113 protein-coding genes, 8 pseudogenes and 1 riboswitch (1 of these 122 running past the window's edge) are annotated in these 115,343 nt (G+C 44.7%); of the genes and pseudogenes, 78 read left to right on the top strand and 43 right to left on the bottom strand.

The window, feature by feature from the left end; genetic code table 11:
• From KHO06_RS19965 to KHO06_RS19955, 3 genes are all read right to left on the bottom strand, one after another.
• On the bottom strand, positions 1–265 hold the 5' portion of the coding sequence (locus KHO06_RS19965) for a GIY-YIG nuclease family protein (RefSeq protein ID WP_005433435.1). It extends 50 nt beyond the left edge of the window; only the first 265 of its 315 coding nucleotides appear in the window; its start codon is at positions 263–265; its stop codon lies off the left edge, out of view.
• Positions 262–915, bottom strand: coding sequence for a YceH family protein (locus tag KHO06_RS19960; protein ID WP_038889043.1), 654 nt, complete (start codon positions 913–915; stop codon positions 262–264). The genes KHO06_RS19965 and KHO06_RS19960 overlap by 4 nt, the downstream gene beginning before the upstream one ends.
• A gap of 93 nt (positions 916–1,008) precedes the next feature.
• Entirely contained in the window at positions 1,009–1,212 is a 204-nt protein-coding gene (locus KHO06_RS19955; RefSeq protein ID WP_005433391.1) for a hypothetical protein, read from the bottom strand.
• 238 nt (positions 1,213–1,450) lie between these two features.
• On the opposite strand from KHO06_RS19955, the gene KHO06_RS19950 reads away from it, so the two are divergent.
• Positions 1,451–1,765, top strand: coding sequence for a DUF496 family protein (locus tag KHO06_RS19950; protein ID WP_005373603.1), 315 nt, complete (start codon positions 1,451–1,453; stop codon positions 1,763–1,765).
• 124 nt (positions 1,766–1,889) lie between these two features.
• The gene (locus KHO06_RS19945) at positions 1,890–3,227 is read left to right on the top strand and encodes an MATE family efflux transporter (protein ID WP_212583226.1); all 1,338 of its coding nucleotides are present in this window, start codon (positions 1,890–1,892) and stop codon (positions 3,225–3,227) included.
• A 93-nt stretch (positions 3,228–3,320) separates the two neighbouring features.
• Here KHO06_RS19945 and KHO06_RS19940 read toward each other — a convergent pair whose 3' ends face one another.
• Together KHO06_RS19940 and KHO06_RS19935 are read right to left on the bottom strand one after the other, a co-directional pair.
• Positions 3,321–4,310 carry a Gfo/Idh/MocA family oxidoreductase gene (locus KHO06_RS19940; RefSeq protein ID WP_212583225.1) on the bottom strand — a complete coding sequence of 330 codons (990 nt, stop codon included), beginning with the start codon at positions 4,308–4,310 and terminating at the stop codon, positions 3,321–3,323.
• 59 nt (positions 4,311–4,369) lie between these two features.
• A complete protein-coding gene (locus tag KHO06_RS19935) occupies positions 4,370–7,006 on the bottom strand; it encodes an ATP-binding protein (protein ID WP_212583224.1) in 2,637 nt (878 codons plus the stop codon).
• Positions 7,007–7,637: 631 nt separating this feature from the next.
• Here KHO06_RS19935 and KHO06_RS19930 point away from each other — a divergent pair.
• Together KHO06_RS19930 and KHO06_RS19925 are read left to right on the top strand one after the other, a co-directional pair.
• Complete coding sequence (locus KHO06_RS19930; RefSeq protein WP_061066280.1) at positions 7,638–9,071, top strand: glyceraldehyde-3-phosphate dehydrogenase; 1,434 nt, start codon at positions 7,638–7,640, stop codon at positions 9,069–9,071.
• A gap of 255 nt (positions 9,072–9,326) precedes the next feature.
• Positions 9,327–9,548, top strand: coding sequence for a hypothetical protein (locus tag KHO06_RS19925; RefSeq protein WP_005442428.1), 222 nt, complete (start codon positions 9,327–9,329; stop codon positions 9,546–9,548).
• A gap of 122 nt (positions 9,549–9,670) precedes the next feature.
• Here the strand turns inward: KHO06_RS19925 and KHO06_RS26605 are convergent, their stop codons facing one another.
• The 5 genes from KHO06_RS26605 to KHO06_RS19900 all read right to left on the bottom strand — a co-directional run bounded on the left by KHO06_RS26605 (position 9,671) and on the right by KHO06_RS19900 (position 12,803).
• Positions 9,671–10,009, bottom strand: a complete 339-nt coding sequence (locus KHO06_RS26605; protein ID WP_230624557.1) for a hypothetical protein — start codon at positions 10,007–10,009, stop codon at positions 9,671–9,673.
• A 337-nt stretch (positions 10,010–10,346) separates the two neighbouring features.
• Positions 10,347–10,961 carry a LysE family translocator gene (locus tag KHO06_RS19915; RefSeq protein ID WP_005433441.1) on the bottom strand — a complete coding sequence of 205 codons (615 nt, stop codon included), beginning with the start codon at positions 10,959–10,961 and terminating at the stop codon, positions 10,347–10,349.
• A gap of 108 nt (positions 10,962–11,069) precedes the next feature.
• On the bottom strand, positions 11,070–11,984 hold the full coding sequence (locus KHO06_RS19910; RefSeq protein ID WP_005433503.1) for a LysR family transcriptional regulator: 915 nt from the start codon (positions 11,982–11,984) through the stop codon (positions 11,070–11,072).
• Positions 11,974–12,351: a nuclear transport factor 2 family protein gene (locus KHO06_RS19905; RefSeq protein WP_077201891.1), complete on the bottom strand. Its 378-nt coding sequence runs from the start codon at positions 12,349–12,351 to the stop codon at positions 11,974–11,976. The genes KHO06_RS19910 and KHO06_RS19905 overlap by 11 nt, the downstream gene beginning before the upstream one ends.
• Entirely contained in the window at positions 12,348–12,803 is a 456-nt protein-coding gene (locus KHO06_RS19900) for an Lrp/AsnC family transcriptional regulator (protein ID WP_005433287.1), read from the bottom strand. The genes KHO06_RS19905 and KHO06_RS19900 overlap by 4 nt, the downstream gene beginning before the upstream one ends.
• Positions 12,804–12,979: 176 nt before the next feature.
• Between KHO06_RS19900 and yjeH the strand changes: the two genes are divergently transcribed.
• Complete coding sequence (yjeH, locus tag KHO06_RS19895; RefSeq protein ID WP_212583223.1) at positions 12,980–14,242, top strand: L-methionine/branched-chain amino acid transporter; 1,263 nt, start codon at positions 12,980–12,982, stop codon at positions 14,240–14,242.
• Positions 14,243–14,254: 12 nt separating this feature from the next.
• Here the strand turns inward: yjeH and KHO06_RS19890 are convergent, their stop codons facing one another.
• Positions 14,255–15,673: a PLP-dependent aminotransferase family protein gene (locus KHO06_RS19890; protein ID WP_212583222.1), complete on the bottom strand. Its 1,419-nt coding sequence runs from the start codon at positions 15,671–15,673 to the stop codon at positions 14,255–14,257.
• Positions 15,674–15,787: 114 nt separating this feature from the next.
• On the opposite strand from KHO06_RS19890, the gene KHO06_RS19885 reads away from it, so the two are divergent.
• Positions 15,788–16,444, top strand: a complete 657-nt coding sequence (locus KHO06_RS19885; RefSeq protein WP_212583221.1) for a pyridoxamine 5'-phosphate oxidase family protein — start codon at positions 15,788–15,790, stop codon at positions 16,442–16,444.
• On the opposite strand, the gene KHO06_RS19880 is transcribed toward KHO06_RS19885, so the two are convergent.
• On the bottom strand, positions 16,425–17,747 hold the full coding sequence (locus tag KHO06_RS19880) for an ATP-binding protein (protein ID WP_212583220.1): 1,323 nt from the start codon (positions 17,745–17,747) through the stop codon (positions 16,425–16,427). The two genes, KHO06_RS19885 and KHO06_RS19880, sit on opposite strands and share 20 nt — an antisense overlap.
• Before the next feature lie 3 nt (positions 17,748–17,750).
• Complete coding sequence (locus tag KHO06_RS19875; RefSeq protein ID WP_212583219.1) at positions 17,751–18,443, bottom strand: response regulator transcription factor; 693 nt, start codon at positions 18,441–18,443, stop codon at positions 17,751–17,753.
• A 369-nt stretch (positions 18,444–18,812) separates the two neighbouring features.
• On the opposite strand from KHO06_RS19875, the gene KHO06_RS19870 reads away from it, so the two are divergent.
• Positions 18,813–20,354 carry a hypothetical protein gene (locus KHO06_RS19870; protein ID WP_212583218.1) on the top strand — a complete coding sequence of 514 codons (1,542 nt, stop codon included), beginning with the start codon at positions 18,813–18,815 and terminating at the stop codon, positions 20,352–20,354.
• Between the two features lie 12 nt (positions 20,355–20,366).
• Positions 20,367–21,056, top strand: a complete 690-nt coding sequence (locus KHO06_RS19865; RefSeq protein WP_212583217.1) for a hypothetical protein — start codon at positions 20,367–20,369, stop codon at positions 21,054–21,056.
• Positions 21,057–21,132: 76 nt separating this feature from the next.
• Here the strand turns inward: KHO06_RS19865 and KHO06_RS19860 are convergent, their stop codons facing one another.
• Positions 21,133–22,134 (bottom strand): AraC family transcriptional regulator, encoded by a 1,002-nt coding sequence (locus KHO06_RS19860; RefSeq protein WP_212583216.1) that lies wholly within the window; start codon positions 22,132–22,134, stop codon positions 21,133–21,135.
• A 107-nt stretch (positions 22,135–22,241) separates the two neighbouring features.
• Between KHO06_RS19860 and KHO06_RS19855 the strand changes: the two genes are divergently transcribed.
• The 6 genes and pseudogenes from KHO06_RS19855 to KHO06_RS19830 all read left to right on the top strand — a co-directional run bounded on the left by KHO06_RS19855 (position 22,242) and on the right by KHO06_RS19830 (position 29,978).
• Complete coding sequence (locus KHO06_RS19855) at positions 22,242–22,568, top strand: MFS transporter (protein ID WP_005433326.1); 327 nt, start codon at positions 22,242–22,244, stop codon at positions 22,566–22,568.
• Positions 22,568–23,791, top strand: coding sequence for a biotin/lipoyl-binding protein (locus KHO06_RS19850; protein WP_212583215.1), 1,224 nt, complete (start codon positions 22,568–22,570; stop codon positions 23,789–23,791). Before KHO06_RS19855 ends, KHO06_RS19850 begins: the two co-directional genes overlap by 1 nt.
• A gap of 101 nt (positions 23,792–23,892) precedes the next feature.
• Positions 23,893–25,215 (top strand): AarF/ABC1/UbiB kinase family protein, encoded by a 1,323-nt coding sequence (locus tag KHO06_RS19845; protein WP_212583214.1) that lies wholly within the window; start codon positions 23,893–23,895, stop codon positions 25,213–25,215.
• 74 nt (positions 25,216–25,289) lie between these two features.
• Positions 25,290–26,637, top strand: a pseudogene (locus tag KHO06_RS19840) (magnesium transporter).
• Between the two features lie 815 nt (positions 26,638–27,452).
• On the top strand, positions 27,453–28,691 hold the full coding sequence (gene codB, locus KHO06_RS19835) for a cytosine permease (protein WP_005433460.1): 1,239 nt from the start codon (positions 27,453–27,455) through the stop codon (positions 28,689–28,691).
• 9 nt (positions 28,692–28,700) lie between these two features.
• Positions 28,701–29,978 (top strand): cytosine deaminase, encoded by a 1,278-nt coding sequence (locus KHO06_RS19830; protein ID WP_045370598.1) that lies wholly within the window; start codon positions 28,701–28,703, stop codon positions 29,976–29,978.
• 53 nt (positions 29,979–30,031) lie between these two features.
• On the opposite strand, the gene KHO06_RS19825 is transcribed toward KHO06_RS19830, so the two are convergent.
• On the bottom strand, positions 30,032–30,214 hold the full coding sequence (locus KHO06_RS19825; protein WP_005433443.1) for a hypothetical protein: 183 nt from the start codon (positions 30,212–30,214) through the stop codon (positions 30,032–30,034).
• Positions 30,215–30,758: 544 nt separating this feature from the next.
• Here KHO06_RS19825 and KHO06_RS19820 point away from each other — a divergent pair.
• The 10 genes from KHO06_RS19820 to KHO06_RS19775 all read left to right on the top strand — a co-directional run bounded on the left by KHO06_RS19820 (position 30,759) and on the right by KHO06_RS19775 (position 38,715).
• On the top strand, positions 30,759–31,529 hold the full coding sequence (locus KHO06_RS19820) for a hypothetical protein (RefSeq protein WP_212583213.1): 771 nt from the start codon (positions 30,759–30,761) through the stop codon (positions 31,527–31,529).
• A 104-nt stretch (positions 31,530–31,633) separates the two neighbouring features.
• Positions 31,634–32,287: an HD domain-containing protein gene (locus KHO06_RS19815; protein WP_212583212.1), complete on the top strand. Its 654-nt coding sequence runs from the start codon at positions 31,634–31,636 to the stop codon at positions 32,285–32,287.
• Between the two features lies 1 nt (position 32,288).
• A complete protein-coding gene (locus KHO06_RS19810; protein WP_045370603.1) occupies positions 32,289–33,026 on the top strand; it encodes a helix-turn-helix transcriptional regulator in 738 nt (245 codons plus the stop codon).
• A 9-nt stretch (positions 33,027–33,035) separates the two neighbouring features.
• On the top strand, positions 33,036–33,395 hold the full coding sequence (locus tag KHO06_RS19805; RefSeq protein WP_038889064.1) for a hypothetical protein: 360 nt from the start codon (positions 33,036–33,038) through the stop codon (positions 33,393–33,395).
• A gap of 181 nt (positions 33,396–33,576) precedes the next feature.
• On the top strand, positions 33,577–35,433 hold the full coding sequence (locus KHO06_RS19800) for an MFS transporter (protein WP_212583211.1): 1,857 nt from the start codon (positions 33,577–33,579) through the stop codon (positions 35,431–35,433).
• 59 nt (positions 35,434–35,492) lie between these two features.
• Positions 35,493–36,110, top strand: coding sequence for a cob(I)alamin adenolsyltransferase/cobinamide ATP-dependent adenolsyltransferase (locus KHO06_RS19795; RefSeq protein ID WP_005433397.1), 618 nt, complete (start codon positions 35,493–35,495; stop codon positions 36,108–36,110).
• A gap of 122 nt (positions 36,111–36,232) precedes the next feature.
• Positions 36,233–36,373, top strand: a riboswitch (FMN riboswitch).
• A gap of 173 nt (positions 36,374–36,546) precedes the next feature.
• The gene (gene ribB, locus KHO06_RS19790; RefSeq protein ID WP_005433496.1) at positions 36,547–37,203 is read left to right on the top strand and encodes a 3,4-dihydroxy-2-butanone-4-phosphate synthase; all 657 of its coding nucleotides are present in this window, start codon (positions 36,547–36,549) and stop codon (positions 37,201–37,203) included.
• Between the two features lie 108 nt (positions 37,204–37,311).
• Positions 37,312–37,857 carry a glutathione peroxidase gene (locus KHO06_RS19785; RefSeq protein WP_212583210.1) on the top strand — a complete coding sequence of 182 codons (546 nt, stop codon included), beginning with the start codon at positions 37,312–37,314 and terminating at the stop codon, positions 37,855–37,857.
• Positions 37,858–37,868: 11 nt separating this feature from the next.
• Positions 37,869–38,315 (top strand): DUF3429 domain-containing protein, encoded by a 447-nt coding sequence (locus tag KHO06_RS19780; RefSeq protein ID WP_045370607.1) that lies wholly within the window; start codon positions 37,869–37,871, stop codon positions 38,313–38,315.
• Positions 38,316–38,469: 154 nt separating this feature from the next.
• Positions 38,470–38,715 carry a hypothetical protein gene (locus KHO06_RS19775; protein ID WP_005433479.1) on the top strand — a complete coding sequence of 82 codons (246 nt, stop codon included), beginning with the start codon at positions 38,470–38,472 and terminating at the stop codon, positions 38,713–38,715.
• Positions 38,716–38,773: 58 nt separating this feature from the next.
• Here the strand turns inward: KHO06_RS19775 and KHO06_RS19770 are convergent, their stop codons facing one another.
• Positions 38,774–39,373 carry a thiol:disulfide interchange protein DsbA/DsbL gene (locus KHO06_RS19770; RefSeq protein WP_050919097.1) on the bottom strand — a complete coding sequence of 200 codons (600 nt, stop codon included), beginning with the start codon at positions 39,371–39,373 and terminating at the stop codon, positions 38,774–38,776.
• Between the two features lie 87 nt (positions 39,374–39,460).
• Positions 39,461–39,838 carry a hypothetical protein gene (locus KHO06_RS19765; protein WP_005433438.1) on the bottom strand — a complete coding sequence of 126 codons (378 nt, stop codon included), beginning with the start codon at positions 39,836–39,838 and terminating at the stop codon, positions 39,461–39,463.
• Positions 39,839–40,031: 193 nt separating this feature from the next.
• Between KHO06_RS19765 and KHO06_RS19760 the strand changes: the two are divergent.
• The 9 genes and pseudogenes from KHO06_RS19760 (at position 40,032) to KHO06_RS19720 (ending at position 48,192) form a co-directional block, all read left to right on the top strand.
• A pseudogene (locus KHO06_RS19760) lies at positions 40,032–40,338 on the top strand (isoamylase early set domain-containing protein).
• A 242-nt stretch (positions 40,339–40,580) separates the two neighbouring features.
• Positions 40,581–41,300, top strand: coding sequence for an SDR family oxidoreductase (locus tag KHO06_RS19755; protein WP_212583209.1), 720 nt, complete (start codon positions 40,581–40,583; stop codon positions 41,298–41,300).
• A gap of 256 nt (positions 41,301–41,556) precedes the next feature.
• Positions 41,557–42,270 carry a response regulator transcription factor gene (locus KHO06_RS19750; RefSeq protein WP_005433512.1) on the top strand — a complete coding sequence of 238 codons (714 nt, stop codon included), beginning with the start codon at positions 41,557–41,559 and terminating at the stop codon, positions 42,268–42,270.
• Positions 42,270–43,556, top strand: a complete 1,287-nt coding sequence (locus tag KHO06_RS19745; protein ID WP_005433576.1) for an ATP-binding protein — start codon at positions 42,270–42,272, stop codon at positions 43,554–43,556. The genes KHO06_RS19750 and KHO06_RS19745 overlap by 1 nt, the downstream gene beginning before the upstream one ends.
• 133 nt (positions 43,557–43,689) lie before the next feature.
• Positions 43,690–44,082 carry a glycine zipper family protein gene (locus tag KHO06_RS19740; protein ID WP_051117472.1) on the top strand — a complete coding sequence of 131 codons (393 nt, stop codon included), beginning with the start codon at positions 43,690–43,692 and terminating at the stop codon, positions 44,080–44,082.
• 178 nt (positions 44,083–44,260) lie between these two features.
• Positions 44,261–44,617, top strand: coding sequence for a diacylglycerol kinase (locus tag KHO06_RS19735; protein ID WP_212583208.1), 357 nt, complete (start codon positions 44,261–44,263; stop codon positions 44,615–44,617).
• A 21-nt stretch (positions 44,618–44,638) separates the two neighbouring features.
• Complete coding sequence (locus KHO06_RS19730; protein ID WP_212583207.1) at positions 44,639–46,291, top strand: phosphoethanolamine--lipid A transferase; 1,653 nt, start codon at positions 44,639–44,641, stop codon at positions 46,289–46,291.
• 117 nt (positions 46,292–46,408) lie between these two features.
• Positions 46,409–47,125, top strand: coding sequence for a hypothetical protein (locus KHO06_RS19725; RefSeq protein WP_212583206.1), 717 nt, complete (start codon positions 46,409–46,411; stop codon positions 47,123–47,125).
• Positions 47,126–47,259: 134 nt separating this feature from the next.
• Positions 47,260–48,192 carry a Gfo/Idh/MocA family oxidoreductase gene (locus KHO06_RS19720; RefSeq protein ID WP_212583205.1) on the top strand — a complete coding sequence of 311 codons (933 nt, stop codon included), beginning with the start codon at positions 47,260–47,262 and terminating at the stop codon, positions 48,190–48,192.
• On the opposite strand, the gene KHO06_RS19715 is transcribed toward KHO06_RS19720, so the two are convergent.
• Positions 48,193–49,113, bottom strand: coding sequence for a helix-turn-helix domain-containing protein (locus tag KHO06_RS19715; protein ID WP_212583407.1), 921 nt, complete (start codon positions 49,111–49,113; stop codon positions 48,193–48,195).
• A 343-nt stretch (positions 49,114–49,456) separates the two neighbouring features.
• Between KHO06_RS19715 and KHO06_RS19710 the strand changes: the two genes are divergently transcribed.
• The 4 genes from KHO06_RS19710 to KHO06_RS19695 all read left to right on the top strand — a co-directional run bounded on the left by KHO06_RS19710 (position 49,457) and on the right by KHO06_RS19695 (position 52,274).
• Complete coding sequence (locus KHO06_RS19710; RefSeq protein ID WP_043883597.1) at positions 49,457–49,990, top strand: DUF3332 family protein; 534 nt, start codon at positions 49,457–49,459, stop codon at positions 49,988–49,990.
• A 270-nt stretch (positions 49,991–50,260) separates the two neighbouring features.
• Complete coding sequence (locus KHO06_RS19705; RefSeq protein ID WP_005433538.1) at positions 50,261–50,410, top strand: hypothetical protein; 150 nt, start codon at positions 50,261–50,263, stop codon at positions 50,408–50,410.
• A 12-nt stretch (positions 50,411–50,422) separates the two neighbouring features.
• Complete coding sequence (locus KHO06_RS19700; RefSeq protein WP_212583204.1) at positions 50,423–51,637, top strand: MFS transporter; 1,215 nt, start codon at positions 50,423–50,425, stop codon at positions 51,635–51,637.
• Between the two features lie 205 nt (positions 51,638–51,842).
• Positions 51,843–52,274 carry a YccF domain-containing protein gene (locus KHO06_RS19695; protein ID WP_005433505.1) on the top strand — a complete coding sequence of 144 codons (432 nt, stop codon included), beginning with the start codon at positions 51,843–51,845 and terminating at the stop codon, positions 52,272–52,274.
• Positions 52,275–52,383: 109 nt separating this feature from the next.
• Here the strand turns inward: KHO06_RS19695 and KHO06_RS19690 are convergent, their stop codons facing one another.
• From KHO06_RS19690 to KHO06_RS19680, 3 genes are all read right to left on the bottom strand, one after another.
• Complete coding sequence (locus KHO06_RS19690) at positions 52,384–53,034, bottom strand: hypothetical protein (protein ID WP_212583203.1); 651 nt, start codon at positions 53,032–53,034, stop codon at positions 52,384–52,386.
• 86 nt (positions 53,035–53,120) lie between these two features.
• The gene (locus KHO06_RS19685) at positions 53,121–53,921 is read right to left on the bottom strand and encodes a zona pellucida protein alpha (protein WP_212583202.1); all 801 of its coding nucleotides are present in this window, start codon (positions 53,919–53,921) and stop codon (positions 53,121–53,123) included.
• A gap of 179 nt (positions 53,922–54,100) precedes the next feature.
• Positions 54,101–55,042 (bottom strand): LysR family transcriptional regulator, encoded by a 942-nt coding sequence (locus KHO06_RS19680; protein WP_005433519.1) that lies wholly within the window; start codon positions 55,040–55,042, stop codon positions 54,101–54,103.
• A gap of 674 nt (positions 55,043–55,716) precedes the next feature.
• On the opposite strand from KHO06_RS19680, the gene KHO06_RS19675 reads away from it, so the two are divergent.
• Both KHO06_RS19675 and KHO06_RS19670 read left to right on the top strand, forming a co-directional pair.
• Complete coding sequence (locus KHO06_RS19675) at positions 55,717–56,334, top strand: NAD(P)H-dependent oxidoreductase (RefSeq protein WP_038889085.1); 618 nt, start codon at positions 55,717–55,719, stop codon at positions 56,332–56,334.
• Complete coding sequence (locus tag KHO06_RS19670; RefSeq protein ID WP_212583201.1) at positions 56,331–58,289, top strand: monovalent cation:proton antiporter-2 (CPA2) family protein; 1,959 nt, start codon at positions 56,331–56,333, stop codon at positions 58,287–58,289. The genes KHO06_RS19675 and KHO06_RS19670 overlap by 4 nt, the downstream gene beginning before the upstream one ends.
• A 58-nt stretch (positions 58,290–58,347) precedes the next feature.
• Here KHO06_RS19670 and KHO06_RS19665 read toward each other — a convergent pair.
• A pseudogene (locus KHO06_RS19665) lies at positions 58,348–58,640 on the bottom strand (hypothetical protein).
• A gap of 152 nt (positions 58,641–58,792) precedes the next feature.
• The gene (locus KHO06_RS19660) at positions 58,793–59,659 is read right to left on the bottom strand and encodes a LysR family transcriptional regulator (protein WP_212583200.1); all 867 of its coding nucleotides are present in this window, start codon (positions 59,657–59,659) and stop codon (positions 58,793–58,795) included.
• Positions 59,660–59,775: 116 nt separating this feature from the next.
• On the opposite strand from KHO06_RS19660, the gene KHO06_RS19655 reads away from it, so the two are divergent.
• A complete protein-coding gene (locus KHO06_RS19655; protein WP_005433527.1) occupies positions 59,776–60,147 on the top strand; it encodes a nuclear transport factor 2 family protein in 372 nt (123 codons plus the stop codon).
• 83 nt (positions 60,148–60,230) lie between these two features.
• On the opposite strand, the gene KHO06_RS19650 is transcribed toward KHO06_RS19655, so the two are convergent.
• Positions 60,231–61,325 carry a permease gene (locus KHO06_RS19650; protein WP_077201919.1) on the bottom strand — a complete coding sequence of 365 codons (1,095 nt, stop codon included), beginning with the start codon at positions 61,323–61,325 and terminating at the stop codon, positions 60,231–60,233.
• 251 nt (positions 61,326–61,576) lie between these two features.
• Here KHO06_RS19650 and KHO06_RS19645 point away from each other — a divergent pair, with 251 nt between their 5' ends.
• The 3 genes from KHO06_RS19645 (at position 61,577) to KHO06_RS19635 (ending at position 63,036) form a co-directional block, all read left to right on the top strand.
• Positions 61,577–61,870, top strand: a complete 294-nt coding sequence (locus KHO06_RS19645; RefSeq protein WP_005433559.1) for a metalloregulator ArsR/SmtB family transcription factor — start codon at positions 61,577–61,579, stop codon at positions 61,868–61,870.
• The gene (sigZ, locus tag KHO06_RS19640; RefSeq protein WP_005433506.1) at positions 61,857–62,417 is read left to right on the top strand and encodes an RNA polymerase sigma factor SigZ; all 561 of its coding nucleotides are present in this window, start codon (positions 61,857–61,859) and stop codon (positions 62,415–62,417) included. The genes KHO06_RS19645 and sigZ overlap by 14 nt, the downstream gene beginning before the upstream one ends.
• A gap of 175 nt (positions 62,418–62,592) precedes the next feature.
• Entirely contained in the window at positions 62,593–63,036 is a 444-nt protein-coding gene (locus KHO06_RS19635) for a GNAT family N-acetyltransferase (protein ID WP_212583199.1), read from the top strand.
• A gap of 34 nt (positions 63,037–63,070) precedes the next feature.
• Here KHO06_RS19635 and KHO06_RS19630 read toward each other — a convergent pair whose 3' ends face one another.
• Positions 63,071–63,928, bottom strand: coding sequence for a LysR family transcriptional regulator (locus KHO06_RS19630; RefSeq protein WP_212583198.1), 858 nt, complete (start codon positions 63,926–63,928; stop codon positions 63,071–63,073).
• A gap of 85 nt (positions 63,929–64,013) precedes the next feature.
• Between KHO06_RS19630 and KHO06_RS19625 the strand changes: the two genes are divergently transcribed.
• On the top strand, positions 64,014–65,129 hold the full coding sequence (locus KHO06_RS19625) for a linear amide C-N hydrolase (RefSeq protein WP_212583197.1): 1,116 nt from the start codon (positions 64,014–64,016) through the stop codon (positions 65,127–65,129).
• Positions 65,130–65,233: 104 nt separating this feature from the next.
• On the opposite strand, the gene KHO06_RS19620 is transcribed toward KHO06_RS19625, so the two are convergent.
• Positions 65,234–66,583: an alpha-amylase family protein gene (locus tag KHO06_RS19620; protein WP_045370624.1), complete on the bottom strand. Its 1,350-nt coding sequence runs from the start codon at positions 66,581–66,583 to the stop codon at positions 65,234–65,236.
• Positions 66,584–67,061: 478 nt separating this feature from the next.
• Positions 67,062–67,355 carry a peptidylprolyl isomerase PpiC gene (gene ppiC / locus KHO06_RS19615; RefSeq protein ID WP_223976268.1) on the bottom strand — a complete coding sequence of 98 codons (294 nt, stop codon included), beginning with the start codon at positions 67,353–67,355 and terminating at the stop codon, positions 67,062–67,064.
• Between the two features lie 253 nt (positions 67,356–67,608).
• On the opposite strand from ppiC, the gene KHO06_RS19610 reads away from it, so the two are divergent.
• Positions 67,609–68,523 (top strand): chemotaxis protein, encoded by a 915-nt coding sequence (locus tag KHO06_RS19610; RefSeq protein WP_212583196.1) that lies wholly within the window; start codon positions 67,609–67,611, stop codon positions 68,521–68,523.
• A 6-nt stretch (positions 68,524–68,529) separates the two neighbouring features.
• Here the strand turns inward: KHO06_RS19610 and KHO06_RS19605 are convergent, their stop codons facing one another.
• The 5 genes from KHO06_RS19605 to hutW all read right to left on the bottom strand — a co-directional run bounded on the left by KHO06_RS19605 (position 68,530) and on the right by hutW (position 72,262).
• Positions 68,530–68,940, bottom strand: coding sequence for a hypothetical protein (locus KHO06_RS19605; RefSeq protein ID WP_212583195.1), 411 nt, complete (start codon positions 68,938–68,940; stop codon positions 68,530–68,532).
• A 142-nt stretch (positions 68,941–69,082) separates the two neighbouring features.
• On the bottom strand, positions 69,083–69,619 hold the full coding sequence (locus KHO06_RS19600) for an ATP:cob(I)alamin adenosyltransferase (RefSeq protein WP_212583194.1): 537 nt from the start codon (positions 69,617–69,619) through the stop codon (positions 69,083–69,085).
• Between the two features lie 104 nt (positions 69,620–69,723).
• Complete coding sequence (gene hutZ, locus KHO06_RS19595; RefSeq protein WP_045396131.1) at positions 69,724–70,254, bottom strand: heme utilization protein HutZ; 531 nt, start codon at positions 70,252–70,254, stop codon at positions 69,724–69,726.
• Positions 70,255–70,368: 114 nt separating this feature from the next.
• A complete protein-coding gene (hutX, locus tag KHO06_RS19590; RefSeq protein WP_045382201.1) occupies positions 70,369–70,872 on the bottom strand; it encodes a heme utilization cystosolic carrier protein HutX in 504 nt (167 codons plus the stop codon).
• A gap of 22 nt (positions 70,873–70,894) precedes the next feature.
• Complete coding sequence (hutW, locus tag KHO06_RS19585; protein WP_212583193.1) at positions 70,895–72,262, bottom strand: heme anaerobic degradation radical SAM methyltransferase ChuW/HutW; 1,368 nt, start codon at positions 72,260–72,262, stop codon at positions 70,895–70,897.
• A gap of 166 nt (positions 72,263–72,428) precedes the next feature.
• Here hutW and KHO06_RS19580 point away from each other — a divergent pair.
• The 6 genes and pseudogenes from KHO06_RS19580 (at position 72,429) to KHO06_RS19555 (ending at position 77,009) form a co-directional block, all read left to right on the top strand.
• Positions 72,429–73,176: pseudogene (locus KHO06_RS19580) on the top strand (energy transducer TonB).
• Complete coding sequence (locus KHO06_RS19575) at positions 73,176–73,874, top strand: MotA/TolQ/ExbB proton channel family protein (RefSeq protein WP_122020774.1); 699 nt, start codon at positions 73,176–73,178, stop codon at positions 73,872–73,874. The pseudogene KHO06_RS19580 and the gene KHO06_RS19575 overlap by 1 nt, the downstream one beginning before the upstream one ends.
• The gene (locus KHO06_RS19570) at positions 73,871–74,284 is read left to right on the top strand and encodes a biopolymer transporter ExbD (protein WP_005433575.1); all 414 of its coding nucleotides are present in this window, start codon (positions 73,871–73,873) and stop codon (positions 74,282–74,284) included. Before KHO06_RS19575 ends, KHO06_RS19570 begins: the two co-directional genes overlap by 4 nt.
• 26 nt (positions 74,285–74,310) lie before the next feature.
• Positions 74,311–75,180 (top strand): ABC transporter substrate-binding protein, encoded by an 870-nt coding sequence (locus KHO06_RS19565; protein ID WP_005433515.1) that lies wholly within the window; start codon positions 74,311–74,313, stop codon positions 75,178–75,180.
• A 9-nt stretch (positions 75,181–75,189) separates the two neighbouring features.
• On the top strand, positions 75,190–76,227 hold the full coding sequence (locus tag KHO06_RS19560; protein ID WP_212583192.1) for an iron ABC transporter permease: 1,038 nt from the start codon (positions 75,190–75,192) through the stop codon (positions 76,225–76,227).
• On the top strand, positions 76,227–77,009 hold the full coding sequence (locus tag KHO06_RS19555; protein ID WP_212583191.1) for a heme ABC transporter ATP-binding protein: 783 nt from the start codon (positions 76,227–76,229) through the stop codon (positions 77,007–77,009). Before KHO06_RS19560 ends, KHO06_RS19555 begins: the two co-directional genes overlap by 1 nt.
• A 99-nt stretch (positions 77,010–77,108) precedes the next feature.
• Here KHO06_RS19555 and KHO06_RS19550 read toward each other — a convergent pair whose 3' ends face one another.
• A complete protein-coding gene (locus KHO06_RS19550; RefSeq protein WP_005441131.1) occupies positions 77,109–77,570 on the bottom strand; it encodes a TetR/AcrR family transcriptional regulator in 462 nt (153 codons plus the stop codon).
• 526 nt (positions 77,571–78,096) lie between these two features.
• Between KHO06_RS19550 and KHO06_RS19545 the strand changes: the two genes are divergently transcribed.
• Positions 78,097–78,396 carry a YfcZ/YiiS family protein gene (locus KHO06_RS19545; protein WP_010645003.1) on the top strand — a complete coding sequence of 100 codons (300 nt, stop codon included), beginning with the start codon at positions 78,097–78,099 and terminating at the stop codon, positions 78,394–78,396.
• 89 nt (positions 78,397–78,485) lie between these two features.
• Here KHO06_RS19545 and KHO06_RS19540 read toward each other — a convergent pair whose 3' ends face one another.
• The gene (locus KHO06_RS19540; protein ID WP_212583190.1) at positions 78,486–78,758 is read right to left on the bottom strand and encodes a YnjH family protein; all 273 of its coding nucleotides are present in this window, start codon (positions 78,756–78,758) and stop codon (positions 78,486–78,488) included.
• A 149-nt stretch (positions 78,759–78,907) separates the two neighbouring features.
• Here KHO06_RS19540 and KHO06_RS19535 point away from each other — a divergent pair, with 149 nt between their 5' ends.
• Positions 78,908–79,507, top strand: a complete 600-nt coding sequence (locus KHO06_RS19535) for a hypothetical protein (protein ID WP_212583189.1) — start codon at positions 78,908–78,910, stop codon at positions 79,505–79,507.
• Positions 79,508–79,669: 162 nt separating this feature from the next.
• Here KHO06_RS19535 and KHO06_RS19530 read toward each other — a convergent pair.
• Positions 79,670–80,775, bottom strand: a pseudogene (locus KHO06_RS19530) (1-acyl-sn-glycerol-3-phosphate acyltransferase).
• A gap of 192 nt (positions 80,776–80,967) precedes the next feature.
• Here KHO06_RS19530 and KHO06_RS19525 point away from each other — a divergent pair.
• Positions 80,968–81,576, top strand: coding sequence for an AraC family transcriptional regulator (locus KHO06_RS19525; RefSeq protein WP_212583188.1), 609 nt, complete (start codon positions 80,968–80,970; stop codon positions 81,574–81,576).
• Between the two features lie 63 nt (positions 81,577–81,639).
• Here KHO06_RS19525 and KHO06_RS19520 read toward each other — a convergent pair whose 3' ends face one another.
• Both KHO06_RS19520 and KHO06_RS19515 read right to left on the bottom strand, forming a co-directional pair.
• Positions 81,640–82,122 (bottom strand): hypothetical protein, encoded by a 483-nt coding sequence (locus KHO06_RS19520; RefSeq protein WP_038891603.1) that lies wholly within the window; start codon positions 82,120–82,122, stop codon positions 81,640–81,642.
• 26 nt (positions 82,123–82,148) lie between these two features.
• On the bottom strand, positions 82,149–82,670 hold the full coding sequence (locus KHO06_RS19515; protein WP_045457282.1) for a nicotinate-nicotinamide nucleotide adenylyltransferase: 522 nt from the start codon (positions 82,668–82,670) through the stop codon (positions 82,149–82,151).
• A gap of 210 nt (positions 82,671–82,880) precedes the next feature.
• Here KHO06_RS19515 and nadE point away from each other — a divergent pair.
• Positions 82,881–83,639, top strand: a pseudogene (nadE, locus tag KHO06_RS19510) (NAD(+) synthase).
• Between the two features lie 190 nt (positions 83,640–83,829).
• Here the strand turns inward: nadE and KHO06_RS19505 are convergent.
• Positions 83,830–85,647, bottom strand: coding sequence for a hybrid-cluster NAD(P)-dependent oxidoreductase (locus KHO06_RS19505; protein ID WP_047477990.1), 1,818 nt, complete (start codon positions 85,645–85,647; stop codon positions 83,830–83,832).
• Between the two features lie 288 nt (positions 85,648–85,935).
• Between KHO06_RS19505 and KHO06_RS19500 the strand changes: the two genes are divergently transcribed.
• Positions 85,936–86,100 carry a YqaE/Pmp3 family membrane protein gene (locus KHO06_RS19500; protein WP_005453437.1) on the top strand — a complete coding sequence of 55 codons (165 nt, stop codon included), beginning with the start codon at positions 85,936–85,938 and terminating at the stop codon, positions 86,098–86,100.
• 154 nt (positions 86,101–86,254) lie between these two features.
• A complete protein-coding gene (pyrC, locus tag KHO06_RS19495) occupies positions 86,255–87,283 on the top strand; it encodes a dihydroorotase (protein ID WP_212583187.1) in 1,029 nt (342 codons plus the stop codon).
• Between the two features lie 102 nt (positions 87,284–87,385).
• Here pyrC and KHO06_RS19490 read toward each other — a convergent pair whose 3' ends face one another.
• On the bottom strand, positions 87,386–88,291 hold the full coding sequence (locus tag KHO06_RS19490) for a DUF808 domain-containing protein (RefSeq protein WP_212583186.1): 906 nt from the start codon (positions 88,289–88,291) through the stop codon (positions 87,386–87,388).
• Between the two features lie 174 nt (positions 88,292–88,465).
• On the opposite strand from KHO06_RS19490, the gene KHO06_RS19485 reads away from it, so the two are divergent.
• The gene (locus KHO06_RS19485) at positions 88,466–89,383 is read left to right on the top strand and encodes a M14 family metallocarboxypeptidase (RefSeq protein ID WP_212583185.1); all 918 of its coding nucleotides are present in this window, start codon (positions 88,466–88,468) and stop codon (positions 89,381–89,383) included.
• Here KHO06_RS19485 and KHO06_RS19480 read toward each other — a convergent pair.
• On the bottom strand, positions 89,378–90,166 hold the full coding sequence (locus tag KHO06_RS19480; RefSeq protein WP_005453431.1) for a helix-turn-helix transcriptional regulator: 789 nt from the start codon (positions 90,164–90,166) through the stop codon (positions 89,378–89,380). The two genes, KHO06_RS19485 and KHO06_RS19480, sit on opposite strands and share 6 nt — an antisense overlap.
• Before the next feature lie 98 nt (positions 90,167–90,264).
• On the opposite strand from KHO06_RS19480, the gene KHO06_RS19475 reads away from it, so the two are divergent.
• From KHO06_RS19475 to KHO06_RS19465, 3 genes are all read left to right on the top strand, one after another.
• Positions 90,265–91,170: a DMT family transporter gene (locus KHO06_RS19475; protein WP_212583184.1), complete on the top strand. Its 906-nt coding sequence runs from the start codon at positions 90,265–90,267 to the stop codon at positions 91,168–91,170.
• Between the two features lie 166 nt (positions 91,171–91,336).
• Positions 91,337–91,822, top strand: coding sequence for an acyl-CoA thioesterase (locus KHO06_RS19470; RefSeq protein WP_212583183.1), 486 nt, complete (start codon positions 91,337–91,339; stop codon positions 91,820–91,822).
• A 184-nt stretch (positions 91,823–92,006) separates the two neighbouring features.
• Positions 92,007–92,252: a hypothetical protein gene (locus KHO06_RS19465; RefSeq protein WP_005529750.1), complete on the top strand. Its 246-nt coding sequence runs from the start codon at positions 92,007–92,009 to the stop codon at positions 92,250–92,252.
• 373 nt (positions 92,253–92,625) lie between these two features.
• Here KHO06_RS19465 and malG read toward each other — a convergent pair whose 3' ends face one another.
• From malG to malE, 3 genes are all read right to left on the bottom strand, one after another.
• The gene (malG, locus tag KHO06_RS19460; protein WP_005432001.1) at positions 92,626–93,516 is read right to left on the bottom strand and encodes a maltose ABC transporter permease MalG; all 891 of its coding nucleotides are present in this window, start codon (positions 93,514–93,516) and stop codon (positions 92,626–92,628) included.
• Positions 93,517–93,528: 12 nt separating this feature from the next.
• The gene (gene malF / locus KHO06_RS19455) at positions 93,529–95,103 is read right to left on the bottom strand and encodes a maltose ABC transporter permease MalF (protein WP_212583182.1); all 1,575 of its coding nucleotides are present in this window, start codon (positions 95,101–95,103) and stop codon (positions 93,529–93,531) included.
• Between the two features lie 80 nt (positions 95,104–95,183).
• On the bottom strand, positions 95,184–96,362 hold the full coding sequence (gene malE, locus KHO06_RS19450) for a maltose/maltodextrin ABC transporter substrate-binding protein MalE (protein ID WP_005432005.1): 1,179 nt from the start codon (positions 96,360–96,362) through the stop codon (positions 95,184–95,186).
• Between the two features lie 667 nt (positions 96,363–97,029).
• Between malE and malK the strand changes: the two genes are divergently transcribed.
• From malK to KHO06_RS19365, 17 genes and pseudogenes are all read left to right on the top strand, one after another.
• Complete coding sequence (malK, locus tag KHO06_RS19445) at positions 97,030–98,148, top strand: maltose/maltodextrin ABC transporter ATP-binding protein MalK (RefSeq protein ID WP_005432007.1); 1,119 nt, start codon at positions 97,030–97,032, stop codon at positions 98,146–98,148.
• Positions 98,149–98,702: 554 nt separating this feature from the next.
• On the top strand, positions 98,703–100,058 hold the full coding sequence (locus KHO06_RS19440) for an EAL domain-containing protein (protein ID WP_244858449.1): 1,356 nt from the start codon (positions 98,703–98,705) through the stop codon (positions 100,056–100,058).
• Positions 100,059–100,453: 395 nt separating this feature from the next.
• Complete coding sequence (locus KHO06_RS19435; RefSeq protein ID WP_212583181.1) at positions 100,454–101,854, top strand: undecaprenyl-phosphate glucose phosphotransferase; 1,401 nt, start codon at positions 100,454–100,456, stop codon at positions 101,852–101,854.
• Entirely contained in the window at positions 101,844–103,070 is a 1,227-nt protein-coding gene (locus KHO06_RS19430) for an outer membrane beta-barrel protein (protein WP_212583180.1), read from the top strand. The genes KHO06_RS19435 and KHO06_RS19430 overlap by 11 nt, the downstream gene beginning before the upstream one ends.
• Before the next feature lie 12 nt (positions 103,071–103,082).
• Positions 103,083–103,616: a polysaccharide biosynthesis/export family protein gene (locus KHO06_RS19425; RefSeq protein WP_005432020.1), complete on the top strand. Its 534-nt coding sequence runs from the start codon at positions 103,083–103,085 to the stop codon at positions 103,614–103,616.
• Between the two features lie 14 nt (positions 103,617–103,630).
• Positions 103,631–105,811, top strand: a complete 2,181-nt coding sequence (locus KHO06_RS19420; RefSeq protein ID WP_244858448.1) for a polysaccharide biosynthesis tyrosine autokinase — start codon at positions 103,631–103,633, stop codon at positions 105,809–105,811.
• Complete coding sequence (locus tag KHO06_RS19415; RefSeq protein WP_212583179.1) at positions 105,789–106,604, top strand: putative capsular polysaccharide synthesis family protein; 816 nt, start codon at positions 105,789–105,791, stop codon at positions 106,602–106,604. The genes KHO06_RS19420 and KHO06_RS19415 overlap by 23 nt, the downstream gene beginning before the upstream one ends.
• Entirely contained in the window at positions 106,601–107,653 is a 1,053-nt protein-coding gene (locus KHO06_RS19410) for a glycosyltransferase (RefSeq protein ID WP_212583178.1), read from the top strand. The genes KHO06_RS19415 and KHO06_RS19410 overlap by 4 nt, the downstream gene beginning before the upstream one ends.
• A pseudogene (locus KHO06_RS19405) lies at positions 107,619–108,879 on the top strand (O-antigen ligase family protein). The gene KHO06_RS19410 and the pseudogene KHO06_RS19405 overlap by 35 nt, the downstream one beginning before the upstream one ends.
• A 45-nt stretch (positions 108,880–108,924) precedes the next feature.
• Complete coding sequence (locus KHO06_RS19400) at positions 108,925–109,755, top strand: putative capsular polysaccharide synthesis family protein (RefSeq protein ID WP_212583177.1); 831 nt, start codon at positions 108,925–108,927, stop codon at positions 109,753–109,755.
• Complete coding sequence (locus KHO06_RS19395) at positions 109,755–110,786, top strand: glycosyltransferase (RefSeq protein WP_212583176.1); 1,032 nt, start codon at positions 109,755–109,757, stop codon at positions 110,784–110,786. The genes KHO06_RS19400 and KHO06_RS19395 overlap by 1 nt, the downstream gene beginning before the upstream one ends.
• Before the next feature lie 8 nt (positions 110,787–110,794).
• Entirely contained in the window at positions 110,795–112,102 is a 1,308-nt protein-coding gene (locus tag KHO06_RS19390; protein WP_212583175.1) for an oligosaccharide flippase family protein, read from the top strand.
• A gap of 2 nt (positions 112,103–112,104) precedes the next feature.
• A complete protein-coding gene (locus KHO06_RS19385; protein WP_005432044.1) occupies positions 112,105–112,494 on the top strand; it encodes a VanZ family protein in 390 nt (129 codons plus the stop codon).
• A 98-nt stretch (positions 112,495–112,592) separates the two neighbouring features.
• Positions 112,593–112,913, top strand: coding sequence for a N(4)-acetylcytidine aminohydrolase (gene yqfB, locus KHO06_RS19380; protein WP_212583174.1), 321 nt, complete (start codon positions 112,593–112,595; stop codon positions 112,911–112,913).
• Between the two features lie 50 nt (positions 112,914–112,963).
• Positions 112,964–113,551, top strand: a complete 588-nt coding sequence (locus KHO06_RS19375; protein WP_045417243.1) for a TetR/AcrR family transcriptional regulator — start codon at positions 112,964–112,966, stop codon at positions 113,549–113,551.
• A gap of 102 nt (positions 113,552–113,653) precedes the next feature.
• Positions 113,654–114,685, top strand: a complete 1,032-nt coding sequence (locus tag KHO06_RS19370; RefSeq protein ID WP_212583173.1) for an NADP-dependent oxidoreductase — start codon at positions 113,654–113,656, stop codon at positions 114,683–114,685.
• Between the two features lie 14 nt (positions 114,686–114,699).
• A pseudogene (locus KHO06_RS19365) lies at positions 114,700–115,316 on the top strand (glutathione S-transferase family protein).
• The last annotated feature ends 27 nt before the right edge of the window (positions 115,317–115,343 follow it).

Below are 115,343 nucleotides of genomic sequence, written 5' to 3'. Positions count from 1 at the left end.
CCGCACTTTCTTGCACCAGTAACTCTTTTTTAGTTTTAGTTAACTGTTTGATGAAGTATTCCGCTTTCATAGCCATGCTTTTGTTTTCAAAAGCACAGGACCACTCAAGTACAAGCGGCCCTTTTCCTTTTAGTGCTTTCGCGCCTTTACCACTTTGGTGTTGATTAAAACGCCTTTCCACGTCATTTGTTACCCCGCAATACAAAGCATTGCGGTTGTTACGAATCAGATAAACACTCCAACGTTGCTCGGCAGTATCACTCATGAAAGCAAAGATTCAACCTGCTCTTTCAAAGCGGCAAGCTCTTCACGTAACTCTGCGACTTCTTGCTCAAGCTGTGTAATACGTTCAGAGCCCGCAGAAGAAGGGGCCGTCGTTGCTACCGCAAGCTCACTGACATCCACTTCACCGCAGAACAAATGCATGTATCGAGATTCACGCTTACCGGCTTCGCGAGGTAGCTTCACGACTAATGGGCCCTTTTCATCATTAGCAAGGTGCTCAAGTACATTTTCAACTTCTTTAACATCGTTGAAAGTCGCAAGACGGTTTGTGCGAGTGCGAATCTCACCTGGCGTTTGTGCACCACGAAGCAACATGCAGCACACGATGCCTTTCTCTTGTTCCGTTAGTTTTAGATCGCCAAACTCGGTATTGCAGAATCGATGTTGGTACTTGCTCACGCGACTGTTGAAGCCACTTTCGTCGCTCACTAAACGGCGTTCGATCAACGCATCAACCGCGTCCAGTACGTCAGCTTCGGATAGCGACATTACTGGCTCACGATTGCTCTTTTGGTTGCATGCGTTAGTCAATGCGTTAAGGCTGAGAGGATATTGGTCGGGGGTGGTCACTTCTTTTTCGATTAAGCAGCCAATTACTCGTGCTTCAATTGCCGTTAGCTCAACTTTCATAATGCATTTCCTTATTATTGTTGCATTTGAATTTGGGTATCAGGCTAAAGCATAGCGCATGGACCTGACACCCTTTGCGAATCGGGTTAGGTCTTAATGCTCTGAGAGAATCGACACTTTGGTCATCTTCCCATTCTCATCAATCATCATTATCTTTGAACGGTTCAGTTCAACTTCGGTGATTTCGAGTTGCGTCCTCGCCGCCACATATGCGGCTTTGAGCTTCGTTGCCATAGAGTCGTCATGGGATTCGACATCTTGGTTTTCGACTTGCTCCGCAATAGTTCCAGAGTTCATTTCGAGCTTCATATCTTTATCTTGAATGCTATCGATAATATAGCGAAGGCCCCAGCATGACAACGAGTCCCTGCGTTCAAGTGAGCAACATTCACGCTTTTAACGCGCGATTGTTAATACCACATCAAAATTGGTGGATAAATGTTCAACCCTGCCGCGCGTTTGATCTAAAGACTGTTATGCCACGAGATGTTGTGCTTTAATCGAGTCAGATATTCACAAATTAGGAAAGGGAACCATGAGTAGCGTATTTGAAATCGTGAACCAAGCTCGTCGTAAAAACAAACTAAAACGTGAGCTGCTTGATAACGAGAAAAAAGTTCGTGACAACCGTAAACGTGTAGACCTACTAGAAAACCTACTAGACTACATCAAGCCAGAAATGACTCACGACGAGATCGTTGCAATCATCAAAAACATGAAAGCTGACTACGAAGACCGCGTTGACGATCACATCATCAAGAGTGCAGAAATCTCTAAAGCACGCCGTGACATCAGTCGTCGTATCCGTGAGCTAACAGAAGAAGACAAGCAAACTAGCGGTAAAAAATAAAGCCGACTTAGTTGCCGTATTCAACCCCGAGCAAGCACGCCTTGCTCGGGGTTTCTTTTTGTCTCTTTGTTGTACAGTGTGTACAATAAAAACAATTTCCGTTCCAAAAACACCCATATTTTGTATGTCTTCTACTTCTTCTAATGCCCAACCGACGTTAGCGAAACAACTCTTTACGATGACTTGGCCAATGCTGTTTGGCGTTCTGTCATTAATGAGCTTCCAATTGGTTGATAGTGCGTTCATTGGCCAACTTGGTGTCCTTCCCCTTGCAGCACAGGGTTTCACTCTTCCCCTTCAAATGGTGGTGATTGGTATTCAAGTTGGCTTAGGCATCGCGACCACAGCGGTCATCTCAAAAGCACTCGGCGCCAACAATGCTCGCTATGCTAAGCAGCTGGGAGGCCTAGTGCTCATGATTGGCTCAGTTGGTGTTGCGGTCTTTGGCCTGCTTATTTGGCTGCTGCGCTACCCTATCCTCTCTCTATTGAGCGCACCAGATTCAGTTATGCCCATCATCGATAGCTATTGGCCTTGGTGGCTATTGAGTTCATGGGTAGGTGCGGTACTGTATTTCTACTACAGTATCTGCCGAGCCAATGGCAACACCATGCTGCCAGGCACCATGATGATGGTCACCAGTGGTGTGAACTTAGTGCTCGACCCACTGTTTATCTTCACTTTCGACCTCGGTATCAACGGTGCCGCTATTGCGACAGTGATTGCTTTTGGCTTCGGTATTCTAGTAGTGGCTCCTCGCGTTCAGAGGAACCATTGGGCTAGCTTCGAATGGCACGATTTGAATGTGGTTAAGAGCGTTACATCCATCGGCAATATCATGGGGCCAGCGATGATCAGCCAACTGTTGCCACCACTTTCTTCGATGTTGGCAACTAAGCTACTTGCGGGATTTGGTACCGCAGCCGTCGCTTCTTGGGCTTTAGGGTCTCGCTACGAATTCTTTGCCATCGTTTCGGTATTGGCATTAACCATGTCTATGCCGCCAATGGTGGGCCGATTACTGGGTGCGAAAAACTACGCTGACATTCAATCGCTGATTTCTATCGCGGTGAAATTTGTTCTTGGCTTCCAGCTTCTAATCGCCATCATCACCTTTGTCGCTGCAGATCCACTTGCTCTGCTTATGACCAGTGATGCTGAAGTGACCAGCGTGCTTGAAATGCATTTGATGATTGTGCCTATCAGCTTAGGCTCGCTGGGCGTGTGTATGTTGATGGTGTCGATCTGCAATGCTTTAGGTAAGTCGTACACAGCGCTAACCATCTCCGCACTACGACTGTTTTTGTTCTTCCTTCCGAGCCTTTGGGTTGGCGCGCAAATGGGAGGCATTAAAGGGCTGCTTATTGGCGCTTGCCTAGGTAACCTCATGGCAGGTATCGCTGCTTATTTAACATACCGTAAAACCATTCATAAGCTCGTTTCTACTGAAGCTGCGGCTTAAGAGAGCCAAATAAAACAAAGCCCTCACGATGAGGGCTTTGTTCTTTAGACCATTTAGCATGATGCTGTTTTAAAGCTTCAGAAAAGCAAGCACCTAGTTTAGTGCAACTTTATCTGCAGGAAATACAACGCCTGTTTGTCTTCTTACCTCAGTCAGCACTTTAGCGACCGTCAATGAGCGTTGCTTCATTTGAGGCGCAATCGACCCCAGCTTCAGTTGCTTAGCAAATGCCTGCGCTTCATAGTACATGTGGTTCTCTTCTTGAGGTAACGTGAGTACTTCTTTGTCCTCACCACGCAAAATGCGCTCAACACCACGCCCTGTAGCAATCATATCCACCAGCAGACTACCCTGTTCACCTTGGAATTCACTTGGGATGAGTGAATCACTCACCTTCGAGTGCAATAGGTTCACATTAAAGCCGTCATAAGCCAAGGTCACGCTGCCACAACCATCAACGCCAGAAGACAAAATATGCGCACTCGCTTGTACACTATTCGGCTCACCAAACAACTCAACGGCAGAACCAACGCAGTAGTAACCAATGTCCATGATGGAGCCGTTGGAAAACTCAGGATTGAAAGTGTTTGGATTCTCACCATTTAGATATTTCTGATAGCGAGAAGAGTACTGACAGTAACTGATCGTAGCATGACGAAGAGGCGCGATCGTCGGTAGACTGTCTTTTAATACTTTGAAATTCGGAGTGTATGGTGACATGAAGGCTTCAAACAACACGACATTATTTTCTTCAGCCGTTTTAAACATTGCTTGAGCAAGAGAATAATTTGATGCCATCGGCTTTTCACAGATCACGTGCTTGCCCGCTTTGAGCATCTGCACTGCCTGAGGCGCATGAAATGAGTTTGGGCTCGCGATGTATACTGCATCAACGCTTTCATCCGCCCCTAAAGCATCGAGGTTATCGTAATAAGCTTCTGCGTTGTAAGGTGAGCCAAATTCGCGTGCTTTCTCTACATCACGAGAGTAGACGGCGTGAAGACAAAACTCTTTGGTCTGAATCGCCGCTTCAACAAATTGTTGAGAGATCCAGTTCGTCCCGATCACAGCAAGTTTGAACATATTACTTCCTTTTCTTTATCGTTCTGGAAGCCGTAAGGAGTCCGGCTCGCAGACACGATTTAAGCAAGCTTTAGTTCATTAAACAACTCAAACAGTTGATTCGATTTGTAAGGTTTCGGTAAGTAAGCATCCATTCCCGCGGCAAAGCAGTTCTGAATGTCTTCTTCAAGCACACTCGCTGTCAAAGCAATAATGGTGGTCTTCCCACTCCCAACTTCTTTCTCCCAACGGCGAATTTCTTTTGTTGCGGTCAAACCATCCATTACTGGCATCATGCAATCCATAAGAATGGCATCGAACTGTTCCCCTTTCGTGATGGCTTCTAAGGCTTCTTGCCCGTTACTGGCAATCAAGTAATCGTAGCCAGCTTTATCCAAGAAGAAGCTGGCGATCTTTTGATTCATCAAATTATCTTCCGCAATCAAAATTCGACGATGTGTACGAGACTGGTTGATATTGTGGACCATTGCTGACTTCGTGACATTGTAACTTTTAGTATTCTGCTCAACCTGCGCAAGCTCATCAATGGCGTGCCTAAAGCGATTACCGAGAAAAGGCAATGTCAGTACCGCGTGAATGCGTTCTGAGTTGGTATACGTGGTTGCCAAGTGATGCTGACAAATTATCACTCGGCTTACATCAACATGGTTTTCCAGTTCATCCACTATCGGAGTTAACTCAGCTTTACCATCATGACAATAAAAGATGACATCAGCGTCCCATGAGGATTCAGCGAGTGCGTCAATAGTTTCTACCTCGGAGAGCTGTATACTGGCAAGGCGGCATTCTTTAACAATTTGTGCGGAATATGCGCATTTGTCACCAATAAGAAGACCACTGCGAATGGTTTCGGAATGCCAACCGACGCTTGGTAGCGCTTCCACTTCAATTGAGAACTCGAAACTGGTCCCTATTCCTTTGGAAGACGAAGCAGTTAGCTGTCCACCCATCATGGCGACCAATTGTCGACAAATCGCCAGCCCTAATCCCGTCCCGCCAAATTGACGCGAAATGCCTTCGTCTTCTTGGGTGAAAGGCTCAAAGATGGTGTCCAGTTTGTCCTGCTCTATCCCCACACCAGTATCGGACACTCGGAAGGTCAAAAATACGCTCTTTTGTGTGGTAGATTCTTGGTAATTAACGTCGATATTAATGCTGCCCTGCTCAGTAAACTTCACTGCATTAGAAACCAAGTTCATGATGATCTGTTTGATGCGATGGTCGTCAACTTTAATCCGAGTAGGAATACGTTCGTCTAAATTGATGTTGAGTTCCAGCCGCTTGGACGTCGCTTTGGATTGGAATAAAATCACAGATTGATAAACGACTTCACGAATATCAGTGTCGATTAAAGACAATTGCAAGTGGCCCGATTCAATTTTAGATAAATCCAAAATGTCGTTGAGCAAAGTAAGTAGTGTGTGCGACGACGTATCAATGTCACTCAAGACTTCTTTCTGATGATCCGATAGATCACTTTGCGACAAGATCTCAGTCATTCCAATGATGCCGTTTAGAGGCGTGCGAATTTCGTGAGACATACTGGCAAGAAAAACGGATTTTGCTCGGTTTGCAGAAATGGCCGATTCTTTGGTTTGCAAAATCTCTTCTGTTTGGCGGTTTTGCTCTTCCATCATTCGATTGACTTGTTCCGCAAAGATCGTGAACTCATCGTTGCCATCAACCACCACCTTCTCCCCTTTCACATGCTCATGAATCAAGGTGTTGAGAGAGTGAATAATGGAGTCCAATTTGCTGTGCACTCGATACCAAGTACCAAACCCCAGCCAACACAGTAGTACAATGATAACCATCACCGCCGATGTCATCAGCATGATACTTTGTTTTTGAGAACTGACTTGAACGAGGAGCGCGTGCTCGACTTCCTGAGTGAATCCCGCAGTCATTACATGCAAACGCTGAACACGGTGATCAAGGTCTCTCAAGTAGCCTACATAATCCGATTGAGACATCTCTCCTGCTAGCAAACGCCCCCGGGCTTCGATGCTCGATAAATAACGGGGAGAAGTGTATAAACTGAGCAGCTTTTCGACCTGTTCGTCTGACGCACCTAGCTTTATAAAGCCTTCTAAGCTTTGCTGTTGACGCTCTATCGCCTGAAAGAACATATTCTGATTCGGCACACTATTAGGTTGTAACACTAACCGATACGTTAACCAGGCTTCTTTTTGTGTCCAATACGATAGCTGCGCGAGGTAGGCGATGAAATCTTGCATCCAGTGCGCTTCATCACTGTCAAATAAGTGATAGTGCTGCACTAACGCTTCAGACATTTCCTGCAACAAACGAAATGACCAATCCCCCGATCCTACCGTGTCACGGAGATCGCCAGAAATTACGTCAAGCATCGCGCGCTTTAAATCATCCGAATACTCCATCGTATGACTGTTTTGAGTGAACTGATCATAAATAGAAAGCGCTTTGTCGCGTTGCACTTTCACTTCAATCGGTAAAGGCTGCTCTTCTCCATATTGGTGACGCTCTTTCTCCATCTCATAGACAAAATGCGATGCTTCAGAAATGAGCTTTAAACCTTGAATGTTACTAACCGTTTGATTGAGTTGTACGACTCTTTGAGAATTAATAAAGAACTGATTAACAGCAAATACTGCAATCACCACCGCAGGTAGCAGTGCAAGTAGAGCTAAACGTAGTTTTATAGAAAGTTTGATCATCCGTTCGCCCGTATTAAGAAAAGGCTCTCGAATTAATACTAGACTACTTTCATAGATTAAATATGAACTTGTATGAAGTGTTTTATTTGCTGTTTAACTCGCCTAAAGTGGTCAAAACGCCAAAATCACTATTCATTGACCTGATGTAACCCAAAGTTATGTGAAACAAAAATGTGATAGCTTGCAAAATTTTGCAGCATCAATTTTAAACAGATTTCGTTAAATTAACTCATTGTAAGGAGAGACTTGGGCATATCTCCTAAAATGGCAAAAGTTGTTTACCATTTAAGTGGTAAAGACAACAAAGATCACATCATTCAAGGCATAGTTCACCTTGTTACATATCATCACTTTGAAATGATCCATTATTGTCGCGAAATAAGCCATGCAGATAGAAAAAGTCAATACCTATAAAAGACCGCTAAAATCACATTAATCAGCCAAGAATTAGACCTTAAACCACACTTTCCACTGGATTTATTTTTCCTAGCAGAATAAGACCTCCACCCGTACAATCCGCACACATAACTATTACAACTTAATTACAAACACCCTCACTTCACGCTCTACCGTTGAGGTACTAGCCGAAAGTAAGGTCAGCCCCCCAAAACGTGAAAGGTCCAAAACAACAATGAGTCCAGAGAAATATCTCCAAGACTGGCAAACTAGCCAAACGATTGCTGAATCTATTTCCCCTCTTATTGGTAAGTTATATCGTCAAAAAGGAATCGAAGTGGTTCTGTTTGGTAAAACACTTATCAACGCAACAACCATCGACATTCTCAAAACTCACCGTATTGCAAGACGTTACACCGGAAGCCCTCTCTCTCTAGAACAAACCATGCCAATCATCCAAGCGCTTTGCGAAATGAGCATCTCGTCTTGCCGCGTTGATGTTGGTCAGCTTGCTGGTATGTACTGGAAAGATCGCGAAGACACAGCCGCACTTAGCGACTTTTTACACACTGCACTTCAAGGTGCTCGTGACGCAGACTCTTCTCTAGCAGCTCGTGATGTGGTTCTTTACGGTTTCGGTCGAATTGGTCGTCTACTTACTCGTCTGCTGATTGAAAAGAGTGGTCCTGGTTACCCGCTTCGTCTGCGTGCTATCGTGGTACGTGGCGGTAAGAAGGGTGATCTTGAGAAGCGTGCAAGCTTGCTACGTCGTGACTCCGTTCATGGACAGTTCAACGGTAGTATCGTGATTGATGAAGAGCGCAAAGCGCTGATCGTGAACGGTAACTACATTCAAATTATCTACGCAAACAGCCCGAGCGACGTGGACTACTCAGTTTACGGTATCAACAATGCGCTAGTTGTTGATAACACGGGCGTTTGGCGCGATGCCGAAGGTCTGAGCCAACACGTAGCGTGTAACGGTGCAGAGAAAGTACTGCTTACTGCACCAGGCAAAGGTGACATCAAGAACGTCGTATTTGGTGTAAATGAATCTGTGATTCAAGAAGATGACACCATCATCTCCGCAGCAAGCTGTACGACTAACGCCATCACACCGGTTCTTAAAGCACTTAACGACAAGTACGGCGTGCTTTCTGGACACATTGAGACCGTTCACTCTTACACGAATGATCAAAACTTGATCGATAACTTCCACTCAGGCGATCGCCGTGGTCGTAGTGCTTCATTGAACATGGTTCTGACGTCAACAGGCGCAGCAAAAGCGGTAGCAAAAGCACTACCAGAACTTGCAGGTAAGCTTACAGGCAACGCAATTCGCGTACCAACTCCGAACGTATCAATGGCAGTTGCAAACCTAAACTTAGGTGAAGATGTCGACCGTGATTCGCTAAACGAATACCTACGTGAAATGGCATTAAACTCTGAGCTTTCTGCGCAGATCGATTACACAGATTCGACAGAAATCGTATCGAGCGACCTAGTTGGCTCTCGCCACGCAGGTGTGGTCGACGGTCAAGCAACCATCGCTCAAGACAAACGCTGTGTATTGTACATCTGGTACGACAACGAATTTGGTTACAGCTGTCAAGTTGTACACTGTATGGAACAAATGATGGGTGTTCGTTACCAAACATTCCCTCGATAAGGTGAACCTTGCTCCACAACGTTAACCACACTGTGTAACGAGCAAAATCCCAGCATTTGTTTTAAATAATAAGCGCCTTGCGCATTACTAATATACTTCCCCGCTTATACGCCTGATGACCCTCAGGCGTTTTTTCGTTTTAAGACACTTTGACATTCCTCAGACAAATCGATGTGAAATTGAACGGTATATTCATGTTTCGTTCATGTTCAGCGCAATAATATGAACCCATAGATTGAAAGAGAGGTCATGATTATGAATCGAATTATCGTTACTGCATTGGCACTGATTACTGGCTTTTTTACTTTGGTATTTAGCCTAATCATGGCGATTCCATTGACCATCGCAGCCCTAATCACTGGTAAACGTATTGAAAAACGCGTAAAGCAAATGCAACAAGAAATGCATGAAGAGTATGAATTCAATACGGGTAAGTCCGACGCGATTGAAGGCGAGTTTGAAGAAGTTCGTCGCTAACGTTTCTGAAGGTTCCACACTCCCCCTATGTTCCTGAGCAACCTTCTTTGCTGACATCCTATCTCGTTAAGAGTTAGGATGTTTTTTTGTTCGCTGTGTATAAGAAAGACAGCGTGATAGGGTTATCCCTTCTTAGCCGGCTCTTTTTGTTTAATAGCAGAATCATAGCCATCATCCCACAGCTCTCCATCGATACCAGTGTACGGGTTGGCCTCCTTTGCCTCTCCGGCAAGAAAGGCGCATCTTCCTTCATTTCGAATGTCTTCAACCTTACTTCGTATGAACACAGACGAGTCAGGGTCTACTTTATTCATGTACGCTCGAAACAAAACTGCGCAGCCGATGATAAAGAGAAGCACACCAAAGAACCCGATAAAACTGTTACCAGTTAAGAATATCCAGGCGACTAAGAGTAAGCCAATCAATAGTATGGCAGGAGTCAAGCCAAGTGTTTTTTTCACTTTTCTCTCACTTAAATCAAGATCTTGTTTCAACCCATTTGTGCGGGGGATAAGGAAAATCCATTTGTTCGAACAAGTTATCTAGGTGTTATATGCGACCAAATTAGTCGCCATGTTAAATACACTAGTTGAATGATGATTCTAGCTAGAGACTTCACTGTCAGAGTAGGGAATCTCACCAATAATACCTGATTTATGAACCAAGGTAACATTTATTGATAATAATCTTTTTAACTATGTAGCATGTCAAATGAATGCGAATAATTCATAAAAAAATCAAACTAATTAAACAAAAAAAGCAGCCAACTTAGGCTGCTTTTGAGAAACTGAATGATGATCAAATCGTCACAACCACTCGCACTGCCAGTAGCATTAAAACGATACCGGATAATCGGTCAATCAGTACCGCTTTTGAGCGAATACGGTCCACAACACGCGAGTTAGACAATACCAATGTGATGAAGGTGTACCACAAGCCATCAACAACAAACGGTGTCGCGACGATGATCATTTGGTTACTTAGATCGTTACCTAGCGCTACAAATTGACTGAACAGTGCGATGAAGAACAGCGCAATTTTCGGGCTTAGAATTGAAATAAGGAAGCCTTCTCGCGCCGATTGTAAAACCGTCGTTTCTTCACCGGATTCTAACTTCGCCGCAACCCCACCTTTTGAGCGCAGTGCATTGAAGCCAAGATACGCCAAGTAAGCTGCACCAGCCAAGCTAATAGTCTTAAATAGCAATGGGCTTTGTTGCAGCACTACCGCCAAACCTATCAAGGTAATAAACGCATAAATACCGATACCAAACGCGTGCGCCCATGCGGTAGCCAAACCATTCACTCGACCACCAGCCAACGAGTGCTTAGCGACAATCGCTAAACTCGGACCTGGGGACATCGCCCCTAATAAACACACGGTAAAAAGTGATAACCAAACTGTTAGTGTCATAAGAATCTCCCCTCTTTGACGCTAATCTATCAACGGAGCAGGTATAATTAGAAATCAAAGTTTTTCATACTAGCTATGATTTCAGATCATAAGCAGTAGATACGCACATTAACGAATGGAATACTCTGAGATTTGCATGACCGAGCGAATCTCCTCTCGCACCCATTTATGCGCCGGATCCGTATCGTACTTTGGATGCCACATTAACCAATACTGATGAGTAGGGGTTTCGAGTGGCAACGCTTTGTGGGCTAAATCCCAATGCTTCGCGAGATTCACAGCAATATGCTCGGGTACCACCATCAGATGCTCACTTGAGACTAAGCGATTGATAGCAGCAGAAAAGAAAGGCACCTTGAAGGTAACGTGGCGTGTATAACCCAGCTCTCTCAATGCCAAGTCAGTATAGGAATCTTTGTCCCCTCCACCGTTCACTTTGATGTGAGAATACGAAATTAAATCTTCGACACTAATATGGTCTTGCTTGGCTAACGGGTGGGAGGCCTTCATCAAACACACGGACGAGTCCTCACCAATCTTCACACTGGATACACCTTTAGGCTGTTCTGGATAAATTGAAGACGCAATATGAATACCTGTCTCATGAAGTTTATCAAGAAAGTCTGGTTGCCAAAGTCGATACGCCATATCCAGCTGAGGAGCAAAACTACTCAAGTGCGAAGCAATGTCAGGGAGTACATATTGCGCGACATAGTCACTCGATGCTAATACTAACTCTCCTTTCCAATCCCCGGGTTCAAAAGGCTTGTCATCGAGAAGGTGATCGAATTCCGCCAATAAGTCGTCCAACTTCTCTTTTAGAAGTAGCGCTCTTGGCGTGGGAATCAATTGGTTACCCTGCCGAACCAATAAAGGGTCGCCGCATAATTCGCGTAACTGCGCTAGTTGACGACTGACCGCGGATTGAGTGATGTGCAAACGCTCCGCGGTTCTGCTCACATGGCACTCTTCAAGCAATACATGCAAAGAGCGCAGCAGATTCAGGTTAATGTTATTCAGCACATTCAACCCATTGTGTGCGCCAATCTGCGGCGGCGTAATCTTCCGGCCAATATTCCACTTGTTTGCAAATCAGCCCATCACGGATGCTGTGAAAAGTAATCACTCTATCTGAGCGAACGCCATCACTCACAATCACATCGGTGACTACTTGATCATCTTCTCCCACAATACGTTCAATCGTAAAGGTCCACTTACCTTCTGCTGGATAGGCTGAGTTCAGTTCGGCAAAGTTCTTTCTGCCGCGAATGACTTCTTTGGTCAATGGCCAAATCACTTCACAATCAGGCGAAAGACACTCTGCTGCCGCATAGAAATCATTGCTTGCCATTACGTTCCAGAAATTGAGGACGATGTCTTTCTCGGTCATTTTACAAACTTGCTCCCTGTGGTATTGAAAAACTCCGTTAACACGGTATGTGTCATCACATTACGAAGCTCTGGATAACTTTGGATATAGTCTCGAATCTCATTCAAACGGGCGATATTCGGTACTTCAACAAACAGCATCATATCGGTTTCACCACTAATGGCATGACACCATTTCACACCGTCGATTTTGTAAAGATCTTTGGCGTAATTATCGCAGTGATGGCTCGATGCCGACGTATCAAACTTTAGTGCCATATAAGCACAAATCGTCGACTCTTCAGATGTTGCAATATCGGCATGATAGCCGAGGATCACTCGATCATTTTCGAGCTTTTTGATTCGCGCTGTCACTGCTGAACGTGACAAGCTGACTTGCTCTGAAATCTCCGTAATAGAGAGGCGGGCATTCTGCCGCAATAGGTCTATGATCTGACGATCAAATTTGTCCATAACATCACCACGCTTTCCTTAATCTTGTCATTCTACCCAAATACAACTTATTGAAAACCGACAATTTGCGCTTTCTAAACAAAACAACCGTCATTTTGACGGTCGACAACATCATTTTGATAGGGAGAACTTAGATATGCTTGTCGCATCACCTACATAGACGTTTAGAGGTCGTCATGGAACAACTCAAAAAAGACATCACGCTGATCTCAGGCATTGGGCAACTCTCCACCACGTTAATGGGAACGGGTTTATTTATGATTCCAGCCATTGCCGCTGGTATCGCTGGGCACTTTTCCCTTTGGGCTTGGATAATCTTATTCGTCGCGATTTGTCCTATTGCGCTTACTTTTGCTCAATTGGGTAAGCGCTATCCCAGTGCGGGCGGCACAGCGTTTTTTGTTCGCAAAGCGTTTAACAGTAAACTGGAAAGCAGCGTAGCGTGGCTGTTTGTCAGCGTCATTCCTGTTGGTGTACCTGCTGCTGTCGCACTTGCAGCCGGCTTTCTACAACAGTTAATACCAGAGCCACTGAGTAACCATCTTTTCGCACAAATTCTTACGGTGGCTCTGTTAATCATCGTCAACCTACTTGGCACAAAATCATCGGGTCGCTTACAAACCGTCATTGCACTGAGCATTTTTGCTTTGGTTGGTGCATTTTTATGGAAAGGTGATGTTGGCCCCGCCGATCTCACCATGCCTACCATCACAATGGATTCAACTTGGTCAATTGCGACAGCATTAGGCGTCATGTTTTGGTGCTTTGTTGGAATAGAAGCCTTTGCGCATATGGGGGAGGAATTTAAGAAGCCACAACGTGATTTCCCAATTGCGATTATCGTTGGCTGCTTTGTCGCAGGCCTCACCTATTGGGCCTGCTCTGTCGTGATACTCAAATTTGGCGCTTACGGCAGTGCTGAGTTCGACAATGCCTCGATTCCTTGGTTGAGTGCGTATCTATTTGGTGATCATGCGAAATGGCTTATTAGTGTTATCGGTTTCTCAGCGTGTTTCGCGAGTGTGAATCTCTACACTCAAAGTTTGGCTCGAATGGTGTGGGCCCAAGCAAGGGAGCACAAACCAACTAGCGCTATCGCAAGAGTTTCAGTTCGAGGCGTACCAGCGAATGCCACGTTAATCGTCGGCGCTATATTGCTTGCTTCTTGTGTTATTGGGTCGCTATCAGGGCTAGATTTGGAGTTCTTCCTAAAGCTCGCCAACGGCATCTTTGTGCTGGTCTATCTATTGGCAATGCTTGCGGCCTACAAACTGCTCAAAGGTTGGGGAAAGATCCTCGCAGGATTTTCTCTCGTGTTGTGCACCGCAGTATTCATTTGTTTGGGTTGGTCTATGCTGTACGCCGTTACTATTTTTGCAGTGCTCTCCCTACCATGGAAACAGTGGCGAAAAAAGAACACTCGCCGAGTGACTGATTAAGGCTTAGCGTAGTTATTCAAACAACTCAGAAAGCTGTTCAACCAGAGCATCAATCTCACTTAATGCGACATTGCCATAACCCAATACCGCTCCTTGCCAATTTCGCGCTTTAAAATCTGAATGTTCATAAAAACTCAATGGACGCAGCACTATCCCTTTGGATTTAGCTCGTTGCGTCCATTCATGCTCATCAACCCCTTGCAACCACTTTAAAGTGATATGGAGACCAGCAGCCTGACTGATCACCTTAACTCTATCGCCAAAGTGCTTTTCAACAGCCAAACACATCTGCTCATGCTTAGTTTTGTACAATCGGCGCATTTTGCGGATATGACGAATTAACCCACCTTCAGTAATAAAATCAGCCAACGCCTCTTGGGTGTGCGTTGGCGAATCACCGGTTAACGCATCCTTAACCACCAAGCATTGCTCAACTATACGTTCAGGTACCACAAGATAGCCAAGGCGTATTCCATTAAACATCACTTTACTGAACGAGCCCACATACAGTACGCGATCATCTCGCCCCATTTGAGCCGCTAGCCCTTGTAAGCTCGTATATGGACGATGGGCAAACTGAAATTCACTGTCGTAATCGTCTTCGATAACCCAACGTGATTGCTCGACCGCCCAGTTGATAATCTTCCCTCGCTGCTCGGTATTAAGCGTAGTTCCCATCGGATACTGATTGCTTGGTGTGATATATAGAGCATCGGCATCGCTGCTGGTTACCGCTTCCACATCAAAGCCGAGTTTTTCTCGTACCAATAGAGGCTCAAATTGATATTGCTGAAACTGAATTAGCTTCCGCATTTGCGCGTAACCCGGTTGCTCCATCAAAACCTTATCACCTTGTTTTAGAGCTACCATCGTCGCGATTGACAACGCTTGCTGTGCCCCAGAAGTAATAATGATGCGCTCTGGGGAGCAATTTACTGAACGGCTTGATGCAAGGTAGTCAGCTAAAGCACAACGTAATGCCCAGCTGCCCTGAATATCTTGGTTCCCTAGCAAACTGGTACGGGAAAGATGACGAGCAAGTAACTTTTGCCACTGCGCCATAGGAAAAGCTTCTAAATCAGGCACACCCGGAGCAAATGCGCGGTTGATGTCAAAGTTGGTTTTCGGTGATGAGTCCGTTTTGATTGAACTGGGTTCAGGTAGATACTGTTCCGGCAGTTCTACAGCAACATAAAAGCCAGAGCCTTTTTGACTGTTCAAGTACCCTTCCGCCACTAACTGCTCGTAGGCTGCAATCACGGTATTCCTACTGAGTTCAAGCTCTTGTGATAGCTTTCGTGTAGACGGCAATTTCCCATTCTTCGCCCACAGCCCTTGAACAATCTTCTCGCGGATAGCAAAAAACAACGCTTGCTGACGCGTTCCATCACTTTCTTTTAAATGCAGGTCGCCGATATCAATCAAAGACAAACTGGATCCATCCGTTAGTTAAAACTGGCTCTCTTTAAGCTACCAGTTAAACGCTACATTGCAATCAAAGATTGAGAAGTAAGTGCTCGTCCCTGTGAGCAAAAAGGAGAGAAAATGTTATCCAATACCAATAGAACGGAAATTAAGAAAGGCGCGCATAAAGCCATCTCTGATGTCGACAAACTGCACGCCATCATAGATGAAAGCCTTATCGCTCATATTGCGATAACCAACGAGTCTGGCCCTGTAGTCATCCCCATGCTGGCTTGGCGTGTAGATGATTACGTGTATATTCATGGTGCCAACAACAGTCGATTACTGCGCTCACTCAAACAAGGAGTGCAAACATGCCTAACCTTTACCTTGTTTGATGGCTGGGTACTGGCTCGAAGCGCGTTTCATCATAGCGCACATTATCGTAGCACTGTTGTCTTTGGCCAGTTTGAGATGGTGGCGGATAACCAAGAGAAAGACAGATTACTGAATCACTTTATTGAACAAATCGCTCCGGGAAGAACAAAAGACATCCGCTTGAGCAATGAGAAAGAACTCAAAGCAACCATGCTACTGCGTATACCACTAACGGAAGCATCAGTGAAAATCAGCAATTTTGGTGTAAACGACGATGCACAAGACATGGACATTCCAGTTTGGGCTGGTGTCTTGCCGTACCGAACTGTTGTAGGCCCGCTGCAAGCTTGTGAAGATTTTTATGAAGGCATTAAAGAGCCAGACTACCGTCGTGCCTACCCTAATCGCTGGCAGGAATAAGCACGGTAAACAACGCGCCTCCTAAGTGGCTTTCGCCGACTGACAGCTCCCAGCCTAGTTGTCTCGCAGCACTGGACGCAATGGCGAGTCCCAAGCCAAAACCTTTGACATCCGCGTTACGGCTTTTATCTAAACGAGAAAACGGAATGAATACCTTTTCACGCATCTCTTTAGGAACCCCTGGGCCATCATCTTCAATATCGACGATCCAGAAGTGCTCTACCGACCGGATCGTCACTTCCACACAAGACTCGCCATAGCGTTTTGCGTTCTGCAGTAGATTATCAAGAACCAAATTACCCAACGTTGGTTGCAGATGGATGGACTGGTAAGCCAGAGCATTCTCAACAGTAAGCTTCGCTGACTCTAACCCACGATAATTCATGCGGCTTTTACACCAAAGCGGCAGTTCAATGGTTTCAACAGAATCGGCTAACGAATGGTTATTCACGCTCAAGCGGGAAAGCATTACGATGTCAGACGTTAAATCCGTCACCACATCCACATATCTTTCAATGTCATCGTGCAGTTCAGCTTGCATTTCACCTTTCGTACGCCTTGCCAAGTCGGTAGCTAGCTGGATTCGACTTAGTGGCGTTCGAACTTCATGAGGGATAGCCTGAGTGAAAATGTGTGTTTGGCGCACTTGCCTTTCAATGTCCTCCGACATGTTGTTGAAGCCATTAGCAAGCTCTCGGACCGGAGAAGAGAAGTGCTTTAAATCCACACGAGTGCTGAGCTCACCGGAGCCAAATTGCTGCTGTGCTGACGTCAATTGTTGAATCTGGCGATCAAGTCTACGCACCGGAACATAAACCATGACACCCAAGCTGCATATTATGGTGAGTAACAAGCTGAACACAAAGATGCTTTCTGAGTCTTCATCCCAATCAATATCTGGACTAAAAAAATCTCGCTTTTCTTTAAATACCAGACTTTCTGATGAGTTTGGGAGTGGAAAAACCGCAGCGTAGATATTGCCATCGATCAAGTACACGGGCACACCTTGCATACGATAAAGCAATTCGCAGTCCAAACAAGGAGGCGAACCGTCCCAGTTATTAAGAAGAGTCAGGTCGAAGATGAAAAAATCCTGTTTGCCTGTTCTCGTTAACTGCTTGTAGAGTGAGTTAGGCGTCCCGCGTTGTTCAGTATACTGATCGACAAAATACGTACCATCACTCAAGAAGATGCCAACTTCAGTTTTGCGCATAAACTCGTCACCCATAGTAAAAAACAAGGCGACGGTCACGGCAAGGCCCGTTACCAATCCAACATAGAGCCGAGTAAACAGAGAGAACATCCGCTATTTCCCCGTTAACATGTATCCACGATTACGCACGGTCTTAATGGTAGCGGTGTGAATAAGGGCTTTTGAGAATTTTTTCCTCAAAGAAGAGACTCGCATATCAATTGAACGGTCAGTAATGCAGTATTCAATGCCACGCGCAAGGCGGCAGCAGGACTCTCGAGAAACGGGTTTATCGACATTGAGCATTAATAGCTCCAATATTTCGAATTCAGAATCAGTGAGATCGATATCTTGCTCTAAGTAATAAGCTTTAGAGCGACGGGTGCATAAGTCGATGCCATAACGGCTCAGCTCTGTCTTTTCAGCCGTATCTATTTGGCGACGGTAGCGGCGTAAAGAGGCCTCAATACGAGCGAGGAGGATATTGCCCTTAATTGGTTTAGTTAGGTAATCATCAGCACCAAATTTAAATAGGCTAACTTCACTCATCTCATCATCAGTGGCCGTCAACACAATGATGATCCCATGATAAAACGCCCTAGCCTCTTGGCATATCTCTGCACCATTTTTGCCTGGGAGCATCAAATCCAATAACACCAGATCAGGCTGCAATTCTTTGATAGCATCGAGTGCATTAAGACCATTGTCGACCACAGTAACTAGGTAACCTTCGGCCTCTAGGTACATTTTGGTTAATCGAGCAATCTCTGAATCATCCTCTACGAGCAAAATTTTATTACCGACCATAATCCATTCACTCTACCTATAAAACAGAAGCAGTATATCGCTCGTTTTGTTCCATGCAACCCGTATAAACCGAACCTCTAGCGACAGAAAGTGCTTACAAACACTTACAAACCATACATTTATAAAAAAGCGCTCTCTACAAAAGACCTGTAAAAGAATAAAAAACCAATTTATAAACACAAGTTAAGATTTAATATCATCAATTAAACCAACTACAAAATATAAATCCCCTACCATTTTAGTTTTTTCGAATTAAAAACCTTACAACAAATCATCAACAGTAATTATGACTACAATTGCTCATGTAGACAGAAAATACTCTTGCAAATAAATTCCTCAGCGAACCTTCAGCCCGTGAGTATTGCAAAGATGAAATTCGCTCAATTAACGCCTCTGGCTTTACTTTGTACAGTAAGCCTAACTGCCTGCGGTGGCAGTGACTCAAATTCAAAGTCACCAACAACCACGCTGCCTCCCAAATCAGCTCCAACATTGAAAACCGTGACGATCCCTAGCGTCGTTTCCAAAAAGTTTCCAGCCAAGCTGCAAGTGGCTGCTGATGCTGGCTTTACCCACTACCTTGAAGTCTCCCTTTCGCAAGACGGGAACAATGCGTCATTCCACATTATCGCGATGGATGACGGGGCGAATGATGAAAAAATATTTCGTGCCGCCAAAATCGTTCAGCACCTACTCACAAACCAGCCAAATTCGAAGTATGGTGCCGACAAATCTAGTATCGCAAAGACACTAGCCGAGCGTGATGCAACATTAATGCTGACAGAAAACGACGACCAGAATGACGAAATGCTCACCAAAATTTTCGTCAGTGAGTTGCTTCGTCAAGATAAATTGGACGACGCGATTGCAGATTCTGGCTTACCACAATCCTTTGATACCAGCTCATTAGAAAACTTTATTGCAACCATGATGGTGCTTAATGAAGACGACATGGACACGCTTATCGAGTCCATTGCATTAACATTGATGAGCAGCGGGGATACACCAAACTGGTTGATGAACAGCCAATCCTTGATGTACCGCGAACTGACCGTTGAAGGCGATTGTCACTACATGAGTAACTTTGCCGATTACTGTGCCAATCTGGGTGAACATGCCGACCGAGATGCCGCTTTTGAAGAGATTCTACATTTGGTCCAAGCGCAAGGCATTGCTCCTAACGCATCGACTTCCTCATTACAAAAAGCCATTCAAGCGCATGCTCTGAGCATTTATAACGACATCCAATCAGGTAAGCCTACGGTGTGGCGCCCAACCCAGAGTGACTGGGAAGATTGGGAGTCTGACGACTTCGATCCAGAACGCGTTAAGCTAACAGGCCCTTCTTACTCTCACGAATATTTTGCTGCTGCTTTTGAAGCTTACATGGGCGTTGCAAAAGCAAACGGGCATGGTTTAGATGGCTACCAAGCGTTAACACGTGAAGAAATGCAAACCCAAGATCCACAAGCGATTGATTGGGTTGGCGGTTTGTTCCACGACTACCTGCAATACACCGCAAGCATCGACTCTGCAGGCGTCAAACTCTACACAGAAAAAACGAATCCAGGCTCGGTTCCTACCTTCCGCATGGCACCAAACAAACATGGTTTAGTAGAAGCCTACACCTACAAGTCTCAATGGCTGACAAAAGTGAAGATCGTTGGCGACGACGAGATGAATGTCATCGGTAATGACCAAGACAACACATTTGAAGGCAACCATAAAAACAACAGTATTTATGGTGAGGGAGGCGTCAACACTTACATCGTGCGACACAAACTTGCGGAATGTATCGTTATCAAAGCGAAGAACGTCTCTGTTGAGTGCCCCAATACAGGCATTGACGAGTTGTACGACATTCAGAACATCCAGTTCACCGATCAAACTCTAGATGTAACCAAGCTATAAACAATGAAAAACATGAAGAAACTTACTCTACTCGCTCCCCTATTCCTTGTTGGTTGTGGTGGCCTTGCTGTCATGGATCGTACTGATGCAGTAAAAGCGCAACCAGAAATGTTGGTGAAAACCGACGGCAACTTTTGGGGATTCGGTGCGGATGGCCATTTTGATTTTGCTGGCAAGTACAAAGGCAAATATTCGCGCAGTGCTTCAAACTCAAGCTGGTTCAATCGTATCTCATTCAAAGAAGGGGCAATGGGCGCAGAAGTGACTCGTATAGACAGCGGTGAAACTTGGCTCCTAAACTGCACCGGCGGCGGCATGTCGGTAAACTACATGGGCGTTGATTTTGGTGGCAACGATCCATACACCTGCGACATCACTCAAGATGGTAAGAAAGTCGGTGAATTTGCTATGGAACCGAAATCTGCGCTGATCGACATCAGCCTTGAGAAAAAAGAAACGGGCGTAGTTCGCATTGGCAATACCCATTTCAATGTAGAAACCGTTCACACGAGCCCTGATTCGATGATGGCGGTAGACATTCCATTGGGTTACAGCTTTAAGCAAGGTACTCAAGAGGTTGCGGCAGTGCAGACGAATGGCACAATCGCAGTGCAAATGTTGCCCGAGCTTAACGATAAGCAAAAAGACGTGGTTGCCATTGGCGCTGTGGCTAGTGCACTGAGCTGGCGTCCTGAAGAGTAAGCGTTAACACTCCCAAAAATTTCAAAGCCCTCATTTGAGGGCTTTTATTTGCTGGCAGCACTGGTCATCACAAAGATTATTTTTCCAATCGAGCCGCGTATTGTTTGGGAGTTAAGCCGCGATGTTTTTTGAACATACGATTAAAACTCGCGACATTGGTATATCCGAGACGCTCCGCAATCTCCTCTATACTGACATGTTTGATCAATAAACCGGCTGCAACGTTACTTAATACATAGCCAGATACCGTAGAGAAATTAAGTCCTAGCTTGTGCAAACGTCGCTGGAACTGTTGCTCTGAAAGCCCAAGTAAAGATGAGACACGCTCCAATGTCGGCAATCCATAATGGCTACTGTAACTCACTACTTCATAAATCACTTTAAGCTCATCCTCTGGATCGGGCATATTGAGCAAATCATCCAAATCTGAAAAGCTCATCGCTAGACGGCTTTCTTCACGATGGCTTACTTGACGCGAAGCGAGGCGGTCATCTCCTGGGATCCAGATTTCTGTTTTTGGCTGACTCCACTCAACCTCACAGCCAAAGTACTCTTCGTATGGTTTGCCATTTTTCCTAGAACCAGAAATCATCACACGTAATGGCTTATAATCTTGCCCCAAAAATTCACGCAAAATCTTGGTCATGAATATCGCGCAGCGAATACTGTCATGTACTTTGACCGAAGTCTCCACAAATGGGTTGTGGTAAGTCCATTTGATGATCTTGCCTGATTGCTCACCCGCTAAAAAAGCACCTGACTGAAGGTTACTTACGCCATAATTCACGCGTCGAATGGTACTAGCGAGATCATTACCCGAGTATAACCAACGTCCGACCGGACCAAGCTTTTGCAGCTCAATGCCACGGCTTAAACTTAACACTACATCTGGGTCATCAGTCAGTTGTTCAATACGTCGATACCACTCCGAAACTGCCTTCAAAGGTATCAATGTCATCGGGTTGTGAAACACTGATGCAGGGATGCCAAGCTCTTCGGATCTCAAATTATACTTAGATAACGCGAGGTTATGCATATTTAAAATACCCATCGCGCGAATAAATCGAACCGTTTTCATAACCAATCACATCAAATTTAATCTTCTAGTGATTGAATTTGTCACAAACCCTCACCTATTTCAATTCCAAATCACAATACGCCAACAGTTTGATAGAGGAGTGTTTAATGAGTTTACTGAGTGTCCCATTTGTCGGAACAGGCGCAGATACAGCGTTACATGTTGTCGCTGCCGTCGTTTTAATCGCGAGTGTCGCTGGCGCGTGTTACGGCTTTTGGAAAATCCATGAGTTGCCAATTAATAAGGCGCACAGCAAAGACCATCATCAGATAGGGCTCATTACCGCCCTCACCTGGATAGGATTTGTCTGGCACTGGGTATGGGTGCTAGCCGTGATCTTTGCATTCGTTGATATGGAAAAAGCCATCATCAATCTGCGTGATACATGGAAAAGTAAACCGCAAACAGAAACACAGCCACAAGAGGAGGCATAATGTTAGAAGGTTTAGCGGTATGGGCACTCTTCATCTATCTGCTCCGTTTAGTCGGCATGCCTTGGAACAAAGCAACCAAATCGTTCGCTTACCTAGGCGACTTAGGTTGGTTAATGTTCGTCTGGGTAGGCCTCATCAACTTCACGCCGATGGATCTATCCGGCGGCTCAGTGGTGCAGTCACCACACATCCAGTTGCGTCCAGATTCAACCAATGTGAAAGGCAAAGTTGACCATATTTATATCAAGCCGAATCAACAAATTGAAAAAGGTCAGCTCATTTACGAACTCGACCCAACGCAATATGAGATCGCATTGAACCAAGCAAATGTGTCGGCAGATTCTGCTCGAGTCGCACTGGCAACAGCACAAGGTGATATCGAGATTGAAGAAGCAAACCATCAAGCACTGGTGCAAGATCTAGAAACATCAAAAAGCCAATTGGAAGCGGCGAAAGTTGACTATAAATTGCAGAAAAAGATGCTGGATCGTTACGTTGAACAAAACCGCGTGGTCCAAAACACCATTACGGCAAGCGACATCGACAAACAATCGAGTGCGGTTGATATGGCACGCCACAACGTGTTAACTCTTGAATCTCAAATCAAGAAGAAACAAGTCGATATCTCACGTGCAAAACTGGCGATTCATAAAGCTGAGCTCGCGGTTGAAACCAAACAGGCTGAACTGCGCCAAGCAGAGGAGCAAATTGCAAAAGCACAATGGGATTTGAACAGCACCAAAGTGCACGCACCAGCAGATGGCTTTGTGACCAACTTTATCCTGCGTGAAGGTCAGCGTGTATCGATGATGCCGCGTATCAACATGTACACTAACGAGAAGTACGTTCTGATGCGAGTGAATCACCAAGCGATTCGTAACATCAAACCAGGTCAACCTGCGGAATTCTCTTCTTCGGTTTACCCTGGCAAGATCTTCTCTGCAACAGTAGAGGGCATTGTTGAAGCGACCGGTGAATCACAAGGCAACCTACTTGGTCTGGATGATTCCGTTCGCGCTACAACCGGTAAGAACTTACAGAACAAACACCACTTTGTTCGCCTTAAGATTGATGAGCCAGAAGGCTACGATATCCCTGTCGGCTCAGTTGGCCTAGCATGGGTCAGCGGCGAGAAACCAATTGGTTTCCTAGCGTTCTTGGATGTGATTCGTGGCATCATCATCCGAATGAAGTCGCAACTGTACTTCTTCTACTCTATCTAAACTCCCAAACCGCCAGTTCCGCTGGCGGTTTTCTTTTCATTTGTATCCAAGCACGCAGTTTTCCCGTATAACAAATAGTTAGTAAATAACGGAGAAAATTCATGTCGGCAAAGGAAAGAAGCCTACCCACCCATCGCATCTCAAGATTCAGCAAGTTCGCTTCCCTTGCAACCCGAGTCGCAGGCAACGTGATTGCTGAAGGCACCAAACAAATCGCTAAAGGCAATAAACCCAAAGCGAAAGACCTGTTGCTAACGCCGCAAAACATTGCGCGTTTAACAGACCAACTGGCCCACTTGCGCGGTGCAGCGATGAAGCTTGGTCAAATGCTCTCTATGGATGCTGGCGATGTTTTGGAACCAGAACTCGCTGATATTCTCTCGCGACTTCGCTCAAACGCAGATCCTATGCCAGCAAAACAACTCAACGCAGTAATGGAAAACGCGCTAGGAACGAATTGGAAAACTGAGTTCCTCTCCTTTAACTTCAAGCCAATAGCCAGCGCTTCCATTGGTCAAGTTCACCAAGCCTACAGTGATGCAGGTGATAACCTCGCGGTGAAAGTGCAGTATCCGGGAGTAAGGAAAAGTATCGACAGTGACGTCGATAACGTGGGGACTCTGCTCAAAGTCGTTGGCTTGATTCCCGAATCTGTTGATTACAAAGGACTATTGGAAGAAGCTAAAAAGCAACTGCATGATGAAGCTGATTACGCACGAGAAGCGCACTTTGCCATTCGTTATCATGACCGTTTGAAGGAGCACCCTCATTTTGTGGTGCCCAAGATTCACACCGAAAGCAGCTCAGACTCCGTTCTCGCGATGGAATTCATCGATGGTAGCCCGATTGAGCAAATCGAACATTATGACCAAGATACGCGAGATTTTGTCATGCACAGCCTGCTCGAATTGCTATTCCGAGAGCTGTTCGAATTCAAGATGGTGCAAACCGACCCCAACTTTGCCAACTACTTGTATATCGAGAACACCCGTCAAATCGGCTTGTTAGATTTCGGCGCGACTCGCGAATACAGCGAACAATTTAGCACTGGTTATCGCCAAGCTTTTGCATCGGTTGTCAACGACGACGAGCAAGGCTTGAACAATGCGCTTGAGCAGATTGGATTTTTCAGCAAGACCATTATGCCTGCACAGCGCCAAGCGATTCTTGATCTCGTCAAAATGGCGTGTGAACCTATGCTGGTTGATGAGCCTTATGACTTCAAAGCCAGTGGCTTAGCTCAGAAACTCCGCGAGGCCGGCACCATTTTAAGCATGGAACAAGACTACTGGCACACGCCACCAGCAGATGCCCTATTCCTGCACAGAAAAATAGGCGGAATGTACTTGCTGGCAGCTCGCATTGGTGCAAAAGTGAACATTCGCCAATTGGTCTCACCGTACCTACAGATTATTGACGAATAGACTATTGTTTTTCTGCCACTTTCGAGTACCTTGAGCAGCTGCCTATAAGAATAATCTGACTGTCGGGGTGCTCGGTGAGTAAGTTTCAAGACCTCTCCACTCTAATCGAACAAATTGTCCAAGCAGACGAAGCGGATCAAGTTACCGCTTTGAATGATTCTATCGAATGTGGTCTCGAACCCGGTGCCGTGGCACTGATACTCGAGGCTTTCCCGATCGATGAACGTGTACGCTTGTGGCGCGCATTACCTATGGAATTGCACATCGATGTGCTGACTGAAATGCGTGCTGAAGTACGTCTTTCCATCATCGAAGCACTTTCTGAAGTTGAGCTGAAGCTGACCTTAGCCAAGCTGGATAACTTATCGCTGATTGAATGGGCTGACTCGCTGCCTGAAGAGTTCATTAATGAAGCGTTAGAGCTGATTGAGAAAGATGAACTCGATCTCTACGACCAAGCAAACGAATATGAAGACGAAGAACTCGGTCGATGGGCTGAACGAAAAATCATCACTCTCCCTTTTAATATTACCGTTGGTAAAGCTCGACGCTTGATGGAGCGTTACAGTTACGATACACCGCAGCAAGTGTATCTGATCAATCGTAAAAAGCAGTTTCGTGGCGCAGTGAACTATTATGAAATCTTACGTAGTGAAGCGGACGTTCGTCTCAAAACCCTTGCGATTGATACCGTCACCGTACTCGACAGTAAAATGGAACTGTCTGAAGCCGTAGAGGCACTTGAGCACAGCCCTCTCCCTGCTTTGCCAGTTACCGATGCAGATCAAACCTTGATCGGGGAAGTGGATTGGCAATTCGCACTCAGCACTCAACGTGAAATCTACGAAGCACGTTTGATGGCTGGTACGGGTATGGATGAAGGTGATGACTTGTTCGCGCCAATTCTAAAGAGCTCACAAAAGCGTGGCGTTTGGCTGGGCATTAACTTGCTGACTGCAATTCTAGCATCGGTGACGATTGGCTTGTTTGAAGATGTGATTTCACAAGTGGTCGCTCTTGCTGTTCTGATGCCGATTGTGGCTTCTATGGGGGGGGATTGCAGGTAGCCAAACACTGACGCTGATGGTTCGTGCCATGGCATTAAACCAAATTACCCCTGGTAACCGTTTTGCCCTACTCAAAAATGAATTGGGTATCGGCTCTCTTAACGCTTTGCTTTGGGCGTTGATCATCGGTGGTTTAGCGGGGCTTTGGTTCCAATCTCCTGTATTGGGCGGCACCATCGCACTCGCGATCATCGTCAATATTGTTACCGCGGCCTTATTTGGTGTGCTGATCCCAATTGTTCTTGATAAGCTCAAACTCGATCCAGCACTTGCGGGCTCGGTGATTCTGACTACGGTAACTGATGTCGTTGGCTTCTTTGCTTTCTTGGGCACGGCGAGCTTAGTAATGTTGTAAAAAGAATCGCTCTAGTTAATTAATTCATCATTAGCATTATAATTACAAATTGCAAACCGCATTTGCAATTTGCAACTCACAGCAAATTTTAGGCAACCTTTATCACAGAAACCGTGTTTTTTCGGTGGTTTTAAAGTTGGCACACTAACTGCATTATCTAGTGTGACCCTTCTTAAGCCGAGGGTCACCTAGCCAACTGACGTTGTTAGTGAACTCGAATTTGTTCACAAATATATAAGCCAATCGCACAAATTGCGGTTGGCTATTTTTTTTATCTGGCCCCTTCAAATTCCTTCTCCACATCCTTACTCCCTGTTGAGCCAATTTTATTCACTCAATTTACAATCGATTACATTTGATATTTTCTTAAGTTATCTACAACAAATAGCCATCTAATAAAAATTGAACACCATAAACACCAAAATAACCATTAAATAAATGACTTTGCGTTCAACTTATGAGCAATCGTTACTATCAAGCTCAAAAAAAACGTTTGCTAAGCATTATGAAAATCCATTGAATCGCTATTTTATAAACAAACCACAAAAATATGACGAGATAAAAGAAAGCCACCAATGACACCGATTTCATTACACATTACTGGTCAGATTAGCCGTCAAGTTCCAAACTTTTTTTATTTTTCTGAAAAACCATAACCACATGTTTTTAAAGGACTATAAAAAGACAAAGCTAGAGGTAAACGTTTAAGTGACAAAAAACTCATTGACTATGAGAGTTACATCACCATAATACGCGCCGTTTGCCCAAAAATTGGGATCTACAATTTGTTTTAATTTTTCTTTGCGGAGGTAAAAATGGCTGCGGACAATAACTACAGTCTTGGACCGGTTCCTAACACTGCCAGAAAAGGCGTGGCATCATTAACCATGGTTATGTTGGGGCTCACTTTCTTCTCCGCAAGCATGTGGACGGGCGGCTCGCTCGGTACCGGACTTTCTTTTGATGATTTCTTCCTCGCTGTTCTCATTGGTAACCTAATCCTCGGCATCTACACTTCTTTTCTTGGTTACATCGGCGCTTCTACTGGTCTCTCTACTCACCTCCTTGCTCGTTTCTCTTTTGGCTCTAAAGGCTCTTGGCTTCCTTCCGCTCTTCTTGGCGGCACACAAGTTGGTTGGTTTGGTGTTGGCGTGGCGATGTTTGCTATTCCAGTAAACAAAGCGACAGGCATCGATACAAACACGCTTATCATCATTTCTGGTCTATTAATGACTGCGACGGTTTACTTCGGTATCTCTGCGCTTATGGTGCTATCTGCGATTGCAGTTCCAGCAATTGCGTTACTCGGTGGATACTCGGTAGTAGAAGCGGTAAACAGCGTGGGTGGTGTGGCTGAACTACAAAAAGTACAACCAGCACAACCTATCGACTTTTCAGTGGCACTAGCAATGGTCGTTGGCTCATTCGTCAGCGCGGGGACCCTGACTGCGGACTTCGTACGATTCGGCAAAAAGCCCAAAGGGGCAGTAATGGTCACTATGGTAGCGTTCTTTATCGGTAACTCACTGATGTTCATCTTCGGCGCAGCAGGCGCTGCGGTAACTGGCCAATCAGACATTTCAGAAGTGATGATCGCTCAAGGTCTTCTAATCCCAGCTATCATCGTGCTTGGTTTGAACATTTGGACAACCAACGACAATGCGCTTTACGCATCGGGCCTAGGTTTCTCAAACATCACTGGTTTGCCAAGCAAATACATCTCTATGGCGAACGGTTTAGTCGGTACATTGTGTGCACTATGGTTGTACAATAACTTTGTAGGCTGGTTAACTTTCCTATCGCTTGCAATTCCACCAATTGGCGGTGTAATCATTGCGGACTTCTTCATGAACCGTAAGCGTTACACAAATTTCGCAGCAGCAGAGTTCCAAACGGTTAACTGGGCTGGCATTATCGCAGTGGCGATTGGTGTTGCAGCTGGTCACTTCCTTCCGGGAGTGGTACCTGTAAACGCAGTACTGGGCGGCACAATCAGCTACCTGATTCTAAATCCTATTCTTAATAAAAAGACACTGGCACAACAGCCAGCGTAAGGAACCATCATGACAACACTATTGATCAAGAACGCAACGCTTAAGGGACAGGAAGGTCTCCAGCAAATTTTGATTGAGGATGGCCAATTCAAGCGTATTGAAGACAATAATGTAGAACTAAATTACACAGGTGATGTTCTTGATGCGGAGGGCGGCATGGCTGTCGCACCTTTCTGTGAGCCGCATATTCACCTAGACACTACCCAAACCGCCGGTGAGCCGAGCTGGAACATCTCCGGTACGCTTTTCGAAGGTATCGAGCGTTGGGCTGAGCGCAAAGAGACGCTGTCGATTGAAGACGTGAAATCACGCGCTAAGCAAACTCTGAAATGGCAAATTGCAAACGGCGTACAACACGTTCGTACCCACGTTGACGTTTCTGACCCTACCCTTATTGCTCTAAAAGCAATGGTAGAAGTTCGTGAAGAAATGAAAGAGTGGGTAGACATTCAAATCGTTGCGTTTCCGCAAGAAGGCATTCTGTCTTACCCGAATGGTAAAGAGCTTCTAGAAGAGGCGGTTCAGCTGGGTGCTGACGTTATTGGTGCAATCCCTCACTTTGAATTCACTCGTGAGTACGGCATCGAGTCTCTGCACTACGTTTTCGAGCTGGCGCAAAAATACGACCGTTTGATCGACGTGCACTGTGATGAGATCGATGACGAGCAATCACGCTTTGTTGAAACGCTTGCAGCACTAGCGCATAAGTTCAACATGGGCCACAAGGTAACCGCAAGCCATACAACAGCGATGGGCTCTTACAACGGTGCGTACGCATCTCGCCTATTCCGTTTGCTGCGCATGTCTGGTATCAACTTCGTTGCAAACCCATTGGTCAACATCCACCTTCAAGGCCGTTTTGATGATTATCCTAAACGCCGTGGTGTGACTCGCGTAAAAGAAATGCTGAATGCAAACATCAACGTATGTTTTGGTCACGATGATGTATTTGACCCTTGGTATCCACTAGGTACTGCAAACATGCTACAAGTACTGCATATGGGTCTGCATGTGTGTCAGGTGATGGGTTACGATCAAATCAACAACTCGCTTGATCTGATCAGCACGAATTCAGCACGCACACTGAACATTCAAGACAAGCACGGCATTGAAGCAGGTAAGCCAGGTAGCTTATTGATTCTTCCTGCGGAAAATGGTTTTGATGCAGTTCGTCGTCAGGTGCCAGTTCGTTACTCTGTTCGTCACGGTAAAGTGATTGCAGAAACACAACCAGCGACAACACACATTCACCTTGGTGAACAAGAGCAAGTGACCTACAAACGCTAATCACTGAGCTTCAAGCACAAAAAAAAGGGTCTGACTTACATCAGACCCTTTTTTTATTTTTTCAAGCGCTGCGTTAGCTGTCTACGGCAACTAATGACATTCCTAAGCAACGAGGGAGTATTGCCTAAGTAAACAACCTTGCCATCTTCATCGATGATCGCAGGCACAACCTTTAAGCCTTTCATGTCTGCGCCGTATTCCACCAACTTACGCTCTAGCTCATATAAATCCTGCATGCTTCGGACTCAATTTATAATTATTTAATTTCGCGTGAATGCTATCCCTCTGAAGGGGGAATAATATTGATCTATATCACAAAATGTTGATCCAACTTATGCTTACTCAAAGTTGAGACACAGACATGGGCCGTTTGCGATACGTAAGGCGAGGAATAACCCCTATTTGTGAAACGCTTTCAAAGAAAGCTTCACAATACAGACAATTTTCGTAATAAATATTTGCACTAACTCTCAACAAATACTAAAGTTAGGAGGTTAGTTGAGCTTTTAAATAAAAATCTTCAAATCGCCCAAACTCAGATTTACCACTAACAACGTCAAAATTAGTGCTTATAAAATAAAGAATAAAACAAAAAACAGGGTCAACAGCAATGTTGACCCTTCTCTTTACCTATCCACAACCGAGCTCCACACAGAAAATGTGAGCCTTTCAGTAAATAAAAGAACCTACTGATAACTGCTGGTTATCAGCGAGATAAGTGGATTCCTAATCAAACAGCGTTCAATAATAGCTCCGAACCAAACATCTCGGAGTAAACACATGAACCCTTTCAACAAAACAATATTGGTCGCAGCGCTATCTCTTCCCCTACTTGCAGGATGCGTGACTCCGGGAGAAGACGACCCAAATGCGTTAACAAAACAAGGCGCCGCTGGTGGCGCGCTACTGGGCCTTACTATGGGGGCTCTAACGGGTGATGCTGACTTAGCTCTAAAGGGAGCGATTGCCGGTGGTGTCACTGGTGGTGTAGCAGGTGCGAGTGCTGACATTCACAACAACCGTGAAAATATCCGACACGACAGCCGCAATGAAGCGATCGGCGGTATCAACGGAGGTCAGAACACCACAGCAACCAATGCCCCTCAGCAATGGCAAGAAATTGATAACTTTGTGGGTAATTGGAACGTTAATATTCAAAACCATAATCGCGACTTCAAAGGCTTAGACGGTTTGCAAGCGCACGGTTCTTTGGCAAAAACAACAGAAGCGCATGTAAAGGTAACTAACTCACAAGGCGTTGATCTGAATGCTGCGTTCACGTTCGATCCACAAGCGGGCTACCAACTGACGCTGACCAATGAAGCAAAAGATGTATCGGTTGCTTTTGCTGGTGAACAACAATCACAAAACCACCGCTACAACTTCTACCCGATGAACATTAACGACGTCATTTACCAAGGTATTCCTACCGGGGATGTTCGTGTAGAGCTTGGGTTCGCAGGGCCAAACGTTTGGACAATCGATAGCTACGCATACATCGACGGAGCAGAACAAAAAGTACAAACATTCCGTTTCACCAGAACTCAATAAAACGACGAGACTTTCTCGTAACGTCTCAATAACAACGTCTCATTTGGCAATTTAATAAAGGCTTAGGCATAATCTGTCTAAGTCTTTATTTTTTCAATATTATTATGCCTCAACTCAATAAGTCAGACCTCAGCAAATTTGAACCTCAGTTCCTTCAATTTATGCAGCAAGAAATGCAAACCGACGTGGCCCACGACCTGAGCCACGTCCGCCGCGTAGTGAAAACGGCTCGCCAGCTAGCAGAACAAGAAGGTGCGGATTTAGCCGTTGTCCTGCCCGCTGCCTATCTGCACGATTGCTTCACTTATCCGAAAGACCACCCAAATCGCAAACAAAGCTCCACGATTGCAGCTACCAAAGCGATTTCGTTTCTAGAAAGCATCAACTACCCTGCTCAGTACCATGATGCCATCGCCCACGCGATCGAATCCCACAGCTTTAGTGCCAACATTACGCCAAACACTTTAGAAGCTCAGGTTGTCCAAGATGCCGATCGTTTAGATGCGCTTGGCGCAATTGGTGTGACACGTTGCATTCAAGTGAGCACGTTATTTGATGCCGCTTTGTATAACGAACAGGACATGTTTGCAGAGCATCGAGAATTGGAAGATAAACGCTTTACCATCGATCATTTCCAAACCAAACTGTTTAAAATTGTTGAGACAATGAACACCAAAGCAGCGTATGAAGAAGGTCGAAAACGTAAAGCATTTATGGGGTCTTACCTCGAACAGCTACGCCAAGAAGTAGAAGGTTAATATGTCGGAAAGCCACGACCTAATTAAAGAGCTCAAACGCCAGCTCAAACTGTCTGGTTTGCATTACGTCGATGTCGCACAGCATTTGGAGTTAAGCGAGGGCTCTGTAAAGCGCTTATTGGCAGAAGGCAGTCAAATTAGCCTCGATCGATTGGAGCGTATCTGTCAACTCATTGGTTTGGAGATGGCTGAGCTATTTAAGCTGGCTGCGGCACACAACAAAGGACTGGAGTCACTGACATTAGCGCAAGAAAAGCAACTGGTCGATGATAAGGGCCTACTGCTTGTCGCTGTCTGTGTAGTCAATGGCTATCGCTTCGAACAGATCATTGAACAGTACACCTTTGATGAGTTAGAGCTGATACAAAAGCTCGCCCAACTCGACCGCCTCAATATTATTGACCTGCTACCTGGCAATAAGATTCGTCTACGTATTTCCCCGACTTTTCGTTGGCATACCGGCGGCCCTATTCAGCGTTTCTTCCAACAACAAGTTCAAGACGCCTTTTTCCAAAGCCATTTCTCTGCCGAAGGTGAAAAGCTGGTGATGGCAACAGGCCTCATGAGCTTGCCAACCAATAAGAAGATGCAGCAGAAGCTACAAAAGGTCATTGATGAATTTTATCAGGTCTGCCAAAGCGACGATTCACTGGACATGAAAGAGAAGCACGGTACCTCTCTGGTGATAGCGATGCGTCGTTGGACATTCCCGCTGTTTAACCCTTGGGAACGTAAATAGGAAGAACTGATGCTCGATAAACTCAAAAGCCTATCGATCAAGGCAAGACCTATTCTCCCTTTGTTCGTACTCATTGCGTTTGGTGGTTTTGCGGTGTTCATTGCCACGCTCTTGCAACTTTCTGATGTAGTTAAAGAGTCTCATCTTATTCCGAGTGGCGTAACGGCGTTGTGGGCGCTTGCCGCTTGGGTGATGATCTCGAGCTTTCAACATGTTCCAGAACTTACGCCGAGCCTCGGTTTTTTCAAACGAATGAAAGCTCGCTTGGTGCGTCTGTTCTTTTATTTGGTGACATTAGGCTTTATTGGACTCTCTGGTTTTATTCTATTTGTCACATTGCGAATGCTAAGCGTCTGGTTCCGACACTGAGCTCATCTCGTAACGTATAAAGCACCAATCCGTTCAATATCACAAGTTAATGAAACCAAAAGTATCGTAAAGTGTTACTTTTGGTTTCTCATAACGTAACTCTTTTCTTTACGCTGGTTTCCTAAAGCTCAGCCATTAAAGTGCTCCCATCTCAACGCGATTTTGTCCCTACGGAGCCAGCATGTTTCTTACTAAACGATTCTTCCCCTATTTCGTTACTCAGTGCCTTGGTGCACTGAACGACAATATCTACAAAAATGTTCTCTTGCTGATGGTGACCTACAGCCAAATTGATTCACTACCAATGTCGGTTGATCTTTTTGTTAACCTTGCGGCTGGCTTATTTATTCTTCCCTTCTTTCTGTTTTCAGCTCACGCTGGTGCGATTGCCGACAACATGGACAAAGCCAAATTAATCCGCCGCTTAAAACTTATTGAATTGGTGATCATGAGTTTTGCTGCGACGGCTATCATGACGCAGAGTGCTATCCTGATGCTGATTTTACTCTTCCTGACTGGCACACAGTCGGCTTACTTCGGCCCTGTGAAATACGCTCTACTTCCTCAAGCGCTAAAATCGGATGAACTAGTGAAAGGTAATGCTTGGGTTGAGATTGGGACTTTCCTCTCTATCCTGATTGGTACATTAAGCGCAGGTATTCTGCTTGCGGTTCCAAACGGCATGATTATCGCCTCTTGCATTGTGATTACGCTTTCACTTCTGGGCTTTTTAAGCAGCGCTAACATCCCTGCTCTGCCAAGTAAGAAAAGTGACAAAGTAAAATTCGAACCTATTACTGGTTTGAAGAAAACACTCAAACTGGCACAAAAACAACGCGGTATTTGGATGTCTATTCTAGCGATCAGTTGGTTCTGGTTTATGGGTGCGACTTACCTAACTCAATTCCCGAACTTCGCTCGCGAACACCTATTTGCAGATAGCACTGTGGTTTCTCTGCTGTTAGCTCTATTCTCAGTTGGAATCGCGACAGGTTCATGGTTGTGTGAAAAGCTGTCTTTCAATCAAGTTGAACTGGGAATTCTACCATTTGGTATTTTGGGCTTAACGATTTTCAGTGCCGACCTTTTATGGGCAGTACCTGCAATCGAATCTTTCCCAAGTCAGTATTACGATGTACAAAGCTTTGTTGCTCAATCTTCGCATATTAGGGTGATGATCGACTTGTTCTTGGTAGGTGTGAGCGGAGGCGTATTTATTGTTCCCCTTTATGCGTTTATCCAGTCGCGTTCAGAAGAAGGCGAATGTGCTCAATCTATTGCGGCAAACAACATCATGAACGCACTGTTTATGGTCGCTTCCGCTACTGTTTCTATCTTGGTGTTAAGTGTTTTAGAGTTCTCTATTGTTGAGCTATTTGCGATTTTGGCCGTCGGTAACTTCGTCGTGGCCATCTACGTTTACCGTCAAGTACCTGAGTTTACTCAGCGCTTTATTAGCTACTTGCTAAGCCACTGCCTGTACCGAGTTTCGGTAACCGGTCGTCAGCATATCCCGGAGCAAGGCGCTGCCCTGATTGTGGCAAACCATGTAAGCTATGCGGACGCTTTGATTCTAATGGGTACATCAACCCGCCCTGTTCGATTCGTGATGGACAAGTCAATCAGTGAGCTGCCGGTTCTTAAACACGTTTTTCGTCATGCTGGCGTTATCCCAATCTGCTCTCCACGCAAATGTGCAGAGACTTACAAAAGAGCTTTCGAACAGATTGAGCAAGCTCTTAATAACGATGAAGTAGTTTGTATCTTCCCTGAAGGACGTTTGACCTCAAATGGTGAACTAGGCGAGTTCAGACCCGGTGTTGAGAAGATTTTAAAGCGAACACCTGTACCCGTGATTCCAATGGCGTTGAAGGGCTTATGGGGCTCTTTCTTCAGCCACAAAAATGGACACGCGTTAACGAAGCGCCCGACTCGCTTTTGGTCTCGTATCGAAGTCAATATTGGTGAGCTATTACAACCAACCATGTTAGATCGCCATTTGTTACAAAAAGAAGTGCAAGATTTGCTAATTCGCTGACAGTACTCTGGCGGAGAATTTAGTAGGATAAAATCAACGTCATAAATCTAGGAGGTATTATGAAAATCATCATCTTACATGGTCTTTATATGCATGGACTGGTCATGCAGCCTCTTAGCCAAAAGCTGAAAAAGCTAGGCTACGAGACCCAAGTATTGAGTTACAACACGGTTTCAATTAACGAAGAATCACTGTTCGGCTCGATCGACAAAGCGCTTAACCCACTGACTGCAAATGTGTTGGTGGGTCATAGCCTAGGTGGCTTGATGATTAAACGATACCTTGCAAGCAGAAAACCATCGTCAAATCTGGTGTCCCACGTTGTGGCAATTGGCTCACCATTGAAAGGGGCATCTATCGTCACTCGCATTCAAGATTTAGGTTTCGGTGCGATGCTTGGTAATTCTCCCTATCATGGTCTTAATAAGCACGAGGATGTTTGGACTTTCCCGCAAAAACTCGGCAGCATCGCGGGAACGATGGCGATTGGTGCAAGGCCGATTCTAATGCGCAGAGACAACACCATGTCTGACGGAACGGTGACTGTAGACGAAACACGCTTAGAAGGCATGCAAGATCATATAGAGACGAAACAAACTCATACTAGCCTTATCTACAACACCTATGTACCAATGCAGATCGATCACTTTATCAAAACTGATCACTTCAGCAGATAGCGCACTTTTCCATCAAGTAGTTGTAATCTACTTTTCAAGCCAAGGCGTTCGCAGTACTATCTCTACTCCGACCACTCAATTGAGTATCGGAGTTTTTTACTTCTGACCTTATTGGTTGGATTCAATGTTCTCAGGGCGGGGCGAAATTCCCCACCGGCGGTATACTCTTTTGAGTGAGCCCGCGAGCGCTCGATTCGTCGAGGTCAGCAGATCTGGTGAGATGCCAGAGCCGACGGTTATAGTCCGGATGAAAGAGAATAAGAAAACATCAGTAGTTTCCTCAACATTCTTTGTTGATGAGCTCTGATGAACTTCTTTTTGGATCGCATTTTTATTGCGTGGGTTTGTGCTAACTTACCGTTGGCGGCTCAGTGCATGCATAAAATGTGACGATCCCTCATACCGCCCTGATTCTGGTGATATTTAGGAGTTAACCATGAATCAGTCATCACTACTTGCCGAATTTGGCGACCCAATTACTCGCGTTGAAAACGCACTTATCGCACTTAAAGAAGGCCGAGGCGTACTTCTTCTCGACGATGAAGATCGTGAAAACGAAGGCGACATCATTTATTCCGTAGAACACCTAACTAATGAGCAAATGGCTCTGATGATCCGCGAATGCAGCGGCATTGTTTGCCTATGTCTGACCGATGCTCAAGCAGACAAATTGGAACTGCCACCAATGGTTGTGAACAACAACAGCGCAAACCAAACGGCTTTCACGGTTTCTATTGAAGCGAAACAAGGTGTAACCACTGGCGTTTCTGCCGCTGACCGCGTAACAACCATCAAAACAGCAGCAAACCCAAATGCAAAACCAGATGACTTGGCTCGTCCTGGTCACGTGTTCCCTCTACGCGCTCGTCCCGGTGGCGTAATGACTCGCCGTGGTCACACAGAAGGCACTATCGATCTGATGCAAATGGCAGGTTTACAGCCTGCTGGTGTGCTGTGTGAGGTGACAAACCCAGATGGCACCATGGCAAAAGCACCAGAAATCGTTGCGTTTGGTCGTTTACACAACATGCCAGTACTGACCATCGAAGATATGGTGGCTTACCGTAATCAATTTGATTTAAAGCTTGCATAATCGACACGTCGTCAATCTCGATAAAAGCCGCTGAATTCAGCGCTTTTTTGATCGATTTGATTCCTTTTCTAGTAGTTATACTTAGTAAAAACAAAAGGAATCAACATAATGAAGGGAATCACTCTCAACGCACTTATCGCAACACTACTCTTCACCAGCCCTATGGCTTTTGCATCGATCTGTCCAGATATCTTGCAAGGAAAGCAAAGACTTCTCAATTCAACGGAAGAAATAGCGCTGTGTGATGCCTTCAGAGGCAAGACACTGCTGGTTGTGAACACGGCGAGCCAGTGTGGCTTTACTCCCCAGTTCGAGCAGTTGGAACAACTACACCAAACTTATAAAGATCAAAACTTTGCCGTTGTGGGATTTCCTAGTAACGACTTTCGCCAAGACCGCGGCAGCGAAGAGAAGACTGCGAAAATCTGTTACCTCGACTATGGCGTCACCTTCCCTATGATGGCGCGAACCTCTGTTCTTGGTGAGAACGCAAACCCAGTATTTGCCGAGATAACCAACCAGGCGGGCGTTACACCAAAATGGAATTTCTACAAGTTCCTCATCAACAAAGACGGCAAAGTTGTTGCGACCTTTCCAAGTTCAACTTCTCCGACAAGTACTACGCTTACTAACATGATTGAACAGCAACTATAAGGAAAGCTGCCATGGCGACTACACGTACGACAATGCTGCAATTGGGCTATTTAGGACTACTGCCATTTATGTTCAGCTTGGTTCTCATCGTTACGGAAAGGACTCTATTCAACTTATCTGGGGAGCAGTTTTTTATCGCTTACAGTGCAGTGATTTTGAGCTTTCTCTCCGGTGTACTTTGGGGCAATGCGATTGATCATTTCTATCATCGACTAAGCCGTAATGCCTTGGTGCTCAGTAACTTATTTGTACTACTCGCATGGGGAGCGCTACTACAAGGTAACAAACACTATGTGATTGCGACGCTGTTACTCGCTGCTGGCTACATTGCAGTGTGGTATGCAGAAAAGCTGATCCGAAAAGTGGAAAAGGAAGCCGAACCAAAAGGTTACCAGATGATGAGAGGAAAGCTCACTACAGGTGTAGTACTTATGCATGGGCTGGTTTTAATTGCTTAAACTGGTCTGTCCACCTACCAGATCACAAAATTAACCGAGTTATATAAAACAATGTTCATTTCGTGAAGCGTGTGTAATTTTGAACACCGTTTTGTTTTAATTATGAATGGATGGTCATATAAGTATCTCAAAAGCATTCACAAAGGATATGAATATGTTTTTTCGTAAGCTTCTTTTCAGTACCGCAGTAATCAACGCAACAGCAGGTTGTGTGTCCTACCAAGCTCAACAAGCTGCGGTCAATACAGTGAATACCACTGGCGTGGTTTTAAACAACGTCGTGAAAACCACGATCGCTCAACCATGTAACGTAGCGGTTACCGTCGCGAGTTTGTTCTACCCAAATGCGATTTTTATGACCGATATGCCAACTGCCGCTTGTACAGCAGTCCTACGCTAAAGAACAACAGAACATAAAAAATGGCGACCTGATTGGTCGCCATTTTTTCTTCTCGCCGTTAAAGCGTAAGTAGGTAGTTCACCAAATCATTGTACTCATCGTAGCTACGAATCTCGTTTGGCAACACAATATACTTGTTGTTCACTACCACTCCAGGAACGCCGGTCAATGTGCTTTGTTTAAACTGCTTATCAAAGCCTTTCTGCATCGAGTTCACAGCGAAGCTGTTGTATGCAGCATCAAACTTCTTACCATCGACCCCATTATCAACGAAGATTTGCTTCAACTCAGCTTCATTTTGAGGTGCTTGACGCTTCTGGTGAATTTGCGCAAACATCGCTGGTACCATTGTTTTCTCAACGCCTAGTGACACCATCGTCGCGTATGACTTAGCCATTGGTACTGCCATGTCACTCCCCATGAAAGCAACATGCACTTTCTCAAAACTTGCATCTTTTGGCAGAGCAGGCTTTAGGTTATCGATGACAGATTCAAATTTGTAACAGTGTGGGCAATAGAAAGAAAAGAACTCGGTTACCGTCGGTTTCTTCGCCTTCTCCACATCCAATACTTTGTAATGTTTGCCTGCTTCAAATTGCGCAGCGTGAGCAGTGAATGCCAATAATAGAGTGCTGCAAAGTGCAAAAAGCTTTTTCATGTTTGATTCCTTCAGACACAAGTGTGCCGTATTCATTAGTTAATAATTTAAGCATCCAGCAAAGCTGGTCAGGGATGAACAAGAAGGTCAAACAATAGGAGGACGGTAAGGCTTAAAAGCCACAACCACTGTTTTAGGTGTCGGTGATTTATCGATCAGTGCAAGACTGTACGGTAGTAAGACGACATCATCTTGCAAGAGATTGGTGGGTATTTTGACGATACAAGAAGAACTGCAACTAGTATGAGCTTGCTTCCCTTTCTCCATCAAGTGATCACCATGGTGTGATTCAATACAGTCTGTATTGTCCACTCCCATTTTTTGATGAAGCTCAGATGCTCGATCTTTGCTTATACTCACTTCGATTGGTGCCGTTGCTGCACGCACGCTCGACGCAACACCCGTTAGCAACATGGCTAATAGACAGAGCATTGTCATCATGAATGTGCGGTTAAAACTCAGCATATAACTTCTTCAAAATACGGTGGATCTTCATCATACAGAATCCTTCTTTTCATACAAGCCAATCACTTAGTGCCACCTTCACAAACCAGAGGATTCTTACGCCCTATACCGACCGCAATGCCGATAAAACTTGAAATCACTATGAAACCTGAGTAATAGTTAGATCAGTTTTTGTACAAACAAGGAAAGATTAATGCTTAAAAAGAGATTCTTTAAAACAAAAGATGAAGTCGAAGTCACGTTCGAGCTAGACAAAAACCAGTGGGAGTCGATTCAAATTGCGGGTGATTTTAACAACTGGCAACCAGAACCAATGAAGCTCGTGAAAAAAAAGTGGCCAATTTAAATTTAAAACGCGCTTGCCGAAAGAACAAAATATCCAGTTCCGCTACCTATTTAACGAAGCCGAGTGGGAAAACGATCCACAAGCGGACGCATACGTACCAAATGGCTTTGGAAGCGATAACAGCGTCGTGTGCACCCAAGAGAAGATCGCTTAATAACGCAATTCAGAAACAAAGGCGCACCGAGTGCGCCTTTTTTATTGTCTAATTTTCATTGAGTTATTGCTCATTGTTGTTGTATGACAACAGTGTTTTAACTGAAGTGATATATATCAACAAAATCCATTTCCTTAATATACCTCCATCGCAGCGAGACAGGTGTTATCAACTGAAAGTCGCTCTCAAATAAAAGCTATTCCTAGCGATGGCTACTCTTAAAACAATTAAGGAAACAAAAGATGAAAAAACTGATTGTAATCACAGGTGCAAGTTCTGGTATTGGCGAAGCTATCGCACGCCGTCTAAGCGATGAGGGTCACCCACTTCTTCTTCTTGCTCGTCGTGTAGAGCGCTTAGAAGCACTAAACCTGCCAAACACGCTATGTGAGAAAGTAGACGTAACAGATAAAGCTTCATTTGAAGCAGCAATTGCGAAAGCGGAAGAGAAATTTGGCCCTGCTGACGCACTAGTAAACAACGCAGGTGTGATGCTACTTGGTCAAATTGACACACAAGAGGCATCAGAATGGAAACGCATGTTCGACGTGAACGTACTTGGTCTGCTAAACGGCATGCAGTCTGTGCTAGCACCAATGAAAGCACGCAATAGTGGTACCATCATCAACATCAGCTCGATCGCCGGTAAAAAGACGTTCCCAGATCATGCTGCTTACTGTGGTACTAAATTTGCCGTTCACGCAATTTCTGAAAACGTTCGTGAAGAAGTGGCAGCATCAAATGTTCGCGTAACAACAATCGCACCGGGTGCAGTAGAAACTGAACTGCTTTCTCACACTACATCACAGGAAATCAAAGATGGGTACGGTGCATGGAAAGAAGATATGGGCGGCGTTCTAGCTGCTGATGACATCGCACGTGCAGTTCTGTTTGCTTACCAACAACCACAAAACGTTTGTATCCGTGAAATTGCACTAGCACCAACTAAGCAACAACCTTAATTTCTACGATTCTAAGACGAAGAAATTCAAAAAGCGGCTTTAAGCCGCTTTTTTTGATCTTTGCTTAGTCTTCAGCCTTTTAGTATATGAGAGGGCCATAACTGTCACATCCAGGACTTTCCTTCCACTTATCTCACTTCCCCTCTACAAATTCATCATTGATATCTATAAATCTCCTCTGACTCTTTGTCTTTATTGAAATCACTGGCGAATTTGTTTAAGTTTCAGGGATAATTCCTACAAGCGCATCACGGCTATGAACGTACAAGACACCAAGCAATCACTTATCATCGTGGAAGATGACCCGAAACTGCAGGCTATGCTATGCGAATACTTTGAAGGACAAGGCTTTGAAGTTCGCAGCATAGACAACGGAACAGATGCGCCAGAGGCGATTCTGGAAAGTCAACCGGACCTGGTGCTTCTCGACTTAATGCTACCAGGGCAAGATGGGTTGAGCGTTTGCCGTCAGATTCGCGAATGCTACAAAGGCAAAGTGTTAATGCTCACCGCCAGTGACGATGATTTTGACCACGTTGCTGCCCTTGAAATTGGTGCAGATGACTTTGTTACCAAGCCAATCAAACCACGTGTCTTGCTAGCCCGCATTCGAATGCTTTTACGTCGCAAAGAAGCGGCAAATGCAGATTCTGACACCTGTTTAGAAGTTGGGGTTCTATCCCTCAACCGCCTGCGTAAGGCTTGTGCATTCAACCACGAACCGATCGCGCTCACCGACGGTGAATTTGACTTACTTTGGGTACTCGCAAGCCATCCTGAACAAACCCTTTCTCGCGAGTGGCTTACTAAAACATTACGTGGTATCGAGTATGACGGCACGGACCGTACCATTGATAACCGTGTGGTAACGTTGCGTAAAAAGCTGGGAGATACGACAACACCACCTCAGAAGATCATTACAGTGCGTGGTAAAGGTTACTTGTTTATGCCCGACGCTTGGAACGCATAATGAAGCGAATTTATTTAGAAAGCTTCCTTGGTTTGATCATTCTTTTTGTCGCAAGCTTGGTTGGGTATGAGGTAATTGTTTATCAACTCAATACCGACTACGACTACTTACTAGAAGAGCACGAAGCACAAGCTTTCCATGAGCTGATTTACCCGATTTATCAGGAAAAAGGCGAAGAGTACACAATTCAACAACTCGAGAAGTTCGCTACCTCTAGCCATATGTTATTGATTGCCGAGGAAATGAAAAGCGTTCCTTCGCAGATACAACAAGTGTTTGATGAAGATCCCTCCATCAATACTGCCTTTGATGAGGAGCGGGACTTATGGTTCCGCTTCGAGCCCGGTTCACCCACGTTTAAATTAAGTCAAAACCCCAATAGCCCCATCATTCAAGCAATCAACTTTGATGACAACATTGTGTGGCTTTTCTTTCTCGCGGGCTTTGCGCTCTACTGTGTCCTATTGATTTGGTTTTTGAGCCGTCGCGTTCGTGAGCTAGAAAAGGTCACCATAGCCTTTGCCTCTGGTGATTTTAATGCAAGAGCAGATACGTCTAGCAGCAAATCCGTTGGTACGCTGAATAAAAGCTTCAACCATATGGCCGATAAAGTATCGCGACTGATCACTACCAACAGAATGCTGACCAATGCGGTAGCGCATGAGCTACGCACGCCTATTTTCCGTCTCCAGTGGCAAGCGGATCTGCTTGCTGACGCTTCATTGAATCAACAGCAGCAAAAGTATGTCGACAGTATTGTGGAAGACATTGATGAGATGGAAAGCATGGTTGAAGAGCTACTGTATTACGCGAAGATGGAACGACCAAATACCGAAATTCAGACATCATCCGTCGCACTATCAAGCTTTACCCAATCGCTTTTACCCAAGTGGCAACGCGACACACAACTTTCTGTCTTGATTGATGACTCGAGTTCACCAATGACGACCATTGAGGCCGACCCCCAATTACTGAAACGCGCTTTAGATAATCTACTGCGAAATGCAATGCGTTATGCTCAGAACCAAATCGTACTAGAGATCGTCGAGACGCCTGAGAAATCATGCATTCGCATTCATGATGACGGTTGTGGTGTCGAAGAAAAAGATTGGCCCCATTTGTTTGATGCGTTTTATAGTGCCGACAAATCACGTAACAAGAGCACCAGTGGTTTTGGTTTAGGGCTTGCCATCGTCAAACAGATTGTCGAATTACAAAAAGGAGAAGTCTACATTTCGCACAGCCCGTACGGCGGCGCATGCTTTACGATCTGCTTTCCTAAGTAAATTCATAAACTTATCAACAATCACATTATCGAGATTACAAAAGGCGACACTTCTATACAATCGGCCGACAGTTCCCCTCAATAAAACAGTGTACATTTAATCCATTAATTCACTGAAATAATGGATCAGCGCAATGTATAAACCATTTCTTCTCGTCACTCTTTCTTCCGTACTAACGGCGTGTGCGTACAATCAAGCACCCGTTGTTGATATGACCGATGTCGACCAAGCGCAATACGAACAAGATTTTGCCTATTGCCAAGGCTACTCAGAAAAAGTGGATAAAGGCGAAGCAGCAAAAACAGAAGCACAAAATGGTGCAATCACTGGCGCATTAGTAGGTGCAGTTGCCGGCGCACTGGAGGATGGCATCGGTGGTGCTGCTGTAGGCGCGGTGGCGGGTACGGCAGTTGGCGCAGGCGCAGGTGCCGTTGGTGGTGCAAATGACTCGACCAAAACTCAAGCACTTGTTCTACGCAAGTGTCTAGCTAATAAAGGCTACACCGTCTACGACCTAGAGTCATAGTGTATAAATCCGCATCAATTAGACAAAATTTGGTGTCGGTGCGTATCTTTTTCACAAATGTTTCACGCCCGATCCATTAGTTTCATGTTTTCCCAATTCGATGCACTTCTGTCATCAGGGGAGGCTTTATCCCTCGAAGCGCCCCTCTTTTTAGGCTTAGCAGTTAAAAGGCCATATTTTGAAACCAGGTAAAACAGGCATTCGCCGGATATTGGACGCAACCGGCTACTCACTCCAAGGATTGAAAGCTGCGTGGATTCACGAAGCCGCTTTCAGACAAGAACTGGTACTTACATTCGTACTATCTATCTGTGCATTTTTGCTTCCTGTCACCATGCTCGAACGAACAATGATGATCAGCAGCCTACTACTAGTGGTCATCGTTGAATTGATTAATTCCGCCATCGAAGCGGTTGTAGACCGTGTCAGTGATGACTGGCATGAACTCAGTGGACGAGCCAAGGATATTGGCTCTGCAGCGGTTTTCGTTGCGCTTGTTCTCGCCCTATTTGTTTGGGCGTCAATTTTACTTTAGTTACACCGAAGCGGATCAATTATGAAGACAATTGAACTCCCAACTAAAGGTATCTCGTATGTTACCTTTACATTCTTACTCGCTTTGTACTTCGCTCTTGTAGTAAACATTCCGATTTACAAAGAGTTAGTACACATCTTCTCAAGCCTTGATCAAGTCAAGATCGGTTTTATTATTACAATTCCTATCTTCTTTTTTGCCGCTTTGAATTTCCTGTTTAACCTATTCAGCTGGCCTTGGATCAGCAAGCCTTTCTTTATCCTATTGTTGATAACATCGGGCATGGTGAGCTACGCAAGCTACAACTATGGCACCCTGTTCGATACGGATATGATCACCAACATCGTAGAGACGGACAGCAGTGAAGCCAGTTCATACTTAAGTGCCTACTCAGTTATCTGGACACTGATTATGGGAGTTGTTCCCGCTATCTTGGTCTTCAAGGTGAAGCTCAAGCCTATAGAAGGTAAATGGCTTCGATTTACATTAACTAAAGCCGTATCTATGCTGGCTTCATTGGCGATAATCGCCGTGATTGCAGGTTTGTACTACCAAGACTATGCGTCTGTCGGCCGAAACAATAGTTACCTAAAGAAAGTCATCATCCCCACTCAGTATGTGTATGCCATCTCTAGCTATGTAAAAGAAAATTACCTAACGACGCCAGAGCCTTACCGCGAAATTGGTACGGATGCAAAACAGTCCCAACTAGCACTGGAACAAGCCAAAGAAAAACCGACGCTGCTTGTCTTTGTGCTAGGTGAAACGGCACGTACTCAAAACTACCAAATCAACGGTTATGATCGTGAAACCAACCCGTACACCAGCAAGTTAGACGTAATTTCATTCCAAGACGTCTCTTCTTGCGGGACGGCGACCGCGGTTTCTGTGCCTTGTATGTTCTCTCAATTACCTCGCAGTGATTTCGACCGTAGCAAAGCAGATAACCAAGATAATGCCTTAGATATCATGCAGCGCGCAGGCATCGATCTCATGTGGAAAGATAATGATGGTGGTGATAAAGGCGTCGCTCATAAGATCAATAAGATGGATGTGGAACGCAGCAAGAAAAACACGCTTTGTAACGGCAATACCTGCTACGACATGGCGCTGCTGGATAACTTAGATGATCAAATCGCGGGCATGAAAGGTAACCGCCTTGTTGCGTTACACCTCATTGGCAGTCATGGGCCGACGTATTTCCAACGTTACCCGAAAGACAAAGCTTTCTTCCAACCAGACTGTCCTCGTGCAGACATTGAAAACTGCAGCGTTGAGCAAATCGTTAACTCCTACGACAACACGATTCGCTACACAGACTTCGTCTTGGATCGAACCATTGCGAAATTGAAAACGTTAGAAGACAAATACAATACCGCGATGATCTACGTCTCTGACCACGGTGAGTCTTTGGGCGAAAATGGCTTGTTCTTACATGGCATGCCATATGGGTTGGCACCAGATTTTCAAAAACGCGTACCCATGATGGTTTGGATGTCTCCTGGCTTTAAACAAGCCAAACACATCAATGCCGATTGCTTGGCACAAGAAGCCCAGCAAACCGCAACGCACTCACACGATAATGTCTTCCACTCATTGTTGGGCATTATGGATGTAGAAACCAATGCCTACGACGGCGCTTTAGATATCTTTAAGACTTGTCGTCAAAGCTAATAATCATATTCATAACCAAAAGGAGGGGGATATTTACCCTCTCCTACTTCGAACCATAAGCATTCAAATCAACATCTATGGCTAGGTGGAAAATTTCATGCAATACAAGGTTCTATAATGAAAAAACAAACACTCATCGCAATCTCAATAACAACCGCCGTTCTTTCAGGTTGTGGGAATGACAATCAACCATCGCTCACCCCAGACCCGATACAAGCCGTTCATGTTCAAACCATTAATCTCGTCGACTTTGGGAAAAACCAATATTCAGATGTGCAGTTAAAAGCTTACGAGAATGGAAAAGAGCAGCTCATGTACTCTGACATCATTCAATATGGAGCTTCCTCATCAAGCCTTTTGATTGCTCAACAGACAAGCAACACCACTCCTTATACCTTCAAACTTTTTGATACAAACTCACAAAATGAGTTAGCCCAAAAGAAACTCACTTTAAACTCGGGTGACCACAAGATCGTGTTCGCTTTCGGTGACGTAGATAAGGGCTATTACGAACTGTCGGTTCAAAACAAACCTAATATTTCCAGTGCCTCCTCAGACGAAGTTCCAATCTATATTTTAGACTCAAGCGACGTGACAAAAGGTTCCCAAACAAGCGTCACCGTCGAAGGGAAAACGATCGATAGTCTTCCAAAAAAAACGCTTTCTAGCGCATTGAATGTACCTAAAAACAAGCAAGAGATGACGGCAACATTTACTCACAATGGCATCAGTAAAACTTGCAAATTTAGCACTAAAGACACACCTCAAATGGTTATTCTTGACCCTTACAACCGATGCTATGGCTTGAGCTTCCTAACATCGTTTGCGGATTAATACGTTACCTGCGTATTACGGTACGCAGGATTCATTCATTAATACAAAATTATCGATAACCTGCTCATAAAAGAGGAGCCAAATTCAAGTTATACTCTTTTCCTGCAAATAGAACGTCGAAAGAAGAACTCAAAATGAAAATTGGCATCATTGGCTTGGGCGACATTGCTCAAAAAGCTTACCTTCCTGTTATCACTCAACTTCCCAATGTAGAGTTGGTATTTTGTACCCGCAATGCGAACGCACTCAACGCGCTCGCTCAACAGTATCGAATCGCAGAAACCAGCCAAGACTATCAACAATTGGTTGGCATGGGCGTAGATGCGGTCATGATTCACGCCGCTACCAGCGTTCACCCTCAAATTGCCGCTTTCTTTTTAGAACAAGGCATCCCGACCTTCGTCGATAAACCTTTAGCTGATAGCGCCGCAGAGGTAGAAAAGCTTTACGATATTGCAGAGCGCGTGAAACAACCTTTGTATGTTGGTTTTAATCGTCGTCACATTCCGCTCTACAACCAGCATATGTTTGGAGTACAGCGAGGTGAACTTTCAGGCCTGAAATCACTGCGTTGGGAGAAGAACCGTCATCAATTACCCGGTGATATTCGCACGTTCATTTTCGATGACTTTATCCACCCTCTCGATAGTGTAAACATCACGGCTAAAGCCGATCTGCAAGACGCCTACATCACACATCAAATGGATGGTGACCAACTGGCGCGCCTTGATATCCAATGGCAGCATGGTGACACACTGCTTCATGCATCAATGAACCGCCAATTTGGTATCACGACGGAGCGTGTTCAAGCTTGCTACGCAAACAAAGCGATGGAGTTTGATTCGTTTGTTGAAGGGAAACTGTGGCAAGACAATCAGGAGCAGAAATTGAGCTTAAAAGATTGGACGCCAATGCTAACCAGTAAAGGTTTCCATTCTATGTTGCTAGATTGGTTTGAAGTGATTCAATCAGGCAACATCGCACCTGAAATCGTCGCACGCAATATTGCTAGCCACCAACTTGCAGAAGCGATTTGTCAGCATATTGAACAAACCGTGCATCGATAACTAAGCACTAAAACGAGCGCGGAACGCTTTGGGAGCCAATCCCATTGTTTTGATGAACACTTTGCGAAACGCGCTCGCGTCTTGATACCCAACTTGATAAGCAATCACCTCAAACGCTAAGTTGCTCGATTCGAGTAAATCACACGCTTTTTGCACTCGAAGATGTTGTAGGTATTGATTCAAGTTCAAACCTGTGGCTTTTTGAAAACGTCTTTGTAGCGTTCGTTCAGTCAAACAACTGATTTCTGATAGAGATTGATTTGAAATCGCTTGTGAGAAGTGGTCCGCCATGTAATGTTGAACATTCAGTACCGCACTATCTCCATGTTGCAAATTAGGCATGAACTGCTGATAGAAGCGTTGCTCTCTCGCGCCTGTATCAACTACCAGCATCTTTCCCAGTAAACGCATCACCGTCGGCGTGCTTAACTGAGAAACAAGCTCTAGTCCCAAATCAAGCCAAGACATCATGCCACCAGCAGTAATAACACTGCCTTCGTTGATTAAAATTGACTCCTGCTTCATTGCCACATGAGGGAATTGCTCTCGAAACAATCCCGCTAATGCCCAATGCGTTGTGCACGTTTTGTTGTTCAGCAAACCGGTATGAGCAAGAATAAAGGCACCAGCGCAAGCTGAAGCGACAATTGCCCCTGCGCTATGTTGCTCCGATAGCCAAGCCATTAGTTGTTGATTGGGCGCTAAATAATATTGCTCTTCACCACTAGGTGGTAATAAAACCACCGAGTATTCCTTATGAGTATGCGTGCTTTCTACATTGATCATTTCCGTACAAAAGCGCTTCCCAACCCCTACTTCAATGGCGGCACGATTTGCTGTTTCAAACAGCTCCAGCAAGCCATAAATCGACGCTTTTGAACTGCCCGGATAATCCACAATTGCAATATTAAACTCTTGCATACTACCTGTCATTTTTAACCTAATCATTGCCATTTTAGACACGAGACAATACTACAGAAAGTGCTCACAAACGCCACTATGTTGGAGGTATTCCCTTGAGCAAAATAAGGCTAACTCTCTCAGCATATAATGTTTTGCTGGCTCTCATCACCCTGCAATAGTCATTGAAATACATAATCAGCACTATTATTTAGGTCAGGATAATCACCATAAAAATCAGAGATAAAGAGAAGCTTAGAACGTCCCTACTAATTCTGTTCATGGCGTAAAATGGTAACTTTTCTTGCCTATTTTCCGCCAGAATTTGCGCCTTCTTTCTTCTATTAATAATTCTGGTAATAAAATGAAAAAACTCACTATCAAAGTAATTGGTTTTTCTCTTCTTGCAGCTTCACTATCAGGCTGTGTAGGCAGTAACGCCGTCACAGGTAAACTGATGAAGTTTAATGTTGAAGTAGTAGATAACCGTTACGCACGTGCTGGCGTGAACTTTTTGCTTGCCCCTGTTTACGGTATTACGACTGCAGCGGATTACGTGGTTTTCAACTCACTTGAATTTTGGACAGGTAAAAACCCAATTACTGGTGCGCCACATATTTTTGATAGTAAAACCAAGACGCACATTAATGTGAATGACGATCTGAGCCCTGAGTTTAAAGATGCGCCAATTGATCCATTGACCAACAACCGTGAGATTGAATCTGGTGAAATGTATCAAGTTGATGAAAACACAGTTCAAATGCACATTGTTTACGACAATGGGACAACGGCTACACTGACAGGCATCAAAGATGGTGAACAAGTCCGTTATTACATGGATGGAGAGTTGGTCTCTGAAACTTCAATCTCTGCTTTAGAATCTTTTCAAAACAGTTAGAGTCCACTTCAAACTGAGTCAAATCGAACAAGCTCATGCCTCCTATAAAGCATGAGCTTTTATCGTTTTTAGAGCCAAGTTCAGAACAAAATATCACCGCTTTTAATGCACACCTGCTTAACAGTTAACCACATGCATAAAACGCATAACTTACTTCACTTTTTGTCATTTGTTTCATCCTTTAATAGTCACTAAACTTCGCGCTCATTTTTCTACTTGAGCGCACAATGCATGCTTTTTTCTCAATCCATTTTCGCTCAGGTGCTGAGAATGTCCGTCATGTTGGGGCTATCTTTAATCATCGTCCACCACTCTCCTAAGTTACTGGAGATATTGGCGCAGCAAGCGATTAACAGCGGCTGTCACCAAACAACAGGTGATAGCGAGCATCATGATCATTCTCATCACCACCATCATTAATAAGAGCAAACTATGAGTATTTTCCGATTTCCAGTTCTTGTATGGCTTGGAATAGGGATTTTGATTATTTGTCTAGGGATCAGACAATCGTTCGGCATTTTCATGATGCCTATTTCAGACTACTTCCACACTGGCCGCGAGTTCTTCAGCTTTGCCATTGCATTGCAAAACTTGCTGTTTGGCGTCTTTCAGCCATTTGTCGGCATGGCGTCAGATCGTTGGGGGGCAAAGCGTATCATTATTTTAGGTGCCATCTCTTACGCTTTGGGTCTATACCTGACTTCTATAGCAGTTGAACCAACCATGATGTACCTATCGCTTGGTGTTTTAGTCGGCTTTGGTTTGAGTGCGACCAGCTATGTGATCGTGCTAGGTGCGGTTGCCAAAGTTGTCCCTGCACAACACGCAGCAAAAGCATTTGGTTTGACAACGGCGGCTGGCTCATTCGGTATGTTCGCCATGATCCCATGTGCACAGGCATTGTTAAGCGATTTTGGTTGGCAAGGCGCACTACAAGCATTCGCCGTATTGTGTAGCTTTATGGTGATGTTTGCATTGTTCATGAAAACAGCCAAACCAAAAGCCGATACCTCAGCAAATGCACAGGAAGATACTCAAACACTCAAAGATGCATTGAAAGAAGCCTTTTCACATAAAGGTTACTGGCTGATTCATGCGGGCTTCTTCGTATGTGGTTTCCATGTCATGTTCATCGCGACTCACCTACCAAGTTACTTGGCAGATAAAGATCTACCCGCATCAACCGCTGCAATGGCACTGGCGTATGTCGGTATCTTCAATATCTTTGGTTCCTACTTCTGGGGTGTGATGGCAGATCGCTTTAACAAGCGTCATGTTATGTCGGCGTTGTACCTGATGCGCACAGTCGTGATCGGTGCTTTTGTGACTCTACCTGTTACCGAGCACACGGCTGCTATCTTTGGTGGTGCGATTGGCTTCTGTTGGCTAGGCACCGTTCCGCTAACGTCTGGCTTAGTTCGTCAGATATTTGGTGCTCGTTACCTTTCAACCTTGTACGGCTTAGTATTCTTTACTCACCAAGTAGGCAGCTTCTTGGGCGCTTGGGTTGGTGGTCGTATCTATGATTACTATGGTTCATACGATCCTATCTGGTGGTCAACCGTTGTGCTGGCGTTCATCGCAGCACTGATTCACCTGCCTATCAACGACAAGCCCGTACCACGCTTAACTATGGCAACAGCATAATTCTAAAGGCTCTTAATATGATACGTTAAGGGCCTTTTCTTTATGAAGCCATCAATGTTCTCCCTATCTCTTCGATCAATTTCGTTTTTTCATCAACGCATTCTCATCAATGATGGCTTATTTAAGATAAAGTGTATCCATTCATCCTCTGTTAAGATTCGTGTGACATACTTAACACAACGCTATAAATCAAAAAGGGTTTTAAATGAGAACACTCGGCAACATCATCTGGTTTGTATTCGGTGGCGTATTTATGGGTTTGCTATGGTGGTTCTTTGGACTACTGGCATTCATCAGTATCATCGGTATTCCATGGGGACGTGCTTGTTTTGTAATGGGTAATTTCTCGTTCTTCCCATTCGGCAAAGAAGCCGTTTCAAGAGATGAATTGACCAATGAAATGGACATCGGCACGAGCCCACTTGGCGTCATTGGTAATGTGATTTGGTTTGTGTTTGCGGGTATCTGGCTGGCAATCGGTCATGTGCTTTCGGCGGTGGCATGCTTTGTTACCATTATTGGCATTCCGTTTGCGCTTCAACACCTAAAGCTCGCCGTTATCTCTCTTGCTCCGATTGGAAAAACAGTGGTAACGACTGAAGAAGCCGCTATGGCTCGCTACAACATCAATCGTTAATGCTTTAGCCCTCTGAGCAACCCGCTTAGAGGGTTATTCCTGTCAATAGTAAGCCCATGATCGCCACTGCGTATTCAATAATCATTGATTGTATATTCATATCTACACCCTAAAAATTAAAATTAACACCTAGCTCAATGCTGTTGTCTTCACTCACCTTAGTCGAACCAGAAGACACTCGATGTTCACCAAAGGTGTATTTCACGTAAGGTTCCACCCACTTAGGTTTTAGCGTGACTCGCACCTCGTGATTGGTTCGATGTCCTCCCTCCGTCAGCTTTTTATCGTAGTTGTAAGCATAGCCAAGAGTAATTAAATCAACTGGTGCACAACTGATACCAACGGTATTTTTCCATTCACGATTCGTGTTCTCTAATGCAGGGAATGATTTCCCAAGCGCACTCTTTCGCCACTCGTGAGAGCTATTGGCGTAGACCATCCAATCGTCACCCAGAGCGGTTCCGGTAAATAACCCGGCATCATACACATCAAATAAATCTGCACGTCCGTAGCTAACAAAAGCCTCGGTGTAGAACTGTCCAAGCATAATTCCATACCCTGTACCGAGTTCTAAATAGCCTGTCGAGTCAACTTCCGCAGAGATATTCCATTCTTCTGTCGCTTGCAAATAGCCGCTAGCAGTAACAATCCATTCGTCATCCGTATGAGAAACATCCAAACCAAACTCTGGCATCTTATGGTCAGCAGAAAAACACGGAACAGCAAAAACGGCGCACAGCAGTGTCAAAGACTTGTTCATGAGAAAACCTAATAAGAAGAAATAAAAACAAAAAAGGAGCCACTTTATTCAAGCGGCTCCCTGCTACTTACCCTAATACGATTGGTTTACGAACGCTCAACGCGGTCGCGAATCGCTCTTTTAATTTGCTGACGTTGCTCTTGTGACAGAGACTGAACTTTTTGTTTCAGCTCTGCACGCTGTTCTTTGGTTAATTCATTTGCAGGAAGGTTTACCGGACCTTCTATAGGGTTCTCAACATCTGGTTGAATTGGATTTGTTGGGATACCAGCAATCGGGTGCTCAGGCACTGGCTCAATTGGGTTTTCTGGCGTTCGTTCGATTGGGTGTACAGGCCCACCGTCGATCGGATGCTCTGGTACCGGCTCGATTGGATTTGATGGAACACCTGCAATTGGATGCTCTGGCACAGGCTCAATTGGGTTTGACGGAACACCTGCAATTGGATGTTCTGGCACAGGCTCAATTGGGTTTTCTGGCGCTGGTTCGATCGGGTGTACAGGATTTAACTTCACTTCTTCCACCACTAGTCGACCATCCTCTACACTCAAGTGAACAAAACCCTTGTCATTGACAAACACCAATTCGTTATTACGAACTTCAATACTACCGACTACGTTACCTGATGCGTCTTTCACAACCTCACCATCAGTGAAGTACAACTCACCACCCACATTGAATACCGTGTTACCTTCTACACCACGGATTGCGACTGTATTGTATTCACCGTTGTCGCCTTGAATGGCCATTCCATCGAAATGTTCACCTTCGAAGGTTTGCACCGATGCCACACCTGCTGGCTCACTAGGGGAGTCCGAAGAACCTGATGATGAACAACCTGCCAGAAAAGATGCTGCGATAACTGCACTCAGTAATTTAACTTTCATGATTTACTCTCTTAATTTGTCGAAATTCAGGGCTGCCTCTTGCAGAATCAGTGGACTCCCTGCCCGATGAAGAGAAGTATATTGAACAGTGTTTTATGACTCTAATCGCCAAAAAGAAACCCGCACTTAACGGCGGGTTATTAATAAACAAGGGTAGATAGCTTGATAACCGAGGGTTATCATTGTTGGCGATCTCGATCTAGGTGCCCGGTAATAATCTCCGTTACAATATTGCGCAACCAATGCACCATATCATTACGTCGATTCTTATGGTGGTAATAAGCCAGCAGTGATGGCTCGATCACCATGCCTTCGAGCTCAATATCCAGCCTGCGGAGCTTATGCAACTTATCGACATTCACCGTTTTTGATGCTGGAAACACCATATCTGAGTTTGCGACCACATCAATAATTGCAGATGGCAGCTCAGAGCGAAACGCAATTTTAGGCTCTACCCCTTTGATCTTCATGATTTTTTCTGAAAATGAAATATTAGAGTTCCAGTCAGCAGCAATCACGGTAGCAAACTCGAGATGCTGGCAGTCCGACACTCGTAAGCGATCACCTTGCAAAGGATGATCTTTTCGAACATAAGCACAGAACGCATCTTTTACGATTTCTTTCGTCAAGAGTTCTTTGGGGGAGTGGTTGATTTCGTAGTTCACTCCCAGCAGCACTTCATCCTTGATAATTTCATCCATGGTAGAACGCGACCAGTTCAGTAAATGAATTTGCACATTTGGTGCGGCCTGTCTGATTGCTTGGAAAATTTCGCTCGCATAGGAGCTAAGGATAAAAGGGGCTAACGCAATCTTGACCGTCCCGTTCATCTCTAATGGGTTAAAGTCTTTTGAACCATTTAACGTTATCGAAATCTCATCAAGTAACGGCGCTAAGCTTTCCGCTAAATCGTTCGCGTACTCGGTAGCTCGCAAGCCATGATGGGTTTTCACAAATAGCTCATCATCAAAGTGATCACGCAATCTCTGCAATGCTTTACTCACCGCAGGTTGAGACACAAACATCCGGTCTGCCGCACGGCGCATGTTTCGTTCTTGGTGGAGGATGATAAACGTTCTTAATAAATTGAGGTCGAGGTTGGAGAAGAGATCTTTGGCCATAAATTCACGTCGTTGATAACTTAAAGTTATTATTCAGCATAAGAACAGATTTGACGACTTTCCAACCGCAAGGCACCAAATGTTTGCGATCGATACGTCTTAATGACGAAAAAATTACACAGCCTACGATCAAGTTGGCGTTTGAAAAGCGACCTCCCCCTCCATTCGATGCTACCTTTGCTCACTATAAAACGTAGATAACTGCAGCAATCTCACCAACCATAAGCTGCCGTGATACTTTAATTTGCAGAAAATCTTCCTATCTTCATTAACCTCAAAATACCGCTAAACAACAGGCAAAGCTCACTCCTTTTCATAGCCGAAGATCTCGTAACCATGCCTTAACCCATCAATCTTTATCATGGGCAAATCTTGCGTCTTTAGAATCCGGCGACATTCCCGAAATCGTCGTCATGTCCATCGAGATTACTGAATAACACAAATGACCTGGAAACTGATGCTGGGAGCTAACGCACGGCCGCTTTCTGGTTTTCTAAACATCCCGATGTCATCACGCGATCACCCTCTTATTTGTATCGAAAGTGATTTTCACTCTTCTATGTTCATTCACCAAAGTAGATAGGATAAAATTTATGAGTTACAGTTTGTTACAACAAACAAAAGGTCTTTCATTCTTATACCAAAAGTGGTTTCGACGCGTAACAAGGACTCCTATGACTAATAAAAAAGTGCTTATTCTCTATGCACATCCTTCACAGCATCGCTCCGAAGTGAATGCCCCCCTTTTTGATGCCGCTCAACAGATAGACGGCGTGACTTGTGTCGACCTATACGCCGAATACCCTCACTTCAATATCAATATTGACCGTGAACAGCAGCGTTTACGGGATCATGACGTCGTCATTTTTCAGTTTCCACTGTACTGGTATTCAACCCCAGCCATCTTAAAAGAGTGGCAAGATCTGGTCTTAGAGTACGGGTTTGCTTACGGCTCTGAAGGTACAGAACTACAAGGTAAAACACTGCTCTGCGTGCTATCTGCTGGCGGGAAAGAAGAAGCTTATAAAGCTCAAGGGTATAACCATTTCACTATTCGCGAACTGCTTGCTCCAATCGAGCAAATGTCGGCGCTCACTGGAATGCATTACATTGCGCCACTGGCACTGTTCGGCTCCCGCACTGCGCTTGAAGAAAATCGTATCGCTCAACATATTGAACGTTACAAAACGCTGCTCAATGCATTAGTAAAAGACACATTGGATCTTAAAGCAGCAGCTTCACTCATCAAACTCAATAGCGCACTCCCACAACTGATTAAGGAAGCGTCATGACAGGGATATTCTTACAAGCCTTTGTTTACCTAATTGCCGCCGTTGTTGCCGTTCCTCTAGCCAAACGCTTGGGCTTAGGTTCAGTGCTGGGCTATTTGATTGCTGGCGTGGTTATTGGCCCAATCATTGGTCTGGTTGGTGAAGAAACGACGACAATCCAACACTTTGCCGAATTCGGTGTTGTGATGATGCTGTTCCTCGTAGGCTTGGAGCTTGAACCCAAGATGCTCTGGGCGATGCGAAACCGCTTGATGGGGCTCGGCGGCCTACAAGTTGGCGGTACAGCAGCACTGATCATGGCAATTGCACTGTACTTTGAACAACCATGGACCATCGCACTCGCGATCGGCTTAATTTTTGCGTTGTCATCCACTGCTATTGTTCTGCAAACCTTTAACGAGAAAGGGCTAACCAAGACCGAAGGCGGTCAAAATGCGTTCTCGGTACTGCTTTTTCAAGATATCGCGGTTATTCCAATGCTGGCATTTATTCCGCTATTAGCACTGCCGGAACTCGTAGAGCAGGCGCAATCTGCAGCTCAATCGGCGGCTGAACATCATGAAGAGCTCAGCCTAGTCGCAGGTCTTCCTGGTTGGGCGTACGGTCTTGTGATCACCGCTTCTATTGCCATAGTGGTGGTTGGTGGACACTTCCTAAGTCGTCCGCTGTTCCGCTACGTTGCGAGCTCTGGATTGCGAGAAATCTTTACCGCCACCGCATTAATGCTGGTGATCGGCATTGCGGCCTTAATGAGCTTAGTTGGCCTATCCCCTGCTTTAGGCACTTTCTTGGCAGGTGTTATGCTGGCGAACAGTGAATTCCGCCACGAATTGGAATCCAACATTGAGCCATTTAAAGGCCTATTGCTTGGTCTGTTCTTTATCACCGTAGGTGCAGGCATCGACTTCTCAGTACTGTTCAGCGACTTTGGTTTGATCATCGGTCTGACACTCGGGGTAATGGCTCTGAAAGCGGTAATTCTGTTTGTCATCGCCCTAATCTTTCGTATTAAAGGCAGCAACCGTTGGTTATTTACACTGAGCTTGGCACAAGCGGGTGAATTTGGCTTTGTATTACTGAGCTTCTCAGTGCAAAACCATGTAATACCATTTGAGCTTTCACAGACTCTGGCGCTGGTTGTTGCGATTTCAATGTTCCTAACACCGGGATTATTCATCCTGTTCGATAAAGTCATACTTCCTCGCTTTGAGAGTGAATCGAACGATCGCGAAAGTGATACGATTGAAGAACAAGGCACCGTGATCATTGCTGGTATAGGCCGCTTTGGTCAGATCGTAAACCGCTTATTAGTATCCAATGGCGTGGAAACGGTTGTTCTTGACCACCAAGCAAGCCAAATCGATAACATGCGTCAAATCGGCACACGAGCTTACTTTGGCGACGCGACTCGTCCCGATATGCTGCACACGGCGGGTATTGAACACGCTTCAGCACTTGTGGTGGCGATTGATAACCAAGAGGCCAGCGTTGGATTGGTGAAACACGTGAAGCATAGCTATCCGAATGTGACCATCATTGCACGTGCATTCGACCGTGGTCATGGTTATCTGCTGCGCCAAGCTGGAGCCGACATCATTGAGTCGGAGACTTACCATTCTGCATTAGAGATTGGTGGGCATGCAATGAAAGCCATTGGCATACACCCTTTCTACACTGAGCAACAGAAATCAACGTATCGACGCGTCGAATGCCGTAAGTCTGACATGCTGTATGAAGCATGGGCCGATGACTCTGAGGGAGAACGTTATGATAACAACTTCCGTCAGCTGTTTATTCACCTTGAAGAGAGAATGGCTGAAGAGATGCAGAAAGATCGTCATGACAAACTTTCTCGCTCAGAACGTGGTTGGACACCGCCACCAAAAGGGTATGCGGATGACTTCAACGAAGAAAACGTTCAAGAGCTGAACCCTTGCAAAGAACAGCCTCAATAAAAACAAAAACCTCCCACGCTGGGAGGTTTTTTTAATGCGAGAAAGGGAAAATAAACACCTACATCAGATCACTCATCAAAGTCTCGTATTCCTCGTTCGCTTCATCAACAAGGTGAGATAGCTCTAACGCATCTGTCTTGGCAAGGTTAAATTGCCATGGAACCGTGTCTTCTTTACCGCAAATTCGAGTTTGAGCACCGCGACTTTCAAAAGAAAGGTCTTCAAACTCGTGATATGTCGCTCTTGTAGTTCGACGATTTCGACTTCCAATTTCCCTACTGGATTGACTTCAACGTGCGCGTGTAAATCTGGACTATTCGATAAACAATACTCTCGATGGACTGCAATCATGACTGCCTCCTTGGTCTGCCAACTGACAACTCATCAAACAGTGTAGACGAGAGAGTTAGAACGTGGAGTGAAATAATGATGAAGATTGATCCTGAATAAAAATGCAGCAGGTTTAATTTCTATCACCTCTGTTTTTCATTCAGCTCTAACCCTCAGTTTTCACATGAAATCACTTCTTCGATACGATCTTCAATTTCCTTTATCGCTAATGTCACTGACATCGGCACATGTGCATGGTAAGGATGCAACACGTAAATCGGGTTCGCTTTCGATGCTTTCGCATCAGGCACAGGTTCAAGAAGTGGATTCGAGTCCAGCATAAAATCTGGCAGGATCCCAAAGCCTAGTCCCATTTCTAGAAGGCTCGCCACATCGAACACGGTGTTTGCACGATGCTTTACTGAGTATTTCACTAGGTGATCTTGCCCATTCAGAGCGAAGTTATGGGTAATCGGTTCTATCTGCCAGTGTTGAGCGATATAAGAAGCACTTTCAATATCAGTATGCATCTCTTTAGATCGACATAATACATCACAAAACTGCCCTACTTTACGTTGTTTAATGTTCGAATCACCAGACGCTCCAACTCTCACTGCAAGATCAATATCCTGCTGAACAATATCAACATGCTTGTCGTCGCTGACTAAATTTAAATGCACATCAGGGTACTGTGCAAAAGCCTCCGTTAGAGCAGGCAATACTATAGAACGCATCAACGCATTTGGCGCGGTAACGGTAAGAGTGCCCATTGGGACTTGCTTTAACTCTGCCGCTTCTAACCACGCCTCTTCCGCCTGTTTTGTCATCTGCGCACATTGTTTATAAAAGCGTTCGCCCGCAGAGGTCAACGTTTGTCTCCTCGTCGTACGCTTGAGTAAACACGTATCTAGCTCTTGCTCGAGCTGCTTAAGGGCAGAGCTGAGCACCGACTTGGAGAGTTCCAACTTCTCTGCTGCTTTCGAGATTGAGCCACACTCCACAATATGAACGAACAGAGACATTAACCGCAGCTTATTCATCGCCTTCCTTATTGTTCTATTTAACAGAACACTTATTTCTTATTTGTTTGTTTTTCAGTTTTAATTCTAACCCTATGATTGCCACATAAACAAACACCAATCACAGGAAATTCAGAATGACTCAATCAGCTTTAGAACGTGGTAAAACCGCTAGCGCAGCTTGGAAAACAGCTTTTAACAATCAAGATGCAGCAGGTTGTGCAGCGCAGTACACTGAAGATTGCATCATGGTAGCGAAACCATTTGGCACATTTGAAGGACGCGAAGCGATCCAAGGTTTTTGGCAACACATCATGGACCAAGGTTTTAACAGTGTCGATTACACCAACACTAAGTGGGAAAAAGACAGCGAAAATGGCTACATTCTTACGTCAGATTGGACGATGAACAAAGCGTTCGGCGTGGTACACAAAGAACTGTGGGAAGTTCAAGAAGATGGCCAGTCTCGTCTTACTTACGATGAATTTGAAGTGCTTGGCGAGCGATAAGCATTAAGCGATAGCAATAAAAAATCCCCAAGTCAGACTTGGGGATTTTTTTAAGCGAGCTTACTTATTCAGTTTTACTTCGATTAAGCAAAGATAAAGGTGTACAAGTAACCGGCACCCATTGCCATGCTTAGGATGACAAATAGGAAGGCTGCAATCATTTGGTTCTTAAAGATTGATTTCAATAAAATCACTTCTGTAAGACTTGCGCCTGCGCTACCAATGATAAGTGCCATTACTGACCCCAATGCCATGCCTTTTTGCACTAAAGCAGCACTTAGTGGAATCACAGCCTCTGCACGGATGTACAACGGAATACCAATAATTGCAGCGACTGGAATCGCGTACCACTTGCCTTCACCTGCGTATTCCGCAATGAGGTCAGTTGGGATGAAGCCATAGATGAATGAACCAATCGCAATACCCATCATCAGGTAAGGGAACACTTGTTTAAAGTCTTTCCAAGTAGAGTGCCAAATACGAACCCAACGGTTTGGCTTCTTCTCTTCAACCATCGTTGCTGTCGCAGAACCATCTGATGAACAGCAAGACACTTCCACTTTAGGCTCAGCTTTTGGTGCGTCACCACAACAAGATGTTTTTGCTGCAACTGGTGCAGGTTCACCACAAGCGCTGGTGCCACAGCTAGATGCCGGTTTCGCTTCCTCTTTTTTCTTGCTTGAATCACCGCAAGATGTACCACATGAAGAGGTGCCTGCTGCTTCGTACGCTTCTGGCTTTACGTAGCGCTCAAACCCCAGCTTTTCAAGTACATAACCTGCAACTACAGACACTGTCATCGCAATAGCAAAGTAGAATACCGCGACTTTCCAACCAAAGGTCACCACAAACAAGCCAATGATCACTGGGTTAAGCAGTGGACTTGCAAATAAGAACACCATCATAGGTCCGAAACCTGCTCTTGCACGCAATAGACCTTTCAAGAAAGGAATCGTCGAACAAGAACAGAAAGGCGTAATCGAACCTAATAGCGCAGCAATGAAGTAGCCTTTACCCTTTTTCGAGCTCAGGATCGATTGAATTTTTTCTGGCGTTAGAAAATCTTGCAACACACCCACAATGTAACTAATCGCTAGGAATAGGATGATAAGTTCGGTTGCAAGAAACGCAAACATATCAAGCGCTTCTTTAGCCATGGTCATGATTTCTGGATTCATATTTTATCTCCTACTGATGTCGCATCAGTAACCGTAAATGTCCTAATGAAGCTGAATTCTTCATTTCTATTTTTCTCGAATTATAGAATTAAAAACCAATGCGTCAACCATTATATTTCGATAAATATCGAAATATAATTTTAACCCTTACTAATCAATGAATTAGGCATTGAAATTTTCTTGTTTGCTATTCATCTACACTTTCACTATCATCGAAATGTATTTATCGTCAGTCATTCCAAGAGGTCAGTATGGAACTCGAAGCTGTAGCAAAAGCGCTCAAAGAGCTAGGACACCCTACCCGTTTATGTATCTATAAAGAGGTGGTTAAAGCGGGCTATGAAGGTATCGCTGTTGGTGGCGTACAAGACAAACTCGGCATTCCTGCCTCTACTCTTTCTCATCACATCTCGAGCCTCGCCTCAGCCGGCTTGATCAGTCAGCGCCGTGAAGGTCGCACTTTGTATTGTGTCGCTGAGTATGAATGCTTAGATACGGTGATTGGCTTCCTACGCGACGAGTGTTGCATCAATGAAAACTGCTAACCTTGAATCGATCTGGAGCGAATACGAACACGCTATTCATGCTTTCTTACGCTCTAAAGTCAGTAATGAAGATGACGTAGACGACTTAAAACAAGAGATCTTACTCAAGACATATCAGAATCTTGGGGACATTCGCGACGTATCAAGCGTGAAATCATGGCTATTCCAAATCGCCAATAACGCCATCATCGATTTCTACCGTAAACGTGCACGAAATCAGCGTGATAATGACCTCGTCGCTGATGATCTTTGGTTTGAAGAACAAGAAGCGAGCCTTAAACAAGAACTGTCAAAGTGCATTGCGCCGTTTGTGCAGGCGCTACCAGAAGAGCAATCGCAACTCCTGTCTTCTATTGAACTTGAAGGCATGAGCCAGAAGAAGCTAGCGGAACAACAAGGCATCAGTTATTCGACTCTCAAATCACGTGTTCAGAAAGGACGTGTAGAATTGAAAAAGCTGTTTGAAGAATGTTGTAGCTTCTCATTCGACAAGCAAGGCCGAATGACAGATTGTAATCAAAACGGTTCTTCATGCGATAAGTGCTAGCCTCACGGCAAACACCCATCTCGTAATAAATACCAATAGTCTGGCGGCTTTCTTTGGCGCCGCCCGTCTATGAACTCCCTCACAGCTTTACCCCTCCGTTAGTTATCTCATTTGCTATCTTACTGAATAGTAAGCTTTACTTCTTTTGCTTTAAGGAAGAAGGAATCCCGTATTTATGATCTCACTAAGAGAGCTCACCAAAGAAAACTACCTAGACTGTATTCGTCTCAATCTGCATCCTGACCAGGAAGAAAATCTTGCCTCCAACGCGATTACGATTGCTCAATCACGCTTTGAGACCGACTACCGGTTGAAAGTGATTTATGAGCAAGAGACGGTTATCGGTTTAATTGCGTTTTGCCATGAAGACGAACCACTCGATTACTCCATTTACTGGCTATTTCGTTTTATGATCGATAAAGATCATCAAAACAAAGGCTATGGAAAGCAAGTACTAAGCTTACTTGTAGAAGAGGTGAAGCAACTTGGCGGTAAAACCCTACTCACAATGCACAAACCAACCAATCAGCAAGCGGGAAAGCTATATCGTGCGTTCGGGTTTCATGAAGATGGCGTGCTTGATGATGGTGATATTTCATTAAGGTTGGGGCTTAATTAATCTAGTACGGCCCCGCTAGATAAGCTTTCAGGTATTAAGCCTGCTTATCAAACCACCCGGTCACCAATGCCACCAGCTTTTGATGCACAGGGCTTAACGTGTTACCTCGTTTAAGTAACACGTCCCCTGCACGACCTTCATTCGCCATAAAATCGATGTTTAATGGCACAAATTCGCCTTTTTCATCGTGAGCTTGCACTAAATGATGAGGAAGCAAGGCAAAACCATCGTTTTTCAGTAATCGCATCAAGACATCAATGTTACTGATTCGAGAAATATTCGGTGACATCACCTGCTGGTTACCAAGCGCGCTGGTACTGAAGTTCTCTGCAATATACTGGTGATTTGACGCGAGATCTTGCAAAGTCACAACGGTTCTCTGTGCTATTGGGCTATGCTTGTGAGCGTAAAAGGTAAACTTCGGATAGCCCAAATTAATGAACGACATCCCTTCGGTTGGAAACGCTTGTCCTCGGTTAAGTACCACCGCAAAGTCCGCTTGCTTCGACATTAGCATCTCTAACGCTTCATCACGGCTTCGATGCAACCAATGAATCGCAGTGTTCCTATATTGCTTGCGCAGAGACAGGTCGTGACAAATCGTTATCTCCGGAATATCCCCTTGAGAGTAGCTATCACAAGAAAGCTCTAAAGACTGCATTTGGTAAAGAATGTGCTTGGCTTGAGTAAGTAACGTCGCCCCTACTTCCGTCAAGACTGGCGTTCTTCCTTTGCGTTCAAATAAGGTCACATCCCAATCAATTTCTAGATCGCTGACTTGATGGTGAAGCGTCGCTCGGTCTTTCCCGACAACTCTCGCGGCTTGGCTGAATGAGCCATGCTCAGCAACAGCAACAAATGCGGTTAGTTGGTCAAAACTGGCTCTAGGCATTGGAAGATCCTCAAACAATAAACCCGTTTATCTTAGCTCAACCGATACTCTTTTGTTGCAAGATTTGCAACATAACTGAGATTACATGGTGAATACTACACGTAATAATGACCTCGTATTGAAACGTTATGAGGGCAATTCAATGAAAGGTTTTAGCAAAAAAGTACTTCTAGCAGCATCAGTCGCGATGGCAGTCAGCAGCATTTCTACCGCAGCCAATGCATGTTCACGTTTGGTTTGGGAGACTCAAGACCACGGTGTATTTGTCTCTCGTACCATGGATTGGATGGAAGCCAATCAGCCAACCATTGATGTTCGTCACGCAGGCCAAACCTACCGTGGATACGATAAAGCCGATGCGCTTACGTGGACATCGAAATACGCTTCTATCGGTGTAAGTATTTACGGAGTTGGCATTATTGATGGCTTTAACGAGAAAGGCTTTGCGGCGAATGCCCTGTTCTTGGATGAAGAAAACCCAGGCGCACCTCAAGCTGGCAAACAACAAATCGAAAACTCGCGCTTTGTCGCCTATTTGATTGATAGCTTCGCGTCCGTTGATGAGGCGTTGAAAAACTTGGATTCGATCCAAATACAGCAGTTCAGCCACAATGGTATCGAAATGAAGGGACATTACTCATTAGAAGACGCAAGTGGTGACTCTGCTGTGTTGGAATACATCGACGGCGCTTGGCAAGTTCATCACGGCAAACAATATGACGTGATGACTAACAGCCCAGAGTACGCGCAACATTTGAAAAACTGGCAAGAAGCGCAACCAAAAGCGAAGAGTGATGTGAATGGTGAATTCCCGATCCCGGGTAACATTAATTCTGCTCAACGCTTTATCTGGAACAGCTACATGAAGGATCAGCTTAAAGAGCCTAGCAGCTACACCAATGGCATTGCGAAACTGGATAGTGTGACCTACAAAATCCCTTTGGATGCGGCAAACCGTCCAGTGAATGGCGAAATGCGTGGCTACGCAACCATCTATGGTTTGGTGTACAACCTTGACCAAAAAGTAATGAACGTACGTTACCAGTATGACGACAGCTACACGCAGTACTCAGTGGACTTTAACAAGTTAAATGACGGTCATAACTACACGATCAAAGCCGACTTACCGGATCTGTTTGGTGACACTTCATCTCGCTTAGAAAAAGCCGATGGTGTGATGGGTCAGCACTTAGCGAAATAGCCTAAACGGCAGAAATTGAAGGTATTTGGGCAATAGCGCCTATCAAAATAGCGCCGATGTACTCGGCGCTTTTCAACACTTGCACTTTATCACCCAGAGCAACGTTATCTCTCCACAAGCAACATTGCTGATTTGGCGGCGACTTTGATCTCCTCACCACACGGCACATCTTCGCCAGTCATCATATCTACCAGCGCATTAGTGACACTAAGCTTAAGTGACTGTGGTCGTGATGACTTGTTCATCACTAAAATGCCCTTCTCACCACGCTGAAGAACTAACATATCGTCGTTACCTTCTAAAACGGCCATTGGCTCGCCATGCACCCTATTATGGAACGCGACCATTTTAGCCATGCGAGCGTCTTTCCACGCATTCTGCCATCTTGGCTTCCCATCAGCGCCCTTGATGCCACTGGTATCTAAATCCGTGTAAACAAGCGGAACACCACCGTCACGCCCTAAGATATAGGCATACGCGAGCCACTCGTTTTCTTCATCCATGATTAAATCCAAAAACACATCATTATTTGGAATGTCATGAGTAATGGCGAAAGTAATGGCTCGACGGTTAGACAACGCTTGACCAAAACAGTAAGGGTCAATTAAAGACTTAAAACTGCCTTTCTTCGAGAAAGCCTTAAAGATGGTTGAAAACAGCGGAAAATCGTAGGCTCCTAGGCGTGTCTCTTTCAAATACGGCTCTAAGAAGATTTCATACTCTTCTTCTGTCGCACCGCCATCGGTAATGATCTCACCAAAGATATGCACGTCTCGTGTTATCTCTTCTGTCCACACTTGTTTTAGGTGCTCTAATGTCATGTGCTTCGCTGCGTCTATACGAAAGCCCTTCACGCCCATTAACTTAAGCGCCTTCAAGTAAGCTTTTTGTTGCTCAACAACATGGTGACAAACACGCAAGGTCGGCAAGCCTGGATCTGTCGGACCTCCAGTGATTCGTCCATTCTGGACTTCCCATTTGTCTTTCCAATCTGTGATTCCAAAGGCCTCAACAAAGTCATTTTCATCAAATAGCGGCTCAGATAAGTCACCAAATAGAACCAGACCTTGATACTTATCCGCATGTTGCTGATAGTCGTCCATCACAGCTTGGCGCGGGTACTGTAAATCCGAACGGAGATGTGCTTCGTTTGCCATGTGGTTAAATACGACGTCGGCGTAAACCAATACACCTACATGGTCGAGCGCTTCCACCATGTTTTTAAAATCTGTGGTATTACCGAGCGCATTGTCGATAACACGATAATCTTGAGGTTGGTAACGCTGCCACCAGCGTTCATCTTGTGCGCTTTTCATGGGCGGAGAAACCAATACCGAGCCATAACCTAGCTCGCTGATCTCCGCTGCGCGTTGGGCAATGTCAGCATACTTCCAATCAAAAGCGTGCAAGATAACATTTGCACCTGTTGATTGTGTTTCCTGTAAGCCACTCATGTTTCTCTCCTCGTCGCGTCCGCTCACCCATTGTTACTCGAATTCATCGTGAGCGAATCCAATAGCCAAAATTATAAGAACTATTAGCGAACCGCCCTCACCCCTTTTGTATTTCTACTAGGGGGAAAAACAAGGCGTAGCTCATCCCCCGTAAAGGGTTAACAAGCCTTATTTGCGCCCAAACTATCATCAAGCCTATAAGGAACCAAAGGTAAGCTATTGTTTTATAAAAGACTTAGCAAAAACCTCACCTTTTAACTTCTCACCTCACTCATACTCCTAAGCGCAAGAACAACATGAAAATAGAGAGTCCACTCGATATGTAACAAATATTTAAGTGAGATAAAGTGCCGATTACATCACAGTTGGTGCCGTTAAAGATGACTAGGAAAGTCGACAAAAACGCTTATAAAAGACAAGATCTGAGTACGAATGAAGAGCTGTAGATACAAAAATAGCGCGATAAACGCGCTATTTTTTAAGTGCGGTATAGCACCTTCACAACGTGCCAACCGAATTTGGTTTTGACTAGGTGTGGCGTTAGAACCTCACCTGAAAAACAAACTTTATCGAACTGTGGCACCATCTGACCGCGGCGAAACTCACCTAGGTCGCCACCACGTTTACCAGATGGGCAAGTCGAGTATTTCTTTGCCAATGTCTGGAATTTAGCACCTTTTTTAAGCTGCTGGATGATGTCTTCAGCTTGTTCTTTATGCTTTACAAGAATGTGTAAAGCGGCTGCTGTATTTGCCATGTGTCTGTCTCTCACTGTTCGGGTGGCGCAAGTTTACCGAATCGCTTCAATATCGCAATAACTTCTCTGATTCCGTCCATATCTTCTTCTTTTTATGATCAACGCCATCTCGCAATTTGATGAAAACTTGGCCGTTACCCAATTCAATTTCACTTTTAATTTGCTCTATTTCCTAAAAAGCTCACTTTTCCATGCTCTACGGTTGAAGCTGTCGCCTTATAAGATTAGATTAAATGCATAAATCAGTGATATTGATAAGGTTATTTTCATGGCAAAAGTCGCAAGTAAAGCGAACCAATCTCAAGGCATGTTGGTGTTTAAACTCACCCTGCAACAGAACTTCGCAATTGGCACACTTAAAGTCCGTGAGATTGTTCCTTACATGCCAACAACCAAGATTCCATATTCTCATCACCATGTGATTGGAACGGTCACGATCCGTGATTTGACGGTGCCAGTGATTGATATGGCTGCCGCCATTGGATTTCGCCCAATTCAGCAAGAGGAATACCAAAACTGCTACTTGATTGTAACGGATTGCTTGCGCACTGTTGTGGCTTTCATGGTTCGGAGTATTGAGAAAATCATTGAATGTGATTGGAAAACCATTGAAACACCACCATCAAGCGCCGGTCACAATATCTTTGTCACGGGCATTACTCGCTATGAAGAAAAAATCGTCCAAATGTTGGACGTGGAGCTTCTTCTCTCGAAGATCTACCCTCAATATGAAAACATCAAGATTCCGATGCTGACGGACATCGAACGTGAACGTCTGAAAGCCCTTAACATCCTTTTGGTGGACGATTCCTCGATTGCGCGTAAACAATTAAGCGATGCATTAGACCGCATCAACATCCCTTACCAGATTTGTAAGAACGGTACCGATGCGCTCGACTTAATGAAACGAGATGCCGAAGCCAACCGCCCTATTGATCTTCTGGTGAGCGATATTGAAATGCCAGGATTGGACGGTTACGAACTTGCGTTTGAAGTTCAAAATGATTCCGCGTTGAACAACTCTTACCGCATTCTTCACACCTCACTCTCTAGCAAGATTTGTGTCGACCGAGCACACCAAGTAGGCGCCCATGAAGCATTGGAAAAATTCAATGCAGGCGAATTGATTGAGGCGATGCTGCGCGGTGCAAAAGAGCTCGAAGCAAAAGCGATGGCTTCTTAGTCATATCTAATAGGTTTGCTTTATCTGGTACACATCAATGACTTTTTCAGCGGTGAACAAACTCGTGATACTCGCTACCGAACACGAAAACAGTGCAACAAAGACGAACATCTTGATGTGACTATTGAGTAATAACCCTCCGCCGAAGAAATACAGTCCTACCGCGATAACCGCTAGCATAATCAATGCGGGGCGACACAACAGTTCCATTGCAAGGGAGAAAAAGTAAACCTCCTCCCTTTTCGCAATCGAATACCAGTTGTAGAAAACAATAGAAGCTGTAGCCCCCACCGCTAACGCTATAGCAATCATGACACTAGAAACACCCTGCCCTGCAAACAGCACGAACCCGACTCTGATAGACAATAGCGCGCAAAACAGCCATATCAATAAAGGCCCCCCAACAACTAAACCCATCGTTTCTTTCCTCTGAATCAATTTTAATCGTTATTCAAACAAAGGCATAAAGATGGGTAAAGGTACTCACAGCACTCGAATGAGAACTCTGCGACGGCTAGCTTAAAGTCATTAAATTCAGACTATTAGGTGATATTTATATCTACTTACTTGGCATTGTGTAGCTGCGAGACACAAACTCGGTTTCTTCGACTTGATAAATGTGGTTGATGTAAGACGCCAGACTATAGAGCACATTCGCAAGCAGGTTTGAATAACGGAACAAAATCGAGTCCGGTTGCTTCTTGCCTGAATGCTCAACCGCAACCAATGTACGAACCACCTTCTTCGCTTGGCAGCGGCATAGATGTAGTTGACTGGACGTTGGGTGACCACCAGGAAGCACAAACCCTTTAAAACCGCCGTCGATACGAGCCTTGATGGCATCATAGTCGGCTTTTAGCTCATCGACTTCCGCTTCTGTAATCGCGAGCTTTCCGCGAATAGAGCCATTCAAATGGTATACGTTTGGCTGCATTCGAGTCAGTATGTCGCGGCTAAAGTCATCCAACTCCATCGACAGGACAAGTCCAATACGACTGCACAGTTCATCTGCGGTAATCTCAAAATCACAGACCGGACTGTCTTCATAGATGAATGGGTAACAAATCTCGCCAAGTTCCTTACTTACTGGTCTCATGCTCTTTCTCTGTGCTTTGGTCCTAATAAAAAAGGGAGTCAGTATAACCTAACTCCCTTTCGGCAATCACATCCGTTTAGACGATCATAAGTTAGAAAATCGGCTTATGCGTTTTCGATTTTCTTGTGACCTTCTTGAAGGTGAACGAAATCAACCAGATCATCGCCTGATACTTGGTAAGCTTGACCAAAGCCTTTCACGAACAGACCTTGTTCTGCTTTTAGGTTGAACAGTACAAAGTCTTCCAGTTGGCTCAGGCCATCGATGATTTCGCCAAAACGATCTTTCATTTGACCAACCACTTGTTGCCACATCTCAGTATCACGCTCAACAACCGTTGCAACAGCATCAAACGTTAGACGCTTACGGGCGAACAACTGCTTCGACGAATCTTCGTCTTCAATCATCATCAAAGATACATTCGGATTCTCTAGTAGGTTACGTGCGTGACGAGCGATCTGAGAAATAAGAACGAAGTAACCTTCCTGGTTTTGAACGTACGGCGCGTAGCTGACATTTGGACGACCTTCCGCATCAACAGTTGCCAATTGAACGGTACGACGCTCCTGACGAAACTCTTTAATTTCTGGTCCTAGACGACCTTGTAAACGCTCTTGTTTAACTTGCTGATCCATTTTGATACCTAACTTTACTTGTATGTTATTCCGAGTTTTAACCCAGTTATTCTTTAATAAAACGACACTGCTCTAACGGGTTCGCGCTAAATGCAGTGTCATGTTGATACGAGACTACTTCTTCAGCTCTGCTTGCATTGAACGAAATGCCGTGACTTGCTCTTCAATCAGTTCACGTTTTTCGTTACGGCCTAGATAAATCTTGAAGATATTGCTGCCGCATTCAGAGAAGAAGCCAAAGTAGTGGCTCTCACGCCCCATAAACGGTTTACTTACTAGAGCAATGTTTTTCACGTTATCCAGTTTTAGGTGGCCATGAAGTTCACCTTCTTTACCCATAAGGTTGTAGTAACCACGAGCAACTTTACCTTTCGGGAACGGCGCTTTTACTTCAAAGATAGAACCAAAAGAATGAACGATAGTTGTTACTGGGCCAAAACCAACAAGACCTTCTAAGATGCTTTGTGCTTGCTCGCCTGGTGCTACTGCAACCATCTCTTGAGGAAGTGCAGCTACCACGTCAAACTCTGTTACACCAAGGCGCTCAGCCATTGCTGCTGGAAGTAGTTGCGGCTCTTGTTCTAGTAGGGCTTCGACCTGTTGCTTAATTGATTCCATTGTTTTTTCCATTTCTTTCAGATTAATTATTAGATACTTTTGGTACGTTTTCGTTCATTTCAGAAGTCAGTACCTGAATACACGCTTGAGCCAAAGACACAGCCCAGAAGCTACCTGCTAATGTCAGTACTAAACTGCGCTCTTGTAGCTCAACTAAGCCCTTGTCATGCCAGACTTTGAATAACGGCATTAGGAAGCTGAAAGTGTCTTCGTCCATAAATGCTGGGAGTTTGCTTGCTTGAACAATGCCTCGGTCAAAGCCAGACTTCAGCGCTGCGAATAGCGGCTCAAGTGGGCTTTGCTTCATCATCATTGCGACAGTGCTTTGCCCTTCATTTACAGCTTTAACGTAAGTGTCTAGCGTGCGGTGCTGCATCATGCCGTAACCACCTATGTTACCGCCCGCACCACAACCGACAGGCAATACTTCTGCATAGGTCTTCGCTAAGCTGTTGTATAAGCTGCGTTCACGGTTATCGATCGCCCAGTGGTTCACGCTAAGCTGTTTCATGTGGTGCTTAGCCATGAATTTCACGCCCAGTTCGTACATGCCCGCTTTTTCTGGCGTAGTGGCAGGTGGTGGAATCTTGCCCTTCTCTACTAGGTTCAGCATTGGGGCTGTTCCGCCAACAACCAGTTGGTATAGATCCAAACCGTGCGCGCCAGTGGACATAAAGTCGTTTAAGTCTTGTTCGAGCACTTCCTTGGTTTGGTAAGGCAAGCCATAAAGCAGGTCGATGATGACAGGAACTTTGTCCTCTTTGGCAAGTTCACTGACACGATTCAGTACATCTTCACGATCATCCAGACGCTTAGCACTGCGACGCACTTGGGTATTGAAACTTTGCACACCAAAGGAGAAGCGGTTAAAGCCACCGTCTAACGCACCCTGATATAACTCGTCAGTAAAGCGATTAATGCGTCCTTCAAGGGTAATTTCGCAGTCCGCAGCCAAAGGGAAATAGTCGTGAATAGTCTGGCCAAGAATACGAATCTGCTCAGGAGATAAATCGGTTGGCGTGCCACCACCAATATAAACCGCATGGAAGATGCCACTTTGTGTCCAAGGCATTGCCGCCTTCTCTCTCAACTCTTTCATCAGAGCATCAAAGTACTCATCGACTAACTTACGGCTGGCAGCATTTTGGAAGAAGTTACAGAAAGTACAACGTACACGGCAGAACGGCACATGAATATACAGACAGCGTTTGTTGTTCTTTGCTGCTTCTGAAGTGATCCGCGACAGAATGTCACCTTGTTGCGGCTGTGGTACGGGTATGCTGCTACCACCCGCGTGCGCAGAGTGTTTTTTCACAAACGCAAAACGCAGCGGATCGGGGCTATCACTTCCAAGAATTGATTCGTCAAATTTATAAATCTCGACGCTCATATTTACTCACTTAAAGCCCACCACACAAAGGTTTGAGGCTCATTTCAAAAAAACTGCAAAGATCATAATTTGCACGTAATGATAATGCAATTGATAATTGATCTTATTTCCTTTTCGCGTAATAATCTTCCCACTTGATAATGATTCCTACTACCGAGATTTACCCGTGAACGTAAAAAGATATGCCATTGCCGGAGGTGCCTCTCTCGTGGTGCACGCTGCGCTTCTTTTTGTCTCCCAAGAGACAAAGGTGTTTGCAATGCCAGCAGGTAATCCTACTAGCTCGGTAAGCCTTAATTTAGTCTCGGCTCCCAAACCAGTCCAAGCAGAACCGACACCACAAGAAGTGGTAGAAGAAAAGCAACCAGAGCCACAAAAAAAAACCTCAACCAAAGCCAGAGCCTAAGCCGGTTAAAAAAGTCGTAGAAAAGCCGGTCGTAAAGAAAGAAGCAGTTAAAAAGAAACCGGTTGAAACGAAACCTAAACCAGTTAAAAAACCTCAACCACCAAAGCCAGTTGCGAAAAAAGATCCGCAACCCAAAGAAAAAGTGACTGAAAAAGCCGTGCAGGAACCAGTTCAACAGCAACAAGCGGCACCTGCGAATCAATCAAAAGGGGCCAGCGCACAGCCCGTCATGATTGATCAACCGGCTTTTGTCTCCCAACCAGTTCAGCCACGTTACCCACGTTCAGCTCGCAAACGCGGTATTGAGGGGGTCGCTCTCTATGAGGTGTGGCTAGATGCAAACGGCAACCAGATTAAACAAGTGCTAATTGAATCTTCAGGCGCACAGATGCTTGATGTTTCTGCACTACGAGCCATCAAACAATGGCAATTCTCTCCTCATATTTCTGGTGGGCAAAAAGTTGCTCACCGAGTTCAAATCCCAGTTCGTTTTAAGTTGGATGGATAATGGAACAGCTACAACATTTACAAACCCAATTTGGTCTTATGACTTGGCCTTTAATGATTTGCTCTGCACTTACAGTCATGATCATTGCGGAAAGACTCTTTCAAGTATTCATTAGCTTAGGCGTGGGGAAGCGTGCAATTCGTCAAAAGCTGACCAATCTTGATCCAACCAACAACAAAGATATTGAAGCGCTAGCGGACGAGCTTTCAGGCAAACGCCCTCTACTCTATCGCGGTGTCGCTATGTTGCTCGCTCACCACTCTTTTTCTAAGTCATTACGTGAGGATGCCGCTGGCATTTGGCTTCAAGAAAAGCGTCATCAGTTGCACTCAGGCCTTCGCCTACTGACGTTGATTGGCGTGATCAGCCCTCTGATTGGTCTGTTAGGAACAGTACTTGGCCTAATCGACATGTTTAAAGGCATTGCCTCTTCCACAGGCAACATCACACCAAACGATTTGGCTGATGGTCTAGGCCTTGCGATGCGCACGACAGCAGCAGGTTTGATCATTGCATTACCTGCCATTTCTGGCGCGCAACTTATTGGCCTTTGGGCTGATCGCGTGATCGCTAAGCTTGAGCATACGCTCAACTATGTGAACCTTTGGCTTGAAGGCATTTCTCTGCAGCACGTATCTCCAGAAAACCACAAAGAAGTCGCTACTGTAGCAAATCATGTTGAAGCGAGAAGCTCATGATTAAGGCTCCGCAAGACAATCACAGTCATGGTTTAACGCCAGACTTAACCCCGCTGCTCGATATCATTTTCATCGTGATGGTGTTTTTGATGCTCACTGCGGCGGTGAAGTTAGACTCCCTCGACGTGAACCTACCCAGTACCGACTCCCAAGCGGTAGCTGAAGTGGACAAAGAATCGATTACGGTAAACATCCTGAAAGAAGAACCGCATTGGGCAATCAACGGTAAGGCGTACATCAATTGGGAAAACTTTACGCTGGCCCTATTAGAAGAGAGTAAATCAACCGACAAACCTATCGTGATTGGCGCGGAAAAAACCGCCGATATTCAATCGCTGGTTAAGCTTCTTGGCTTTTTACAAGAAAACGGAATTCAAGCGACTCAACTACTCACTGAAGAGTCGCAATAGAAGAACACAAGATTGAGAACACACTAATGAATAAAACACTTTCGCCCGTTCGTACCGCATTGACTGCAGCCATTACTATGCTTGCCAGTGCGAGTCTGCTTGCTAACGAAGCCCCATCATCTGAGCGTGTTGTCAGTGCAGGCAGTGCAGTGACTGAACTGCTGATTGCTCTTGATGCAAAAGACAGCCTTGTTGCCGTTGACGTAACAAGCCAACTACCGGAGGGAATGGCGCTACCAAAAGTTGGTTATCACCGCCGTCTATCTGCTGAAGGTCTACTGGGATTAAGCCCAACGAAATTGATTGGTTCAGATGAAATGGGGCCAAATACCACGCTCGACCAATTGAAATCTGCAGGTGTTGATGTCGAGGTCGTCAACACAGAAGCAAACGTGGAAGGTTTGGTTGACCGTATTGACCAAATTGCGACCATCATGCATCGTGAAACTCAAGCGACAGTGTTAAAAACGGAAGTTGAAGCGCAAGTGAAAGCACTTGAAGGCAACCAACCAGCGAAAGCTGACAAGAAGAAGGTCCTTTTCCTACTGATTCACGAAGGTCGCCCAGCAAACGTCGCGGGATCTGACACTACACCTGATGCAATCATTCAATTAGCGGGTGGTGAAAATCCAGCAGCGAGCAAACTCTCTTCATACAAACCGCTGTCTACAGAAGCAATGGTTGAGATGCAGCCAGACGTGATTCTTGTAAGTGGCCGTAGCTACCAAACCATGGGTGGTGCAGATGCCATTTTGAAAGCGATGCCTCTGCTTGCTGCAACGCCTGCTGGCATAAACAAAAAGTTCGTGACAATCGATGGTCATGCGCTGGTTGGCGGCTTAGGGCTTAAAAGCCTGTCTGAAGCGAAGCGTTTGAATGAACTGCTTTACCCGTAGAGAGTTTCAATGCTGTTAAGACGTCTACCTTTATCTACTACCCTACTTGCGTTGTCTGGCGTTTTAGCCTTTATTGCAGTAGCGTCCATAACCGTTGGTCCAATGAATATTAGCTTCTCAGATAGCCTGAGAAGCTTAACCGGAGCAGGTTCAGACCTTGCTCCTCACATCCAACTCGTTATCAACGAAATACGACTCCCACGCACCATTCTTTGTATGCTTATCGGTGCGATCCTCGCTATCTGTGGTGTTGTAATGCAGGGGTTATTCCGAAACCCTCTTGCCGAGCCCGGCATCATCGGCGTTTCCGCTGGTGCAGCACTTGGTGGTGCATTTGCCATTGTCGTATTTGCCGACTTTAGCCAAAACTATCCGACACTCATGAACTTGGCGGCACTACCATTCTTCGCTTTCTTGGGTGGCGCTCTTACAACCGTATTGGTTTACTGGCTAGGGACAAACAAGTTTGGTACGTCAGTAACCATCATGCTACTGGCAGGTGTCGCTATCAGTGCACTATCTGGTGCTGCTATTGGTTTTATGAACTTCATCGCTGACGACCAGATGCTGCGTGACTTAACGCTTTGGTCGATGGGCTCGTTATCAGGCGCAAACTGGTCAGGGATTGCTTTAGCAGCCGTGACACTAGTACTGCTGATGTTCTGGTTCCAGAAAAAAGCCATGTCACTAAACGCATTGCTCTTAGGTGAGTCAGAAGCTAAGCATCTTGGCGTTCCCGTTCAAAAGCTTAAACGACAACTTATCCTTTTATCGGCAGTGGGTGTTGGTATCACGGTAAGTATTAGCGGTGCCATTGGCTTTATTGGCCTAGTGATACCTCACTTAGGTCGTATGCTTGCTGGTCCTGACCATCGTACGCTGCTTCCGATCTCAGCACTAATGGGCGCATTGCTTCTTACTGCGGCAGATATGTTTGCTCGCGTAGTGGTGGCTCCTGCAGAGCTTCCTGTCGGTATCGTCACCGCTCTGATCGGCGCACCGTTCTTTATCTACTTACTGTTCCAACAAAAAGGGAAGATTCTGTAATGAACAACATCGTTTTGTCTGGCAGAAATATCTCAATGAGGTACGGAAGCCGAGTCGTACTAGACAACGTCAGTATTGATATTCGTGCAGGAGAAGTGACTGCGTTACTCGGTCCAAATGGCGCTGGTAAAAGTACCTTGCTGAAGCTGCTGTGTGGTGAAATTCCCTCTCAGAATGACATCCAGTTCTTTGGTAAGCAGAAAAACGATTGGGAGCCAGCAGAGAGTGCAAAACACGTTGCGATGCTGCCTCAGCACAGCACACTAACTTTCCCATTCTTAGCGAAAGAAGTCGTCGAGTTGGGCGCAATTCCTCTCTCTATCAGTCACAAAGAAACGTCTGAGTTAGCGCTCCAGTATATGGCACAAACTGATGTACTGCATTTGGCCGATAATCTCTATCCTGCCCTCTCTGGTGGTGAGAAACAGCGTTTACACTTGGCTCGTGTACTAACACAGTTACATCAATCAGGTGATAAAAAGATTCTAATGTTGGATGAGCCAACGTCTGCACTGGATTTAGCCCACCAGCACAACACACTAAAAATCGCTCGTGAGGCCGCAAAAAAGAATAATGCAGCGGTGGTCATTGTATTGCACGATCTAAACTTAGCCTCGCAATATGCAGACCGTTTAGTGCTGCTGCATGATGGTAAGCTCGTTTGTGATGACACGCCATGGAATGCGCTAACCCCAGAACGTATTGAGCAGGTTTATGGCTATAACTCTATCGTAACCAAACACCCTACTCTGGACTTCCCACAAGTCCATGCAGCGGCATAGAAAGAGCACTCACTTTCCGACTCGCGTAGCTAAGTTAAACCCAAATTTAGACCCAAACAAAAAGCCCCGCAGTGATTGCGGGGCTTTCTTGTTCTAGTGTTATTTGCTCATTTGAATTAACGAACGACCAATCAACCACTCTAACTCTTTGTCGCTACCAGCACCAAATTGACTCTCGGCCATTTTGTACAAACGGTCAATACCATTTGCAGCAAATTCATGTGCACTTTCTGAAGTAACAATATGGTGGAACAACAAACGCAAAATCGCTAGGAACTCAGTATCTTCTAAAGCCTTGATCCAGCTCTTCGAAAACGCGTCCAAACCTTTGTCAAATTCTAGATGTTCAACGAACATTTTGAAGATGCGACCGTCTAGCGCGGCGGTAAAGTCCGTTTTCTTAGGAAAATGGTGGCTAATACCTGTACGCGATACACCAGTCTGTTGACTTAACGTGGTGTAAGACATTTTGTCATAACCAAGTCTTAGAAGCTGATCAACAACGGCATCCATGATCTTCTGGATAGTGATTTCGGTATCTTCTTTACTACGCTTTGGCATATTTTAAGCTCTTCTCTTTGTAAATCCATCTAACTCACATTTAATGAGGCCAGAATGAAATCATCCTCAGCATTATGTACTGTATGTCCTTGACATGAAAATTAAGGCAGCAATCATAACTAAACCGCACTGCGTAACGTGCAATTTACAGTGATATTTCTGTCAATACTGATGACTCAAAATATGGCGAAAAGTCCACTCCATCAAAACCTTACACCATTTTATTCATCCAAACTATTTACAGACTAAGAATGATAATTATGTAAAAATAATTAATCCAGAAATAGTCTTATAAATTAACCACCAGTTCAACTAACCTGACAAAAATCTCACGAATATGTAGGTTAATTGATTTTAAATATTGATACATATCACACTAATTTTATTAAGGAAGTTCTAATAAATTTAATTAACCCCTCATTAACAACATAACATACCGTGCCTTTTTTATCCAAAATCATTCATTTTTGTAGATAGAGATCAAATACCTGATAGAATACCCACAGTATTTACAAGAGGATTCGTTATGAGTGTCGAATTAGAACAAAACCAAGTATGTGAAGCTTGCGGTTGCGCTGGTGAAATGGGTTTTATCATCAAAGAAGGTGACGATGTTGCCGACGTAACGATTTTCGCAGAGACTAAAGCAGCATTAGAAGCTGAGTTGGCGAAATACATCGAAATGGCAACAGCAGTATGTGCTGGCGTTGAATACAACGTTTCTGAACTAACAGAAGAATCGAAAGAGCTAACAGCTCGATTCAAGTTTGAAGTAAGTGCTGAAAAGCTAATCTTTGAACTTAAGACTCGCTCTCTAGCGCGTTAATCACAACATTTCATCGGTAGGTCTATATTTTACCGATAGATAAGTAAAGCGAGCACACGGCTCGCTTTTTTGATCTCTGATGAACCGGTCTATTTCTGGTCCTGTTGAAACACAACCCACTTCAGTGAACCGTTGGTTTCAAAATCATTCTCATCGGTACACATCAGTAGCACACCCTCTACATTCAGCACTGCACCCGTCGTGTATGCTTTGTCATCGTAGTAACAAACACGCTGCCCTAGTTTGCCATCTGCAACGACTAACGCTTTATTATCTGGCGTGCTGTAAGATTTCGCCATTACTACGCTTGAAAACACCAACGCTGCACTTGCTGCCAAAAATGATATCGATTTTAAGTTCATGAATATTTCCCTCAATCAAGACCTCATAACTTAACAAAGAAGCATCGCAAGTTCTTGGCAGCATCTCATATTCTTGTTAAGTGACGATGTAGCGGCTAACGGCGCTTTACGTTATCCTTTTCCAGACTTTATCAACGGTTGTGATGGTTATGCGCATTCTCCCCCTCTTACTCGCTCTGACAACGTTTTCTAGTACCACCACTGCCTATGAGCTTGATTACTACGCCAAGTTTGGTCATACCGACAACTACGGCAATATCGACCTACGGAATAAACCCTATACGACCATCCCTGATGGCTTCGTCGTTAAAGGCAACCTCAATATTTCCCAGACGCCGATAACCAAACTTCCAAAAGGGCTTGATGTACAAGGCAGCCTTGAGGCCACCAACAGCGCGCTTAAAACGGTAAGACCTGGCATTAAAATTAAAGGCTACGCGAACTTACTCGGCAGTAAAATTGAGCGCTGGCCACGCGGTGTCAAACTAGGTGGCTACTTGAACCTCACGGATACGCCGTTAACGAGCTTGCCAGCGAGACTGAGAGTAAAAGGCGACTTGAGCGTTATCCGTACGCCGCTAACGGAGCTACCAGAAGGTTTAGTGGTGGATGGCAACCTCTATATCGGAGGTTCAAAGCTAACGACATTTCCCGATACCATGACAGTAAGAGGCAATATCTTCTTAGGGGGAAATAAAGTGACAAAGTGGCCAACAAACTTGACCTTAGGTGGTGCAGTTGCACCGTAGAGAGGGATGTTTCCAAAGCTACTTGAGCCAATGAAAGGAACTAGGTCTAATGAGAGGAACGAGTTCAGAATCTAACAATAACACGCCTGAGATAGATTCCGTTTGAGCCTCGCTCCTCGCAATTTAATGTCCATTACCTTTCAAGCAATGGGCATGACAAGATTACTCTTGATTGTTTACTGGATTAGCATAGCTAGCTACTAAGTAGCTGTGCGCGCCAGTCGGCAGTTTTTCAAGCTTCTCTTGTAACTGAGTTTTTACTGATTCAGTGATCGACTCATCTTCACGACCTGCGGCAAGCAAGTTGATTGGGAATACTCGGTAGTTATTGTGAATTTGGCGGTCGATTTCGTTCGCGAGTTCATCCGGCGTCTCGAACTCTTGGTCGATCACATCACCAAAGGCAACATGCACTTTGCCTTTGTAACCCACGATGCCTTGAATGATGCTTTCAATGTCTTCAAACTCGCCTTTCTCATAGCGGCCATTCTCTGCCTTTTCATACAGTTCTTTGGCTTTTGCTATGTCACAAGGGTCATTTTGGTAAGAGATAGACACTGGCACAATCTTCAATGAGCGAGTGTATTCGCCAAAGCTGACTTTTTGCTTACGGCCTTCCACATGGAACATCTTCAAGATGGCTGGATCAGTAAAATCATTACCGTCTTTCGCACGGCCTTCTTTTTGCGCAATCCAGATTGAGTTGCCTGTGTCTAGAGAGTGCTTGATGTAGCCAGACAATAAACCCAACGCTTTCATCATTTCACGGGGTGCTTTCGCAGACGTTTTACAATGAAGCTCTTGTTGAGTCGCATTAGCTCAGTCGCACAAGGTTTCTTCAGCAGGTTATCACCAATTGCAATACGCACAGTACGATGATCTGTTTGGTGTAAACCGTAGTTCACAAGCGCTGGATCCATCGCGATATCACGGTGGTTAGAAACAAATAAGTAAGACGTGTTCTTGTCCAATTTATCTAGGCCAGAAAATGTCACGCCGTCGGTGGTTCGATTTAGCGTATCTTGCAGGTACTTCTTAACCTCTAGCTGAATCGCTTCCACAGAATCCAGTTTACTCCACTTCGCTTTCAAGTAGACACGGATAATCGGACTCATGAGTGTTTTGAACCACGCCGCTTTGTTTGCAAAACGGTGGTTTAAAATCGCACTGATAAACTCATCGTCTTTGATCAGGCGGTCCAGCGCAGCTGGGATTTCTTCGTCATTGTATGGACGAATTTCAATATAAGGATCGTTATTGGCTGTCATTATTCAATTCATTTCAAAAAAAGCTGGCACATTTTACGCATTGTTTTGCCAACCCGCAGCATTTTAGACCATACTTTTAACATGGTCATACCAGTAGCATTACAATTTCTATTCACAAAAAAATCTGTTATCCGGTTGGCAATTTAGGGGTTTAGCGTTACCCTTAGCGCCCCAAAAACTCTGGTATTCACAATGAACTACGCAATTGAATTTCACGACGCTAATTACCCTTTTCTTAATGTTGCTGCGCGTAAAAAGGCGCTAAAACACAGCTTACTATCAGTAGTGGAAGGTTTAGCGATCATTAAATTGGGTAAACATGAGTATGCCATTGAACCGGGTCAACACTTCTGGATTCCTCAGGGATGTTTGAGCTCCCTCACCTTTTTACCTAACACACGAGTGACTCGCTGTGACTTTTCTGTGCGCTTAGCTGACGCATTCGCTCAACAAGCAGGCTATGTGAAACCATCAGCGTTATTGTCAGCGCTTATTGAAAAATTGGTAATGACAAAAGCACGAAGCAGACATCAATTGGACTTGCTGGCAGTGGTTAAGCATGAAGCGCTGACTCTAAAGCCAATACTGACTAGCTCAGCGCTAACCGACTCAATCAACAAATGGAAACCAGGTTGTGATTCGCAAGTCTCTATCGAGCTTTGCTTGGTTCTTACGCTAAGAGAAGCGCGTAAAATGAAGTTATCTGGTAAGAAGCAATCCGATATCGTGGCTAAGTTGTTCAACAACAATGAAGAAGAATACGAGCAACTGTGTTTCTTAGTGTTTGGGGAAGCACTGTAAATACAGCACAAATAGAACGAAAAAAGGACGCACTCATGTGCGTCCTTTTTGTTTTGATTCGGCTTAAAACGGAACTTCGATTTGCATCATCCAGTCAGCGTCGTAGTATTCATGCCAACGGTAATCAAAGCGCATTCTTGGTTCACCATCGTGCTTATCGCCAAAGCCCACACTGAACATCAAGCCATGACTTTTTAACCACTCTTCGGTGCTCATATTAGCTTCTTCATCACGTAGCTCTTCTGGCATCCAAAGCCCAAGACCAAAGTAGTTTTTTTCTAGGTTTTGAGTGAGTATCGGCGTGTCTTCCGAGCGAATAGCCCATTGATCCCAGTAACTTTCTGTTGGGCCTTCAATCGACTTTTCAGCGATGTACCAATTAAGTGTGTCCATGCTAAGAACACCCACGCTATCAAAAACATCTTCACAAACTGGCATGGTGTTATCAGCAAATACGACGGATCGATCAGACAAATAGTTACAAGCAGAACTAGCCTGTGTAGCCACAAGCAGCGCGCATGCACTAAATACCACAATTCTGACCATGAAAACCTGACCTCTTCGTTTTCAGATTACGATTGTTTATATAAGCCTTCGCTCATCAATATTTCATTAACCGTTGGGGTCGTGAATGCGCTGATGTCTTTACCCTCTACCAATGCATTGCGAATGTCCGTGCTTCTGATGTTGACTTTCTCTGGACAAGCCATCACAGCCCAACGTTCCATAATTTCTTCCGCTCTATAAAATTTAGCAAATTTGAAAAAATTATCAGGACCTATGACAAAAGTTATATCGGCTTGGGTATGGATTTCTTGAATTTTTTCTAATAACGCAAAAGTCGTCACACTTTGTCCGGGTTGGTACAAAGCTTGCTCAAGGTCTGAACGTTGAACATTAGAAAGCCCCATGTCCTTAATAAAGGCATCAACCAGTTTGCACCGAATTGGGTAATCCAACATATTTTTGCCCCAAGCGTGTGCAATGCTTGGCTCTAGAAGCACGAGATCAAAGTGGCTCAGTGACTCGATCACGCTTTTGTGACCTAAGCTCGGCGGGTTAAATGCGCTACCAAAAACGGCGATTTTTTTCATATCCGGTGATTACCTGGTTGAAGAGAGTTTTCTAATCCGATGAATTCGGTATGATACTACTAATCTTTAGATCTTTTTGACACCAATGCGACGTTTATGGACTCCAATTGGGCGGTTTCTCGCCACTTGGTGAACGATATACGTCTTAAGCAGTATGAATCTAGTAATACTGATTAGTGTCGAACCTATTTGCAGGAAAAGGAACCCTAAATGGAACAATCCATCCGCGATGAAATGCGAGTACTCCCTTCTATCGACCCGCATTTCGAAATTGAACGCCGCGTCGCTTTTATCAAGCGTAAATTACAAGATTCTGGCTGTAAGTCTCTTGTCCTTGGTATCAGTGGAGGCGTTGACTCAACAACGTGTGGTCGCTTAGCTCAATTGGCTGTAGACCAACTAAACGAAGAATCTGACGACAATGGCTATCAGTTTATCGCCGTTCGCTTGCCTTACGGTGAGCAAAAGGATGAAGACGAAGCCCAACTTGCTCTTGATTTTATCCAACCAACGCATTCCGTATCGGTAAACATCAAAGCAGGTGTGGATGGTCTTCATGCTGCTTCTCACGTAGCATTGGAAGGTACGGGTCTTCTACCAACTGACGCAGCAAAAGTTGACTTCGTGAAAGGCAATGTAAAAGCACGTGCTCGCATGGTAGCGCAATACGAAATCGCTGGTTATGTCGGTGGGCTCGTTCTCGGTACTGACCACTCAGCAGAGAACATCACAGGTTCTACACCAAATTTGGTGATGGCGCGTGCGATATGGCACCACTGTTTGGCTTGAGCAAACGTCAAGTTCGCGAAGTTGCTGCAACGCTAGGTGCGCCTGAATTACTTGTGAAAAAAGTGCCAACGGCAGATTTAGAAGAGCTTGCTCCACAAAAAGCAGACGAAGATGCGCTAAGCCTGACTTACGAGCAAATCGATGACTTCCTAGAAGGTAAGCCAGTATCGCAAGAAGTGAGCGATCGTTTAGTAGCTATCTACAAAATGACTCAGCACAAGCGTCAGCCGATCCCAACGATCTACGACTAAAACGCGATTGTGCGCATGAGTGGCTCCCTCTCTGAGCCCGCTCTAAGATAGAAAAAACGCCGCTAAGTTAGCGGCGTTTTTATTTGCTGGTCATGAGCAGCGATTACTATGTAGGGTAGTTAATCTGTTAGCGTCACGTCCGTTTGTGGAATAGCACAACACGCGAGCACTGTACCCATTGCACGTTCTTCTGCGCTTAATGCAGGTACATCCGGATGATCAACCTGCCCAGACTCTAATTGAACCTTACATGCCCCACACAAGCCCGCACGGCAGCTGTTCGTGATGCTCTTGCCGGCATTCTCGACTTGTTCCAGCAATGTTTGTTGGTTGTTACCCGCCAACTTCAAGCCGTTGAATTCAATCTCAACACTTTTCTCAGGTTTGGTCGTCGCAACCGCAACGCCAAAAGCTTCTTGATGGTAGTTATCTTCAGGTAACCCTTTCTTCAGCAGAAGGTTTTTCGCTTTCTGCATAAAACCATCAGGGCCACAAACGAACACTTGGCGTTGTTCAACATCTTTGATCTGTTTGATATGAGATAAGCTAATACGCCCTTTCAGACCAAACCAGTCCACCGCAGGCTGAGTTAAGCAAATCTTCACATCTAAGCCCGGATGTTGGCGTTTTAGTTCGTTTAACTCATCTTTACACGGGATATCAATCTCGCTACTGCACTGATGGTAGAACACCACGTCATCGAGTTGGTTGTGATCCGCCAAGTAGCGAACCATCGACAGCATTGGCGTTACACCGCTACCGGCAGACAGCAAGAGTAGAGGCTGAACAGAGTGCTCTTTTAGATGAAATTGACCATCTGGCGTTTCCGCTTCCAATACATCCCCCACTTGCAGGTTATCTAGTAACGCGTTAGATACACGACCACCAGAAACACGCTTAACGGAAATCGCGTAACGACCTGGACGAGATGGACTAGAAGAAAGCGTATAACGACGCCCAACTTTCTTACCGTCTAATTTCACTTCAATAGGCAAATGCTGCCCCGGCAAGTATGTTGGTAACTGACCTTTGCTTGGCTCAAGCCATAAGGTGACGAAGTCGCGCGCAATCTCTTCTCGCTCGACACAGGTGAGCGACATGCGATTAGGAGAGTTATCTGGATAGAACTCAGCATCTTTGTATTCCAGCACTTCCACCTTGTCTCCCTGACGAATAATGCCTTCATTAAGGGCAACAAGATTTTGGCCGAAGAACACACCACCACGTTCATTAGCACGGAACTCTTGCAGTGTTTTCAACGGTTCTTTGCTTTCGCGGAAAGTGCCACGTTGAGTATTAACGGTGGTTAGAATGCAACGCTCACAAGGTTTCACTGATTCAAATTCGACTTCACCAATACGAATGCGCTTCCATGAGTCTTCTTCAAATGGCTTGGTATCGGACACCACAAGGTTGGTTCGAAACTGATCCATCGAGTGCTGTTCAGAGCTTCTGCGATTTAGCTCCTCCAGTGACGCCTCACTGATCACAAGCACTGGATACCCATCGGCAAAGCTAACATTGTGACCCAGCTTTTCTCTTACACGATTTGATTGTTCACCAGTAAAAAGCAACTCAACGCGAAGGCCTAATACTTTGCTAAACCAATCATCTGCTTCGTCAGTGGTGGTGTATGCAGTAAAACTGTCTTTCCAAACCGTCGCGGGTGCTTCCTGCATTTTGAAATCTTGATAACGGATCTTTAATGGCTCTTCCCCAAGGCTGGTAAACACCACACCATCTGGCAATAACGCTGATTTGATGGTCACCATTTGTGGGAATTTACGGGCTGTCACCATTGAGCCGTCTGACGTCGCAATCATAAATCGACGATCAAAACTTAATCCTTGTTTTTCAACCCAAGCGGAAGACAGCGCGACACCTCCTACGGATTTGACTGGAAAAACATTAATTTGGGATAAAACTGATTGCGACATAACCTACTTCCTACAGGTGCTTTTTAATTGTTCTACTATCATATCCCCATAAGCTTGGTGACCCAAGTGTCTCGAGGTTGCTCGGGGATAAAACTCCAATTTGCACGCAATATATTCATAAGGGATTCATTATTGAGCTCTAGGATATGTGTCAGTGCGTCGCATTTTATGAATAACGTCCCATAAATTTGCACATTATTGACGAAATTAGGATTGCCAAGATGTGACATTGAGCACATAATTCGCCAACTTTTTGACACTAAAAATAACCTATCCGGAGCATAGACCATGGATACTAACAAACTGATTCTAATTCTACTTTGTATCTTTCTTCCACCAGTGGCGGTTTACATGGAAAAAGGTCTAGAGAAAGACTTCTTCATCAATCTAATCCTGACGTTTTTCTTCTTCCTACCAGGCACAATTCACGCGCTTTGGTTGACGATGAAGTAACCAGCTGAGCTCCTACCGTAAAGAAATGTGAAAAATGGGGTGAAATGGAAGAGCAATTCCACTATCATCCTGTCGCCTAAGCGCAAGCGTTTGCTCTTGAGGTAAATGCAGCGTTTAGGCTCCAAACATAACTTTTAAATGGTGGGAGCAATTAATGACAACACTGACTATTACTCGTCCTGACGATTGGCACGTTCACTTACGCGATGGTGAAGTTCTAAAAGATACCGTTCGCGATATTAGCCGTTACAACGGTCGTGCACTGATCATGCCGAACACCGTCCCACCTGTGACCAATACTGAAATGGCGCTAGCCTACCGTGATCGAATCCTTGCAGAGCAGCACGGTGAGCAATTCGAACCTCTTATGGCGCTGTACCTAACAGACAACACCACGCCAGACGAAATCCGTAAAGCGAAAGCGACAGGCAAAATTGTTGCAGCAAAGCTTTATCCTGCGGGCGCAACCACCAACTCTGATTCAGGCGTAACCGATGCAAAGAATATCTACCACGTTTTTGAAGCGATGGAAGAAGTTGGCATGCTGCTTTTGGTTCATGGCGAAGTAACCCACAACCACGTTGATATTTTTGACCGTGAGAAGGAATTCCTAGACACGGTTCTGGCTCCTATCGTCAACGACTTTCCTAACCTAAAAATCGTTCTTGAGCACATCACGACTGCGGATGCGGCTAATTTCGTCAACAACGCTTCTGATAACGTTGCAGCAACCATCACTGCTCACCACCTGCTGTTTAACCGCAACCACATGCTAGTAGGCGGCATTAAGCCACACTTCTACTGCTTGCCAATTCTTAAGCGTAATACCCACCAACAAGCGCTTATCGAAGCAGCAACGAGCGGTAGCAAGAAGTTCTTCCTAGGCACGGATTCAGCGCCACACGCAAAAGGCGCAAAAGAGTCGGCTTGTGGTTGTGCAGGCTCTTACACAGCACACGCAGCGTTAGAACTTTATGCAGAAGTTTTTGAGAATGAAGGCAAGCTAGAAAACCTAGAAGCATTCGCTAGTTTGAATGGCCCTGATTTTTACGGTATTGCTCGTAACACAGATACTGTGACGCTAGAAAAAGCACCTTGGGATGTGCCAGAAACAATGCCGTTTGGTAGCGACATCGTTGTTCCAATCCGTGCAAATGAAAAGATTGAGTGGGAAGTGAAGTAATCACCCTCCAGAAATGAAAAAGGGTCATGCCACCATATTCGATATGGAAAGACATGACCCTTTTCTTTTAGCTTCAATAAAACCTCAAAACAAAATTCGAGTTTATTTACCGCGAACCTTCTCCACCACAGTCCAAGCTGCAACCACAACTAAACCGGCAATCACACCAATCACGCCGTTGAGGAGTGTTGGTACAATCGCTGTCGCAATCGTATGTCCACGGAAGTCCATAATGATGGGTTCAATCAGGTGATGAATCGCAGGTACGTTATGCACGACAATACCGCCACCAACCAAGAACATAGCCGCAGTACCCACAATAGCAAGCATCTTCATCAGCTTCGGAGCAAATGCCACTAGCGCACCACCCAGCTTCGCTTTCAGACCTTCACCATCTGATGTGCGCTCAAGATAAAAGCCCAAGTCATCAAGCTTAACGATACCTGCGACCAAGCCGTAAACACCGATAGTCATCAGTACTGCGATTAAACTCACCACGAGAATTTGCGTTACGATGCTTGATCCTGTGACCGTACCCAAAGCAATCACGATGATTTCAGCAGAGAGGATAAAGTCAGTACGAATCGCGCCAGCCACTTTTCTCTTCTCGTACTCTTCGGCCGATTCACCAGTATTAACTTGCTCTTCTTTTTCTTCATGTTGGTGCGAATGAGGGAAGAGTTTTTCCAAGATCTTTTCTGCTCCTTCAAAGCAGAGGAACAGACCACCAATTAAGAGTAACGGCATGATCAGCCATGGAATAAAAGCACTGATCAACAACGCCGACGGCACCAGGATCAGCTTATTCTTAAATGATCCTTTTGCTACCGCCCAAACCACAGGAATTTCACGCTCTGACGCAACACCAGACACCTGTTGCGCGTTTAGTGCTAAGTCATCACCTAGTACACCGGCGGTTTTTTTCGCTGCCATCTTAGACATCAATGCAACATCATCCAATACCGCTGCAATGTCATCCAACAGTGTTAGTAAACTTGCTCCAGCCATTTATTTGTCTCTTTTATGGAATTGAATAAGTAACAGAATGTAACACCATTAAATCACTCAGCAAAGTTATGATTTTGCAAAGAATAAAGTCACAAATTGTGTTTTCTGTTGCCGTGGCTTTGAGAGAGGACTAGTCTTGTCTTATCTTTCAAGCACTCAAAAGAAAAAGTATAGATGAAAAGCGGATACACTTACCCAATCGGTACCCCAGGTCAGCCTTGGGGCGAAGCAGAACGTAAAGCTTGGCGCGAACAACGTGACGTAAAACGTAGCTACCAAGATGAAGTTGTGACGAAAATTGATGCTCTTCGCGAACGTTTCGATGTTGAGCAATACGGCGCACTTTCATACGACGAAGCACGCTTCCCTCTATTTTGCATCAAAACGCGTAACTGGGATGCAGCAAAGCCTGTTGTTTTGGTAACTGGCGGCGTACACGGCTACGAGACAAGTGGCGTACACGGCGCGTTGAAGTTTGTTGATACGCAGGCAGAGCGTTATGCAGAACACTTCAATATTGTGGTTGCGCCATGTGTGAGCCCTTGGGGCTATGAAGTGATTAACCGCTGGAACCCAAATGCGATTGATCCAAACCGCTCTTTCTACGCAGACAGCCCAGCAGAAGAATCAGCAAACTTGATCAAGCTAGTTGCAACGCTAGGTGATGTTCTAATGCACATCGACCTTCACGAAACCACCGATTCTGACGAGACCGAATTCCGTCCTGCACTTGCAGCGCGTGATGGTCTTGAATACATCGAAGGCATGATCCCAGATGGTTTCTACACGGTGGGCGATACAGAAAACCCGCAACCAGAGTTCCAAAAAGCAGTCATCGAGTCAGTAGCGAAGGTGACCCACATTGCTCCAGCGGACGACCAAGGCGAAATCATTGGCTCGCCAGTGGTGCAATTTGGCGTAATTAATTACCCAATGGTGAAACTGGGTCTGTGTGGCGGCGTAACCAACTGTACTTACGGCACCACAACAGAAGTTTACCCAGACAGCCCGAAAGTGACTGATGAAGAGTGTAACGACGCTCAAGTTGCCGCAGTTGTAGGTGGTTTAGACTACGTGCTCGCTCAGCTATAACAAGCGATTCTTATATTGCTCCGGTGTAATGCCGGAGTATTTCTTAAACATGGCAATAAACGGACTGGCTTGGTTGTAACCCAACGTTAGCGCTACCTCTTTTACTGTTTGCCCCTTCCTTAACAACTCCATCGAATGCAGGTAACGCACTCGCAAGCGCCATTCGGTAAAACTCATTCCCAATTCACTTTGACAATGGCGAGCTAAAGTACGCTCGGTGGTATGAACCTTCTCCGCCCATTCTCCTAAGCTGATTTCGTCAGTTGGGGCTTCTTCAACAGCTTTTAAGATTGGCTCTAAGTACTTATTGTCTGTAGTTGGCAAAAAGTGATGCTCGACTTCCTGTTTGGCTAACTGATCCAGCAAGACTTGAACGAGGCGCTTGTCCTCTTCGCTCTTAGCAACATTAATATCACGCTGACGAAAGTCTTCCACAATCGCAGAAACAATGGGCGTCACTTTGATCAAGCTCGTTTTGGATGGAAAGTGTTGAGTTAACTCTGGGTCGATGTTTAAAGAGCAGTATTCCAAAGGTTTACGGTTGTAACTGGTGTGTCGTATGCCAGCAGGCACCCAGATCGCAAGATGAGGAGGCGCTAAGAAACGCGTGTCTTCCGCATCCATCTCTAGTATGCCGCCACTGATCAGTTGAACCTGCCCCCATGGATGGCTATGTATACGAGTTTCCGTGTTCGACAGAAAGGCTTCGAAATTCATAAACACATCTGATGGTGCCCTATCGATTGATAATGATGGATGAAGATTCCTTGTGCTCTTTTTCAAATTTGTCTTCCTATCGCTTACGATGTCTTTCCAGAGATACATTTCATTATAAAGACCTGTCAGACTAGCGCCATTAATTATTCTGCGATGAGGTTCTCATGGTTTATTTGCTTCCGTTTTTTACTGTCATGATTTGGGGTGGAAATTCCATCGTAAATAAAATGGCAGCAAGCGCCATCGAACCAAGTGCCATGAGCTTCTATCGTTGGTTTGTCGCTATGGTGCTTCTGACGCCATTTTGCTTACCAGCGGTGATCAAACAGCGCCATGTGATTCGCCCATACTTGGCTAAGTTAGCGTTCCTTGCGCTACTGGGCATGGTACTAAACCAATCACTCGGCTATTATGCGGGTCTTACGACGACCGCTTCTAACATGGCACTGATTACCTCTCTCGTCCCATTGATCAGCGTTTTCTTGAGTGTGCCTTTATTGGGTAAGTCGATTTCAATGCTGAGCGTGGCAGGTGGCGTGATTTCATTAGGCGGTTTGGCGTTTATGCTGGGTCACGGTGACATCACCTACTTCCTACATCAAGACATGACGCAAGGTGACAGTCTGATGCTGTTAGCTGCCCTTTGTTACGCGATTTACTGTGTGCTACTAAAACGCTGGAAAATGCCTTTCAGCAGCATGACCTTGGTCTATATGCAGGGCTTTTTCTCGCTGGTTATGCTAACTCCCTTGTGGTTGAGCAGTGATCAACTTCTACCAAGCCAAAGTGCGCTACCGTTGATTGCTTATGCGGGCATTGCTGCCTCTATCTTCGCGCCTTTAATGTGGGTGAAAGCGATTGATTTGATTGGTGCAGATTCAAGTGCCATGTTCATGAACCTGATGCCGGTGGTTTCTGTAGCGTTAGCCTCAAGCATGCTGGGGGAAGAGGTGCATGTTTACCACATCATTGGCGGCATGCTGGTTATCTCTGGCGTTATCTTGTCGCAAATTAAGATCCGCAAGAAGGTTCAATCACCGAGCCCGGACCTGCCACCAGCGACATCTTAATTCAATCTCATAAGCCACGGCACCCACCGTGGCTTTTTTGTGCCCCATATCTTTTGCTACTAGCACTGACAAAAAAGTTAATATTTTGTTGCACTCCCTATTCCAGTATCGATTTCTTGCTGATACATTGGATCTAATAGCAACGACAATAACAAAGGAATGACAGATGAGCAGTGGTCAAAGAGACATAACCCTTCGTTTTCTTGCTGAACCAGGAGACGTTAACTTCGGCGGTAAAGTACACGGTGGTGCCGTGATGAAATGGATCGACTTAGCCGCCTACGCGTGCAGTGCAGCTTGGAGTGGTAAGTATTGTATTACCGTATATGCAGGTGGTATTCGCTTTGTTGCACCAATTCATGTCGGAAATCTAGTCGAAGTCAGTGCTAAGGTCATCTACACCGGACGCAGCTCAATGCACATCGCCATTGATGTACAAGCAAGCGATCCTAAAGAGCTAAAGAACCGTCTAACAACGCATTGCATCGTGATTATGGTTGCGGTCGATGAAGATGGAAAGCCGACCGACGTTCCAAAATGGATCCCAGAATCAGATGAAGACAAAGCACTGGAACAGTCGGCTATTCGCTTAATGAATATGCGTAAACAAATTGGCGAAGAGATGGAAGCGCACGTCAAATATCTCAAATAGTTCAAATAACCTGCCCCTCCCCAAGGCCCCAAACTGATTATCGAGTAATCGTTTGCTTACCTTATGTGTGAAGTAATGTCATGGTTCTGTCATTCACTTCACACTAGGTTCAAATTGTCATAAATCTTTCACTTTGGTTTGATTAAATCCACGCACAATTTTCGTGTTGGATAGAGTTTGGATCTTGAGATTAAAAGAGACCACGTTAAGTGAAAATACATTGACCAATTTGAAAGCGGTCGAATATCAATGGGTGCGCACCATGTATGTAGAAGGTTATAACGAAGAGGAAATTAACCACTACATTCAAACCTGTTTTGGTGGTGATACCACATTTGCCGATCTTTTCCGACGCGTCGCATTACAACAAGAGAGTTTATACACACTGCTTCAATATGTAGGCTGTGCGCCTTCAAGCCGAGAGTTTTAGCCTCCTCCCTTTTTGTTACGCCATTTATTCTTTCAAATAACCCTACACTAATTATGTGAAGTCGTACGCACGGCATTCTGCCGATGCTGTGTAATCCATTGCAAACTGGTTAGTCTGTATACGCAATAAGAAAACGCAGTGAATCTGTAGGTATAAAAAAACCTGAGTCTAGACTCAGGTTATGGTTACAAGAAACTGTTAGTGATTAAAGCGTAAGGAACTAAGCTAACAGCCAGCTATGCGTAACGCCAAAATAGCCTGATATTACTGATCGGCGGCCAAACCAAAATTGTAATATCGATGCTAAATATAAGGGCGACCATATGGTCGCCCTTTTCTAGTTATTCTTTTCTCTCTCAGAGACCAACTGAGATTATCCTTTCACACCACCAGCAGTCAGACCACCGACTAACCAACGCTGTGCAAGTAAGAATACAATTGTAATTGGTAGTGCAGACAATACTGCTGCAGCTGCAAAGTCACCCCACAGATAGTTCTGAGGATATAGGTACTGCTGCATACCAACTGCTAATGTGTAGGAGTTTACATCAGAAAGCAGTAGAGATGCTACCGGTACCTCACCAACAACACCGATAAATGACAAGATGAACACTACAGCTAGGATTGGCACTGATAGTGGAAGCAGTACTAAACGGAACGCTTGCCACGGTGTTGCACCATCCAGTGCAGCCGCTTCTTCTAGCGAGTTGTCAATCGTCTCGAAGTAACCTTTAATCGTCCATACGTGTAGTGCGATACCACCTAAGTAGGAAAAGATCAGACCGCCGTGGGTGTTCAAACCTAGGAAAGGAATGTACTGACCTAGTTTGTCAAACAATGCGTAAAGCGCCACAAGAGCAAGTACTGCTGGGAACATCTGGAAGATCATCATCGCTTTCAGGATAGTGTTCTTACCTTTGAAGCGTAGACGAGCAAACGCGTAAGCCGATGTTGTAGACAGTGCCACGATAAGAATAGAAGTGATACCTGCTACTTTTACCGAGTTCCATAGCCAAGTCAGAACTGGGAATGGAGGCGGTGTTACAGAACCGTCTGCGTTTGTTACCGAGAAGCCTAGTGCAAGCTTCCAGTGTTCTAGCGATGGGTTGTCTGGGATCAGACTACCCGTTGCAAAGTTACCCTCACGGAATGAGATCGCAATGATCATTAACAGTGGGAAAATAATCAGTGACAGGAAAGCCCAAAGAGCAATATGGGTCGCCCATACACGGTACTTTAAAGATTTACCTTGTACTATAGCCATGGTCGTTACTCCTTAGTCCTGAGATAGCTTAGTGAAACGTAGGTTCAATAGTGCTAGCGCGCCAACCAATAGGAAGATAAGCGTTGCGATTGCACTTGCTAGACCGAAGTCCTGACCACCTGCACCTTCAAACGCGATACGGTACGTGTAGCTTACTAGTAGGTCGGTGTAACCCGCTGGCTCAGAAGTACCAATCATGTTTGGACCACCGCCAGTCAATAGCTGAATCATTACGAAGTTGTTGAAGTTAAACGCAAAGCTCGCAATCAATAGAGGAGTCAGAGGTTTAATCATCATTGGTAACGTTACTTTCATGAAGTTCTGGACGAAGTTCGCACCATCGATTGCAGACGCTTCATAAAGGTCATCAGGAATCGCTTTTAGTAGACCCATACACAGAATCATCATGTAAGGGAAACCAAGCCAAGTGTTCACGATCATCACCATGGTTTTCGCTAGGAATGGGTCAGAGAACCAAGAAGGACTGATACCAAAGATAGCGTTCAATACCATGTTGATCTCACCAAAGCTTTGGTTGAAGAGACCTTTAAAGATTAGGATTGAGATAAATGCTGGAACCGCGTAAGGCAGAATCAGCAGTACTCGGTACACTGCACGACCTTTAAGCTCTTCCCACTGAACAACACTCGCTAGCACTAAGCCAATAACTAGCGTGAATACTACCGTCAGGATTGAGAATACAACCGTCCAGATGAAGATACTGATGAAAGGCTCTTTGATGCCGTCGTCTTTCCAAACTCGCTCAAAGTTGTCAGTACCGATGTTTACCACGAAGCCTGGAGAAACCGTGTTACCAACAAACTGGCCATTTTCATCGACAGGTTGGTAGTAGCCCATATCCATATTTGGACGCAGCATCTCTTGTGTACGGTTATTAAAGATCGACTCACCATCATCTTGAAGCGTGTACAGTGGTACCACTGCTGCGAACTTACGCAGACCGCTCATTCGGATGTCATCACCGCTTGGAAGGTGAAGATCAACACCACTTAATGCACTGCGGTTCTTAACAATAGTTTTGATTGGCTCTTTGTCACCTGTTGCTTCAGTGATAGGCGCTAGATCAAGATCCGTTGCAGAGAAGCCATCAAGCTGGAAAGTTGGCGTCGCTAGTAGCTCATCGCCTTTCTTCACTACAATTTGGTGACCTTGCTCAGTCTTGTACAGGGTGAATGGGAAACTTTCACCACTCTGATACGTTCTATCTAACAGGACAGACTGTGCACGCTCGAAAGAAAGCTGGTTTTTCGCGCTGTAGTTAGTAAACGCCAGACCGACGGTATACGCCAAAGGGAAAAGGATGAATAGAATCATCCCGGCAATACCAGGGTAGATGTATCGGTGAGCGTATGTTTTCTTACTACCAAAAATGAATAGCGCTAAAGCGGTTAGAATGATCGTAAGTAGTGCAAACGCAATCTCACCGCGAGAATACATTAGGATAGTTGCGTAGCCATTGATAATGCCGACTGTGCCCAATAGTGCCCATTTGGTGAACACTTTTTTGCTGCTTGGTAGGCTGGCTTCTGGTGCTGTCATAGCATCTGTACCTTGAACTGACTGCATAGGGAACCTGCTAGCGAATATAGGATAAATATAGAAAAGTAAGGAGGAGTTGCCCCCTCCTTAAAAAGGGTATTGCTGAATTATTTAGTCATTTGTTTTTCTGCATCTGCTAGAGCAGCATCTACAGTTTGACGACCGTCAACCACGTTGATGATAGCGTTCTTAGCTGCACCCCAGAATGCGTTCATTTGTGGGATGTTTGGCATGATTTCGCCGTTCATCGCGTTGTCCATTGTCGCCGCGATACGTGTATCTGAATCTAGCTCTTTTTGGAACGAGTTAAGCGCTACTGCACCTAGTGGCTTGTCGTTGTTAACCATACGTAGACCATCGTTCGTTAGTAGGTAGTTCTCGATGAACTCTACCGCTAGATCTTTGTTTGGTGACGCAGTGCTGATACCAGCAGTTAGTACACCAACGAATGGCTTAGAAGACTGACCTTGGAACTTAGGTAGCGTTGTTACGCCATAGTTGATGCCAGATTTCTCAATGTTGCCCCAAGACCATGGACCGTTAATAGTCATTGCCGCAGTGCCTTGGTTGAACGCAGACTCAGATACTGAGTAATCCATATCCGCAGAGATTACACCCTTGTCTACTAGGCCTTTCACGAAGCTCATTGCATCTTTCACGCCTTCTTTCGCAATACCTGCATCTTTGATGTCGTAGCCTTCAGATGTGTATTTGAATGCGTAGCCGCCGTCAGCTGCCATTAGCGGCCATGTGAAGTACGGTTCTTTCAGGTTCCACATGATTGCAGACTTGCCGTCTTTCTTAAGTTTCGCGTCTAGCGCTGCTACTTCTTCCCATGTCTTAGGTGGGTTTGGAACAAGATCTTTGTTGTAGATTAGAGATAGAGACTCAACCGCTACTGGGTAACCGATTAGTTTGCCATCGTAACGTACTGCATCCCATGCGAAGTCAACGATGCCGTCTTGGATTTCTTTAGATGGTTTAATTTCAGCTAGTAGACCAGATTCTGCGTAGCCACCGAAACGGTCGTGAGCCCAGAATACGATATCAGGACCATCACCTGTCGCTGCAGTTTGAGGGAACTTGTCTTGTAGGCCGTCTGGGTGAGCCACTGTTACTTTAATGCCAGTGTCTTCTTCAAACTTCTTACCAACCTCTGCAAGACCGTTGTAGCCTTTGTCACCGTTGATCCAGATGGTCAGTTGTCCTTCTTCGATGGCAGCATTAGCACCAAAAGAACCTAAAGCAACAAGGGTACCCAGTGCTACAGCGCTTAATTTTTTCATGTTCGTATCCTTTTTATATTTTTGATGTAGGGCTAGTCCATTGAGGTTCAGCCGTATTTCGACACATATCATCTGAAATTATCGATTGTGTCTCATCCTCCTAATCCCTACGCCCTTGCAATTATGACGTATTTTCGTGATCTGAATCGCCAAGGGTTAGAGACTCAAATCACAAAATGAATACTTCCTGTGATCGGTTTCAACTTTAGGTCACGCAATAATGTGATTTCCGCCCAACTCCCCCTCTACTCCTCCTTTTTGACTCCTCCCCGCCTACTCCCCCTACAATTATTTCGATTAGGAGGATGTAGCAGTGAACACAATCTTAGAAACTGCAGTCATCCAAGAGTGGATGGTAAGAACCCTTTCCCAGCAGTACCTATCCTATAGGTGAAAAGATTTGCTGGTTTTTCATTGCCATACGAGTGGAATGTCATTATCGGTGTTGTTTGTGGTAATTATTTCACGGGGGAGACAACACGAATAATGTGGGGGAGAGAAACTCGTATTTGGCTATGGTGGGTAGTGCTCCAGTTCAGGACATTTGGAGCGCTACCCGTTTTTCTTACCAATCCCAATAACTTACCGATTCCTACTGTTACTGCTCGCTAGATAATTCATATAATGATGAGCGGTGAATAATAAAAATTGATCGAGGACGAGCTACATGGCGAGTGTCACGTTAAAAAATGTTTGTAAAGCGTATGGCGACGTACTGATTTCTAAGAACGTAGATCTGGAGATCAACGAAGGTGAATTCGTTGTTTTCGTAGGTCCATCAGGTTGTGGTAAATCTACCCTGCTACGTTGTATTGCCGGTCTTGAAGACATTACTTCAGGTGATTTGTATATTGGTGACCAGCGCATGAATGACGTAGAACCATCCAAACGTGGTGTTGGTATGGTGTTCCAGTCTTACGCTCTTTACCCACACCTAAACCTATATGACAACATGTCATTTGGTCTGAAACTAGCAAAAGCTGACAAAGCGGAAATCGATAAGCGTGTTGAACACGCAGCAGAAATTCTACAGTTGGGCCACCTACTAGAGCGTCAACCAAAAGCCCTTTCTGGTGGTCAACGCCAACGTGTTGCTATCGGTCGTACGCTAGTATCACAACCAGATGTATTCCTTCTTGATGAACCACTATCAAACTTGGACGCAGCACTGCGAGTAAACATGCGTGCTCAAATCACGAAACTACAACGCCAACTTGGCTGTACCATGATCTATGTAACGCACGATCAGGTAGAAGCAATGACAATGGCAGACAAGATTGTGGTTCTAGATGGCGGTTACGTATCACAAGTTGGTAAACCACTTGAGCTTTACCACTACCCACAAAACCGCTTTGTTGCTGGCTTTATTGGCTCACCAAAAATGAACTTCATGAGTGTTTTCATTGATGAAGTGGAAGCAGAACGCGTAAAAGTACAGCTTTCTAACGGCGTATCTTTCTGGATCCCAGTTGATGGTACAACAGTGAACCGCGGTGACCGTATGTCTCTGGGTATTCGCCCTGAGCACTTAGTTCAAGCCGTTGACGCCGATGCGACAATTCACGGTGAAGTGATGATCGTAGAGAAACTAGGTAACGAAACTCAAGTTTACCTAAACCTTGAGGGTGCAGACGCAGACGTTATCTACCGTCAGCCAGATACACTACCAGTAGAGTCTGGTGACAAACTGGAAATCGGTATCCCTGCATATCGTTGTCATCTATTCCACAGCGATGGCCGTGCATGCCGCCGACTACACAAAGAAAACGGCGTAGATTTCGAGTAAAACTTCTTTCACCTTTGCTTGCTACCAATCCCTCTCATTCGAGAGGGATTTTTTATTTCCATTTAATATAGCTTAGAGAAAGTAATATCCTTTCTATTACCAATGATATTTAAAATGAACATTTTTAGCTGATATATAATCCGAGTACGCTTTTAAGCTAAGTCTTGACCCGATTTAAACCATAAACTTTATTAGATATATACGTATCCTAACCCCAAAATAGAAAGTTCACCTAAAATCATAAAAGCGACAATTTGAACAGAATACGTACAAGTGCATTAAGCAATAATCACTATGCTTCTACCTGCCTGATATATATAAAAAATTAACCACATTAAGCAAACTTTTCTACAATCACTCTGTAAACTATACTTGCTTCAACCGTAAAGACTACAAACTTGGCCATGTTGATAGCATCTAGAACTAAAAGAATACTCCTTGCGTTTATTATCCTCATTCTATTGATTAGTATAGGATTCGTCGGTGTTTACCAATTATCCAAATCCAATCTTCATCGAGAGGTAAGAAACTCCCTTGAAGTAGGCAAATCACTCATGGACAAATTGGTTAAAAATGCAGATGTCGCGAGTCAGAGAGCTCTGCCTTATACCAAAATGGAGTGTGAACAAGCATTACCCTACCTCAGAGACTTGGTTGTCACGATTCCTGATGTACAAATGATTGCCTTAGCAAAGGACAACCACGTATTTTGTGGCTCTTTGGTTGGGAAACGTGACTATATCGTCCCGAATTATCACTTCTCTGGCGACAAGTTATTCTTAGTATCAAGCCTGCCTGATAAACCGAATACTCCTGCCCTTATATTTAAGAATGAAACGGGCAACACTGGTGTTGGTGTATCAGTCAGTGGCTACTACCTAAAAAATATCTTATCTCTCACTTTAAAAGACCTAGACACCTATCTTCAAGTGGGCGAAACATGGATCAACAAGGCTGGACAAATTTCTGACCAACCTCTTCCTGTCACAATTCAGGTAGAGTCAAAGGATTATCCGTATCGATTGCAAGTCTCACTGTTTCATGACGACTATATGAACTACCTTCTGTCTCATAAGCGTTCAACAATTTTTATCATTATTTTGTTTGCTCTCTCGATGAGCTGGCTCATATTCGTCGCAACAGGCCAAACGCCATCAATGGAAGACAAATTGCGCCAGGCTCTCGCAAATAATGAGTTCGTTCCCTACGTTCAACCTTACGTTGATAAAACTAACAAATTTGTAGGCTTTGAAGTGTTGGTTCGTTGGCTAAGCCCTAAAGAAGGGTTGATAAGACCAGACCTCTTTATACCGCTAGCAGAAGACTCAGGGCTCATAATCCCAATGACGAAATCGCTTATGCATCAAGTCTCTAATGAGCTTGTGGCATTCTCACAGTCTTTACCACCAGATTTTTCTGTCGCTTTTAATATCTCAGCGAAACATTGCGTAAACAGTGAACTTTTAGAAGATAGTTTAGAGTTTTTATCATCTTTCCCAGAGAAAAAGGTTCAGCTGTGCTTGGAGCTTACCGAGCGAGAACTTGTCAGAGACACAGACGAAGCACGGGCTCTGTTTCACTCATTAAGCGAACATGACGTCAGCCTAGCCATAGATGATTTTGGCACCGGCCATTCGAGTTTGAGCTACTTACGCCAGTTCCGCTTCGACATACTCAAGATAGACCAGAGCTTCGTTCAAATGATCGGTAATGATTCAGTCTCTGCACATATTGTCGAAAACCTCCTCGACTTAGCCTCTCGTTTAGGTATGAAAACAATCGCAGAAGGCGTAGAAACCGCTGAACAAGCCGAGTATTTACGGAGTCATAATATCGATTGCCTTCAAGGGTACTACTTCGCGAAACCAATGCCCTTGAAAGATTTCATACAACAGCTTGAGCAAAACTAATCCATTCTCTAATGCGAGTGAATCTTTACAGGAGCGCCCCCCTATCCGGGGAAACTCCTGTAAAGAGTGACACATTTGCATGAATTCTGACTTCGGTCTACGTCAATCATAATATTTACTCCCCTCCAGCCTCTTAGCACTTTCCTTAGCAACTTATGAGCAGAGTATTAGTTTCTTACTAAACAGCGAATATTAGCCAAAGGTCTAAATTTCATTCTTATTTCCACTTACCCAAACAGAGCAAATTTTTAAACTTATCTCGAAAAAAATAAGAGCATAAGTCTACAACGTCGGAAGCTAAGCAACTGATTACTTCTCTGTCTATTCAAACACTAAGTTAAACCATCGATTTCGGTCGCTGAAGAACGGTAGCGTACCGTAAAGGAAATTAGGATATGAAACATAAAGGACTTATTCGTTCTCACGAGGTGGAGTTTGCATTTCTTTACCGCCTAATTGATCTTGTTGTCATTGTGTCATTGATGTTGCTACTCGTAATGAATGACGTAAACACTTCTATTGAGAAAGACTATGTAATTTTATCATTCGTCGGTAGCATCTCATTCCTAATCATGGCTGAAAGTGGCAAGTTGTATCGCTCTTGGCGTACCAGCTCTTTTAAAGAACAGATCTCTATCACATGTATATCTTGGTTAGTTACCTGCACATTCCTTTTCATGGTTTTGTATTTCTCTCAAGTCCATCAGATATTTGACAAAAATATTTTAGCAATGTGGTTGTTATTAACTCCCGTCTTATTGCTTTCTTGGCGAAGCATTTTCAGAGTCGGTCTGGCCTACATGCGAAAGCTAGGCTACAACACACGAACTGCAATCATTATTGGCCAGACACCACATGGGCTGACTTTAGCAAACGAGCTAGAGAGCCACACTGAACATGGTGTGTTATTTGACGGCTTTTACGACGAACGTTCTCAAGACCGTTTGCCCGAGTCTGACTATCCAGTTAAAGGCAATGTAGGACTCGCATTAGAAAGAGCAAAGCGTGGCGAAGTCGATTACGTGTACATCGCTATGCCGATGCATGCTAACGAAAGAATCGCTTTGTTTCTTAATCAATTCTCAGACACGACGGCGAACACTTATCTGATACCGGATTTCTTTACTTATAACCTGCTGCATTCACGTTGGGATCAAATAGGTCAGGTTCAAACATTGAGTGTATTTGACACACCCTTTGCTGGTATTTCCTCTTGGGTAAAACGCTTAGAAGACATCGTATTATCGAGCATTATTTTACTTCTGATTTCACCTGTACTTCTGGCTATTTCCCTCGGAATCAAACTGACCTCCAAAGGTCCAGTTATTTTTAAGCAGTATCGTTACGGCTTGGACGGCAGAAAAATCGAAGTGTGGAAATTCCGTTCAATGACGACCATGGAACAAGGTAATGACGTAAAACAAGCCACAAAGAATGACCCTCGTATTACACCATTTGGTGGGTTTCTACGTCGCACTTCCCTTGATGAACTGCCTCAATTTATCAATGTACTTCAAGGCACTATGTCTATCGTTGGTCCTCGCCCTCACGCCGTGTCACATAACGAAGAATATCGCCAGATCGTCGACCGCTACATGCTTCGTCACAAAGTAAAACCAGGCATCACAGGGTGGGCACAAATCAATGGTTATCGAGGTGAAACTGACACGCTCGACAAGATGGAAAAGCGCGTTGAGTTCGACTTGGATTACATCCATCACTGGTCAGTTTGGATGGACATCAAGATTATCTTTTTAACCATTTTTAAAGGATTTACTGGTTCAAATGCGTACTAAGTCCATCACAATGAAAGTTATCCCAATAACCGTCGCAATTGCTATGAGCTCAGCGAGTGTTATGGCTGAGCCCATGGCCTATAAAACGGATTCTGGGATTGAATTCATCCCTACCTTAGGCGTGTTCTACGAAGGTGATGACAACATCAACAAAGCCGATCGTGGAAAGAACATTGAATCGGTCAACATTTGGGGGATAGAGCCTGCCCTGTTGGCTAAAATTGAACGTAATCAATACCGAGCAAATGTGCTTTATAAACTAAGTGCTGGATTCTCTTCGGATGACCAAAATGATTACGACGACCATACCTTTCAATTTACCAACTTTTTCGAATTCAATCACCGTAATCGACTGGTTATCGACTATCAGTTCCGCGCTCAACATGAAGAGAAAGGTGAAGACTTCACCGAAGGACAAGGTAGCTTGCTTAACAGCCCTGTTGAGTTTCATCTCAATGACTTGAGAACAAACTATGTGTTCGGTTCTAAAGGCTCAAAAGGTAGGTTGGAGTTTGGTATTGGATACATTGACAAGACATACCAAAACTATCGTGATGGAATGCCAGGCAAGCCTGATGCAAAGACCAAATACAACGACTTTCGTGCACCGAGCGCCCACATAGAGTTTTATCTTCGAGCGACACCTAGAACATACTGGTTGGTTGGTACTCAACAAATAAGCAAGGATTACCTGTCAGACAACCCTTCAGTGCCATCAAAAGATAGCTACTCCGGTTTCTATTACACCGGCGCACAGTGGGAAGTCACAGGGAAAACCAAAGGTATCGCCCGCTTGGGTTATCAAGTCAAAGACTTCGATAGCCATCAACGTGAAACCTTTAGTGGATTCAGTTGGGACATAGGCTTGGAGTGGCAACCTCAAGAGCAATCGCTCATCACACTCAAGACCACCCAAGCAGCCGTTAGTCCTGATCAAGATGGTGATTACGATTTACAAACTCGCTACCTCATCGATCTTAAACACGACTGGAATAGCTACTTAGCAACCCGCTTAGGGGCCCTATATCAACAAGATGACTACACGGGTATTACACGTAATGAAGACCGATACGCGCTATCTGCAGGTCTTGATTACCAAATAAAGCGTTGGGTCTTATTGCAAGCGGATTGGCGCTATCAGGATAAAGATTCCAATTGGCAAGGCTACAGCTTCGAGCAAAACATCTGGTCTCTTAGTGCTCGATTCTCTTTGTAATAAGGAATGTGAATGAACTTACTAGCAACGTTATTTAGCTTAGTACTTGTGCTTCTTAGCACACCTTCTTTTGCCAGTGCCAATGAGCAAGATTACTTACTCGATACTGGTGATACCATCTCGGTTCAAGTCTACGGTGAGGAAGATCTTTCCATAAAGAACATCCTGATCACTTCAGACGGCTATTTTGATTACCCATACTTAGGGCGAATTAAAGCCATCAATAAGACCCCAAAACAGCTCAAGTATGAGATTGAAACCGGACTGAAAGGTGACTACCTAATCAATCCTAAAGTAATGGTGGCAATCAATAGCTTCCGCCTTTTTTACGTAAATGGTGAAGTCCGAAAGCCTGGTGGATTCGAATACCAGCCCGGATTGACGATTGAAAAAGCCATCGCACTAGCAGGAGGCTTAACGGATCGAGCGTCCCGCAAGAGCATTAATCTTACTCAACACGCAACAGGTAATACGGTTGAAAGCGTCAGTATGCAACGCTCTGTAGAACCTGGCGACATTGTATTTATCGATCAGAGCTTCTTCTAATGACAGGCAACTCAATGAACGGAACTCATTCTACTCAAGCCCCTACGAATCAAGTCCCACTGATTCGTTTTGGGCATCATTTTAGAACCCTTAAGAAGAACTGGCTGAGTATCTTAGCATTCACCATCATCTTCTCACTTACGTGTACTTGGTATATCTACTCGAAAAAATCAGTCTACCAAGCCACTGCCACCCTTCTCATCCAAGAAGAGCAAAAAGTGCACTTTCGATTGAGGAAGTTTACGGTGTCGACACCACGAAAAAAAGAGTACTTTCAAACTCAAATCGCGATTCTTAAGTCAAACCATATCGCAGATAAAGTGATCACCAAATTGAATCTGGTTAACCATCCAGAGTTCACTAGCTCAAGCGGTATTAAGCAAAAAATCGATGAAATTAAAGCGATTCCTTTCGTTCAAGATTTATTGCATGTCGCACCGAATCCAAAAGAAACCTCACAACATACCAAGCCGTATTATCAAGCACTTCAAACATTCAAGAGAAAGCTGGATATTGAACCGGTCCGTAATACACAGTTGGTAAAAATTCGTTTTCGCTCTACCGATCCCCAACTGGCGACCACCATCGCGAACGCAGTAGGCCAAGCGTATATCGATGCTAACTTTGAAGCGAAATTGGTTGTGACACAAAATGCAGCAACATGGCTCACCAATAACTCGCAAAAACTAGAAGAGCGCTTAAGAACATCAGAACAAGCACTACAAGATTTCTTAATGCAAGAAGGTTTAATCGATATCAATGGTATCGATGACATCTATGCCAATGAGCTTGAAGAACTAAACCGTAAACTCAACGCCGCTGTAAACAACCGCATTGAAGCACAAACATTAATTCAACTGCTCAAGCGTAAATCGACACAAAACATCGACAGCTTGCTATCGATTGATGAGTTTGCAAACCAAGCTCAAATTCGTGATTTGAAGATGTCGGAAGCCCAAGCCGCTAAAAATGTCTCGGAGCTGTCTCAACGCTACGGCCCTAAACATGATCGTATGATTCAAGCCAAGGCGCAATTAGCGTCTATACAAGCACGAACTGAACAATTGATTCGAGAAATTTCGTTCAGTAAACAGCAAGACTTACTTGCCGCAAAAGCGCAAGAAGACATGCTTCGTGCTGAGCTGGATAACAAAAAATCTGATTTCCAAATGCTAGGATCGCAAAAGGCACGATACGAACAACTTAAGCGTGAGGTTGAATCGAACAAGGATCTCTACGAAGCGTTCTTGAATCGCGAAAAAGAAACCAATGCCACCAGCGATTATAAGAATGTCACCGCTCGATTTACTGATCCTGCGATCGTGCCTCTGTTCCCAATCGCACCTCAGCGAATGAAACTCGTGCTGATAGCTACCTTCTTTGGCTTTGCTATCGCTTGTGCCCTTGTGATCATCCTTGAGACACTGCGCGAAGTCATTCGTACCTCTTCTGATGTTCAAGACAAGCTTGGAGTCACCTGCTTAGGTACGATTCCGAAAGTGAAAAAGCGGGCTCTTCGCCAAAAAGGCGTTACCTACTCAGCTTATTTGGACCAAGACGAAAAGCTGTTCAGCGAAGCGTGCCGCTCCGTCCGAACCTCGTTATTGCTGAGACTAACGAACTCTAAGCAGAAAATCTTGCCATTTACTTCTGCCATTCCTGAGGAAGGAAAGACATCAACCAGTATTAATATGGCTGTCTCGTTCTCAACCATGGAAAAGGTACTGCTGATTGACTGCGACCTGCGAAGACCCTCACTAGCAAAACGCTTTAATCTTCCAGAATCAAGCCCAGGTTTAACCAACATACTTACGATGGATACGCCTTTGAGCGAATGCATCATTAGAAATGAAGAGGCGAACTTAGATGTGTTGCCTGCCGGTATTATTCCACCAAATCCACAGGAACTATTGGCATCTGACCGTTTTGAAAAACTCCTTGAGTACCTAAAGAGTAAGTATGACCGAATCATCATTGACACCCCTCCTCTGCTTTCAGTGAGTGATGCTCTTATTCTTGGTCAAAAAGCCAATGGGTTGATTACTGTTATTCGCTCCGAGTCAACTAAAGCTTCACTGGTTAACGTAGCGTTATCCAAGCAAATTCAACATTCAATACCATCTCTTGGTGTGCTTATCACTCAGGCAAAATCTAAGGAAGGAGAAACACTTTATGTCCAAAAGTACGCCTACTAATCAAAGCATGCAGTGGTATCAGTTACTAAAGAGCCAAGAGCGCCCCGTCCTCATCTACCAAATGGGTAAAGTGGGATCGAGTGCATTGGAAAAATCCATTCCGAATTCGATTCACTTACATGACCTGATGTCGATACAAGCGAGTAAACAGATTTCACCCGTTCGTGCTCAACTGCACAAACCCGTTACGAATCAGATAAAACGTTTACTCAAACGAACCATCATGTGCCACATGCTTAAACGTAAGCAACAGGTTCGTATTATCTCTTTGGTGCGCGAGCCAGTAGGTAGAAACATCTCTATGTTCTTTCAGTCACTGCCATTTTGGATGGCGGATAAGTATCTAAAAGACGGCAGCGCGGTACGTTCAGAGCGTCCTCAATTGCTCCATGAAGCGTTTGAAGAACATGTGAACCATCAATACCCATTAGAGTGGTTTGATAATGAAATCAAAGCACTGACAGGCATTGATGTTTTTGCTCAGCCCTTTGATCAAGCAGTGGGTCACCAAACATACCAAAACCACAACTTTTCACTCATGGTTATTCGTATCGACAAACTCGACCAATCACAACAAGCCATTAGTGAATTTCTACAACAAGAGGTGGCTGTTGTTCACGACAACCAAGCCGACAACAAGTGGTATTCCCCTCTGATCAAAGAGTTTAAACATTCATACCAGCCAAAGCCTGAGTTTGTCGAAGAGATGCTGTCATCAAAGCTGACCAAGCATTTCTTTGCTGAGCCTGAAATCGAAAAGTTCAAACAAAAGTATCTAGCGACTGAGTCATGAAGAAGAAAATACTGCATATCATCAATGATCTATCAAAGAACGGTGGCGCACAGAAGTTTCTCGTCGACTTGGTGATGGAACACTCACCGGAGTATGAAATCAAAGTCCTCGTACTTTGCGATGACAACGATTATTTGGCGCAGCTCACCTCTCATGGCATCGAGTGCTTTAATTGGCAGGCCCTGACGATTAAAGAGAAATGGTCTTTACTACGCTGGCCAGATCTCGTGCATGGGCACTTGTACCCATCTATCTATCTGGCATTGCTTGCCGTTGGTAAAAAGCGCATTCAAACCGAGCACTGTTCATACAACCGCCGTCGTGACTACCCGTTATTTAAATTTATGGAATACCTACTTTATCGTGGGCACGATCTGACGGTCAGCATCAGTGAAAAAGTCCAAGAAGAACTGGTAAAGTTCATGCCTCGTTTTGAGCATAAATATCGTGTTGTCCATAATGGGGTCGATCTCGCTCACTTCCCTCTTGTGGCTAAGTCTGGAAGCCTCTTAAGGGAGAAATCAGCCATCAATATCGGTATGGTCGGGCGACTTCATGAACATAAAGATCATGAGACGCTAATCCACTCGATTGCCCTTCTTCCTACCAATTATCATCTCCACTTAGCTGGAGACGGAGCGAAACGCGGTGAACTCGAATCTCTCACTCAGAGCCTGAATATTACCGATCGTGTTCATTTCCACGGTGTGGTATCCGATATCCCCGCTTTTTTGTCTGGCATGGACGTGTATGTTCAATCATCCCATGTTGAAGGTTTTGGCCTTGCGGCTGTAGAAGCGATGGCGGCAGGCTTACCTGTGCTCTCTTCAGATGTGCCGGGGTTAGATGAAGTGATGGGCAGCCATGAATATTTGTTCACGGTCGGTGAATCAGAGCAACTAGCAGACAAAATATCTCGACTATGCAATGCCGTTGACCTCTACGATAGCGCCAGTGAATACGCAGTGAATCGTGCCAAGTTATACACCATCGATAAATTCCGAGACGGGTACTATGGACTCTACCAACAGCTCTGCACCAGCAAGTAACCTTGTACCGCTGTTTGCAGCGATTACTCTCGCGCTATTTTTTGTTCCAATAAAGATAGGACTTGGTGGTATTGCTCTCGCACCGTCAGATATCGCGAGCTTACTGTCACTGGGTTTTGTCGCCTTGGTTATTCTTGAAGGAAAAACCCATAAGCTGTTCCACCCTTGTATTGGTTTTTTGCTGCTGTTTACTAGCTATGTGTTCATCAATGGCATGCTGAATCGTGTTCCGCTGCTACCGTTAGTGACTGAAACCGTCCAGTGGGTAGCAATACTCGGTTTACTCGGCCTGCTGTATGCCTATGGAGCCTTCGGCGATGAACGCGTGATGGTTTATCTTACTTATTGTCTGCTGGTGATATGTAGTCTTGTTGCCGTCTGGCACTTTGCACAAGGCTATCAAAGTGGATTCAAGCTACTCGGCGTGAGCAAATATGCGTTTGGTGTGCTCTGTTCCCTACTCTACCTCTACCGTGATCGCATTCGTGCATTTCCTGTCTTAATGCTATTTGCGTTCGTACTTCTGCTTTTATCCCAAGAAAGAAAGGCATTGCTTGGCTTTTGTTTGTTGGTCTTTATCGATACTTTGTTTCTGAGGCGCCTTATACAACAAACACTCAGCGAAACTTACACATGGACAGTGCTGCTTGTTGGTGGGTTGATCGTATTAGCAACCGTATCGACCACCTTGTACGTGGGCTTTGATCAGCTTGCCGATAAGCTGGAAATCACCCAAGAAGACATTATTTTCGCTAATCAAAGTGAAGCGCGTTGGGTCTCCAATTTACACCGTAAATTGCTGCTAGCAAATGGTCTCGATATCTTGCTTGAGCATCCAGTTTTGGGTGTTGGCGCTAAGATGTTACCCAACTATATGATCAACTATTTCAATTATGATGAGTTAGCCATCTATACCCATAACTTCATACTCGACACCTCGATCGAATATGGATTACTTGGTATTGCTTTGTTGTTTGGCGGCTACTTGCTATTTATGAAATTTTGCTTCAATACATTGATATACAATAAAAAAAAGTCTCTTACTCTCCATTTATGCACTAATCATGGTGTTTTTCGTCGCCGTGAATACCACCATCATTTTAATACTTTTACTACCCGTCATGATCAGTAAAAAACGGCATCATAGTCGTCAGACAGAACATCAAAAACAAGCTGATCATAACCATCAATCTGAGTTACCGATTCCGCCAATAACTCACAATTAATAACGCTGCGGAATAACGACATTAAAGTTATCAAGGATAGGATAAATGAAATATTCAATCTCTCGACAATTTGAAAAAAACCGAGAACTTCAAGCAGACAATTTTGTTTTGGTGTATCAAATGGGCAAAGTGGGCTCGTCATCTATTGAACACACTCTTAGCGAAAGAAAGATCCCGAGCTATCACATCCATACCTTTGATGATCATGAAGAGTTCCACATGTATCACAACAAAAAGGACGTGAGTAAATTCTTTGATTTTAAGAACCGCACCATGTATCGCCTGGTGCTCAATAAGCGTAAGCGCATTCTTCAAAAGCGTGAGCATATCAAGATCGTCACACTAGTCCGAGACCCTATCGCGACCGTGTTTTCTCGTTTCTTCCAAGACTTACACCTTCAATTTATTGAAGGGAAGAAAAATGATGCTATTCATCGTGATATGGATGTGACCTACAAACATCTAGAGCACTGCTTCGATAACTATATAAACCTGAATTACTTCGCTAACTGGTTCGATAATGAACTTAAGCGTAACTTTGGCATCGATGTTCTTAGGCAAGAGGTTGATAATACTCAGCCTTTCTATACGTTCAATAACGAACAAACCAGCGTTATCCTAATTAAATGCGAACAACTTAGCTCACTCGATCAAGAGATTGGTGAGTTTCTTCAACTTAATGACTTCGTTCTTAAAAACAGTAATGAAGCAAAGAACAAGTGGTATTCCAACATCCATCAGTACTTTAAAGAACACTACGACTTCTCGAAGCTTTTCTACATGTACGACCTGCCCCTCTATCGCCATGTTTACTCAGAACAGGAACGCGAGGCATTTAAAGACAAGTGGAAACAAACACCAGGTACGAAATCGTGATGAAAAAAGTACTACATATTACTGAAGCCTTCGGTGGAGGCGTTCAAACGGCACTTTACAGCTACGTCCATTCATCACGTTCAGAGCCTTATGAACATTCACTGCTCGCACGCGCGCGCTCAAACGATATGACCAATGAATCGAGCAACCATGTTTTTAGCCATGCAAAATGGGTTGAAGGCAATCTGCTGCAATTTATGAAAGACGCCAACGCATTTATCGCTGAGCTCAAACCAGATATTGTTCATTTACACTCGAGTAAAGCGGGCTTTTTAGGTCGCTTTTTAAAGCTCGGTGGAGCACGTTTAGTTTATACGCCTCATTGTTACGCTTTTGAACGTGAAGACATTTCCGGCTTTGCTAAACAGGTCTACAAAACATTAGAAAAAGTGGCAATCAGCAGGATTGATGTTGTCGCAGGTTGCAGCCAACGCGAGTGTGATTTAGCCATCAGCATCGGCGCTAAACGTGCTGATTTACTAAACAATTACGTGACATATGACAGCGAAGAGCGTCCACAAAGCTCACAACAAACCACACTAAAACTTGTGGTACTTGGCCGCGTGGCGCCACAAAAGGATCCTCAGTTTTTACTGGATACATTGAATCATATTGACCCTTCACAGCTGGCGCGAAAATTTGACATTACTTGGATTGGCGGTGGTGAGGCAGAGCTTGAGAATAAGCTTCGCACACAGGGGATTACGGTAACCGGAATGATTCCTCGCGATGACGTCGTGAATCTACTCAAAGACGCGGATTTGTATCTTCACACTGCCGCCTGGGAAGGCATGCCTCTCACTATTTTGGAAGCCGCAAAGTTGCACTTACCTATGGTTATTCGCTCTATCGGTGCCACGAAGGATCTTAACTATCCTTTCTTAGCGGCAACTCCAGAAGAAATGGCCAAACAAATGAGCCATTGTATCAATCACTACCACGACATCGACTTCCATCGATACACAATTGGGCTCAATGATGCGTTTAGTGAAGAAAAACAACGTCTAGCACTCAACAAAATTTATAGCTAGAGGGTTCCATGCTTCAATCCATCAACCAAAAAATCCAAAACCTACCAAGTGAAAAGAAGCAATTCTTCTCACTTGGCGCTGCTACGGGGATCGTTAAAGCACTTGCAGCCTTCTTCGCTTTTTTGTTGACGCTTGTAGTATCAAGGTATTCTGATGCAGCGACAGCTGGACAATTCTTTTATCTGTTCAACCTTGTCTCCCTTATCGCCGTTATTGCACAGCTTGGTTTCAATATCTCACTGGTGAAGTTCAATGCCATTGCATTTAAAAACCAAGACAGAACGGAGCAAAGTAACAACTATCGCATCGCCTTAGTTCGTAGCCTTTTATTTAGCATTGCAGTCTGTGCTTTAATTTACCTCGCATTTATCTCTTTTCCACAACAACTCAATACCACTCAAGTGACCTCCTTCTCGCTTGCCGTTTCTCTTGCGGCTATTCCTCTCCTTGTCATCGGTCAAACCAACAGTCGAGTACTACAAGCCAGCAGGAAAGTCATTGCTTCTCTTGTCGCTCTGCAACTCGGTGTTAGCTTTCTGATGGTGGTCTTGATTGTTGCAGCCAAACGAACATTGCCGATAACGACCGATACTTTGATGGCACTTCTATTAATCGCAGCAGCGCTTATTGCGTTATTGTCGACGCTTCAGTGGGTTCGTTCAGGTCAATATCAGCATGGGAAAACCGCGGTAAACAGTGAACTTAGCTATTCAGCTAAACAAGTCTGGATTGGAAGTATCTTCACCAATTTAGTCCAATGGGGAAGCTTAGTGATCGCAGGCTTTTTTATTTCTACCTCTGAGCTTGGGCTTCTTGCTGCTGCACAGCGTACCTCTTTGCTGATCGGTTTTGTCCTCATCACAATTAACTTTGTCGTTGCTCCAATGTTTGCCTCTCTCTATAGAGAAGGAAAAATGGATCGCCTACGAAACCTCAGCCGCCTTGCCTGCAGAGCCAACATCGCTGCTGCAATTATCCCCGTGATTATTTGCGTACTGTTCCCAGAGTTTGTTATGCAGTTATTTGGCAAAGAGTTTATTGCTGCCGCACCACTGCTTATTGCTTTGTCATTAGGGCAACTGATTAATGTTGCCACTGGTTCGGTTGGCTTTCTATTGCTGATGAGTGGTCATGAGAAAACAATGAAATACATCACTATTGTCTCCGGTGTCATTTCTATTGCGCTGCTGATAGTGCTCTCTCAGTCACACGGTGTGCTTGGTGCGGCTTGGGCGATCGCCGTTGGCTTAGCTATTCAAAACCTTGCAGCATTGTATTTTGTGAAACGTTACTTAGGCTTCTTTCCCGTGGGGTGAATATGACCAATACCATTGCTCGATACAGCTTTATCTTAGTACTTCTGCTTACTGTCTCTTTATCACTTTGGAAGAGTTCCGATATCGACCATAGTGTGTATCAAAGCATGGAGAACTATGTTGGCGGTTCGAGTACGTTACATTTCACCTTTAGTCTTTTAATCGGCTTTCTTGCTGTATTTAATTTTCCTAAATGGGTGAAAGCAACGAAAGCAGATATGTTTGGTATCCGCCTGTTGATTGTTTTGTTATGTATCGTTTCTCTTGAGGAGTTTAGCCAACTGTTTATCCCCTCTCGCTCTTTTAGCTTTGAAGATTTAAGTACAAATTGGATTGGTATTATCTCAGGCTATTTTTTTGCCAAGTTTATAAAAATCTTTTCTAATCAATAAGTTTATCGACAAACTCTGCACTCTAAATGACGTAAACGCGCCTGTTTCACACGGGCGTGATATACTCTTGCCCTATTCGATTAATATGAGCATTGGTTATGTCTGCACATCCAACTAAAATCACCTTCTTTGAATTCCTAACACCACTTATCACTGCAGGTAAAAAGACGATCACGATTCGTGATGAATCAGAAAGCCACTACGTGCCAAACACCGAAGTGGAAGTGTTCACCCTAGAAACAGACCGCAAAGTATGTGACATCAAAATCCTATCAGTTGCACCACTGAAGTTTGATGACATCAACGAGTTCCACGCAGAACAAGAAGCGATTGAACTGCCAAAACTGAAAGAGCTTATCCGTGAGATCTATCCAAATATCGATGAGCTGTATGTGATTGAATACGAACTGATCAAGTAAGAACCACAATTTACTAGACGACTGGTCTAATCGCTTTTATAGTATTGCTCATGAACGCAAAAACGAACGATACACGCCAACACATTCTCGATGTCGGCTACCAATTGGTAGTGACCAAAGGTTTTACGAGCGTTGGACTCTCAGAACTGTTAAAGGCAGCGGATGTGCCGAAAGGCTCTTTCTACCATTACTTTAAGTCGAAAGAGCAATTTGGTGAGGCATTGATTGAAGATTACTTCTCTCGCTACCTTAAGATGATCACAGCCCACTTTACTGAAAGTGAAGGCTCTGGTTGCGACCGCCTTTTGAGCTATTTCGAACGCTGGATGGCGATTGAAAATGGCCAATGTAACGCCAACAAATGCTTGGTCGTGAAGTTGAGTGCTGAAGTCTCTGATCTTTCAGAAGCAATGCGCGTAAAACTGGCTTCGGGTGCCACTCAAGTGGTGAAAGCCATCGAAGATTGTGTCCAAGCGGGCATTGAAGACGGCTCTATCCAAGTTGAGTCAGCAGAACAAACCGCCCACTTGATTTACCATCAATGGATTGGCGCAAGCTTACTCAACAAACTGTATCAGGATCGTTCCGGATTAATGCGTAGCTTTGAGAGCACTCAAAGTATGCTAAAAGGCAAATAACGAACCACACTTAATCCGCCTTATCTTTACCCAAAAAGTACGGCGGATTTTTTAGGAATCAAAAATAGACGACTGGTCTAATAATTAATATAGGAACTTACCATGACCCAAACGCTCAACCGTCAAATCGTATTGGCTAACCGTCCAAAAGGTTCGCCAGTCCCAGAGAACTTCCGTTTAGAGCAAACTGCCATCCCTACTCCGAGTGAAGGTGAAGTGCTTTTACGTAGCGTATACCTGTCTCTTGACCCATATATGCGCGGCCGTATGAATGAAGGAAAATCCTACGCAGATCCTGTTGAACTAAACGATGTGATGGTTGGCGGAACCGTTTGTCAGGTGGTGGATTCGAAGAACTCAGACTTCCAAACTGGCGAATGGGTAGTGGCTTACACAGGGTGGCAAGATTACGCGCTATCTAACGGCGAAGGTCTGTTTAAATTAGGCAGCAAGCCGACGCATCCGTCTTATGCCCTCGGTGTGCTTGGTATGCCTGGCTTTACCGCTTATGTGGGTTTATTGGAAATTGGTCAGCCTAAAGCTGGCGATACCCTAGTTGTCGCAGCAGCAACTGGTGCGGTGGGCTCTATGGTTGGTCAAATCGGTAAGCTAAAAGGTTGTCGCGTAATCGGTGTCGCAGGCGGTGCAGAGAAGTGCCAGTATGCAAAAGAGACCCTAGGCTTTGATGAATGTCTTGATCACACTGCAGATGAGTTCGCAGAGCAACTAGCAGCAACATGTGACAAAGGCATCGATGTCTACTTCGAAAACGTGGGCGGAAAAGTCTTTGACGCGGTATTACCTCTGCTAAACGTCGGCGCTCGCGTGCCACTTTGTGGTTTGATTTCTCAATACAACGCAACAGCATTACCAGAAGGTCCAGATCGTATGTCGATGCTGATGGGTAACATTCTGGTTAAACGCATCAAGATGCAAGGCTTCATCATTTTTGACCACTACGAGCAAAGCTACACAAACTTCGTCAAAGATGTAAGCCAATGGCTAGCAGAAGGCAAAATCCACTATCGCGAACATCTAGTAGAAGGTTTAGAAAACGCGCCAGAGGCATTCATCGGTCTACTGGAAGGCAAAAACTTCGGCAAGCTTGTTATTCAAACCAATCAACCTTTATAAGAAAGGACTCTTCTATGATTAAACTGCATCATTTAAACCAGTCTCGTTCAAAACGCATCATTGGTTGTTAGAAGAATTGGGGGTGGATTATGAGATCGTGCCTTACCTTCGTGACAGCGTCACCTTCCTTGCCCCACCTGAGCTCAAGAGCATTCACCCACTCGGCAAGTCACCTGTATTGGAAGATGGCGACGAGATCGTTACAGAGTCTGGTGCTATCACTGAATACTTAATTAAAAAGTATGCAGATGGACGTTTTGCACCAGAGCGTGGCAGCAAAGCTTACACGCAGTACATTCAATGGCTGCATTTTGCAGAGAGCTCAGCCATGGTTCCCCTGCTGCTCAAAATGTTTGTTGCTAAAGATGGCGCACAAACCAATTTCCTTGCGGACTACGCCGATGCGGAAACCATGAAGGTCATGGGCTACGTTGATCAAAGCCTAGAAGGGAAAACCTACTTTGTAGAAGAGCGACTAACAGGCGCGGATTTCATGATGTCTTTTGTCGTCGATGTCCTAAACAAGTTTGGGGTTATTGAGCGTTTCCCTAACATCCAACGTTATGGCGCACAGCTCGCTACGCATCCCGCGTTTACTAAAGCAGAAGAACTTGAGGTGAAATTCGGTTAATCGAGTTGAGGCCTTCTCAAACCATTG

The organism is Vibrio sp. B1FIG11, from assembly GCF_905175335.1.
In the GTDB taxonomy this organism is placed as follows: domain Bacteria; phylum Pseudomonadota; class Gammaproteobacteria; order Enterobacterales; family Vibrionaceae; genus Vibrio; species Vibrio campbellii.
The sequence above is the reverse complement of the archived record's forward strand: the minus strand, read 5'-3'. Positions and strand labels throughout refer to the sequence as shown.

Coding starts and splice junctions, on each gene's coding strand:
- KHO06_RS19770 (WP_050919097.1), bottom strand. CDS start 39,373: ATGAAAAAGCTTTTTGCACTTTGCAGCACTCTATTATTGGCATTCACT.
- KHO06_RS19605 (WP_212583195.1), bottom strand. CDS start 68,940: ATGGGTTTAGTTGTTGGGGGGCCTTTATTGATATGGCTGTTTTGCGCG.
- KHO06_RS19700 (WP_212583204.1), top strand. CDS start 50,423: ATGAGTATTTTCCGATTTCCAGTTCTTGTATGGCTTGGAATAGGGATT.
- KHO06_RS19635 (WP_212583199.1), top strand. CDS start 62,593: ATGATCTCACTAAGAGAGCTCACCAAAGAAAACTACCTAGACTGTATT.
- KHO06_RS19400 (WP_212583177.1), top strand. CDS start 108,925: ATGAAATATTCAATCTCTCGACAATTTGAAAAAAACCGAGAACTTCAA.
- KHO06_RS19550 (WP_005441131.1), bottom strand. CDS start 77,570: ATGCCAAAGCGTAGTAAAGAAGATACCGAAATCACTATCCAGAAGATC.
- KHO06_RS19750 (WP_005433512.1), top strand. CDS start 41,557: ATGAACGTACAAGACACCAAGCAATCACTTATCATCGTGGAAGATGAC.
- KHO06_RS19685 (WP_212583202.1), bottom strand. CDS start 53,921: ATGAAAGTTAAATTACTGAGTGCAGTTATCGCAGCATCTTTTCTGGCA.
- KHO06_RS19705 (WP_005433538.1), top strand. CDS start 50,261: ATGTCCGTCATGTTGGGGCTATCTTTAATCATCGTCCACCACTCTCCT.
- KHO06_RS19785 (WP_212583210.1), top strand. CDS start 37,312: ATGAAGGGAATCACTCTCAACGCACTTATCGCAACACTACTCTTCACC.
- KHO06_RS19830 (WP_045370598.1), top strand. CDS start 28,701: ATGACAACACTATTGATCAAGAACGCAACGCTTAAGGGACAGGAAGGT.
- KHO06_RS19535 (WP_212583189.1), top strand. CDS start 78,908: ATGCGCATTCTCCCCCTCTTACTCGCTCTGACAACGTTTTCTAGTACC.
- KHO06_RS19435 (WP_212583181.1), top strand. CDS start 100,454: ATGAAACATAAAGGACTTATTCGTTCTCACGAGGTGGAGTTTGCATTT.
- KHO06_RS19500 (WP_005453437.1), top strand. CDS start 85,936: ATGGATACTAACAAACTGATTCTAATTCTACTTTGTATCTTTCTTCCA.
- KHO06_RS19425 (WP_005432020.1), top strand. CDS start 103,083: ATGAACTTACTAGCAACGTTATTTAGCTTAGTACTTGTGCTTCTTAGC.
- KHO06_RS19420 (WP_244858448.1), top strand. CDS start 103,631: ATGAACGGAACTCATTCTACTCAAGCCCCTACGAATCAAGTCCCACTG.
- KHO06_RS19765 (WP_005433438.1), bottom strand. CDS start 39,838: ATGCTGAGTTTTAACCGCACATTCATGATGACAATGCTCTGTCTATTA.
- KHO06_RS19960 (WP_038889043.1), bottom strand. CDS start 915: ATGAAAGTTGAGCTAACGGCAATTGAAGCACGAGTAATTGGCTGCTTA.
- KHO06_RS19940 (WP_212583225.1), bottom strand. CDS start 4,310: ATGTTCAAACTTGCTGTGATCGGGACGAACTGGATCTCTCAACAATTT.
- KHO06_RS19630 (WP_212583198.1), bottom strand. CDS start 63,928: ATGCCTAGAGCCAGTTTTGACCAACTAACCGCATTTGTTGCTGTTGCT.
- KHO06_RS19690 (WP_212583203.1), bottom strand. CDS start 53,034: ATGAACAAGTCTTTGACACTGCTGTGCGCCGTTTTTGCTGTTCCGTGT.
- KHO06_RS19950 (WP_005373603.1), top strand. CDS start 1,451: ATGAGTAGCGTATTTGAAATCGTGAACCAAGCTCGTCGTAAAAACAAA.
- KHO06_RS19545 (WP_010645003.1), top strand. CDS start 78,097: ATGAGTGTCGAATTAGAACAAAACCAAGTATGTGAAGCTTGCGGTTGC.
- hutZ (WP_045396131.1), bottom strand. CDS start 70,254: ATGGATCAGCAAGTTAAACAAGAGCGTTTACAAGGTCGTCTAGGACCA.
- KHO06_RS19800 (WP_212583211.1), top strand. CDS start 33,577: ATGTTTCTTACTAAACGATTCTTCCCCTATTTCGTTACTCAGTGCCTT.
- sigZ (WP_005433506.1), top strand. CDS start 61,857: ATGAAAACTGCTAACCTTGAATCGATCTGGAGCGAATACGAACACGCT.
- KHO06_RS19370 (WP_212583173.1), top strand. CDS start 113,654: ATGACCCAAACGCTCAACCGTCAAATCGTATTGGCTAACCGTCCAAAA.
- KHO06_RS19845 (WP_212583214.1), top strand. CDS start 23,893: ATGTCGGCAAAGGAAAGAAGCCTACCCACCCATCGCATCTCAAGATTC.
- KHO06_RS19650 (WP_077201919.1), bottom strand. CDS start 61,325: ATGAATCCAGAAATCATGACCATGGCTAAAGAAGCGCTTGATATGTTT.
- KHO06_RS19555 (WP_212583191.1), top strand. CDS start 76,227: ATGAACAACATCGTTTTGTCTGGCAGAAATATCTCAATGAGGTACGGA.
- KHO06_RS19470 (WP_212583183.1), top strand. CDS start 91,337: ATGAGCAGTGGTCAAAGAGACATAACCCTTCGTTTTCTTGCTGAACCA.
- malF (WP_212583182.1), bottom strand. CDS start 95,103: ATGCAGTCAGTTCAAGGTACAGATGCTATGACAGCACCAGAAGCCAGC.
- KHO06_RS19730 (WP_212583207.1), top strand. CDS start 44,639: ATGAAGACAATTGAACTCCCAACTAAAGGTATCTCGTATGTTACCTTT.
- KHO06_RS19855 (WP_005433326.1), top strand. CDS start 22,242: ATGAGTTTACTGAGTGTCCCATTTGTCGGAACAGGCGCAGATACAGCG.
- KHO06_RS19540 (WP_212583190.1), bottom strand. CDS start 78,758: ATGAACTTAAAATCGATATCATTTTTGGCAGCAAGTGCAGCGTTGGTG.
- KHO06_RS19720 (WP_212583205.1), top strand. CDS start 47,260: ATGAAAATTGGCATCATTGGCTTGGGCGACATTGCTCAAAAAGCTTAC.
- codB (WP_005433460.1), top strand. CDS start 27,453: ATGGCTGCGGACAATAACTACAGTCTTGGACCGGTTCCTAACACTGCC.
- KHO06_RS19490 (WP_212583186.1), bottom strand. CDS start 88,291: ATGGCTGGAGCAAGTTTACTAACACTGTTGGATGACATTGCAGCGGTA.
- KHO06_RS19575 (WP_122020774.1), top strand. CDS start 73,176: ATGGAACAGCTACAACATTTACAAACCCAATTTGGTCTTATGACTTGG.
- KHO06_RS19525 (WP_212583188.1), top strand. CDS start 80,968: ATGAACTACGCAATTGAATTTCACGACGCTAATTACCCTTTTCTTAAT.
- KHO06_RS19520 (WP_038891603.1), bottom strand. CDS start 82,122: ATGGTCAGAATTGTGGTATTTAGTGCATGCGCGCTGCTTGTGGCTACA.
- malK (WP_005432007.1), top strand. CDS start 97,030: ATGGCGAGTGTCACGTTAAAAAATGTTTGTAAAGCGTATGGCGACGTA.
- KHO06_RS19740 (WP_051117472.1), top strand. CDS start 43,690: ATGTATAAACCATTTCTTCTCGTCACTCTTTCTTCCGTACTAACGGCG.
- KHO06_RS19870 (WP_212583218.1), top strand. CDS start 18,813: ATGAAATTCGCTCAATTAACGCCTCTGGCTTTACTTTGTACAGTAAGC.
- KHO06_RS19900 (WP_005433287.1), bottom strand. CDS start 12,803: ATGGACAAATTTGATCGTCAGATCATAGACCTATTGCGGCAGAATGCC.
- KHO06_RS19875 (WP_212583219.1), bottom strand. CDS start 18,443: ATGGTCGGTAATAAAATTTTGCTCGTAGAGGATGATTCAGAGATTGCT.
- KHO06_RS19945 (WP_212583226.1), top strand. CDS start 1,890: ATGTCTTCTACTTCTTCTAATGCCCAACCGACGTTAGCGAAACAACTC.
- KHO06_RS19660 (WP_212583200.1), bottom strand. CDS start 59,659: ATGAATAAGCTGCGGTTAATGTCTCTGTTCGTTCATATTGTGGAGTGT.
- KHO06_RS19865 (WP_212583217.1), top strand. CDS start 20,367: ATGAAGAAACTTACTCTACTCGCTCCCCTATTCCTTGTTGGTTGTGGT.
- KHO06_RS19475 (WP_212583184.1), top strand. CDS start 90,265: ATGGTTTATTTGCTTCCGTTTTTTACTGTCATGATTTGGGGTGGAAAT.
- KHO06_RS19930 (WP_061066280.1), top strand. CDS start 7,638: ATGAGTCCAGAGAAATATCTCCAAGACTGGCAAACTAGCCAAACGATT.
- KHO06_RS19430 (WP_212583180.1), top strand. CDS start 101,844: ATGCGTACTAAGTCCATCACAATGAAAGTTATCCCAATAACCGTCGCA.
- KHO06_RS19600 (WP_212583194.1), bottom strand. CDS start 69,619: ATGAGACCAGTAAGTAAGGAACTTGGCGAGATTTGTTACCCATTCATC.
- KHO06_RS19620 (WP_045370624.1), bottom strand. CDS start 66,583: ATGAGTGGCTTACAGGAAACACAATCAACAGGTGCAAATGTTATCTTG.
- KHO06_RS19820 (WP_212583213.1), top strand. CDS start 30,759: ATGAACCCTTTCAACAAAACAATATTGGTCGCAGCGCTATCTCTTCCC.
- KHO06_RS19680 (WP_005433519.1), bottom strand. CDS start 55,042: ATGGCCAAAGATCTCTTCTCCAACCTCGACCTCAATTTATTAAGAACG.
- KHO06_RS19775 (WP_005433479.1), top strand. CDS start 38,470: ATGTTTTTTCGTAAGCTTCTTTTCAGTACCGCAGTAATCAACGCAACA.
- KHO06_RS19825 (WP_005433443.1), bottom strand. CDS start 30,214: ATGCAGGATTTATATGAGCTAGAGCGTAAGTTGGTGGAATACGGCGCA.
- KHO06_RS19810 (WP_045370603.1), top strand. CDS start 32,289: ATGTCGGAAAGCCACGACCTAATTAAAGAGCTCAAACGCCAGCTCAAA.
- KHO06_RS19780 (WP_045370607.1), top strand. CDS start 37,869: ATGGCGACTACACGTACGACAATGCTGCAATTGGGCTATTTAGGACTA.
- KHO06_RS19670 (WP_212583201.1), top strand. CDS start 56,331: ATGACAGGGATATTCTTACAAGCCTTTGTTTACCTAATTGCCGCCGTT.
- KHO06_RS19610 (WP_212583196.1), top strand. CDS start 67,609: ATGGCAAAAGTCGCAAGTAAAGCGAACCAATCTCAAGGCATGTTGGTG.
- KHO06_RS19625 (WP_212583197.1), top strand. CDS start 64,014: ATGGTGAATACTACACGTAATAATGACCTCGTATTGAAACGTTATGAG.
- KHO06_RS19925 (WP_005442428.1), top strand. CDS start 9,327: ATGAATCGAATTATCGTTACTGCATTGGCACTGATTACTGGCTTTTTT.
- KHO06_RS19935 (WP_212583224.1), bottom strand. CDS start 7,006: ATGATCAAACTTTCTATAAAACTACGTTTAGCTCTACTTGCACTGCTA.
- yqfB (WP_212583174.1), top strand. CDS start 112,593: ATGTCTGCACATCCAACTAAAATCACCTTCTTTGAATTCCTAACACCA.
- KHO06_RS19395 (WP_212583176.1), top strand. CDS start 109,755: ATGAAAAAAGTACTACATATTACTGAAGCCTTCGGTGGAGGCGTTCAA.
- KHO06_RS19410 (WP_212583178.1), top strand. CDS start 106,601: ATGAAGAAGAAAATACTGCATATCATCAATGATCTATCAAAGAACGGT.
- KHO06_RS19505 (WP_047477990.1), bottom strand. CDS start 85,647: ATGTCGCAATCAGTTTTATCCCAAATTAATGTTTTTCCAGTCAAATCC.
- KHO06_RS19915 (WP_005433441.1), bottom strand. CDS start 10,961: ATGACACTAACAGTTTGGTTATCACTTTTTACCGTGTGTTTATTAGGG.
- KHO06_RS19795 (WP_005433397.1), top strand. CDS start 35,493: ATGAAAATCATCATCTTACATGGTCTTTATATGCATGGACTGGTCATG.
- KHO06_RS19515 (WP_045457282.1), bottom strand. CDS start 82,670: ATGAAAAAAATCGCCGTTTTTGGTAGCGCATTTAACCCGCCGAGCTTA.
- KHO06_RS19725 (WP_212583206.1), top strand. CDS start 46,409: ATGAAAAAACAAACACTCATCGCAATCTCAATAACAACCGCCGTTCTT.
- pyrC (WP_212583187.1), top strand. CDS start 86,255: ATGACAACACTGACTATTACTCGTCCTGACGATTGGCACGTTCACTTA.
- KHO06_RS19485 (WP_212583185.1), top strand. CDS start 88,466: ATGAAAAGCGGATACACTTACCCAATCGGTACCCCAGGTCAGCCTTGG.
- KHO06_RS19655 (WP_005433527.1), top strand. CDS start 59,776: ATGACTCAATCAGCTTTAGAACGTGGTAAAACCGCTAGCGCAGCTTGG.
- KHO06_RS19745 (WP_005433576.1), top strand. CDS start 42,270: ATGAAGCGAATTTATTTAGAAAGCTTCCTTGGTTTGATCATTCTTTTT.
- KHO06_RS19695 (WP_005433505.1), top strand. CDS start 51,843: ATGAGAACACTCGGCAACATCATCTGGTTTGTATTCGGTGGCGTATTT.
- KHO06_RS19440 (WP_244858449.1), top strand. CDS start 98,703: ATGGACAAATTGGTTAAAAATGCAGATGTCGCGAGTCAGAGAGCTCTG.
- KHO06_RS19375 (WP_045417243.1), top strand. CDS start 112,964: ATGAACGCAAAAACGAACGATACACGCCAACACATTCTCGATGTCGGC.
- KHO06_RS19955 (WP_005433391.1), bottom strand. CDS start 1,212: ATGAACTCTGGAACTATTGCGGAGCAAGTCGAAAACCAAGATGTCGAA.
- KHO06_RS19560 (WP_212583192.1), top strand. CDS start 75,190: ATGCTGTTAAGACGTCTACCTTTATCTACTACCCTACTTGCGTTGTCT.
- yjeH (WP_212583223.1), top strand. CDS start 12,980: ATGGAACAACTCAAAAAAGACATCACGCTGATCTCAGGCATTGGGCAA.
- KHO06_RS19675 (WP_038889085.1), top strand. CDS start 55,717: ATGACTAATAAAAAAGTGCTTATTCTCTATGCACATCCTTCACAGCAT.
- KHO06_RS19415 (WP_212583179.1), top strand. CDS start 105,789: ATGTCCAAAAGTACGCCTACTAATCAAAGCATGCAGTGGTATCAGTTA.
- KHO06_RS19710 (WP_043883597.1), top strand. CDS start 49,457: ATGAAAAAACTCACTATCAAAGTAATTGGTTTTTCTCTTCTTGCAGCT.
- KHO06_RS19805 (WP_038889064.1), top strand. CDS start 33,036: ATGCTCGATAAACTCAAAAGCCTATCGATCAAGGCAAGACCTATTCTC.
- KHO06_RS19390 (WP_212583175.1), top strand. CDS start 110,795: ATGCTTCAATCCATCAACCAAAAAATCCAAAACCTACCAAGTGAAAAG.
- KHO06_RS19755 (WP_212583209.1), top strand. CDS start 40,581: ATGAAAAAACTGATTGTAATCACAGGTGCAAGTTCTGGTATTGGCGAA.
- KHO06_RS19885 (WP_212583221.1), top strand. CDS start 15,788: ATGTTATCCAATACCAATAGAACGGAAATTAAGAAAGGCGCGCATAAA.
- KHO06_RS19850 (WP_212583215.1), top strand. CDS start 22,568: ATGTTAGAAGGTTTAGCGGTATGGGCACTCTTCATCTATCTGCTCCGT.
- KHO06_RS19565 (WP_005433515.1), top strand. CDS start 74,311: ATGAATAAAACACTTTCGCCCGTTCGTACCGCATTGACTGCAGCCATT.
- KHO06_RS19385 (WP_005432044.1), top strand. CDS start 112,105: ATGACCAATACCATTGCTCGATACAGCTTTATCTTAGTACTTCTGCTT.
- KHO06_RS19570 (WP_005433575.1), top strand. CDS start 73,871: ATGATTAAGGCTCCGCAAGACAATCACAGTCATGGTTTAACGCCAGAC.
- KHO06_RS19815 (WP_212583212.1), top strand. CDS start 31,634: ATGCCTCAACTCAATAAGTCAGACCTCAGCAAATTTGAACCTCAGTTC.
- malG (WP_005432001.1), bottom strand. CDS start 93,516: ATGGCTATAGTACAAGGTAAATCTTTAAAGTACCGTGTATGGGCGACC.
- ribB (WP_005433496.1), top strand. CDS start 36,547: ATGAATCAGTCATCACTACTTGCCGAATTTGGCGACCCAATTACTCGC.
- KHO06_RS19880 (WP_212583220.1), bottom strand. CDS start 17,747: ATGTTCTCTCTGTTTACTCGGCTCTATGTTGGATTGGTAACGGGCCTT.
- KHO06_RS19905 (WP_077201891.1), bottom strand. CDS start 12,351: ATGACCGAGAAAGACATCGTCCTCAATTTCTGGAACGTAATGGCAAGC.
- KHO06_RS19715 (WP_212583407.1), bottom strand. CDS start 49,113: ATGCAAGAGTTTAATATTGCAATTGTGGATTATCCGGGCAGTTCAAAA.
- hutW (WP_212583193.1), bottom strand. CDS start 72,262: ATGAGCGTCGAGATTTATAAATTTGACGAATCAATTCTTGGAAGTGAT.
- hutX (WP_045382201.1), bottom strand. CDS start 70,872: ATGGAATCAATTAAGCAACAGGTCGAAGCCCTACTAGAACAAGAGCCG.
- KHO06_RS19860 (WP_212583216.1), bottom strand. CDS start 22,134: ATGAAAACGGTTCGATTTATTCGCGCGATGGGTATTTTAAATATGCAT.
- KHO06_RS19645 (WP_005433559.1), top strand. CDS start 61,577: ATGGAACTCGAAGCTGTAGCAAAAGCGCTCAAAGAGCTAGGACACCCT.
- malE (WP_005432005.1), bottom strand. CDS start 96,362: ATGAAAAAATTAAGCGCTGTAGCACTGGGTACCCTTGTTGCTTTAGGT.